This window comes from Trinickia sp. Z7 (genome assembly GCF_056498045.1).
The window spans coordinates 115,344-199,441 of sequence record NZ_JAUEQW010000010.1 but is presented as its reverse complement, the minus strand read 5'-3'; the positions used below and the strand labels follow the sequence as shown (position 1 = coordinate 199,441).

Genomic DNA, 84,098 nt, shown 5'->3' with positions numbered 1-84,098 from the left:
AATCGGGATCGGGGCTAGCATTCACCGGTATCCGCGTGAATACGTTGACCAGATAAAGAACCGGCGCAGTGGCCAAGGTCATGATCTGCGGCAGCGGATTCATGCCCGCCCGCAGCCCCCGGTCCAAGGAAAACCGCACGGCGGGCGAAGCCGGAAACCAAAACCCTTCCTTTTTGTTCTTGCCGCTGCGCCAGTCATCGTCCCAGTAGTGGTAATACACGCCGCTGCGGCCCACCTCGAACCCAGACGAGAACACTCGCTGCGAAAACACCCCGTCGGCATGCGTATCGGCGCGCTCCTTGTCGCTCAACCCACGCCAGCCGATGCCTTGCACCGTTTCAGCCGAAATGACTTGGTCATGCGGGCAGCAATAGAGCGTGACGCGCCCGTACGTCTGGCCGTTCAACCCACGCGCGGTGCGATCGTCGCCCGCGTTGTAGGCCGCGCCGCCGCTTTCGGACGTGCGCGTGTTCGCCATTTCCTCATCGAGCTTAGCCGCACTCGGCTCATGGGCCGCGCGCTCACGCAAGATCTCGAAGTAAGCCTTCAGCGTCTCGGCGCGTGCCACATAGCTCTCTCGTCCTCGGCGGCCACTCCGATCCTTGATGCCACGCTGCGCCCAAGAATCGGTCCCGATACTGGGCACGAGGCTATAGGGGGGATTGCAGAGCACATACGTATCGGCAACGCACCGGCCACTCGCTCCGAACGGGTCGGTCACCTCGGCAAGCCGCTCGCCGAGGAACGCAGCGGCCATACCGACCATGTTGCCCTGACTGTGGCAAACCACCGTAACCGGTGTGTCGGCCTGCCTTCGGCGAATCGATTCGATCAGCTTGGCGAGGCGCAACGCGGCCAGCACCATGTACCCGCGTGGCGGGCATTGATACACCTTCCGAGCCGGCACGGAGTTCAAGTGCTGCACGGTGATCCAAAGAAAGAGCGTGTCGTTCAGCCCTTCGTGCCACAAGTCGGGAAGGCTCGAGGTGCCATTGGCGAACGGGCCGCCGCCCCAGTAGTTTTGCTCGTTCAGAAAGATGTTCGAACCGTAACGCTTCAATTCGTCTTTATTGGCTTTGTATCCCCAACGGAAGTGGATGACCGGCGAAAAGGATCGTTCCGGCCGGATGTAATTTCCCGACCACATCTTCGGATTGATATACCCGTCCGCCGTCAAGCTCTCGATGTACTGCGCGGGCGAGAGTTGCCCGGCAGCAATGCCCGTATATTTCAGTTGGTCATCTTTGCGGCCAAGCCGCGCGTTCAAACCGCGACACAACCCCTCCTCCGACGCGGAATACCATTCGCCGTCCGAATTCACGCCGTGCACGAAGATGACGATGCCGGGCAACGGCAGTTGCTTCACGCAAATGAGCGGCGTATCCGGATCGAACAACATCACCCCCCGCGTACTGCTCACCAGCACGCGGGGCGTATTCGAAGAATCGGTCATAGGTCGGTTCTCGTTTTGTCACCGGTGGCCGCATCGGGCCCGTAAACAACGGAGTCGCGCGACGACTGCCGCAGCTTGGTCGCGTGGCTCGCCGAACTTGGACGGATAGCGCGCATTCTTTGATACGGCAATGCGCCCAATGAGGCACGCGGCAGGCTGGGGTGGTTCACGATGTGTTCGCTCGCTCACAATGCAAGCGGGTCATTGAACACGTACTCGCTGCGACCGGGCAGAAAGCAAGCGATTTTCAGACGAAGTCTCGCGTCGACGACCCAGACAGCATGTCCGGACATGCAGCGGACAAAACGAAATTTCCGTTTACGTGACAACCAATTAGTAGTCCTGAATAAGCTCACCTTTCGGCATCACGCGACTCAATCGGCATATGCACGTTAGTTAGTAGTCCTGAATAATCTCACCTAAACGAAAACGGCGCCCCATCGGGCGCCGTCTGCGAAACAACGAGAGAGCTAAGGAACGCGGAACCGAAACGCCTCGCTCAGTTCCCTCCGTCCTTCGACAAATTGCTCGCCAATACTTCCGCACGCTCCGCGCGCGCCTCTTCCTGCGACAGACCTTCGATCTGCACGCGCCCGGTGCCCGCATGCTGCAAGCCCAACATCTTCGCCGCGGCATAGGACAAATCGATGATGCGCCCACGCACGTACGGCCCGCGATCGTTGATCTTCACGACGACGGACTTGTGATTCGACGTATTCGTCACCCGCACGTACGAAGCGAGCGGCAGCGTCTTGTGCGCAGCTGTCATCGCATTCATGTCGTAACGCTCGCCGCTGGCCGTTTTCCGGCCCACGAAGCGCCCGCCGTACCACGACGCACGACCCGCCTGCTTGAAGTCGGATACGTCGGGTGCGTTCTCGTCGATAGGCTGTGCATCCGCAAGCGACTTGTCGTGCCCAGCGGGCAGCGCCGATGCGCCCCCAAATGCGACCGGAGCGTTGGCCGCCTGGGCCGCCGCCGGAACAGCGCTTGCGCGACTAGTTTGCGTCGTGGGCTGCACCGCGCAACCCGTAAAGGCGCAGGCGACAAAAAGCATCCCCAGCGATCGACGAAATCGATGTTTCATATGACGTTTAGCCAATCTGTCGAGCCGACGCGCGCGCAATGTTCCACATCGCGGTACGGCTCGGGCGATCAAGCACGACACAGCGCCCACGCTTTGAACGTGAGCAACGGCATGGCACTTGGCTGCGGCCGCTTTCGACCGCATACAGCCCGGTTGGTGTTCACGTCTGGTACAGCTGTCCCCGTCAGCTTGACCAGACCCCACACGCCGCCATCGAACATGGCTACCACGTTCTTGCGCGCTCGAAAGCGCGAGGAACGGCGGCGTAGGCCCACCCAGCGGTACGGCCGATGGCCGCATCAGGCGCGCGGCGCCTGGCTGGGTAAGACGTGTGCGTCGAACTACATCGACACGGAAACGAAGCCGCTAAACCGCGACTTCGGACTTCAATTGACAGCGACCGGCATGAGCTAGTTCAACAAGGGCCGGTATCGCTCATAGAGCAGCGCAGGACTCGCCCGCGCAAAATGCAGTCGCATTATAGCAGGAAATCGAGGCAATCCGGGGCACCGGGCGTCGCCGGTCATTGATTCTCCCTATGGGCGCAATAATGCGCATTGGGAATCCGCCATTCGGCTAGGCGGCACGGCCCCGGGCCGGCTGGTACCATCTTTCTTTTGCTGCCTGGGCGCTCATTCAGATGAAGGTCTTCGTCATCCCCGTCACGCCTTTCCAACAGAACTGCTCGCTGCTCGTCTGCGAAGCCACGCAGCGGGCCGCCATCGTCGATCCGGGAGGCGACCTCGATCTGATCGAGCGCGCCGTCGCCGAGAACGGCGTCACCGTCGAGAAGATCCTGCTCACGCACGGCCACGTCGATCACTGCGCCGGCGCCAAAGCCCTGGCCACTCGCTACGGCGTACCCATCGAAGGCCCGCATCCGGACGAGCGGTTTTGGATCGACCAGTTGCCCGACCAAAGCGTGCGTTTCGGCTTTCCGGCGGCGCAAGCCTTCGAGCCCGACCGCTGGCTGGCCGATGACGACACCGTCAGGTTCGGCGAAGAAACGCTCGACGTCTATCACTGCCCGGGGCATACACCCGGGCACGTCGTGTTCGTGAGCCAAAAACACCGCGTGGCGTTGGTCGGCGATGTGCTCTTCGCCGGTTCCATCGGCCGAACGGATTTTCCGCGCGGCAACCATGCCGATCTCATTCATTCGATTCGGACCAAGCTCTGGCCGCTCGGCGACGACATCACGTTCGTGCCCGGCCACGGCCCCACGTCGACGTTCGGCGCCGAGCGCAGAACCAACCCTTATGTCGCGGATGGAGTAAACGCGTGACCGACGAAATCTATGTCAGCACGGACATCGAGGCCGATGGCCCGATTCCCGGCCCGCATTCGATGCTGAGCTTCGCATCGGCGGCCTATACGGCCGACAAGCAGTTGGTCGCCACGTTCTCGGCCAACCTCGAAACGCTGCCCGGCGCAAAACCGCACCCCGTGCAGGAAGCCTGGTGGAAAACCCAGCCCCAAGCCTGGGCCGCGTGCCGCTCGGATCTGCGCAGCCCCGAGCAAGCCTTGCTCGCCTATGTGGAATGGGTCGAAGCGCTACCGGGCAAGCCCGTGTTCGTCGGTATGCCGGCCGGCTTCGATTTCACCTTCATGTTTTGGTACATGATGCGCTTTACCGGGCGCTGCCCGTTCTCCTGGTCCGCGCTCGATATCAAGACGCTCGCATTCGCGATGACAGGCCTGCCCTATCGCAAATGCATCAAGCCCCGCATGCCGAAACATTGGTTCGACGATCATCCCCACACGCACGTGGCGCTCGATGACGCCATCGAACAAGGCGCGCTGTTCTGCAACATGCTCAAGGACTTGCGCGGCTGGCAGACGGCTTCGGCCGCCGCCGCGGAGGCGCAAGCGCGCAGCGCGGAAGCCGACAGGACGGGCATAGAACAAAACGACGCGGAGAGCCCGCCGAATTAGGGAAAATCCCTCGCAGCTGCGCCGTTAGATTGCCTTTTATTTCTTCCGCCACTAATATCAAGCGAAGTGGCTGTCGGAAAGGGAGGCGCGGATGACACTCGATACGTTTTCGCAGAAAATCCTGCGCCTATTGCAGCTCGATGCGCGGCGCTCCGTGCAGGAAATTTCGGAGCAAGTCGGGCTGTCGAGCACACCGTGCTGGCGGCGCATCAAGGATATGGAGCAGTCGGGCGTCATCCAACGCTATACGGCGCTACTCGATCGCGAAAAGCTCGGGCTGCATGTCTGCGCTCTGGCGCACATCCATCTCACGCGCCATACCGAAGGCGGTGTCGAGCAATTCGAGCGTGAAATCTCCACCTGCCCGGAAGTGACCGAATGCTATAGCACCACGGGCGAGGCCGATTACATCCTCAAGATCGTCGCGCCCGACATCAAAGCCTACGACGCGTTCTTGCATGAACGCATTTTCAAAATCCCTGCCGTCGCTCAAGTCCGCACGAGCGTCGTGCTGCGCGAAATCAAATTCGATACGCAGTTGCCGCTTTGAACCCGCGGCGCCAGCAGTGCCGCAGAGCGTGGCGCTTAGCTCAACGCCGTGTCCGTCGGCATCTGTCTGCCACACGGCGATACGTCGTCCGTTGCGGCGGCTGAGCGAAACACCTGAGCGAGCGGAGCCGCCCCTCCATCTAGGCGTGCCCCGAGGCCCGCGCGGTAGCCGCTGCGAGCTGTCGCTGCACCGTCACGTTGCGCGCACCCAACCGTGATTTGATTTGCGCTAGATCGATGCGTCCGATCAGTTCGCCATCGTGCTCGCGGTCGGCCATGGCATCGGCCGGCAAGGTGATGTCGACGTCGAGCCCCGTGCTCAAATAATGCACATTGAGACCGGCGGCGCGCAGCCCGTGTTTCGCTAGTTCGGCGTCGACGAGCGCCGCAACGGCCACGCGCGTCGGCAGCCGCGCGGGCGGATGAGCGAGCGCGTCGTTCTCCGGGTCGACGTGGATCAGCGCATCGAGCACGCGCTTGTCGGTCATGACCCGCGTGCGCGCCGATTCGGCGATGTAGTGGCCCTCGGACACGGAGATCAGCGGGTCTACCAAGATATGGGCGTCGACTAGCGCGAGATCGCCCATCTTGCGCGTGCGCAGCTCGTGCACGTCGCGCACGCCGGCTGTCGTCATCAGCAACTTCCGGATATCGTCCGTGGCGGTCTCGTCGAGGGCTCGGTCGGATAGATCTTGCAGGGCATCCCAGCCGAATACCCAGCCCATGCGCGCCACCAGGAAACCGACGATCGCGGCCGCGATCGGATCGAGCAGCCGCACACCGAACAAGCTGCCGACGATACCGACCGCCACCACGAGGGAGGAGGCGGCATCGGAGCGCGCGTGCCAGGCGTTCGCGATCAACATGGCCGAGCGCACGCGCTGGGCTTGACGCAGCATGTACCGAAACAGCGCTTCCTTGAATACGAGAACGAGGACCGCCACGACCAGCGCGCTGACGTGCACGGCCGGTATGTTGTCCATATTCGCCAACCGCGTGCCGGCGCGCCAAAGCATGCCGACCCCCACGGTGACGAGCAGCGCGCCGAGAAAGAGCGAAGCCACGGTCTCATAGCGGCGATGCCCGTAGTTGTGATCGGCATCGGGCTTTTCGGCGCTGGCTCGGTTCGCGACGAGGACGATGAAATCGGAAATCAGATCCGCAAGCGAATGGACGCCGTCGGCAATCAACGCCTGAGAATGGGCGAAAACACCGATCGCGACCTGCAAGGTCATCAGCACGAGGTTCAGCGCCACGCTGACAAAAGTGCTTTTACGCGCGACAGCGTGCTTCTCAACAGATTCGAATTCGGCGGTATGGGGATGCATCGGAGAGGATCGGCAAAAGCGCGTGGTTTACGCCGATTCTACCAAGCGCTGGCGGGCAGCGCAGTGAAGACCCAAGCCTTTTTTCTTTCAAATCAGCGTGTTATGAGAACGCGACCCATTCTTATTCCAACTCGCGTCCGCAGCAGGGAGTCGCGGCAAAGCGGATGGGGCGCCTTCGCGAATAGGGATACATTAGACGAATAAAAACCGCGAAACCTGGGGGTTACGCGGTTCTTTTTTTGCTGTGCAAACAATCGCGCCGGCGCATAGACGCCGACTTCAATCCGAACAGCCTATTGCCGATGAGTTACTTAATCAGGAACTGCTCGCGATCTTGGCCGGCAATCCAGCGGGGCGGCTTGCCGCGGCCCGACCACGTGCTGCCGCTCGCGGGATCGCGATACTTGGGAGCAACACCGGCGCGGGCACGACCAGCCTTGCCGAGCTTGCCACGGCCACCGCCGAGTTCGGCGAGCGTAATGCCATAGTCGGCCATTTTCTGTTTGATCTCGTTCAGCACTTCGGCGTATTCCTTCGCCTTGGCTTCTTCGATCTGCTTCTCCAGCTTCTCTCGTTGAGCGAGAAGTTCCTTGTAAGAAGACATACGTTCCCTTGTGGTTTCGATAAATGGCGCCGATCTCCTGCCGGGTATTGCCATCTGAATGCGTGGTGCCTCGGATATTTCGGGAGCGAGATTAGCACAAAAGACGCGCAAACGAAAAGCCCGAAAAGACCATCATTCGAAAAAGGTTCTCATTGATTTGTTTCGCTCATTGACCCGTGGCCGCCCACATCTCGATTTACCCAATGCACGTGTCATCTCATATTTTTAGTCGATGGCGACTATTACGGAAGCCGGCTCTCAATCGGTGAAACGGATATCCCATAAATCGAGGAAAGTTTTCATGAAATGAAAGGATGCTGCACCAGGCCGGGCGCGGGCGCGTACGCGGATTGCCGGTGCGGCAAATGTCGTCGTTTTCCCTATCAGGAAAATCCGACAGCTATTCGGCGTGGTCGGCCGCACACTTTGCCAGTGCTCGCTCCAGTTCAGCCATATCGGTTTTCGCACGATCGAAGGCATAGCGCACCCGCACGCCATCCACCTTTAAATCGGCGCCGTATCGGTCCACGCCCGCCACTTGGACCAACGTCGAACGGCTAATGCGCCGCTCGACGAATTCGATCAGTGTGGTTTCGTCTTCGTCGCTCAACGGCGCTAACGGGTCCAGTTCTTCCGCATTGAGCCAACCCATCGCACCGAATCCGCCGATGTATCGCATTCGCTCGATTTCGAGCACGCGAAACGAAAAATCGCCGAGCGCGAGATAGCGTTCCGCCTCGGGGTGATACCGCAAGTACCGCCGCACGAGCGGCGGCTCGAGTGCGCACGGGGCGCATCGACCGAGCAACGTCAGGCGCTCCCCATCGAGCACGTCGTCATCAGCCGAGTCGACGACGAGAAAGCCCGCCCGCGGGTCGGCTTCCAAGTTGCGCGCATGCTCGGCCAAGCGGCTGACGAGCACCACCGGGCGGTGCCGTGCATCGGGCACGAAAGGCAGCGCCGTCGGATAAGGGAACCCCAGCGGATCGCGAGAATGCGTGGCCAAAGCGCCCGTGGGCCTGCGGTGCAATAAATGTAGCGGCGCGTGTGCGGAAATATGCATGATTCGGGTCCGGTTGGTCTCTGTGCGCTCGGCCTGGCAGCGAGGAGCGAAGGCCTCCGATAGAATCGGGTGCTTGCAATCATCTTAGCGTTAGCGGGCGCCATCCGCTTCACCGGCCTGCGCACGTTCTCGCCCTTTTTAGCTCAACGCGCTCCGCCCGTGTCGCAAACCACTTCGTCGCAATCGTGCCCTCTTCCCGCCGCTCACCGCGAGCGCGCGCGCTACGCGACGATGGCGCTGTTTTTTATCGCGGGCATGGCTTACGCCTCGTGGGGCGTGCATGTCCCCACCGTGCGAGACAAGTTCCACCTGGATCCTGCCGCGCTTTCGCTCGCCTTGTTCGTTCTGACCGGAGGCTCGATCGCGGCCACCCTCACCAATGCGAAGTGGATCGCACGCGTCGGCACCCGACGCGCGTGTCTCGTCGGCGGCCTCGTCATGTGCGTCGGTATGGCGCTGATTCTGGTCGCGCCCACGTATGCGGTTCTGCTGCCCGTGCTCGCCGCGTTCGGCGCGGGCATGGCGACCATGGACGTGGCGATGAACGCAGAGGCCAGCGCGGTGGAGCAAGCGCTCGGGCGCCCCATCATGTCCTCGCTGCATGGCATGTTCAGCATCGGCGGCATGATCGGCGCGGGGGCTGGGGGCCTCGCCCTGGCGCACGGCATGGCAAGCGCGCTGCATATGCTGCTCGCCGCCCTCGTCAGCGTCGCCGTGCTCGCAATCGCCTGCCCGGCCGTGCTGCCGCATGCCCCGCCTGCCGACAGCCATCACGGCCATGCGCGCTCGAGCCGCTGGCGCTCGCCCGTGCTTTGGGCGCTCGGGGCCGTCGCGCTGATCGCGTTGGTCGCCGAAGGCGCCATGTACGACTGGGCGGCCGTCTATATGCGCGACGTCGTTCGATCGACGCCAGCCTTCGCCAGTGCCGGGTATGCGGCGTTCACGGGCGCGATGGCCGCCGGGCGGTTCGCGGGCGATGCCGTGCGCGCGCGCGTGGGGGCCGTGCAACTCGTGCTGGCCAGTGCGTCGCTGGCCTGCGCCGGCATGGTCGGCGCCCTCGTGCTGCCGTTTTCCGTCACCGCCCTGATCGGCTTCGCGATGATGGGCCTCGGGCTCGCGAATATGATGCCGGTGCTGTTCGCCGCCGCCATGCGCGTCAAAGGCATTCACGCGGCCGAAGGGCTCGCGCACGTGGCAAGCATCGCCTATGTCGGCTTGTTGTTCGGGCCGGTCCTGATCGGCGGCGTCGCTCAAGCCACCAATCTCTCCATCGGCCTCTCGGTCGTGGCGTTGTGTGCCGCCCTCGTCGCCGTCATCGGGCCACGCGTCCTCAGACGGCTTGGCGTTTGAGCACCGCCGCGCTCTCGTAGCAAGGCGGCGCCTCCAGACCGGGCGATGGGGGTAGGGGAGCGCCAAATCCCGCAAAACATTAAAAAAGGGCGCGCACGCCATTGCGTACGCGCCCTTCTTTTTTCGTCGAGGAAGGCCGGCCACCGCGCGGCCCACCCTCCTCGAAGGCTTCGACCGGAGCCGGTCGATTACATCGCCACTTCGTTGAGCAACGTCTTCTTGCCGTCCTTGTAGTGATACAGCGAGATCACGCCGTGCTTCAAGTCGCCGTGCGCGTCGAACGTCGTCTCGCCGATCACACCCTTGTAATCGGTCGAAGGCATCGCGGCCAGGATCTTCGCCGGATCCGTCGATTGCGCACGCTTCATCGCGTCGACGATGATGTACACGGCGTCATACGTGAACGGCGCGTAGATCTGGATCGGCACGCCGAAACGAGCCTTGAACTTGGCTTGGAACTCTTCGCCGGCCTTGCCCATCTTCTCGAGCGAGCGGCCTGCTTCCGAGCACACGACGTTCTCCGTCGCGTCGCCGGCGAGCGTCGCCAACTGGTCGGTACACACGCCGTCACCCGCCAGGATCTTGGCCTTGATGCCGAGCTGGCGCGCTTGCTTCGCGAACGGGCCACCCGTGGCGTCCATGCCGCCGTACATGATCGCGTCGGGGTTCTCACCCTTGATCTTCGTCAGAATCGCGCGGAAGTCGGTAGCCTTGTCGTTCGTCGCGTCGTGCGAAAGCACCGTCATGCCGAGCGCCTTCGCCTTCTTTTCGAATTCGTTCGCCAAGCCTTGGCCGTAAGCGGTCGCATCGTCCACCACGGCAACCTTCTTCAGCTTGAGCTGATCAGCTGCGTAGTTTGCGAGAGCCGGGCCTTGCTGCGCGTCGGTCGCCACGACGCGGAACGTCGTCTTGAAGCCTTGCAGCGTGTATTGCGGGTTCGTTGCCGACGGCGAGATCTGCACGATGCCGGCATCGCTGTAGATCTTCGAAGCCGGGATCGAGGTACCGGAGTTCAAGTGGCCAACCACGGCGACGACCTTGTCGTCGACGAGCTTCTGCGCAACTTGCGTGGCCTGGCGCGGGTCGGCCGCGTCGTCTTGCGCGTCCAGTTCCAGCGTGACCTTCTGGCCGCCGATCGTCAGGCCCTTCTTGTTGATTTCTTCCACGGCCAGACGTGCGCCGTTTTCGTTGTCCTTGCCGAGGTGAGCGATTTGGCCCGTCAGCGGCGCGACGTGACCGATCTTGACGACTTGGTCTGCCACGGCGCTCGTTGCCATCGTCGCGAACAACATTGCAGCCGCGCTGATCGGCAACAGCTTTTGCATCTTGATATTCATGTAAGTCTCCGGTTTCGGTCCCAAAAACGACGTGATCGCCCTATTCCCCGCCTTCCTCTTGTCAGTGTCGAAGGGAGGCAATTACGCCGGATGCATCGTCATGCACTTGGTCTGACACGCTAGCCGACCTGTTTGTGACAAGCCGCGCCTTCGTGCTGCGCGCAAGTGTAGGGCAACAAATTAAAGTTGGGGACTTTTTTGAGAAAGTGGGAAGACTACTAATAGCGCCCATCGCAAAATAGGCCCGACGAAAGCGAGGCTGCCGCCTCGAAACTCAATATGCATGCCGGTTTTGGAGTGGCGATCACGCCCGCGGCGCATGCCCCGAAGGGCCCGCCGATACGGGCGAAATCGTTCCAACGTATTGATCGGGATCAAAAAATACGCCCAGCACGACATAGAAACGTCATTCACCATGGCCAGTGGATAGACTGTTTATTCCACTGTGGGGCGATCGCGAAACTTGCCGCTAAAGCGATTCCCGATTCGGCAGCGAGCGCGTCGACCTGTTCATCGGCGCCGAGCGCTCGCCGTCGGCCGACCGGCTGCATGCTCGTCGCAAGCGCGAAACGACCGCGCCCCTTGGCAGCTCGCCGCGCGGCGACTCGCGCGCCGATCGCCCGATCGTCTGCGCAAGCCGCGCTCTGCGCGCGAACCGATTCGGTGCCAAACTGGCGAGCCCAACGACTGCGAGAGGAGGTTGCCCGTGAGCGTGACGACTCGATGGATCGAAATCGACGCCGGCGGCGGCGAACGCTACGACGGCTATTTGGCATTGCCGCGGGCCGGCAAGGGTCCTGGCGTCATCATCGTGCAAGAGATTTTCGGCGTGAATGCGCATATCCGGTCTGTCGCCGAACAATATGCGCTCGCGGGCTATGTGGCGCTCGCGCCCGACCTGTTCTGGCGCGACGAGCGGCGCGTGGAATTGGGCTACGAAGGCGCGGACCGCGACAAGGCGTTGGCGCTGCTAAAGCGCATCGACGCCGACCGGAGCGCCGCCGACCTCGGAGCCGCTGCCGCCACGCTGCGCGCGCTGCCCGAAACCAGCGGCAAGATCGCAGCAGTGGGTTTTTGCTTCGGCGGACAATTGGCGTATCTGATGGCCGCGCGCGGCAGCGTCGACGCAGCCGTCGCCTATTACGGCGGCGGCATTCAAAACAAATTGGACGAAGCCGATCAGCTTCGCGTGCCGATGCTGTTTCATTACGCTGAGCACGACTCGTCGATTCCGCAAACGGCCGTGGCTCAAGTCAAAGCGCGCCTCGCAGGACACGCGGGCGTGCAATTCTTCGACTATCCGGGCGTCGGTCACGGCTTCAACTGCTCGGATCGCACCGCCTACGATCAGCATGCCTCCGCGCTTGCGCACGGGCGCACGCTGTCGTTTCTTTCGTCGGTGCTGTGAAGGGATCGAAGCTAGGAATCGAGGGGTTTCGAAAGGCGCGGCGGTTCGTAGAGAGGCGCAAGCCGCGCCGTGTCGTTTGGAGCCCGGATTACGCCTTCTTCGAATAGGCGTTGCACCAGCCCTTGCCGGCCACTTGCTTGCCGCCGAACATCGGGCACGGCGCAAATGCGTCGGTCGGTTTGCCTTGGAAGAACTGGCAGTTGCTGCATTCCTGCCCGGCCGCGTACTTCGCGAATTTCGCTTTGTCTACCTTGGTTGCATCCATCTTGTAGCCGAGCGCTTTCGCGGTCGCGTCGTCTTCGGAGACTTTCGGCGCGTCGGCGGCCAATGCCTGGCGTGAAGCCAGCGCGAGCGCGGAAGCGGCGCCCAGGGACGTGATCAGAAACGTGCGACGGGACGATTTCATGGGGACTCTCCTATTTATGGGGCGGGCTTATCGCCGCTCTGCGGCGGCAGTGGGCAAGCATAGCAACGAAGTGCGCGCTGCGCACTCCGCGTTCGTCCTATGTCGCGGATAACTGCGTCAGCGTGTCGCACTCACGCCATCACCGCTGCGTGCCTCGCGTTTCGATGATGATGGTTCGTGACTCTCTACGCGGCCTCTTCTCGCGCGCTGCGTTTGCGAGCGGACGCTTACGCGCGGCCTACGAGTTCGCATACGCGCTGGGCGATGGCGAGCGAAGCCGTCAGACCCGGCGATTCGATGCCGAACAAATTGACGAGGCCGCGCACGCCGTGCGCAGCGGGGCCCTGAATCACGAAATCCGCAGCGGGCTCGCCCGGCCCCGACAGCTTCGGACGAATCCCGGCGTAGGCGGGCTGCAACGCGTCGTCGGGCAGCGCGGGCCAGTACTCGCGAATGGCCGAATAGAAGGCTTCGGCCCGACGCGGATCGACGTCGTAGTTGATCGTATCGACCCATTCGACGTCGGGGCCGAAGCGCGCCTGTCCGCCCAGGTCTAGCGTCAGATGAACGCCTAGCCCCGCTTCGTTCGGCATCGGATAGATGAGCCGCGAGAACGGCGCGCGCCCCGAAATGCTGAAATAGCTGCCGCGCGCCATGTAGAGCGGGGGCACGTGCCGGGCATCGAGACCCTGAATCTTGCGCGCCAGCGCGTTCGCGTGCAGCCCCGCGCTATTGATCACGCAAGCGGCAGACAGCGTGGTAGGGGATTGACCACCGACCGTCACGACGAAGCGGCCTGCCCGCGCTTGAACCGATTCGACCGGCGAATGGAAAGCGCACACGCCGCCGCTGCGCTCGGCGTCGCCTTGCAAGGCGAGCAGCAGTTGATGGCTGTCGACGATGCCCGTTTGCGGCGAGAATACGGCGGCCTCGCACTGCAAGGCCGGTTCGAGTTCCTGAGCGTCGGCGCCGCTCAAGCGCATCAAATCGAGCACGCCGTTTTCCTTGCCGCGCGCTTCGATCGCCGCGAGCTGCGGCAATTGATTGCGAGCCGTCGCAACGAGCAGCTTGCCGCAGCGCTGGTGCGGCACGCCGCGCGCCGCGCAATAGTCGTAGAGCATTTCACGGCCGCGCACGCACAATGTCGCCTTCAGCGAGCCGCGTGGGTAGTACAGCCCCGCGTGGATGACCTCGCTGTTACGCGAACTCGTGCCGGTGCCGATCGCTTCGGTCGCTTCGAGCACGATCACCTCGCGCCCGCGTTCGGCCAGCGCGCGTGCCACCGCGAGACCGACCACGCCAGCGCCGATCACTACACATTCGATCTCATCCATGTTTGTCGTCGCGGCCCGTTCGGCCGCGCTTCTCCATGCGCGTGCTACATCGGTGGGACTTCGTCGCGAGCGCGCTCATGGCGCCTGGACCGCCCAGTCTCGCATCGCGCGGCGCGCATCAAGCGGCGCGGCGTCGACACCTGAGGCCCATTGTACGACGCGCCGCGCAAGCGACGCCGATTGCGCCGGCCCGGACCGTGCGCTAAGGGCCGCAGCGCCGTCAAAACCCGATGGGGCGGCGGCGCGCGCCGCGTTCGGGGCGGATGTCGTCGGCACGCACGACGTCGCGGCCATCGACACGAGCCGTGCCGAACGCATGCAAAATTGCGCGGCGCATGTCGCGCGGCGAGGCGCGCGAAAGGGCCTCGAGCGCATCCTCGCCGAGCTTGGCCGGAAAGCGCTGCCCCCAGTTATGCGCGCTGCGCACCTCCTCGTAGATCGTCTGCGCGATGCGGCGCGCGCCGTCGCGATCGGGTGGGGCGATCTCGTAGATGCTCATCCGACTGAGAATGGGGGCGGGGATGGTGCGCTCGTCGTTGGCCGTCGCGATCCAGATGACCTGGCCCGCGTTGATCGGCACTTCGGCGAATTCGTCGATGAAGGTTTGCGCGGTCTCGTGCTCGAGCAGCGCATAGAGCGCACCGAGCGGATCGTATTGCGAATCGCCGCTCGCCTTGTCGATTTCGTCCACGACGATGACAGGGTTCGCATAACTGCCGTTGACGAGCGTTTCGAAGACTTTGCCGGGTTTGGCGTTCTTCCATTGCGAGGAGGCGCCCGAGAGAATCCAGCCCGCAGTGAGCGAGCTCATCGCCACGTACTGGTGCGAGGTGCCGAGCAGACGCGCGAGCGCCTTGGCAAAGTGCGTCTTGCCGATGCCCGGATCGCCGAGCAAGAGGATCGGCATTAGTTCGAGCCTGTCCTCGGTTTCGATGCACAGGGCGACTTGCCGGCGCACGTCTTCGAGAGGATCGGCGAAGTTGGGTAGCGCGTCGATCAACGCATCGATCGCGGGCATTCGGTTCGGCTTCACGCAAAAGCGCAAGTTGCCGATCTTGAGCATTTTCTCGTAGGTCGCGCGCAACGCCTCGCTCGCGCCTTCGCCCAAGTCGCTCAACGCAGCCTCGATCCGGTCCAGATCGTAGACTTTGCTGAACGACGCCACTGCAATTTCCTGCTTCACCATGGCTGTCGTCATCGCTCACCTCATATGCAGCCGAGCGCGCCCCGCCGATTGCTGGTGTCCTGCCTGCGTCCGGCCTTGGGGCGGCGCATCGTTCGCTTCATCGTCGTTTCAGTGTACTCAAGCAAGTTCCATGCGAAAAGCCAGCAGCGCCGCCCGCGTGCTGCTAACACGCTCCGCCACGGTCGCCGGGTCGTGCAAGCCGCCATGCGCGAGCACGCTACCCGCCGTGGGCCGGGGCCGTCGTTAGGCGTAAGATGGGCGCTTGTCGTCCCGCACCGCGTCATTGGTCTGCGGTAAGGAGAGAAGTTCGATGAGACGTGTCCCCCGCATCGCGGCCCGCTTCGGCGGTGCAACGGCCGGTGTCATCGGCGTTGCCACGGCGCTCGCGCTAATCGGCGCGTTGTGCGCAGGCGGCGCGACGGCAGCGGGCGAGACGGCGCCTCGACCGAGCGCCGCCGGGGCTTCGGACGCCGCGACGGGCGAGGACAATCCGCCTGTCGTACAGTGGCGGCTCGAAGTCGTGCGCGACGGGCAAACGATCGATACGTTCGAGGCGGCCACCACGCTCGGCCAGGGCTTTAGCGCCACCCATCACCACGAAGTCACGCACCGCGTCGGCTGCAAGGAGAACCCCGGCGGCGGCATCGATCTTGCGCGCACGATCTCCATCTCCCCGGTCGCTGCCGACGTGAGCGGCGTCACGCTCTCGATCGAGGCGAACGAGACGATCGAAGACGATACGGCCCCATCCACGCCCGAAGGCTGCGCGCTGCCGCCCCAACCCCGGCGCGTGAGCGCGAGCCATCCCGGCTTGCTCATCCCCATCGGCCAGTGGGCGGCGTGGACGCTGATCGATAAGAATCCGACGCTCGTGTACCGCGTGCGTGCGAGCGTCACGTCTCATTAACGGTTGGAAGAAGCGGAAGCGATGCGGCATGCGAAACCCGGAAGAACTCATGCACATAGGTGAGGCAGCCCCACAGAAGAAGGAGTTCGTCGCTGTCAGTTGGAATCTGCACAAGGGCCGTTCCCCGCTGGGCTTCACCGCGTGGAAGGCGATGCAGCGCTGGGTCGAATCGACGCAGGCCGACGTCTACTTCCTGCAAGAGGCGATGGCGCGGCGCATGCCTGGCCCCGTGCTCGCGACGAGCTTCGGCGCGCCCGTGCACGAGCCGCTCGCCGACGTCTGGGAGTGCCAAGCGACCGAGATCGCCCATGCGCTGGACCTCGAGATCGCCCTCGGGCCGAATGTGTTCAAGCCTTCATGGCGCCACGGCAATGCCATTCTGTCGCCCCATCCGCTGGATCTGGGCGGGCGTTGGGATATTTCCGCGCACCGGTTCGAAAAGCGCGGGCTGCTCGTCGCCCGCGCGGCGTTCGCAGGCCAATCGGTGACGCTGCTGTGCGCGCATCTCGCGCTCACGCGCTCCGCGCGGCTGCGGCAAATGCATTGGATCGCTCATTGGATAGCCCGAGAGGCCCCCACCGGGCCGCTCGTGCTCGCAGGCGACTTCAACGACTGGCGCAACGATTCGGTGCCGCTATTCGGCGAACATGGCCTGGTCGAGGTCGCGACGCTGCTCGGCCAGCCTGCGCGCACGTTCCCTGCATTCTCGCCGGCGCTCGCGCTCGACAAAATGTTCGTGCGCGGCATGCGTCCGGTCGCGTGCGTGCAACCTACGCAGAATACGGCTTGGCTGTCCGACCACCTGCCCTATATCGCGCGGCTCGAATTGAGCCATTGAGACAAAGTGCGCGCCGCTTGCGCTAGATTAGCGGTTTGGAAGCTCGTTTTGCTTTTTCCGAACCGGCTCTTTTCTGGCGTCCGCTACGATGCATTACATACCGATCCTGCTGCAAATCGCCGTCATCTATCTCGTCGCGGCGGCCAGCCCGGGGCCGAATTTCTTCATGGTCACGCAGCTTTCGCTCGCGGGCCGGCGCGGGCTGGGGGCAGCCTCCGCGCTCGGCGTCTGCACGGCGTCGATGCTTTGGGTCACCCTTGCCATGCTCGGGCTCGCCGCCGTATTGCAGCGGCTCGAATGGCTCTACACGGGCGTGCGGATCGCCGGCGCGCTCTATCTCGTCTATTTCGGCTTGAAGCTGCTGCGCTCGAGCGCACGCGCCAATGCAACGCCGCACGTCGCGCCAGAGGCAGCGCCGCTCGCCCACGATGCGGCCGCTTGGCTGCGCGCCTATCGCTCCGGCTTCCTCACCTGCGCCACCAATCCGAAATCGTGCGCTTTCTGGACGAGCGTGTTCGCGGCCATGTTTCCCGCGCAGCCGCCTTTTTGGTTCTACGGCGCGGTGTTCGCCACGATCGGTTCGCTTTCGGCTACTTGGTACTGCGGCGTCGCCTTCATGTTCGCGACCGAGCGCACCCAGCGCGGCTACCGCAAGCTGCGGCGGCCGATTGACGCACTGTGCGGCGCCGCGCTCGTCGGACTCGGCGCAAAACTGGTCGCCGAACGGTGAATGGCCCCACGCGGGAAGGCGCTCAGCGGCGCTGTGCGTACCGCTGGGCGGCGACGCCGCGCCCAAGCACCCCCTTGCCGCGGTTATATGGGCATGCCGAATCGACATAGAACCCTCCCCCACGAGCGTGCGGCAGGCGCGTTAAAATAGCGACCTTTCGCGTCTTGCGACGCATCGCGACAGCTCTTCGCGCGCCCCGCCCTGCCACGCCGGCCGGAGCGCTCGTGCGCCGAGCGCTTTGGTGCCCACCTCTTCGCACTTTCACCGTAGCCATGAGCAATCTGAACCCGCAAACCGTCCTTTCCGTCCACCACTGGACCGACACGCTCTTTAGCTTCACCTGCACGCGCGATTCGTCGTTTCGATTCGAAAACGGCCAATTCACGATGGTGGGACTGGAAGTCGACGGCAAGCCGCTGATCCGCGCCTACAGCATGGCAAGCGCCAATTACGAGGAAAACCTCGAGTTTTTGAGCATCAAGGTGCCCGACGGTCCGCTCACCTCGCGACTGCAACACTTGAAGGTCGGCGACCAAGTGCTGATCGGCAAGAAGCCCACGGGCACGCTGATGGCCGACAACCTGCTCCCGGGCAAGACGCTCTGGCTGCTCTCGACCGGCACCGGCCTCGCGCCGTTCATGTCGATCATCAAGGATCCGGGCGTATACGACCGCTACGAAAAGGTCGTGTTGACGCACACCTGCCGCTTCGTCGATGAGCTGGCTTACAAGGAATACATCACCGAGCATCTGCCAGCCCACGAGGACATCGGCGAAATCGTGCGCGAAAAGCTCGTTTACTATCCGACCGTCACGCGCGAGACGTTCCAAAATCGCGGACGGATCACCGAACTCATCGATACGAAGAAGCTGTTCGAAGACTTGGACGTGCCGCCATTCTCGGTCGAGAACGATCGCGTCATGCTCTGCGGCAGCCCCCACATGCTGCGCGACACGCGCGAACTGCTCGACAGCCTCGGCTTCAAGGAAGGCAGCAATAACGAACCGGGGCACTACGTGGTCGAGAAGGCGTTCGTCGGCTAACGGACCCCGGCGGGCCGCCCATCGTCGCGGACAGCCGTACCGCGCGGCGCGGCCGCTCGCAGCGCGAGGCATAGTCTCAGCTGTCCGTGTCACGTGTCACGTGTCACGTGTCACGTGTCACGTGTCACGCCTCACTCAAAGAAACCGGAGCCTGCACTCCGGTTTTTCTTTTTCGCGATCGACCGACTCCCGCACGCTTGTTACAAGTCGATGCGCGCCGCCGCCATTTCTTCGTAGGAAATTTTCCTACAAGACCAAAACCTCCAGGCTGTCAATCAGGGCATGTTGACGCATGGAAACGGTTGCCGCGTCTGTATTTTTCCTCATTTTGGGATATTATCCGCCCCAATGAAGGGTCGAATGAAAACGTTCTTTCTCGGTCCTCCCTGTTACCAGATGTAAATTGCGTTACCTGCCGCGTCCGCTTTTCCGACGCGATGACGTGAAAATTCGAGATAGTCTCTTCGCGATGAATCAACGTCTGGCTCCTGCCGCTCGGCAACATGAAACCTTGGACCTGCCGCCGTTGGTCGCGCTGGCCCCCGAAGCGGGCGCGAGCAACGACGATCCGCGTTTGCGCGAGTTGGCGGCCGAACTGGCCCAAACGCGCGAATCCATCAAGCGCCATCTCGCACGCGAAATCCATGACGGACTTGGCGCGGAACTCACCGCGGCGCGGTTCGCGCTCGCCAACGTCGAGCATGCGCTGACGGCCGCGCAGGACGTCGCCGCTGCTGCCGCCGCGCTGGCTCTCGCCCGGCGATCGATCGAGGCCGCCTGCGAAGCGGGGCGACGCTTGGTGCATGATCTGCACGCACCCAGCGTCGAGGGCGGCATCGTCGCCGCGCTCGCGCAGTGGACCCGCGAATTTGCCGCGCGCACGGGACTCGCGACGAGCTTCGTCTGCGCCGCCGACGTGCGCCTCGCGCAACTGCCCCCGGACGCGGCCCTCGCCGTCATGCGGGTGGCGCAGGAAGCATTGAACAACGTCGCGAAGCATGCGAAGGCATCGCGTGCGGACGTTCGCATCCAAACGGACGCGAAACGCTTGACGCTGATCGTCGAGGACGACGGCCGCGGCATGCCGCCGCGCGCGCGTCGCGCCGGGGCCCCGAGTTCCGCCGGTGCGCGAGGGTTCGGCTTGCCCGGCATGCGCGCCCGCTGCGAAGCGTTCGGCGGGGCGCTGCGCATCGCCTCGCGGCTGCGCGATGAATCGCCGGCGGCGCCATGGCACGGCGCGTGGCCCGCAACCGGCCCGGCGGGCGCGGCTCAGCCGGGCACCACCGTGCGCGCGCATTTCGTGTGGGCGGCGATGGCGCACGACGCCATGGATGACACCCGCCACCGCTCGACCCGCGTCACACGCGCGAGGCAACGCCGATGACGCTCAGGATGTTGCTCGTCGACGATCATGCCATCGTCCGGCAGGGCGTTCGCCAGTTATTGCTCAATCATGGGGTGGTTCGCGAGGTCGTGGAAGCGGAAAGCGGGGCGCAAGCGCTGGCGAGCTTGGACGGCGAGCCGTTCGACATCGTCCTGCTCGACATCTCGCTGCCCGATATGAACGGCATCGAACTGCTCAAGCGTGTCAAACGCCGGGCGCCTAGCGCGCCCGTCATGATGTTTTCGATGTACCGAGAGGATCAGTACGCCGTGCGCTCGCTCAAAGCCGGTGCGGCCGGGTACTTGTCCAAGACGGTCACGGCCACGCAAATGATCGAGGCGATTCGCCAAGTGGCTGGGGGACGCAAATACGTCAGCCCGGCGCTGGCCGAAGCGTTGGCCGATTACGTCTCGTTCGACAGCGACCAGTTGCCGCATGAAAAGCTGTCCGACCGCGAATATCAAACGTTGTGCATGTTGGCGTCGGGCAAGCGGCTGACCGACATCGCACATGCGCTCTCGCTTTCGGTGAAAACCGTCAGCGTCTACCGCGCCCGCTTGCTCGAGAAGATGAAGCTGCGCAACAACGCAGAACTCACGTTCTATGTGATGAGCAACCGTCTCGTGGATCTGAATCCCGCGATGACGGGCTAAAGCGCACGCTAGGCCCACCGCGATGACGGGGGCACGCCGCGCCGTTGAGACATTTCTGATTCCTTACACCACAGCGGGCTTCGAAGGCCGTATCGGCTAGAATCTAGGGTTTTTCCGTACGTAAAATCGCACCAGTTCGGTGCGTCCGTCACGAGACCCTCGCCCCATGTCCCTATTTCGCAAGAAAAACGTCGAGCAGATGATCGCCAGTGCCGAGCGCACGGGCCTGAAAAAAGCGCTCGGCGCCCTCGATCTCACCTTTCTTGGCATCGGCGCCATCATCGGCACCGGGATTTTCGTTCTGACCGGCACGGGCGCCGTGCAGGCGGGTCCGGCGTTGATGATCGCATTCGTGATCGCTGCCGTGGCGTGCGCGCTGGCGGGCCTCGCCTATGCTGAATTCGCATCGACGATTCCGGTCGCCGGTTCGATCTACACCTACTCGTACGCAACGCTCGGCGAGATGGCGGCCTGGATCATCGGCTGGGATTTGATGCTCGAATACGGGCTGGCCACCTCGGCTGTCGCGGTGGGCTGGTCGGGCTACCTGCAATCGTTGCTCGCGGGCATGGGGCTGAACCTGCCGATGGCGTTGACGGCCGCTCCCGGCGCAGTCGCGGGGGCCACGACGCTGTTCAATTTGCCGGCTTTCCTCGTGGTGATGGCCATCACCACGCTGCTATCGGTGGGCGTGCGGGAGTCGACGCGCGTCAATAACGCGATGGTCGCCATCAAGGTCGCGGTCGTGCTAGCCGTGATCGCGGTCGGCGTATTCCATGTCAAGCCCGTCAATTGGCATCCGTTCATGCCGAACGGCTGGCACGGCGTGTTCGGCGCGGCCGCCGTGATGTTCTTCGCGTTCATCGGCTTCGATTCGGTTTCGTCGGCCGCCGAGGAGGTCAAAGATCCGAAGCGCGATCTGCCGATCGGCATCATCGCCTCGCTGGCGGTCTGCGCCGTGCTCTATGTGGCGGTCGCCGCGGTCGTGACCGGCATCGTGCCCTCGCCCCGTTTCGCGGAAATCTCTCACCCGGTGTCGTACGCATTGCAAGTGGCCGGGCAAAACTGGGTGGCCGGTTTCATCGACCTGGGCGCCGTGCTGGGCATGCTGACCGTCATTCTCGTCATGAGCTACGGCCAAACGCGGATCATCTTCGCGATGTCGCGCGACGGTTTGCTCCCCCGAGCGCTCTCGCGCGTGCATCCGCGTTTCGCCACGCCGTTTACGACTACGTGGATCGTCGGCATCTTTTTCGGTCTCATCGGCGCGCTCGTGCCGCTGAACGTGCTGGCCGAACTGATCAACATCGGCACGCTCGCCGCCTTCTCGATGGTGTCGATCGCCGTGCTCGTTCTGCGCCGCACCCACCCCAACCTGCCGCGCGCATTCCGCTGCCCTGGCGTGCCCGTCGTGCCGCTTGCCGCCGTGGCTGCCTGCGTTTTCCTCATGGCCAACCTGCAGTGGATTACGTGGATGGCATTCCTCGCTTGGCTCGCGATCGGGCTCGTCGTCTACTTCGGCTACTCGCGCCGGCATTCGCTGCTCGCCCGCGACAGGCACTGAGCCGAGCGCCGTTGCGCCCTGGGAAAGGGTGTATCGGCGCCGGGCGCGCAAACCCTACGGCATCGCCGGCTTCGGCCGCGATGCCGTTTTTTTTTGCACGCGCCTTGCTAGCACCTGTTCGCGCTGATTCGATTCCCGGCTCGTGAACGGGCCAAAGATCTCTCGTCGACATGAAACGAGAGGAACTCACTGCCTTTGCAGAGTACATAATGAAAGATCCGACGCCGCGGGCGCTCCGAAGCGCGTGGGCATCGGTCCATCCCTCTAACAGGAGGAGTAATGCGAATGGAATTGACGGAAAGCTACACGCTGCCGGTGCCGCCACAGCGGGCTTGGGAAGCACTCACCGATGCCGCGATTCTGCGGGCGTCGATTCCCGGGTGCGAAGACATTCAGGCCGACGGTGAAAACGGCTTTTTCCTGGCCATGAACTTCGCCGCCGAGGGAGTCGCGGCGCGTTTTAAAGGGCGCATTCGCGTGGCGGAGGTGGGCGGACCGCAATCGCGCACGCTGGTGTTCGAGCTCGATGCGCCCGCGGGTGCCGCCAACGGGGGCGCCGCAGGCGCTCGATTGCGGCTCGAAGCGGACGGCGATGCATCGAGCACCCTGCTTTATACGGCGCGCTCGCAAGCACTGCACGTCGACGGCAACAGTCCCGCACACGCGGCCGTGCGCAAAGTGGCCGACGAATTCTTCAAGCGTTTCGCGGCGCACATCACGGCCCGCGATTTAGGGTTGCCTAACGACGCGCCGCAGCCGGCCGAGCCGTCGTTGCAACATGCAGCGGTCCTCGAGTCCGCGCCTTCCGGTAAAGGGGGGAAATCGTGGAAGGCATGGACCTCGAGGTCCTGAAGACGAGCAGGCGCTGGCTGGCCGACGGCGAGCGCCTCGTGCTGGCCACGATGGTGCGCACCTGGGGCTCGTCGCCCAGGCCCACCGGCGCCATGGCGGCAATTCGCTGCGACGGCCTGCTCATCGGGTCGGTTTCGGGCGGATGCATCGAGGACGATCTGATCGAGCGCGCTCGCCGCGACCAGATCGACCTTTCACGGCCGAGCGTTGCGCGCTACGGCGTGGCGGCGGACGAGGCGCACCGGTTCGGCCTGCCATGCGGCGGCACGCTGGAGCTCGTGCTCGAACCGTTGACGCAAGCGAGCGGCATCGACGCTGAGCCGGGGCGCGCTGGTCTCGCGCACGCTCGACATGAGCACGGGCGCCGCGCGGCTTGCGCCGGCCGCCGCCGGGGATGGCGTTCGATTCGACGGCGAAAAGTTGGTAGCGATCCACGCGAAGAGTACACCACCGAGTGGCGCGTGCCCGGTGCCGAACTCGTGCGCACGATGCCCGACGACGCCGTGGTGCAAATGAGTCCTGACGGCCGCTCGGCCATCATCGCGCGGACACACGATCCGAAACTCGACGATCTCGCCTTGATCGAAGCGCTAAGAACGCCGGCGTTCTATGTCGGCGCGCTCGGCTCCCGACGTAACGACGCGGCACGGCGGGAAAGGCTGCGGGAATTCGACTTGAGCGACGCCGACCTGGCGCGGCTGCACGGCCCGATAGGCATCGATATCGGCAGCCGCACGCCTGCTGAAATCGCGATTTCGATTCCGGCCGAACTGACTGCGGCAAAAAACGGGGTCCCGTTGCCTACGACGCGGCAGGTGAAAGGGGCAATGGCTGTAAGGGAACGCGCTGACTGTGAGGCATAGGGCGTTTGGCGAGTCTCAATTTCCCACACCCTTTCGCGCGACGCTCGCGGTCGCCCGCAGGGTCTTTCTGCGCGTCAGGACGGTAGCCGAGGATAGCCGTGGCTACCGGCCAGCGGCGCTTCGGTCTGCCCCGTAGTCAACGGCGCTTCCGCCGACACACTTTCGCCGTCAGCTCCTTCATCCGCGACTCCGCTCTCCAGCCGATACAACCATGCCAGCAGTTCGGCCACGGCCTGGTAAAGCTCGGGGGGAATGCGCGAATCCAGATCGACCTGCATCAACAGCGACACCATTTCCGGGGCCCGATGGACGTAAAGCCCGGCTTCTTGCGCTCGCTGAATGATCATGTCCGCAACGAGCCCATAACCCTTCGCAATCACGCGCGGGGCATTGTCGCCGCTCTTCGCGTCGTATGCGAGCGCGGCCGCGCTCTTGCGTCGCTCGCGCCGGCTCATGACCCGCTCCATTCGAACGGGTCGTCGAACAAGCGATCGATCGGCGAAGCGACAGCGCCGCGCTTGGCCGCGGCATCGGCCGAGCCGCCGCGCGCGCCCGCACCCGGTGCGCCCTCGCGGACTTCGACATCCGAAACGTCATCCGGCGTCTCGCGCGCCTGTGCCTCCGCCGCGGCCCGCGCGTAGGCCGAGGTCGCCGTCGAAGCGCTGCCTGCCGCCGCCGGTGCGGCGCCACCGATCTCTCGAATCTGCAGCCCCGTCAGCTCGATCCCCGCCGCCTGCAGCCGGCGCCCGAACGCAGCCCCGCCTGATGAAAGCCGCGCCGCCCCGCCCGGGCTGGCTTGCACCCGCACGACGAGCTGCGCGCCCGTCAACACGAGGTCCGCATCGACGGTGCCAAGCGTCGGCAACGCGAGCGTCACTCGGGTTCGCCAGGTTTGCTGCGGCTCGCCGTCGGGCGTATCGCCCGAGCGGGGTTGGCGCTCGCGCTCGGGCTCGATCGTCCAGTCGAGCTTCGCGCCGGGCCACACTTCGCCGGTCCACCGAAATTGCTGGGTGGCGAGCAAATCGAGTTGTTGGCGCACGAGCGGAATCGTCGCCGGGTGCAGCGAAGCGGCGATCGAAGCGCGCAGGTCGGGGGCAAGACCTGCCGAGCGCGCACCGCCCAAGCTTGTGTCGTCCGTTGCCCCAGCCGACACGCCGCGCCAAACATGATCGCCGGCGCCGCCGTTCTGATACGGAGCACTGCCCGCCTGGGCCCTCGCGCCGAACGCGGGCAACGACAACTGCGGCGGCAAAGCGTGCAGCGCCCAGCCCGCGGCGGCCGGATCGCCGGCGCTCGGGCCTGCTCCGGCCCAAGCCGCGGCGGGTGCGCCCTGAGAATCCGCCGTCGCATCGCCCCAATCGAGCGGCAGTTGTAGCGCCTCGGCGGCTAGGTGCGTTTGCGGCTCGCGCGCGAGGGCTTCGGCCGAATAGCCGCCGCTCAGCCACTGGGCCAAGTGCGATTCGTAGAACAACCCCGATTCATTGACCGTCTGCTCGAGCGCCGCCGCGAGAGCGTCGACAGGCATCGCCGTCGCCGCCGCGCCCACGCCGGCCGCGCCGGTAGCCGCGCCCGTCTGACCGGAGGCAGGCGCGAAAGGAGAAGAGGAAGCGAAGGCGGAAGATGCCGAGGAAGCTGCACCGCGGTCGGGCGAGGCGGCGGCGCCGGCCGTGGCCTGGCTTTCTTTTGCCGCGGATGTATCGATCGCGGGCGGCGCGGGCCAGATCGGCGCCTCGCCGATGAGGGCCGGCGTGGCCTCGCCGCCGAAACGGGAGATGGCGTCCAAGGTCAGCGCGACCTCGGAGAGGATCGCTTGCGCGGAAGCGGGCGGGGGCGTGTCGGCGAGCGCGGCGGCCCCGTCCGGTGAAACGGGCGTATCGACCGTGAGCCCGGTCGCGCCGGACTGAGCGGGACTCGCGCGGGAACCCGCGCCGACGCTATCGAGCAGGCTGTCGATGCGGCTCGCGAGCATCGAAGCGAGGGCAGAGTCGATTCCAGTCATGCCGCATCCTTGCGCCGTCGTTCGGATCTGCCTTCGTTACGCGGACGATGCGCCGCGGATCAGGAAATAGGGCGGATTGCCCGACGCGCTCAACGCGCGCCGAACAGCTCCTTGAGCACGTGGGCCGGACGGCGCGCCGAAAAAAAAGCGGAAAGGCGCGCCATGCTCGGGTTGACGAGGTCGCGAATCGCGGCATCGTCGGCCAGGATCTGGCGAATCAAATCGTACTTGCGCAGCCGGTCGTGCTCGTCAAGCGACACCCCGCAGTCGACCTCGAGCAGCTTGTCGACGAGCACGCGGTACTCTTCCTGCAAATCCGTCAGTTCGGTCCACAGTGCACGGCGCGCAGCGGACAGCATGCGCTGCGAAACCGCGGCAATGGCTTCATAGCGGGCAAAATAATCTGCTTTCGAAGTCATCGCTGCGCGCCTGCCGTCCCTTGCTGCGCCAGAAGCCGCTCGGCTTCCGGACCGATCGCGATCCAAGCTTCCTCGAGCGTCGCGAGCAAGCCGTCCACCTCAATCAACATCGCTTCGCTTTGGGCGATGTTCGCCTCCAGCAAGCGCCGCGTCATGTAGCTATAAAGCGAGTCGAGCCGAAGGGCGATGTCCCCCCCGATCTCTTTATTCAGCGATGCCTGCAAGCCGCTGCCGATGATCCCGATGGCTTTACTGATGGCCTCGCCGCGCGGGCCGATGTTGCCCTGCTGCAAATGCATGCGCGCCTGTGCAATGGCTTTGCGCGCGCCCTGGTACAGCATGAGGATCAATCGATGCGGATTTGCGCCCATCACCCCTGTCTCGACGCCGACGCGCGCATAGGCGCCCGCTCCAGCGTGTCCTTGGGAAAACATCGGCGCTTCTCCTTGTTGGTCGTATCTATCCGGTACTGCGCCCGCGGTGCTCGATCGACGAGCACCGTGCGCGGCTCATATCGCGGTTATCGGATGGACGGGAGCAAAGCTTTAGCCATCCGCGGTGGCGCTGCCGCGCTCCAACCACCGCAGCCCGTGCGCTCAGATCGACATCTGCATGATGTCGTTATAAGCGGCGACGAGCTTATTACGAACTTGTAAGCCGAACTGCAGCCCGATGTTCGCCTTCTGCATATCGACCATCACGTCGCTGAGCGATACGTTCGGCGAACCGAGCTCGAACGCCTGCGACTCTCCGACGGCTTTGTTCTGGTCGTCGCTGATCTTGTCGAGCGAGCTCTTGAGCGCGGTAGCGAAGCTGCCGGCCGTGGCCGCGCCCGATTGTTCGCCGAGCGAGGCCGCCTTCGACTCGCCGGCCGCCTCGGTGGCCATCGTCTGCATTTGTTGCAGCGCGGAGGTGAGCGGATTGACTGGCACGGTCATGGTCTCTCCAAATCCAAAAAAAGGGGCGAAAGGCTGACGCCGCATAACCGTGCGACGCACCGACCCATCACGGAGAGTGAGCATAGCAGCGGCGTTCCCGCCAAACCCGTGAAACTAGGGGGAAAACCCGCTTCTATTCGACTGATTCAGTTGCGAGCCGCCATGGATAATCCCCATCGTGAAAGTGTCTCGCCTTTGCCGACAGGGTTCGAAGCCCCCGACGCCCCGGCCCGACACCCCCGCATCCCGGAGAACCCCGAAGCATGGATTCGCAGGCTAATTCTTTGATCAACCCCGACGCCCGCATAGGCCTCGCGAGCGCCCAGCCAGGCGCAGCCGCGGCCGGCGCCTTGCAAGGCGCCGGCGTGGGCGCAGCCGGCGGCGCCGAGCTAGGCGGCGGTTTCGCCCAGCGCCTGTCGTCGCTCTCGCAAATGCGCGGCAACCCGCGCGCGCCGCTCATCGTCGCCGTGGCCGTGCTGATCGCCGTGGTCACCGCCCTCGTGCTGTGGAGCCGGACGCCCGACTATCGCGTGCTGTATAGCAATCTGTCCGATCAGGACGGCGGCAGCATCATTACCGCATTGCAGCAAGCAAACGTGCCCTATAAGTTCTCCGAAGGCGGCTCCGCGATCCTCGTGCCGTCGGACCAAGTCAACGAAACCCGGCTCAAGCTCGCTTCGCTGGGCTTGCCCAAAAGCGGCTCGGTCGGCATGGAGCTGATGGACAACGAAAAGTTCGGCATCAGCCAGTTCGCCGAACAAGTCAATTACCAACGGGCGCTCGAGGGCGAGCTCGAACGCACGATTCAATCGATCTCGGTGGTGCGCCAGGCGCGCGTGCATTTGGCCATTCCGAAGCCGTCCGTGTTCGTGCGCGAGCGGGAAGCCCCGACGGCGTCCGTGCTCGTCAATCTGTATCCGGGCCGCATGCTCGATGAAGGGCAGGTTTCGGCGATCACGCATATGGTCGCTTCCAGCGTCAGCGATCTGCCCGTCAAGAACGTCACGATCGTCGACCAGGACGGCACGCTGCTGACGCAGCCCGCATCGGGCAGCGGGCTCGACGCCACCCAGCTCAAGTACGTGCAGCAAGTCGAGCGCAACACGCAGCAACGCATCGACGCGATCCTCGCCCCGCTGTTCGGCGCGGGCAACGCTCACGCGCAGGTCAGCGCCGACATCGATTTCTCGCAAGTGGAACAGACGGCCGAGACCTACGGCCCGAACGGCAACCCGCAGCAGGCGGCGATCCGCAGCCAACAAACGAGCCAAGCGACCGACATGACGCAAGGCGGCGCTTCGGGCGTGCCCGGTGCGCTGTCCAATTCGCCGCCGCAGCCGGCTTCGGCGCCGCTCGTCGTCGCAAGCGGCGCGAGCGCCGCGGGCCCGGCCCCGACGCCGATCAGCGAGCGTAAGGATGCGACGACGAACTACGAGCTCGACAAGCGCGTGAGCCATGTCGCGCAAGCCAAGGGCGGAATCAAGCGCATGTCCGCGGCCGTGATCATCAACTATCAGCGCGTGGTGGACGCCAAGGGCCACGCGACGATGCAGCCGCTCACGCCGGAGAAGCTCGCGCAGGTGAACCAGCTCGTGAAGGATGCGATGGGCTACGACGCCAAGCGCGGCGACTCGGTCAACATCGTCAATGCGACCTTCTCGACCGAAACCGATCCGCTCGCCAATCTGCCGTGGTGGAAGCAGCCCGAGATCATCTCGCTCGCGATCCAAGCGGCGAAATGGATCGGCATCGCCCTCGTGGCGCTGGCGCTCTACCTGATGATGGTCAAGCCCGCGATGCGGCGCGCGTTCCCGCCGCAGCTCGAAGGCCAAGCCGGGGCGGAGGGCGCGGGCATGGCGGGTGCGCTGGACGGCCCGGGCGAGCCCGTGTTGCTCGACGGCGGCTCGCCGACGCCGATCACGACGGCAATGGAACTCGACAGCGACATGGAGCAAAACCTGCTCGCCTTCGAAAACGAGAAGCACAAGTTCGAGCGGAACCTCGATTACGCGCGGACCATCGCGCGCAAGGATCCGAAGATCGTAGCGACGGTTGTCAAGAATTGGGTGTCCGATGAGCGCTGAAGGGGTCACGAAGAGCGCGCTTCTGCTGATGTCGATCGGCGAAGAAGAAGCCGCTGAGGTTTTCAAGTTTCTCGCACCGCGCGAAGTGCAGAAGATCGGCGCCGCCATGGCCTCGCTCAAGAACGTCACGCGCGAGCAGGTCGAGCACGTGCTGCAGGACTTCGTCAAGGAAGCGGAGCAGCACACGGCGATGTCGCTCGATTCGAACGACTACATTCGCTCGGTGCTGACCAAGGCGCTCGGCGAAGACAAGGCCGGCGTGCTGATCGATCGCATCCTGCAAGGCAGCGATACGAGCGGCATCGAAGGGCTCAAGTGGATGGATTCGCCCGCCGTTGCCGAGCTCATCAAGAACGAGCACCCGCAGATCATCGCGACCATCCTCGTTCACTTGGATCGCGATCAGGCCTCGGAAATCGCCGCATGCTTCACCGACCGGCTGCGCAACGACGTGCTGCTGCGTATTGCCACGCTGGACGGGATTCAGCCGGCCGCGCTGCGTGAGCTCGACGATGTGCTCACGGGCCTGCTCTCGGGCAGCGACAACCTCAAGCGCAGCCCGATGGGTGGCATCAGGACGGCAGCCGAAATCCTGAACTTCATGCCGAGCATGCACGAGGAGTCGATTCTCGAAAGCGTGCGTCAGTACGACGCCGACCTTGCGCAAAAGATCATCGACCAAATGTTCGTGTTCGAGAACCTGCTCGATCTCGAAGACCGCGCGATTCAGTTGCTGCTCAAGGAAGTGGAGTCCGAGGCGCTCATCATTTCGCTCAAGGGCGCCCCGCCCGCACTGCGTCAAAAGTTCCTCTCGAACATGTCGCAGCGCGCGGCCGAACTGCTCGCCGAAGACCTCGACGCACGCGGTCCGGTGCGCGTCTCCGAAGTCGAAACGCAGCAGCGCCGCATCCTGCAGATCGTGCGCAACCTGGCCGAGAGCGGTCAGATCGTCATTGGCGGAAAGGCGGAAGATGCATATGTCTGATTCGGGCCGTTCGGACAAGAAGCCTATCTCGGCGTATCAGCGCTGGGAAATGGCTTCGTTCGACCCGCCCCCTCCCCCCGATCCGGTGCGCGAGAACAGGCTCGCGCAGGAAATCCAACGCATTCGCCATGCGGCGCACCAGCAAGGGCTCGCATCGGGCCACGTGGCCGGTCAGGCAATCGGATATCAGGCCGGCTTCGATCAGGGCCACGCTCAAGGGCTGGAAAAAGGCCGGCAGGAAGCGCATGCCGAAGCCACGCGCCTGGCCGGTCTAGCCGACGAATTCAAGGCTGCCCTCGCCGGCGTGCAGACCGAGATGGCCGAGTCGCTCGTCGCCCTCGCCCTCGACATCGCGCAGCAAGTCGTGCGTCAGCACGTCGCGCACGATCCGGCCGCACTGGTGGCGGCGGCCAGAGACATCCTGGCAGCCGAGCCCGCGCTCGCCGGCGCACCACAGTTGATCGTCAATCCGGCCGACTTGCCGATCGTGGAAGCCTATTTGAAAGACGAACTCGAAACGCTCGGCTGGAACGTGCGCACGGACCCGGCGGTCGAGCGCGGCGGCTGCCGTGCGCAAGCGGCCACCGGCGAGATCGACGCCACCGTCGGCACGCGCTGGCAGCGCGTGGCAGCCGCCCTCGGCAAGGTGAGCCAATGGTGAACGAAGTCACCGTCGAATCGCTGCGCGCGAGTGGCCTGTCGCCGCTCGAAGTCGAGCTCGCGCTCGCGTCGTTCAGCCCCGAGGCGTTGCCCGAAGCGCGCCGCGCCCTGGACCCGACGGCAGGCGACGATCTCGCTTTGGCAGAACGCGATGTTCCGAGCGACACGTATCAAGCGGATGCGGATGCGGATACGGATGCGGCCCTGCAGGCGCTGGACGACGAACCTGTGTCCTCGGCAACATCTACGCTCAAGCACGTCGCCAGCGCTCATGTGGCTCACGGGGCTCATAAGGGGGCTCAGCCCGCCGCGAGCGCCTCGCGCGCCGCCTTCGTGCCCGACCCTGCGCTCGCGAGCAATCCCCATCTGGGTGCCTGGCGCAGCCGTCTGAACGCATTGCGCGAACGCAGTGCGCTCGCGCGCCCGCTCTCGGCCTGCGGACGCCTCACACGCGCAGCGGGGCTCGTGCTCGAAGCGATCGGCATGCGGCTCGCCGTGGGCGCCGAGTGCCTGATCGAAATGCCGCCCGGCAGCACGCTGCCGATGGCCGAGGCCGAAGTCGTCGGCTTTGCCGGCGATCGTCTCTTCTTGATGCCCACGACCGAAGTCGCGGGCCTGTTGCCCGGCGCCCGCGTCTATCCGCGCGAAAGCGCGCCGCTCGCCGATCCGCTCGCGGGTGCGAAGCGCCTGCCTGTGGGCTGGGGCATGCTGGGACGTGTCGTCGATTCGTCGGGCCGTCCGCTCGATGGCCTCGGGCCGCTCGATACCGGCGCCGACGCGCCGCTGTCGGCGCCCTCGATCAACCCGCTGCAGCGCGAGCCGATCCATGAAGTGCTCGACGTCGGCGTGCGCGCGATCAATGCCCTCCTCACGGTGGGGCGCGGCCAGCGCATGGGCTTGTTCGCGGGCTCGGGCGTCGGTAAATCGGTGTTGCTCGGCACCATGGCGCGCTACACGAGCGCCGAAGTGATCGTGATCGGCCTGATCGGCGAGCGCGGCCGCGAAGTGAAGGAATTCATCGAACAGATCCTCGGCGAAGACGGGCTGGCCCGTTCGGTCGTCGTGGCCGCCCCGGCCGACGTTTCGCCCTTGATGCGGATGCAAGGCGCAGCCTACGCGACCTCGCTCGCCGAATACTTCCGCGACCAGGGCAAGCACGTGCTGCTGCTGATGGATTCGCTCACGCGCTACGCCATGGCGCAGCGCGAGATCGCACTGGCGATCGGCGAGCCCCCGGCGACCAAAGGCTACCCGCCATCGGTGTTCGCCAAGCTGCCCGCGCTGGTCGAGCGCACGGGCAACGGTCCCGAAGGCGGCGGCTCGATCACGGCCTTCTACACCGTGTTGACCGAAGGCGACGATCAGCAAGACCCCATCGCCGATTCGGCGCGCGCGATTCTCGACGGTCATATCGTGCTGTCGCGCACGCTCGCCGAAGCCGGCCATTATCCGGCGATCGACATCGAAGCCTCGATCAGCCGGGCGATGACGGCGCTCATCGACGAGAAGCATCTGGAGCGCGTGCGGCTCTTCAAGCAGATGCTGTCCCGTTATCAGCGCAATCGCGACCTGATCAACGTCGGGGCCTATTCGAGCGGGCGCGATGCGCTGCTCGACCGGGCGATCGCGCTGTATCCACGCATCGAAGCATTCTTGCAGCAGGGCTTTCGCGAATGTGCACCGTTCGCACCAAGCCTCAATATGCTCGATGCGTTATTCGAATGAGGAGTCCTAAGCGATGGCCAAGCATTTTCCGATCAAAACGCTGATCGATCTCGCGCAAAACGACGTCGATGCGGCGGCCAAGCAGCTTGGTCGCGCGCAGCGCGAGCGTGCGGACATCGAAGCGCAGTTGGAATCGCTGGTGCGCTATCGCGACGAGTATCACGCGAACTTCTCGGCTTCGGCCCAGTCGGGCATGCCTGCCGGCAACTGGCGCAATTTCCAGGCGTTCATCGATACGCTCGACGCGGCCATCGAACAACAGCGCCGCCTGCTAGCCGCCGCCGCCGCGCGCGTGGAAGCAGCCAAGCCCGAGTGGCAGCGTCAAAAACAGAAGCTCGGCTCGTATGAAGTCTTGCAAGCGCGCGGCGACGCGGAACAAGCGCGCGTCGTCGCGCGTCGCGAGCAGCGCGACTCGGACGAGCACGCTGCCAAAATGCTGCGCATGCGTCAGCAAAATTTGAATTAACCGGAATCGAATCGGCGGCCGGCGCGCGTGGCGCTGCGGCCTGTCGATGAACTTTGAGGCAAAGTCATGTCGCCCTTTTCTATCATCGGGTCTCCTTCAGCGGCGCCGGGCACGGCGCTCGGCGCCGGACCCGCCGCGAGCGCACCGGCGGCGACGTCGTTCTCGCAGACGCTGCAGCAGACCGTCCACTCGCAAAAGCAAGCCGCGCAACCCAGTGCGGCGCGCAGCGACGCGGCTGCCGGCAACGGTTCGCAAGACGCCGCCGCCTCGCAATCGGCCTCGAACGGCGCCAATGCAGCGAGCAACAACGGTAGCGATGCCGAGAGCGGCGCGAACGCGGCGCAATCGGCCAGCGACGCCTCGTCCAAGCCGGCTGCGGGCGACAGCGCTTCCTCGTCGCAAGCGAGTTCGGGAGCGAAGCACGGCGATGCATCGTCGAGCGCCGACGCCGCGAATCAGGGCCAAAGCGCCGCCGACGCCGGCAATGCCGCGGCCCAGGCAGCGGCGGCCGCCGCTCAAGCCGCGGCGCAGCAACAACAGCAAGCACAGCAGCAAGCGCAAGCCGCCGCGGGCACTGCGGCAACCGACGGCGCCAGCGGCTCGGGCACCGATGCGGCGAGCGGCAGCGCCGTCGCAACGGGTGCAACCGGCAAGGCGGCGGGCGCGACGCCGAAAACGGTGCGCGCGGCCATCGAGGCCGCGCTGGCGGCGCAGATGGGCATGCAGGGCGCGGGCGCATCCGGTACGCAGGTGCTAGGCAATACGGGAACGGCAGCGGGCGCCGGCAATCTCGGCAACGGCGTAGGCTCGTTGCCGCTGGGCTACAAGGCCGTCACCGCCTTGACGGGCGACGGCAAGAACGCAACCGCGGCAACCGTGAACGGTGCGGCCGAGCAAGCGGCCAAGGCGCTGCCCAATGCGGCCGCTTCGGCGGACAGCGCGGCTGCGGCGACGGCGCAAGCGCTAGCGGGCGGCGGCGACGCCGGTGCGGCCATCGCTACGCTCAAGGACAACGCGGAAGCGGCGCGCGCCGCGTTGGCCGCGACCCAGACGGCATCGGCGGCGAGCGTGGCGAGCGCCGCGGCGCAAGCGGCCGCGGCGGCGGGCTCACCCAACATGGCGGCCGCAGTTGCGTCGCTGGCGCCTGCGGTGGGCACGCCCGATTGGGAAGATGCGCTGAGCCAGAAGGTCGTGTTTCTCTCCAATGCGCACCAGCAAAGCGCCGAGTTGACGCTCAATCCGCCCGATCTCGGTCCGCTGCAGGTCGTCCTGCAAGTGGCCGACAACCATGCGCATGCGTTGTTCGTCTCGCAGCATCAACAGGTGCGCGAAGCCGTGGAGGCGGCGCTGCCGAAGCTGCGCGACGCCTTGGAGGCCGGTGGACTGGGCCTGGGCAGCGCGAGCGTGAGCGACGGCTTCGCGCGCCAGGCCAATCAGCAGCAGGCGGGCAACCAAGGCGGCGGCTCGGGCCGGCGCGGCAGCGGCAGAGCGAGCGGCGGCCAAGCGGACGACACCGTCTCCACGGTAAAGGTCAGCACACGGCGCACCGTCGGTCTCGTAGATACATTCGCCTAATGCGGGGTTGAAGCTCGGCTGGGCGGCCGCTCGGCTGGGTTGATGCGGGGCTGAGGCTGATGTCGGGCTGACGCTGGCGGTCGGCTGACGCCTGACATTGGGCTGACGGTGACGTTGGCTGACGCCTGCCGTTCGACTGACGGTGACGTTCGGCCGACGCCTGACGCTCGGCCGACGCTGACGTTGGGCTAGCGACAGATCACATCGCCTCACCGCCCCGGCTCGATCGCCATCGGAACAATCGACTCATCGGCGGATCGAGCATTCGCCGATCGCGCAAGCAAGCCGCATCGCCTCACCCCCGCCCGAACGTTAGGGCCCGATTTTTGCTGCCCGTTTGCCGTGCGGCCGCCGAGCCGGCGCCTTAAACGAACGAGATGGCGTCGATTGTCCCTTCTTTTCGGCTTATCGCCGATGCCCGCTTTAGCGAACAATTCACCCTAACGCACTTACGCAAAGCATTGTCATGGCATCCACGACCGCAAATCAGCAGACCGTCGACGTACCCGCGAAATCGGGCAAGCTCAAACGCATCTTGCTGATCGCTCTCATCGCGATCTTCGCTGCCGGTGCAGCCGCGGGAGGCATGTACTTCTTCTTGCTCAAGCACGGTGTCAGCAGCAAACCGGCGCCCCCGCCGCCCCCGCCGCCGCCCGTTTTCTTCGCGCTCGATCCGATGACGGTGAACCTGCTGTCCGACGATGGTCAGCACTACCTGCGCGTCGGCCTGTCGCTCAAGCTCGCCAACGAGAAGACACAGGAAGCGCTGCAGGAACATATGCCCGAGATTCGCAGCCGCATCTTGCTTGCGCTGTCCAATAAGCATCCCGAGGATCTGTCGACCCTCGACGGCAAGCATGCGCTCGCGGACGAGCTCAAGACGCTGATCGAGAAGCCGACGGACGGGGGCGAACCGCCCGTGCATATCGAGGCCGTGCTGTTCACGGAATTCGTGGTCCAGTAGGACGCAGCGCCCGGCCCATGCCGCCCATGCGAGCATGCCGTCGAGCGCCACGCACCCGCTAAGACGCTACTCATCAACCGCAATACAGGGACGAGCAAAGCAATGGGCCACGAAGAGTTCATGTCCCAAGAGGAAGTCGATGCACTCCTCAAGGGCGTAACCGGCGAATCCGACGCCGACGCCGATCACGGCGACAAGGCGGGCGTTCGCCCGTACAACATCGCGACGCAGGAGCGCATCGTTCGCGGCCGGATGCCCGGCCTCGAAATCATCAACGAGCGCTTCGCGCGCCTTCTGCGCCTCGGCATTTTCAATTTCATGCGCCGCACCGCGGAGATTTCGGTCGGTCCGGTGAAGGTGCTCAAGTACAGCGAATTCACGCGCAATCTGCCGATTCCGACGAACCTGAACCTGGTCCACGTCAAGCCGCTGCGCGGCACCTCGTTGTTCGTGTTCGATCCGAACCTCGTGTTCTTCGTCGTCGACAACTTGTTCGGCGGCGACGGCCGGTTTCACACGCGCGTCGAGGGGCGGGACTTCACGGCCACCGAGCAACGCATCATCGGCAAGCTGCTCAATCTCGTGTTCGACCATTACACGACGGCATGGAAGAGCGTGCGGCCGCTGCAGTTCGAGTTCATGCGCTCGGAAATGCATACGCAATTCGCGAACGTCGCGACGCCGAACGAAATCGTCATCGTCACGCAGTTCTCGATCGAATTCGGGCCGACGGGCGGCACGCTGCACATCTGCATGCCGTATTCGATGATCGAGCCGATCCGCGACGTGCTGACCTCGCCGATCCAAGGCGAAGCGCTCGAAGTCGATCGCCGCTGGGTGCGCGTGTTGTCCAAGCAGGTCCAGTTGGCCGAAGTGGAGCTCACGGCCGACCTGGCTCAGATCCCGGTCACGTTCGAAGATATCTTGAACCTGCGCGCGGGCGACGTGCTACCGATCAACATCCCCGAAAACATCGTGGCCAAGGTCGACGGCGTGCCCGTCATGGAATGCGGCTACGGGCTCTTCAATGGTCAATATGCGTTGCGCGTGCAAAAGATGATCAGCGCAGCGGAAAACACGATTAAGGAAACGGATTATGAGTGATCTGAACGCGATGCCCGGTGAAGGCACGGCCGATCTGGACGCGGCGCTCGCCGCCGCCGCCGCCGAGAGCGCCAAGCAGGCGGCCGGCGCAGCCGACGAGGAGGCAAGCCTCGACGATTGGGCTGCCGCCCTCGCCGAGCAAAACTCGAACGAGAGCCCCGCGCCCGCCGCGGCCGGCGTGTTCCAGCCGCTGTCGAAGGTCGAACCGACGACAACGCGCAACGACATCGATATGATTCTGGACATTCCGGTCCAGATGACGGTCGAACTGGGGCGCACGAAAATTGCGATTCGAAACTTGTTGCAACTTGCGCAGGGCTCGGTCGTCGAACTCGACGGGATGGCCGGCGAGCCGATGGATGTGCTCGTGAACGGCTGCTTGATCGCCCAGGGTGAAGTGGTTGTCGTCAACGACAAGTTCGGCATCCGGCTGACCGACATCATCACGCCGGCCGAACGTATTCGAAAGCTCAATCGATAACTTGATGAAATCTATCCTGCACCGTGCGTCGCAACCGAGGCGCGTGGCAGCAAAGCTAGCGGCATACGCGGTGTTCGCCGCGGCCGCACCGGCGGTGTTCGCGCCCGAGGCCGCGGCCGCCGATATGAACGCGGTCAACAACGCCGCGAAGATCGCATCGAGCGTGGGAGCGGGCACCGCCGTGCCGTCGGTCGGCGTGGGCGCCGTGCTGCAGACGCTGGTCGCCTTGGCCGTCGTCGTCGCACTGGTGTTCGCTTGCGCCTGGCTCGCCCGCCGCTTCGGCCTGCAGCCCTCGGGGCGCGGCCAGCTCGTGCGCACCATCGGCGGCGTCTCGCTCGGCGGCAAGGAACGCGTGGCCGTGGTCCAGATCGGCGACACCTGGCTCGTGGTGGGCGCGGCGCCCGGCAATGTGCGCCTGCTCCATACGATGCCCGCACCGGCAGCGGACGAAACCGGCGCTTCGGGCGGCGGCCAATCCGATGGCGCGCCGGGGCCATTGCCCGGCACCTTCGGCTCGCGCTTTCGCGCCGCGCTCGGGGACGAAGCGCGCAAGCGCTTTTCTCGGCCTACGGGCGGAGGCAAGTAAATGTCGTCCAGCTCACTCGTGCGGCTCGCGCGCGCCGCACTGCCCGCACTTCCGCTTTTGATCTTTACGCTATTGCCGCAGCTCGCGCAGGCGCAAACGCCCGCCGGCTTGCCGGCCTTCACGACGAGTCCCGGCCCCGGCGGCGGCACGACCTATTCGCTGAGCGTGCAGACGATGCTGCTGCTCACGATGCTGTCGTTCCTGCCGGCAATGGTGCTCATGATGACGAGCTTCACACGCATCATCATCGTGCTGTCGCTGCTACGCCAAGCGCTCGGCACGAGCACGACGCCCCCGAACCAAGTGCTGGTCGGCCTTGCGCTGTTCCTCACGCTGTTCGTGATGTCTCCCGTGCTGAACAAGGCTTACGACGACGGCTATAAGCCATTCTCGGATGGGACCATTCCGATGGAAACGGCCGTGCAGCGAGGCTTGGCGCCGTTCAAGCAATTCATGCTGAAGCAAACGCGCGAGTCCGATCTGGCGCTCTTTGCGAAGATTTCCCATTCGCCGCCGCTGCAAGGTCCGGAAGACGTCCCGCTGCCGCTGCTCGTGCCCGCGTTCGTCACGAGCGAATTGAAGACCGCCTTTCAAATCGGTTTCACGATCTTCATTCCGTTCCTCATCATCGACATGGTGGTGGCGAGCGTGCTGATGTCGATGGGGATGATGATGGTCTCGCCGGTGACGATTTCGCTGCCTTTCAAGCTCATGCTGTTCGTGCTCGTGGACGGCTGGCAATTGCTCATCGGCTCGCTCGCCCAGAGCTTCTCCTGAGCGCGCAACAACGAGGACCGCACTCATGACGCCCGAATCCGTTCTAACGCTCGCTCACCGGGCGATGTACGTCGCACTCTTGCTCACGGCGCCGCCGCTGATCGTCTCGCTCGTCGTCGGTCTGCTCGTGAGCTTCTTTCAAGCGGCCACGCAGATCAACGAAGCCACGCTCTCGTTCATCCCGAAGCTGATGGCCGTGACTATCACGCTCGTGATCGCCGGGCCCTGGATGCTCTCGATCGTGCTCGATTACATGCGCGAAACGCTGACGGCCATTCCGTCGATGGCGGGGTAGCGCGCCGGCGCCCGCACTCGGACCGGCCGATGTTCACCGTCACCTACGCGCAACTGAACGCCTGGCTCACGGCGTTCCTGTGGCCGTTCACGCGCATAGCCGCCCTCGTCGCGGCTGCACCCGTGCTCGGTCATACGTCCTTGCCAGCGCGTGTGAAGATCGGGCTGGCCGCGTTCGTCACGCTCATCGTCGCACCGACGCTTCCCCCTATGCCGCAGGTGACGGTCTTCTCGGCTGCGGGGGTGTGGGTTCTGGCGATGCAGCTTTTGATCGGCGCGGCGCTCGGCTTTGCGATGCAGCTCGTGTTCGCCGCCGTGGAGATGGCGGGCACGCTCGTCGGCTTGCAGATGGGGCTCGGCTTCGCAACGTTCTTCGATCCGAGTTCGAACGCCTCGGCGCAAGTCATTTCGAGCTTTCTGAACATGATCGCGATGATCGCCTTTCTCGCGTTCAACGGGCATCTGCAAATGATCTCCGCGTTGATCGGCTCGTTTCAGTCGGTGCCGATCGCGGCCGCGGTGTACGGGCCGCCCGGGATGCGCACGCTCGTCGAATGGGGCGGCGCGATTTTCTCGGCGGGGCTGCTGCTGTCGCTGCCCGTCGTCATTGCGCTGCTGGTCGCGAACCTCTCGCTCGGCATTTTGAACCGCGCCGCGCCACAAATCGGCATCTTCCAGATCGGATTCTCGGTCACGCTCATGGTCGGCATGCTGCTGCTCATGTTGATGTTGCCGAATATGATTCCGTTCTTTGCGCGGCTGATCGATGCGGGGGTCGATGAAATGGGGCGAATCGCCGCGGCGCTGCATGGGTAACCGGCCGACCGGCCGCGTCCTGAGCGGCTCGGCGGGCGCGCCTGCCGTCGACGCAATCTCGAGTCACTGCATCGCTCGTTGACCACCGCTGCGCAAACCATCTGCCGCGCCGACGAGCGCGCCTCTCCCATCGACGGCAAAAAAAACGGCCGAAGCCCCGTGAGGAGGCTTCGGCCTTAGCGCTCGCCCTTGCGGGCGAGTGGCTTCGTCAATCGTCAAGCGTCGATCAACCGCCGATGTACTGGAACAGCGACATCCCCTGAATCTTCACGAACGATTCCTGCGCGGCCTGCAGCGCGTTTTGCGTCAGCTGGAAATTGCTGATCGCCGAGACCATGTCGACGGCCGTCAGATTCGACAGGTCGCTCTGCGTTTGCAGCGAATTCGTTTGCGTCGTGGTTTGCAGCGCTTGCAGTTCCTGCTCGCGCCCGCCCACCGATGCCTGCACCACCGTCACGTTGGTCAGCGAGTTTTGGAACGCCGACAAGCCCGTCGTCAATGCATTGGCGAGCGTCGCCGTCGCAGCCGGATTGTTGCTGGCCGGCTGTTGCAATGCCGCGATCACCGCGTCGATCGTCGAGAACACGCTGCTGTTCTGCGGCGCCGTCGAAGGTGTGACCGAGAACGTGTCGCCCGGATTCGGCGCACCCGAGATCGACACCTGCATGCCCGTGCCGAGTTGGATCGGGGTGTTCGCACTGAAGGCCGTGGCGGCCGTCGTCGTGGCGGGCACCGCCGTGTTGTCCGTCACCGTGTAGGTCGGGGCCGCCGCCGTGCCGCCGAAGGTGATCGTGTAGTTGTCGCCGTTGGTCGCGACGGCCGGATTCGTGATCGAGGCGCGGCCGATCGTGCCGGTCCCCGTATTGGCGGCGTTGCCCGCGGAAACCGGCGACGTGCCGACCGAAGGCACCGTCATGAAAACGTTCGAGCCGCTATCGTTCGTTGCAATCTGGCGCGTGTCGGCCACTTGCGCTTCGCGAATGCCGTTGTCGCCGTGATAGTTCACGCCGCCGCCAGCCGCACTCGTGAACGGCTGCGTCGTCGCTTGGAAACCCGAGAACAAATAGTTGCCGGCGCCATCGCTCGTGTTCGCGAGCGTCATCAGCTGATCGCGGTAGCCTTGAATCCCCTTGGCGATCGACGCGCGGTCCGAATCGTTCAAGCTGCCGTCGCCAGCGCGCACGATCTCCGCGCTGATGCTCTGCATCGTGCTCGTCACGCCCGAGAGCGTCTTGTCTTCGAGCTGCAACGACGAAAGCGCCGCGTTCTGGTTGGTCGTGTACTGCGTGTAGGTGGCCGACACCATCGTCAACTGCACGGCCTGCGCGGCGGCAAGCGGATTGTCGGCCGGCGTGGTCAGCGCGGTGCCGCTCGAGAGCTGCTGGTAATACGTCGCCAGTTGGCTCTCCTGGTTATCCATCGTCTGGATGTTCTGGTTATAGAACTGCGAGGTCGAGATGCGCATCGCTGACAAGCCTTATCGGAAGATGCCCATCAGGGTCTGGAACATGGACTCGGCCGTTTGAATGACCTTGCTGTTCGCCTGATAAGCCTGCTGGTATTGCAACAAGTTCGCCGCTTCTTCGTTGAGGTTGACCCCCGAGACAGCTTGCTGCGCCGAAGTGATCTGGGCGACGAGCGCCGTCTGCGACGTATTGGCCGCCTTGAGCTGGCTCGCCGCGTTGCCGATGTTGTTCACGTAGGACGCGTAAGCGGCCGTCAGCGTCGAGGTGCCGCCGTTCAACGACGCGTTCGACACGAGCTTGGACATCGCCAGCGCGTTGCGCCCGTCGAAGGTGCCCGTGTTCGGTGCGATCGTGAAGGTGTCGCCGTTCGCCGGTGTCCCGCTGATCGACACGGTCACGCCGTTCGTGATGCCGGCCGGCACGGGCGTCGCCGTGCTGTTGATCGTCAGCGTCGCACCTTGCGCGGCGCTGTAGGGCACGGTGGTCGCGGCCGAAGTGATCGGAATCGATGTCGCGGGCGTGCCCGCGATCGTCACCGTGGTGCCGACCTGGAAGCCGCTCAGCGTGCCCGTGGATGCGTTATACGTCAGCGTCGTCGTGCCGCCGATCTGGTAGCCCGCCGTCACCGTGCCTTGGGTGATCGCGCCCGTGCCCGTGTTCGAGCTGGACGCCGCGGCAAGCACGGGCGCCGAAGCCGCGATGGCCGATGGGTTCGCCGTGGCGAGCGCGAACGTGTTCAGCGCGCCGCGCGTCGGTTGAATCGTGAACGAATCGCCGGCGTTCATCGACCCCGAGGTGATGTTCAAGAGCAAACCGCCGATCGGCGTGGTGCCGTTGGGCGCAGTGGCCGACGTGCCGACGACGGAACCCGTCGTCGAATCGGTGAGCGTATAGGTGCCGCCCGCGAAAGAAAGCGTGTAGTCGTCGCTCGTCGGCTGCGCGGGGTTGGCGAAGGCGACCGATAGCGCCGCAGTGCCGGTATTGGCTTGATTCGAGTAGACGGTAGGCGCGCCGACGGTGAACAGTTTGCCGCCCACATTGCCGGACAGGTCGAGACCTAGCGCGTTTTGCGCGTTCACCTGAGCGGCGAAGCTCGTGGCGACCGCGCCCAACTGCGACTCGGCCGGATCGAGCGTCTGGCTGACGAATTGCAGCAGGCCGCCGACGGTGCCGCCGTTGATGGCCGACGACGGCAGGTATTCGACGGGCGGCGGCGGCGTCGCACCCTTCAGGCCGTTATAGGTCACGGCCAGCTCGCTTGGATCGCCTTGCGAGGTGGCGGTGCCGAGCTGGAAGTTCTGCGCGCCGACGACGAGCGGCTGCCCGTTGCCGATGAAAACGCTATAGCCGCTCGAGTTCTGCACGACCGACACGCCCGCGAGTTGCGACAAGCTCGCGACGGCCTGATCGCGCTGGTCGAGCAACTGGTTCGGCGGCTGGCCCTGCGCCGAGGCCGCAGCGATCTGACTGTTCAAGTTCGCGATCTGCGACGAATAGGTGTTGATCGAGGCGACCGCCGTCTGCAGTTGCTGGTTCACGCTCAAGCGCAGTTGGTCGTACTGCTCGCCGGCGGCGTTCAGTTGCGTGGCGAGCGTCTGCGCGGCGCTCAGCGCAGTTTGACGTGTCGGAATGCTGTTCGGGCCGTTCGAGACATTCTGCAGGCCGGTGAAGTAGGCCGTGATCGCCGAGGAGATGCCGGCGGTCGGGCTGCCGACGAGATTGCTCAGTTGCGACGCCATCGCATAGTTGGCCGAGAGCGCGCTGTTCGTCGACGTGGCGTTGTTCAGCTGTGTGCTCAGGTACTGGCTGTAATTGCGGCGCACCGTCACCGTGTCGACGCCGGAGCCCAGATAGCCCGAGCCCGTGTACTGACCGCTCGCTTCCGCGTAAACAGGATTCTCGACGGTATAGCCGGGCGTCGCGGCGTTGCTGATGTTTTGGCTGGTGGTCTGCAGCCCCCATTGAGCGGCGCTGAGCCCGGACAAGCCGATGGTGAAAATATCGTTGGACATGCGTCTTCCTGAAGGGCGGACGGCGCAGTGCTGTCTGCCTCGTTGAGGGAACACATGTATAACGGCCGCGCGCGCGGAAATTTAAGGGGGCCATATAGGTTGGCCCCGGTTTTTTTTACGCTCTGACGAGCGAGCGCCGCCGCATTTCCAGTTGCGTGATGAGTCGCTGCAGCGTGTTTTCGGCCGCGCCGGGCAGCGACACGAAACGCATGCCGAGCTGGAAGCGCCGGCCGCCGTTCGGCAGTTCGGTCGCGCGCAGCGAAACGAGTTCGAGATCGAGCGAGAGCATGCCGTGGCCGTTCAAATGCACCTCGACGTCGGGCAGCATGACGCCCATCGGCAATTGCGCCACGCGCTCATCGGTCGTGCGCAGCCCAATGCCGCCGAGCGACAGGTCGTGCACCTCGAAGCGGAAGGTGTCGCCCTCGGGCAGGCGGCCGCGGCAGAAATACGGATCGAGCACCGGCGCGTCGACGCGGAAGTACTCGCGGCGCTGCATGTAGAACAGCACTTCGGGGAATGGCGCCTCGAAGGCGGGCAAACCTTCGAACTTGGTTTCGGTCGGCGTGGCAGTGGAAAATTCGACGCGCACGCCGTCGGGCGAAGCGCGGAAGGTGCAGGTGGGGGAAGCCAGCACGCCCTTGTTCTGCTCGGGCAGCGCACCCCAGTCGAAGGAGAACGTTCGCGCGCGCACGTCGACATCGAGGATCTTCGTGACAAGCTGCCCGTTCTTGTACTGAACGGTCAGGAAATCGCCGCGATTGGCCAAATTGCGGAGTTGAACGCCAATTTCGAGCGGATTGCGGCGGCCGAAATCATGATGATTTTCGGCGGCATCCTCCGTCGGGCCATTCGACTGGTTGGTATCCATGGGCTCGGGTATGCGTACTTGCGCGGCGCCTTTCATGCGCCGACGCCAATGCTTTCGGATCCATTTCAGCAGATCCGAACAGGGTCTCGTCTGATTAGCGGCATCGGACGTGCAAAGTTTAGAGGAACACCCGAAATAATTTTTTAGTTTTCGAGTCGACGCGCGGTTATCGGCCCCTGCCGACGCTCGTCGTTTTATCCCGCTTGTCGATGCTGGGCGCCATTATAGTGCGTCGTGCGGCGTATCGGAAATGCGGCTTGGCCGGCCGCCTTTCGGCAGCCGGCCTCTTTGCCGTCTTCTGCTTGGCCCCGCCGCGCTTTGAAGCGCTCCCGTAGTCCCCGGTAAGGGCGGCGATGCCGCGCGATACCGGTGGAATCCCTTAGTCCCTTGGTCCCTTAGACCATTTGTTGCATGATCGAAATCAGCTTTTTCGCGTAGTGCGGATCGGTTGCATAACCGGCTTTTTGCATGCCGTGCGCAAAGCTGGCTGCATCGTGCGACGTAGAGAGCACCGATGCATAACGCGGATTGTCGCGCAGCATATTGGCGTAATCGGTCATGGCGTCGGCATACGAATCGTAAGCGCGGAATTTCTGCACGACCTTTTGCGGCTTGCCGTGCACGTATTCGGTCGTGACCGCGGAAACCGTCTTGCCGGTCCAATCGCTCGTCGCCTTGATACCGAATACGTTGTGGCTCGGCGAGCCGTCCGCGTTCTTGATCTCGCCCTTGCCCCAGCCCGATTCGAGCGCGGCCTGGCCGACGATGAAGCGCGCCGGAATGCCCGTCGCCGCGCTTGCTGCCTGCGCGGGCGCGGCCATCTTGTTGACGAACGCATCGACCTTGCTCGACGCGCCGCTGCCGCGCAGGGGCGGCGTGAGCGCGCTTTGCGCCGAATAGCCTTTCCCCGCGGCGAGCGCGCCGTTCGTATGGGCATTCGCATAAGCGCGCGCGAGCGCATTCATCATGGCCGCATCGCCTGGATTGCTCGCGCCGCCGCCGAGCATGCCGCCGATCGCCTGACCGCCCGGGATCGTGCGAGCGCCGCCCGCCCCGCCCGCGCTCAAGTCCACGCCCGCGTTACGCGAGAGTTGGGTAATGAGCGCGTTGGCCACGCCGACGCCCTTGGACGAGAGCTGCTGCGCGAGCTGTTGATCGAGCATCGACTGGTACTGCTTGCTGTCGTTCGAATCGAGGATGCCGTCTTGGGGCGTCGCCTCGCGCATGCTCTTGAGCATCATCTGCATGAACACGGCGTCGAATTGCTTGGCCGTCGATTTCAAGGCTTGTTGCGGCGACGTTCCCGCCTGCGAGCGCATCGCGTCGAAGCCTTGCACGTCGAGCGCGAAGCGCTGCGAGATGTCGCCGCCGGTGTCGACGGTGCCGCTGTACGTGGTATTCGGGTTCATCGTCACGCCTTCTTAGATGATCTCGAGATCCGCGCGCAACGCGCCCGCGGCCTTCATCGCTTGCAGGATCGACATCAAATCGGCCGGCGTCGCGCCGAGCGCATTGAGCGCCTTCACGACTTCGGCCAAGTTCGCGCCCGCCGTGACGAGCTTGAGCGAACCGTTGTCCTGTTTCAATTGAATCTGCGACTGCTGGGTCGCCACGGTCGTGCCGTTCGAGAACGCGCCGGGCTGGCTCACCGCCGTTTGGGTGTTGATGACCACCGACAAGTTGCCGTGCGCGACCGCGCAGCTTTGCAGCGTCACCATCTGGTTCATCACGATCGAGCCGGTGCGTGCGTTCAGGATCACCTTGGCCGCGGCTTGCGCCGGCCGCACGTCGATGTTTTCGAGCTGCGCCATGAAAGCGACTTGCTGCCCCGCGTCGGCGGGCGCATGCACTTGGATCGTGCGGCCATCGAGCGGCAACGCCGTGCCCGGGCCGAACGCATTGTTCACGGCCGCCACAATGCGCTGCGTCGTGTCGTAGTCCATCTCGTTCAGCTCCATCTGCATCGTGCCGCCCGCTTGTGCGACCTGCGTCGGCACGGAGCGCTCGATGATGGCGCCCGAGGCGATACGCCCCGCTGCCAACTGATTGACTTGCACCTTGCTGCCGTTGGCGCTCGCCCCCGCGCCGCCGATCGCGACGTTGCCCTGGGCCAGCGCGTAGACTTGCCCGTCCGCGCCTTTGAGCGGCGTAAGCAGCAGCGTGCCGCCGCGCAGGCTCTTGGCGTTGCCGAGCGAGGACACCGTGACGTCGATCGCTTCGCCGGGGCGAGCGAACGGGGGCAGCACCGCGGTCACCATGACGGCCGCGACGTTCTTGAGCTGCATGTTCGAAGACGAGCCGCCGTTGCCGTTGTTCAGCGAGATGCCCAGGTTGGCGAGCATGTTCGTGAGCGTCTGCGTCGTGAATGGCGTCTGCGTCGTTTGGTCGCCCGTGCCGTCCAGGCCCACCACGAGGCCGTAGCCGATCAGCGGGTTGTCGCGCACGCCCTGGATCTGCACGAGATCCTTCAAGCGCTCCGCGTGCGCCGTGCCGGACAAAGCCAGCATGACGGGCAAGGCGGCGAGAACGAGGGCGTAACGGACATAGCGGCCGTAGCGGACGTAGGGCAAGCAGCGCACCGCGCAAAAGATCGAAGCCGTCATCGCGCTCACCACGGGGCTATGTTGAGGAAGAAACGTTGGAGCCACCCCATCGTTTCCGCTTCGTTGATGTAGCCCTTGGCCGAATACTCGATGCGCGCATCGGCCACTTGGGTCGACAGCACCGTGTTCTCGCCCGAGACCGTATTCGGATTGACGACGCCCGAGAAGCGCACGAACTCGTTGCCCTGGTTGATCAGCATCTGCTTCTCGCCGCTCACGACGAGATTGCCGTTGGGCAAAACGTTCGTGACCGTGACGGTGATCGTGCCGTTGAACGTGTTCGATGCATTCGCGCCGCCCGAGCCGCCGAACGTGTTGGCGCCCGAAGCCGAGAGGTTCGCGTGATTGAACAAGCCCTTCAGGAAGCCGGCCGTCGGCACCGACAGCGACGACGTGCCGTTGCGCCCGGCCGCCGCGGCGGACGATTTGGTGGCGTTGATTTTTTCGGCGATGACGATCGTGAGGATATCGCCGGTGTTGCGCGGACGTTGGTCTTCGAACAGCGGATGGCCGGCATAGCCCGGGTTGTAGATCGAGCCGGGCGGCTGCAATTGCGGCGGCACGGGCGGCGTGGCCGTCATCGGCTGCTGCGTGATCGGCTGACGGTGCTCGATTTGCGCGCAACCGGCGAAAGGGCCAACCACGACCGTGGCGAGCACGCTCGCGTAGGTCAGCGTGGCTGCCGCGCGCAACCCACGCACGCGAAAGGGAATTCGACTCGTTTGCGACATCTTCGTGTACCGCCTGCTGTTCAAAGTCCTACTGTCCTACTCGCCTCAAACCGACATCTGGCTCAAGGTTTGCAACATTTGATCCGAAGTCTGGACCGCCTTGCTGTTGATCTCGTACGCGCGCTGCGTCTCGATCATATTCACCAGCTCTTGCACGACGTTCACGTTCGATGCTTCGACGTAGCCTTGGTTGAGCGTGCCGGCGCCGTTCAGGCCCGGAGTCGAGACGTTCGGCGCACCCGACGAGGTCGTCTCCGCAAGCAGGTTCTCGCCCTTCGATTCGAGACCGGCCGGGTTGATGAACGTGGCGAGCTGCATCGTGCCGATCGTCTGATTGCCGGTCGAACCCGCGACGGTGATGCTCACCGTGCCGTCGCTGCCGATCGTCATCGACGTCGCATTCTGCGGAATCGTGATCTGCGGCATGACCGGATAGCCGCTCGACGTCACGAGCTGGCCTTGCGCGTTCGTTTGGAACGAACCGTCGCGCGTGTAGGCCGTCGTGCCGTCGGGCATTTGGACTTGGAAGAAGCCGTTGCCGTTGATGGCGACGTCCTTCGAGTTGCCCGTCTGCTGCAAGTTGCCTTGCGTGTACAGGCGTTCGGTCGCCACTTGCTGCACGCCCGTGCCGACCTGCAAGCCCGAGGGCAGCTCGGTTTGCTGCGTCGAGTTCGCACCCGGCTGGCGCAACGTTTGATACATCAGATCCTGGAACACCGCGCGCGAGCCCTTGAAGCCGTCCGTACCGACGTTGGCGAGGTTGTTCGAAATCACGTCCATCTTGGACTGCTGCGCATTCATGCCGGTGGCGGCGATGTAGAGCGAGCGGTTCATGGTCAATCTCCTGTTTATTGCATTCCGGTTCGAGCCGCGTTCGAGGCGGCGAAGAACCGGTTAAGTGAACGAGAGCAGCTGGTTGGCCGTCTGGTCGTTCTGGTCGGCCGTCTGCAGCAACTTCGTTTGCATCTGAAACTGCCGCGCGTTGGTGATCATCGAAACCATCGCCGCGACCGGATTCACGTTGCTGCCTTCGAGCGCGCCTTGGGCAACGTTCACGGTCGGATCGGCATCGGCAGGCTGGCCGTCGGTGGTGCGGAACAAGCCGTCGTCGCCGCGCGTCATCGTGCCGGGCTCGGGGTTGACGAGCTTGAGCTGGTCCAGCACGACGATCTGCGACGGCGAATCGCCCGCGCCGAGCGCCGAAACGGTGCCGTCTTTACCGATCGTGACGTTGGCGCCGGGCGGAATCGAAATCGGGCCGCCGTTGCCGAGCACCGGCTGATTCGTCGCGGTGACGAGTTGGCCGTTTTCGTCGACGTGCAAGTTGCCCGCGCGGGTGTAGGCCTCGTTGCCATCGGCCGTTTGCACCGACAGCCAGCCCGGGCCTTGAATCGCGACATCGAGCGGACTGCCCGTCTGCGAGATCGGGCCCGGCGCGAAGTCGGCGCCCGGCGTGGCCGTCACCACGAAGGTGCGGGTCGTGTCGTTGTTCACTGCCGTACCGTCGCCGAAGCTCATCGGCACCTTGCGAAAGTTCGCAAGCTCCGCACGAAAGCCGGTCGTCGACGTGTTCGCCAAGTTGTTGGCGACGACGGCCTGCTGCTCGAGCGCCTGCGCGGCGCCCGTCATCGCGGTGTAGATCAGTCGGTCCATGGCTAGCCCTTATGCCGCTGCGCTTAGAGGTTGATCAGCGCTTGATCGACGGCCTGCTGCGTCTTGATCGTCTGCGCATTCGCCTGGTAGTTGCGCTGCGCCGTGATCAGATCGACGAGCTGGCTCGTCAAGTCGACGTTCGAGTTCTCCACCGCGCCGCCCGTGAGCGTGCCGTGGTTCGTGCTGCCCGGCGCCGAGATTTGCGGCACTCCCGACGCGGCGGTTTCGCCGAATTCGTTGTTGCCCAAGTTCTGCAAGCCGTTCGGGTTGTTGAAGTTCGCGAGCACGATCTGACCGAGCGATTGCGTGCGGCCGTTCGAGTACGTGCCCGAGATCGTGCCGTCGGCGCCGATCGAGAAGTTCGTCAATTCGCCGCTGGCGAAGCCGTCTTGCGACAGGTTCGTCACACCGTCCTTGCCGCCGTACTGCGTCGTGCCCGACATGTCCAGCGTCAGCGACTGGGGCGTCGCGCTGCCGTCCGTGTTCGGGATCGTGAAGGCGAGTTGCCCGGTGCTGGGGCTGGTCGCGGGGGCCGTCGCCGTCGTCGACGCAAGCGTGCCCGCGGTGCTGAACCCGACCGACCCGACCTTGCTGATCGTGCCCGAGGCCGGCCCCGAGTAAACGTCCCACGCATTGGCGGCCGTCTTCACGAAGTACATGTTGACCTGCTGCGAGCCGCCGAGCGAGTCGTAGGTCTGAATCGAGGTCGAGTAGTTGTACGTCTGCGAGTTCGTTGCCGAGAACGGCGTGACGGTCGGCACCGTGTCTTGCGCGTTCAGGTTCAGCGTCGCGGTGATGTTTTGCGTCGCGATCGGCGCGATGTTCGTCGTCGGAACCTGAATCGGAACCGTCTGCGCCGAGTTGATCACGCCGTTCGCATTCGCTGCGTATCCCATCAGCTTCAGGCCCTGGGAGTTCGTGATGAAGCCGTTCTTGTCGAGCTGGAACACACCGTTGCGCGAGTATGTCAGCGCCCCGTTGTTCGACATCTGATAAAAGCCCGTGCCGTTGATTGCGACGTTCAACGCCTGCCCCGTCGTGTTGAACGTGCCTTGCTTGAAGTCTTGCTGAACGCCCGAAAGTTGCGTGCCGATGCCGATCTGGTCGTTGACCGACGTTGCGATCGTGTTCGCATACAGATCGGCGAATTGGGCCGTGCTCTGTTTGAAGCCGATCGTGTTCGCGTTCGCGATGTTGTTGCCGATGACGTCCAGATCGTTCGACGATGCGGACAAGCCGCTCAAGCCTTGCTGGTAGCCCATTTAGCGGTCTCCCTTCGGATAAATTCGTTGGTTCGTTACAGAATGGCGACGACTTTGGTCATATCGACCGTCGTGCCGTTGTTGAGCAGAAGGCCCGTGCCGCCGCCGCTTTGCTGGACCACGCTTTGCACTTGCGCGCCGCTGAGCGTCGTTTCCGCCGTCGTCGCGCCGGTCGTGCTCGTGCCGGAGGCCGAGACCGTGTAGGTGCCGTCGGCCAGCGTGTTGCCCGAGGAATCCACAGGCCGCCAGGCAACCGGAATCGTTCCGGCTTGTTGTGCGCCCAGATCGAGCGTGTTGACGATTTGGCCCGACGAGTTCTTGATCGTGACGGTCAGATCCGAGACGCTCGAGCCGAGCGACACGCCAAAGCCCGAAGAAGCGCCGCTTGCCACGGTCGTCGTCGAGCCGGGCACGAGCACGCTCTGGCCGATCAGCAACGAAGCCTGCGCGCTTTGGCCGGCCGAGAGCTGCGAGGCCAACGAAGTCAGGGTCGTGTTCAGTTGGCTGATGCCCGTCACCGTATTGATCTGCGCCAGCTGCGAAGTCATTTGCGAGCTGTCCGCCGGGTTGGTCGGGTCTTGGTTCTGCAACTGCGTGGTGAGCAGCTTCAGGAAAGTCGTTTGCAGATCGGTAGACGACGAGCCCGTGCTCGACGACGTACTGCTCGACGAGGTGCCGTTGACCGTATTGAGCAACTGCTGCGAGATCGTGCCGCCGCTCGAGATGGTGGTGTTGGATGACGTCACAAAGTTTCTCCTCAGGTGCCGATCGTCAAAGTCTTCAGCATCAGGTTCTTGGCGGTGTTCAGCGTCTCGACGTTGGCCTGGTACGAGCGCGAGGCCGAGATCATGTTCACCATTTCCTGCACCGGATCGACGTTGGGCATCGTCACGTAGCCGTTCGCGTCCGCGGCGGGATTGGTCGGGTCGTAGGTCGTCTTCATCGGCGTGGGATCGTCGATGACGTTCGACACTTGCACGCCGCCCACTTGTTGACCGCTCGCGGTATGCGCGCCGCCGATCGGCTTGACCGCGAACACGACTTGCTTGGCCCGGTAAGGTTGCCCGTCGGGACCGGTGGTGCTGTCGGCGTTCGCGAGATTGGACGCGGTTACGTTGAGCCGCTGCGATTCGGCCGATAGCGCCGAACCTGCAACGGTGAAGATGTTCATCAATGCCATGGCCTGAGTGCCTCTTTCGATTGACGCTTGAAGATGCGCGATGCGTGATTCGTAATAAGGAGCGGCGGCGCGGATGTGCTTAGCCGCCCGACGTGATTGCCGCGAGCATCTGCTTGAGCTGCTGTGTCATCACGGTCATGCCGGATTCGTAATGCAAGGTGTTGTCGGCAAATTGAACGCGTTCCGCGTCGAGATCGACGGTGTTGCCGTCCAGCGCGGGTTGCGTCGGCACCCGGTAGGCGAGCGTGCCGTAGTCCTGCGGCTGGCCGCCGGTCGGAATCAAGGAAGCCTTGCCGGTCATGTGACCCGCCTCGGTGGAGGCCATCGTCATGCCGCTCGTCACGCCGGCGCTCTGAGCCATCGCCAGTTGCGCCGTGCCCGAGCTTGCCGTGACACTCGTTCCCGCCGCGGCGCCGCTGCGCTTGAGCGCGCCTGCCAGTGAGGACGAGAAGTTGACGTCGCGCGCCTTGTAGCCGGGGGTGTCGGCGTTGGCGATATTCGACGACAGCAGTTCCTGCCGATAAGCGCGCACATCGAGCGCTTCACGGCCGAAGGCGAATTCGGCATCGAGTTTGTCCAGCATCGGTGTTTCTCCGTACCCAAGCGTCGGCCGCTTGTTGCCGCTTCTCGGCGTCACCTTGGTTCGGGACAAGGCGCATCGGGAAGGCTTTTTTGCATGAGGTGCATCTTAGGGGCGGGAGGCAAGAGGCAATCGGATGAATAACCGGGGAAGCCGCCCTCTATTCAACGTTTGCGCGCGGCGCGCGAGCCCTAGAATTCGATTCGTCGTCAGAATTGTCTCGATGGAGAAACCCGATGTCCGAGTCCGCCGCTTCCGATCCCGCGCGCCACCAGGCGCAGCGCGCCCTCGGCAGGCGGCGGGCGGCCGTTTCGCGCTTGGCGCGAGCTTCGTTGTGTGCGCTCGTCGCCGCTGTCCTGCTGCCGGGCGCTGCGGCCTATGCGCAAAGCGCGGGGGCGAACGGGCAGATCTATATTCCTGGCCCGGGTGAAGCGCGCGGCGCTCAACAGAGCCCGATGATTTCGATTCCGGGCCCGGGTGAGGCTCGGGGCGCCGCGTCGAGCGGGATGATCTCCATCCCCGGCCCGGGCGAAGCACACGCCGCGACGGCCCACGCCAACGGAGCCGAGACGAACGCAATGATCGTCATCCCAGGCCCCGGCGAAGTACGGCCGAGCGCACAGACCACCGCGCCGCAGCGCATCGGTGCGCTCCAACCCCCAACGCCGAACGCGGCCGCGGCGGCCGCGCCTGCGTCTGGCCGGATCATCCCGGTCATCGTCACCGCGCCGCAGCGCGCCGTGCGCGCTGCCCAGCCGGTCGCCGTGGAGCCGGCGGCGCACGCCGGTCTGGCGGCGCCGGTTCCTGCATCGGCCGGCACCCCGCGCGCGCAAGCGGTCGCAGTTGCCCCGCCCGCCCCGGCGCCGGCAACGGCTGCTGCCTCGACTACCGCCGCACCGGCCGGCCAGGAAGATGGCGAAACGATCCGCCGCACGGCGCTTTCCTACCTCGAGCAGCAGACGGTCGGTCTGCCCGGCAAGATCACCGTCACCGTGAAGCAGGTCTTCCCGCGCGGTTTGGCCGCCTGCACGACGCTCGAGCCGTTCATGCCGACCGGCGCTCGGCTCTGGGGCCGCACCACCGTGGGCGTGCGCTGCGCCGGCGCCAAACCTTGGACGCTGTACCTGCAGGCCCAGGTTTCCATCGACGCCACGTATTACCTGGCCGCGCACCAAATCGAGCCGGGCGCCGTCGTCACGGCCGAGGATCTGCTCGCGCGCAACGGCGATCTGTCGAATCTGCCGCGCGCGATCATCACCGACCCCTCCCAAGCGGTCGGAGCCGTTGCGCTGGCGCGGATCAGCGCGGGCATGCCGTTGCGTCAGGATTTGCTCAAGAGCGCGAGCGCGGTCACGATCGGGCAGACGGTGCGCGTGGTGGCCCAAGGTCAGGATTTCACGATTTCGTCCGAGGGCAGTGTGATGAACAACGCTTCGCCGGGACAGCAGGTGCGGGTCAAGATGGCGAGCGGTCAGGTCATCTCGGGCACCGTCAAAGATGGCGCGACGGTGCAGGTGCAAATGTGACGATTTGCGAAGATTTGCGTGGGACCGGATGAGGTCGATCGAGGCGGAAGCGACCTGAAAGGCGGTTGAAAGCAGGTTGACGAGGAGGACGGCCGGTCGATTCGGCCCCGAAAGCCGCGGGGACGGTCTGCCGGTGAATTTCCCGATTGCGCTAAAGTTTCGATGGGTGTCGCCGTTATCACACTCAAATCGAAATCGTTCGGGAAGCCATCGTGAAAGTCGATTCAACCTCTAGTTCCAACCTGAGCTCGCCCAAGGGCGCGGTGCAAGGTACCCGCCAAGGCGGTCAAGCCACGGCCAGCGCCACCTCCGCGGGCGGCAGCGCTGCGGCGTCCGCCTTTGCGGCCGGCGCGGGCGGCGACGCCAGCGTCAATCTATCGGCGCTCTCGTCGCAGTTGCGTTCGCTCGCGGCTTCGGGCGAAGCCGACATCGATGTGGGGCACGTCGAGTCGATCAAGCAAGCGATTGCCGACGGTACGTTGACCATGGATGCGAGCAAGATTGCCGACGGCATCCTGTCCACGGCCCGTGAACTGTTGAAGAACCCGTCGACGGGCGGCTGACGGCGCGCTGGCTGCCGCAGAAGCCTCGTCGGCGTCCATTGAGCGCGTGCATGCGCGCACGTTTTTGGCGGATGAGATGAGAGACGCCCTGCTTGCCACTGTGACCGAAGAACACGCGACGCTCGAAGCGTTCGCGTCTTTGCTGATGTACGAAGAGAAAGCGCTCGCCGCCGTATCGCCGCTCGAAACGCTGCCCGGCATCATCGAGAAGAAGGCCGAGCTCACGGAAAAACTGGCTTCGCTCGAAAAGACGCGCGACAGCCAACTGCGCCAGATGCAGTTGCCCGTCGGCTGGAAGGGCATGGAGCTGGCGATTGCCGACGATGCGCGGCTCGCCAAGCAGTGGCAGTTGTTGCAAGCCGTGGTGGAGCGCGCACGCCGCGCGAACGCCACCAATGGGCTCATGATCCGCGTGCGAATGAACTACAACCAGAACGCGCTCAATATCTTGCGCGGCGCGGCCTCGCGCCATGCGGCCAGCGTGTACGGGCCGGATGGGCGCATGGCGGTGGTTTGAGGCGGCAGTCTGCACCATTACGATTGCGCGGCCGTTAGCAGGCCGCCCAGTATCGCCCGGCGCTGATCGCAAGCAGATCCATGACAGCGCGGCGGCAATAACTTTCCTCGTGCTACAAGCATAAAAAAGTCGAGCCGCGTTTCGGCCCGAAAACCTTCCGCACGTCACGGCGGCGGCGCCAGTTGGAGCTGTACCCGGGAATCACCTGTAGCGCGTGCACCGGAGCGATCGACCGGCTACCCCATCCCTGATGCCGCGTCGCTCCGTTCGAATGAGCCGGTTCCGCCCCGGCGTTGACGAAGTGCTTCGATATCGACCAGAAGATGCCCTGCCCCTGGTACCCCGTCACCCGAGGATGCGCGAAGCCATCCTCTTGGAGTTTGTTCGCGAGGTATTGGGCAGGGGCGACGCGTCGATTGGAGAACAAGCCGCTATAACCGGGCGGATTCGCCTCGAATTTGGTGCGCGTTCTCGTGTCCGCCGACTCCCACGAAATCAAACGAAACGAACCGACTTTGGGGGCAAGTCCTTGCGATAGGAAGTATTGGGCAAGCTCTTGCGATATGTCGGCCAAGTGAGTCTCGACCGGCGTTTCCGAACGATCGGTAGTCAGCAGATCCGATCCCGCGCTCCCGTAGAGCGGGATATAGACCTTCGTATCGGCAAGTTTGCTCGTCAGCATCGCCTGCCTTTGCGCCTCGCTCAAATGCGCATCATGCTCGACGGTGGTCAGTGCATCCAAGGTTTCGATTCGGGTCGCCTCCGCCACCGCAAGATAGAACGAGCGCTCTTGGATGACGAACCGCTGCTCGTCGAGGCTCCTGCGGATTTCATCGCGCTCGCCGTCGGACAGGGCGTCCTCTCTCAGTGCTTGCTCGCTCGTGCGCAAAGCCTCGCGCGCGTCTTTCACCTCTTGACCAAGCTCATGCATGCGTTTGGCGCGGGCTGCCACCAACGCCTTCTCCACTTCCTCATTCGGGGCGAGCAGCGCAATGGGACCGCGAGGCTTGATGGAGGATGCGTCGATCCATTTGGCCAAGCGGCGCAAGTTTTCCTCGAGCGCAAATTCGAACGTATCGCCCTCGCCGCTTGGCGCATACATATAGGCATGCTGGTAGCGCAGACGTTCGCGCCGCCGATCAGGGTCCGTCGGCTCGAAAACCATCGACACGTCGCTGCGACGCGCGATGTCGGTCATGACATCGCCCTCCACGCCTGCGCGCAATGCATACGGTTCCTCCGGCAGCGAAACGTCCGCCCGCCATTTCATCTCGATGTATGCTCTGTCCTTTCGAAGATAGTCGCCAATACCGAGTCCTAACCCTTGATAGCCGGTAACCCTGGGCCGAACGAATCCTACTGCCTTCATTTTGTCCGCGAGGTATTGGGCCGCAGCGATTCGCGTTTCCCCTGGCGGTCCATAGTACCCGGCCGGATATGAGACGAGCCGCTCGCGCGGTGCGGCGTCGCCCGACCCGCACGACAGCAGCCGGATCGAGCCGATCCTCCGACTCAGTCCGTGTGCCCGCCAATGACTCGGCAGCGCCTGAATCGGGAATTCACTCGATGGGTTGCTCGATTCCGTCGCCAACCGGTCATCGCCCCACGTGCCGTGATGCACGACTTCGAGTTTGGTGTTTTCCGGGTCCTCGAACGTTTTCAGGGCCGCCGGCCCGTAGATGACGGTGTGTTTCGCCGCATCCAACTTTTCCTGAGCATTGCCCAATCGCGCCGACAACCGGGCCATCGCTTCGAAATTTTTATGCGTCGCCTGACCTTCCCACTGCAACCGTTCCTCCAATGCGTCAACCCGCTCTTGCCCCTCCTCGATCGTCGCCAGGCGCTGCTGTTCCAACAAGGCAGCGGCCTCCTCGCTGCCCGCGATCACGGGTAGCGGACCGCGCGCATTCGGTTTTCCCGTGCGCTGCATCCGCTCGCGCCGGATGTTCGTGACATAGACCTGCAACCATGTATCCCCATCGCCGCGATGTGCGTACATGTATGCGTGTTTGTATTTGTATTCGTCGGGCCGGCCGCGGTCTTCTGGCATTCGCATCCCTTTGAAGCAAAAAAAGGGGCTTTCACTGTACGCGAAGACCGGGCGCGAACCACCCGCGCCCCTTAGGAGGTCGGTGCGCACGCTCAGTATTTGAGCATGCGCGCATCATGGCGGGCGCATCATCGGTCTGAACGGCGGCGCCGATTTCTATGCGAACGACATCGCCACCCTAAAGGTGGAAGGCGCCAAGTCGTTAGCGGCGTTTCTCGAAGTTTGCGCGGAAAACGGGATCGAGCCGTACCGCCATTTTTCGGGGCGCTTCAACGCACGGATCGACCCGAACCTGCATGCGCGCGCCGTAGAGGCGGCCGCAGCGGAAGGGATCCGCCTCAACCAGTTCATCGAGCGGGCGATCGAACACGAAGTGGCGGCTTGATGGTGACTCGCATTGCGTAGGCGCGCCAAGTGAGCGCATCGAATGATCCCGGCATCCGTCACTGCGCCGCCAAGGCCTCGATGATCTCGCTCGTGGATCTCACCGCCGCATAATCCATCGCGATGTTCGCGAGCGACAGCGCATGCACGTCCTCGGCCGGCCAAAGCCGGCCATTCAAATCCCGTTGATCGAAAGTGAACGCTGCATCGGCGGCGACGATCGCATCGAACCCCAGATTGCCCGCGCTTCGCGCCGTCGCTTCGACGGAATTATTCGTGATCACGCCCGCGATGACGAGTTGCTCGATGCCGCGCACGCGCAGCCATCGCTCCAACGCCGTCGCGGCAAAGGCATCGGGGACATTCTTTTCCACCACGTGCTCGTGCGCCAACGGCGCGAACCGCGGCTGGAACTCGGCGCCGCTCTGTCCAGGCCAAAAGATCGATTCGGGGGAACGGGAAATGTGCCGGACGTGAACGATGGGCCTGCGCATCCCACGCCAAGCGGCGAGCAAGGTCTCGATGTTGCGCTCGGCATCGGGATTGTTGCGCCGGCCAAGCGTCGGCCGGGTGATCCCGTTTTGCATGTCGATGAGGACAAGGGCGGCGTTGGCGGCAAGCGGGTTCATCGCTCATCGCCCCTCGCAGGCCGCGAAGTCGAGCTCGACGTGAAGCCTGCGCAAGGCATCGAGCGTCGGCCGCCGCGCGCGAACCGTGTGATGGCTGAACCTAGTGAACGGCATGACATGCTCCCGCAAAGGCGCCGCAAATCGGCAGCGCGGCGATGCAAGGCATCTTAACGCGAGGCTAGATCGGACATGCGCGATATGCTCATTGCCGCGGGTCGATCGCTATCGCCTCGTTGTGCTCAAGCTCCGCTCGATTTCACTCCACGCTCGCCCAAGCCATTTCCCGGAGCTTCGAGCGCAGCCGCGCAACCGCCTGGCTATGCAACTGGCAAACGCGCGATTCGCTCACTTCCATCACGGCGCCGATCTCGCGCAGATTCATCCCGCGCTCGTAATACAGCGACATCAGCAACTTTTCGCGTTCCGGCAACTTGTCGATCGCATCGACCAGCGCCGCACGCAAGCTCTCGTCGAGCAGCGCCGAGAGCGGGTCCGTGTGGTCGACGCAGTAGCGGTCGAGGAACGGTTCGTCGTCGGCCGAGCGGTCGAAGTCTTCGTAGTAGATCAACTGGCTGCCGTGCAGATCCTGCAGCATCGACTGATACGAATCGAGCGGCATCTGCAGATGGTCCGCCACTTCCGTCTCGCTCGCCGAGCGGCCGAGCCGCTGCTCGACTTGATGCACGGCCGATTCCACTTCGCGCGACGTCTTGCGCAAACTGCGCGGCAACCAATCGTTGTTGCGCAACTCGTCGAGCATTGCCCCGCGGATGCGCTGACTCGCGTACGTCTCGAACTGCGCGCCCTGATCTTCCTTATAGCGACTCGCCGCATCGAGCAAGCCGATCATGCCCGCCTGAATCAGGTCGTCAAGATCGACGCTCGCCGGCATTTTCGCCACGAGTTGCAAACCAAGCCTGCGCACCAGCGGTGCGTACTGCGTCAATACATCCGTCTGGGACATTTTCCCTTGAGCGTTGTACATCGAGGGCCCCCTTTTCCTTGTCCCTAACGTTTCAAGCATGTTGGCGCGCGGCCACCGTGTCGGCCAGCGCCGACGCCGGCATCGCCGTGCGCACCGAAGCCTCGGCGCGCGGCGAGCACAACGCCGGGCGCATGGGCCAATACAACATTTCCGAAGCAACGTGACGGTAGTCACGCGCCGATTGCGCCGACGGGTATGCGTCGACGACGCAGCGCCTGAGCTCGAGCGAGCGTTCCATCAGCGGATCGGCCGTCACGCAACCGGCATCTTCGATCGACACCGACAAGTACCGCGCCGCAACTTCCGCGAGGTTCTCGAACGTCGTGTGCGCATCGGCCAAGCTCGATACATGATTGACGAGCACGCGAAACTGCGCGATCGCGTGCTCGAGATGCAAGCGCTTCATGCAGGCATACGCTTCCGTGATGGCTTGCGCCGCCACGCGCGTGACGATCATCACGTCGTGCGCCTGCGCCGCGAGCGGCGAGAGCGCACCCTGACGATCGAGCCGCGCATCGACGAGCACGACGTCGGCGGGACCGGCGAGCAGCATGCTGAGCTGCGCGCCGCTATAGGCCGCGCAGTTCTCGCGCGATGCCGCCAACACCGAGAACCCCAACTCGTGGCGCGCGCACGCTTGCTCGAGCGCAACCTCGCCATCGAGCACGGCGCGCAGCGAACCCACCCCGCGCAAGCCGCCGAGCATCGCCGACACACTGTTTGCACCCAGCCGCTCGTCGATCACGAGCACGTCCTTGCCGAGCGCGGCCAGCGCCGCGGCCAAGTTGACCACCGTCGACGTACAGCCGACGCCCACCGGGCCGCCCGTAACCGCAACGACACGCGAACCGCTCTTAGCGAGCAGCCTGCGCAGCCCCTCTGCCTGATCGGTGACTTGTTTAACCAAAGCGAACCTCGTGCAGCTCGGCGCTCGTGCGGCTCGACAGCGCCGAGAGCAGTGCAGGAATATCGTCGTCGTGCGGCACGAACGGCGAGCCGTCGCGCGGAATGCAGAACGCGCTCTTGATCAAGAATTTCTTCGTCGCGACATACAGGTTCTCCGGCACTTTCTGGCCCGTCGATACGTAGTGCACGGGCAGTTTGTAGCGGATCACCGTATCGAGCACGCCGCCCAGATTCGTCGCTTCGTCGAGCTTGGTCAGAATGCAGCCGGCCAGTTCGGGCTGGCCCTCGGCGCTGCTGTAGGCCTGCACCACTTCGTTGAGCGTGTCGCCGTGGCTCGTCGCGTTCAGCAGCAGCAGCCGCTGCACCGGCAGCCCAGCGCCGCACAGCATGGCGATCTGGTCCGAGACCGTGCGGTCGCGTTGGCTCATGCCGATCGTGTCGATCAGCACGATGTGTTTGTTGCGCAGCTCGGCCAGCGCCAGTTGCAGGTCGGCGCCGTCCTTCACCGCGTGCACCGACACGCCGAGAATCTTGCCGAAGATGCGCAGTTGCTCGTGGCCGCCGATGCGATAGCTGTCGGTCGTCAAGAGCGCCACCTTGCTCGCGCCGAAGCGCATCACGCAGCGCGCGGCAAGCTTGGCCGTCGTGGTCGTCTTGCCCACGCCGGTCGGCCCCATCAGCGCGAACACGCCGCCGCGCTCCATCAGCGCGTCTTCGTTTTCGAGCACGGGCAGGTTCGAGCCCAGCACTTGATGCACCCAGTCCATCCCGGCGTCGAAGTTCTCGACTTCCGGCATGTGGTCGACCACCATGCGCACGAGCTGGGCCGAGAAGCCGGCCGAGAACAGCGCCTTCGTGATTTCGCCGTTCACAGGGCTGCGCCGCTGGCGCTCGCCCCACATCAGTCCGGCAAATTGCTCTTCCATCATGCCGCGCATCGCCGACAGCTCGCTCATCACCGTCTGGTTGACGATCTCTTCCACGCGCGCGCGGATCGCATCGGCCATCGCCTCCGCGTCTTGCTCGGCCGCGCCTTCGAATGCGGCCTTGGTCACGCGCGGCGCCGCGCGGCGCGCTGCCACGCGGGCAGCTTCGTGCGCCCACTCGGGCACTTGGGCCGTCTCGAGTTCTTCGGGCGAGAGCACGCGGCCCGGCGCACCGAGGCCCTTGGCCGCCGCCGCGGACGGCGTCATGGCGTGCGCGCGCGAGCTGTGCGCGGGGCGCTCGTTTTGCGCCACGACGCGGCGGGCATGGTCGATCAGCCAGGGGTTCGATTCACCCAGCGTGCGGGCGTCGCCGCCGGCATCCGCAGCGCTCGTAGGTGCGCCGCCGGCCGTGCGGGCGGCTGCCGGCGCGCCCGATGCAGCGCTACGCTCGGCCATCGCGGCGCGCTCGTTCGCACGCGGCGCGGCGATGGCGGCGGCATCGGTCGAGGCCGGACGGCTCGTTTCGTGGCCGTTCGCGCCCACTTCGGGACTCGCGCCGAAGACGGCCGAGAACACATCGGGCATCCCGTTCGCGTAGGGGTTGGACGCCATCGCGCTCGGATGAGCGGCAGCGGCCGCAGGCTGCGAGGTCAGGCTGGGCGCGGCGCACGCATAGGGGTTGGCCGCCGGCGCGAAGCCGAGGTTTTGGCCAGCGCTTTGCGTCGTTGCTTCGCCCGCATCGGGCGTAATGTGCGCGAAATCCGTGTCGGCCAGCGCGACGATTTCGACGCTGCCGTCCTCATTGGTCCGGTTCGACAGCACGACGGCGTCGGCACCGAGGGCTTCGCGCACGAGGCGCAGTGCGTCGCGGCTCGTTGCGCCGATGAATTTACGAATGTTCAAGCTTGACCCCCAATGAGGTTAACGACTTTGATCGTGCGCGTCTCGGGCACTTCGGCATACGAGAGCACTTTCAATTGCGGCAGGTTGCGGCGCAGGAATCGCGCGAGCATCGCGCGCAGCGCGTGCTGCACGAGCAGCACCGGAGGCAGCCCGGCGTTTTGTTGACGGGTGATCGCCCTTTGCGTCGCCGCGAGGAGCGTGTGTGCGAGGCCCGGCTCGAGGCCAGGGTTCGCACCCGTCGAGAGCGCTTGCGAAAGCACACGCTCGAGATTCGAATCGAGACCCATGACCTGCATTTCGCTCGCGCCCGGATACCACTGCTGCGTGATCGCGCGGCCCAAGGCCAGGCGCACGCTCGCGGTCAGGTCGTGCGCGTCGGTTTGCTTGCCGGCGTGCTCGGAGAGCGCTTCAAGGATCGTGCGCATATCGCGGATCGGCACGCCTTCCTCGAGCAGGTTCTGCAACACCTTTTGCAGCGTCGTGAGCGAGAGCGTCTTGGGCACCAGATCTTCGATGAGCGAGGGTGCGTCCTTACCGGTGCGCGTGATCAGCGCTTGCACTTCCTGGCGGCCGAGCAATTCGGCGGCATGCTGCACCACCAGATGATTCAAGTGCGTGGCCACGACGGTGCTGGCGTCGACGACGGTGTAGCCGTACACCTGCGCTTGCTCGCGCAAGTTCGTGTCGATCCAGATGGCGGGCAAGCCGAAGGCTGGGTCTTGCGTCGGTTGGCCCGGCAGTGCCGCCGTGACCTGCCCCGGATTGATCGCGAGCCACTGGCCCGGGTAGGCTTCGCCCACGCCCACTTCGACGCCCTTGAGCGCGATCCGGTAGCCGTTCGGGCGCAGTTCCAAGTTGTCGCGAATGTGGATGACAGGAGGCAGAAAGCCGATTTCCTGGGCGAACTTCTTGCGAATGCTCTTGATCCGCTTGAGCAGTTCGCCGTCGCTGTTCTTGTCGACGAGCGGAATCAAGCGGTAGCCCACTTCGAGGCCCAGCGTGTCGATGAGCGTGACGTCGTCCCAGCTCGCTTCGTGGTTCTCCGCGGGAGCCGCGATGGCCGGCGCCACGTCGACGAGAGACACGCCCGCCTTGGCCGCTTCGCTGCGTTTTTTCATCGTGCGGCCGAGCTGGATCGCGCCGCCGCCGAGCAGCAAGAACGCGAAGTGCGGCATGTTCGGGATCAGGCCGAGCAGGACGATGATCGAACCGGTGATCATCAACACGCGCGGGTTCGTGAAGAGCTGCCCCGTGAGTTGGGTGCCGATGTCCTCGTCGGTGGCCACGCGCGAGACGATCACGCCCGCCGCCGTCGAGATGACGAGCGAAGGAATCTGGGCGACGAGGCCGTCACCGATCGTGAGCAGCGTGTAGGTCTTGCCGGCCGAGGCGAAGTCCATACCGTGCTGCACGACGCCCACGATCAGGCCGCCGAGCACGTTGACGACCATGATGATGAGGCCCGCGATCGCGTCGCCGCGCACGAACTTCGATGCACCGTCCATCGCGCCGTAGAACTCGGCTTCTTGCGACACCGACTGGCGACGCTTGCGCGCGCCGTCTTCGTTGATGAGGCCGGCATTCAAATCGGCATCGATCGCCATCTGCTTGCCCGGCATCGCATCGAGCGTGAAGCGCGCGGCCACTTCGGCGATACGCCCCGCGCCCTTGGTGATCACCATGAAGTTGATGACCATCAGGATGGCGAACACGACGATACCGACCGCGAAATTGCCGCCGACGAGGAAATGGCCGAACGATTCGATCACTTGACCGGCGGCGCCCGGGCCGGTGTGGCCTTGGAGCAGCACGACGCGCGTGGAGGCGACGTTCAGCGACAAGCGCAGCAACGTCGAGAACAGCAGCACCGCCGGGAAGGCCGCGAAATCGAGCGGCTTTTGCGTGTACATGCTGACGAGCAGCACCATCACCGACAGCGCGATATTGAACGTGAACAGCAGATCGAGCAGGAACGGCGGCAACGGCAGGATCATCATGCCGAGGATCATGCAGATCAGGATCGGACCTGCGAGCGCACGCAGGTTCGTGCCGCTCAGCATTTGGCTCTTGCCGAACAGGGTGCCGACGCGGGCATTCATGCCGATGCTCCTTGGTTGGGCTCGCCGAGGGCTTCGTTGGCTTCTTCAAGTTCGTCGGACTCGGCAATCGGGCCCTTCTTGTCCAATTCGGCGGGCACGTCGAGTTCGGTCGGCGCGGCCGGAACATCGCCGCCTTCCTCGCGGAACTTGCGCAGTTGATAAACCCAGGCCAGCACTTCGGCCACGGCGTTGTAGAGCACGCCGGGAATTTCGCGGTTCAGTTCGACGTTGTGATAAAGCGCGCGAGCGAGCGGCGGCGCTTCGAGCATCGCGACGTTGTTCTCGGCCGCGATCTCGCGAATGCGGGCGGCGACGAGGTTCACGCCCTTGGCGACGACCTTCGGCGCCCGCATTTCGCCGTCGGCGTACTTGAGCGCGACCGCGTAATGCGTCGGGTTCGTCACCACCACGTCGGCGGTGGGCACCGCGGCCATCATGCGGCGACGGGCGATGGCGCGCTGCTGCTGGCGAATCTTGCCCTTGACGTGCGGGTCGCCTTCGTTTTCACGGTGTTCCCGCTTCACTTCTTCCTTCGTCATGCGCAGCTTCTTGTGGTACTGCCAGAGTTGATAGGGAACGTCGGCCGCGGCGATCACGAACATGCCGGCGACGGTCGTCGCGCAGCATGCGGCGACGATCGATAGCCCATGGCCGAGCGCCTTGTGCAGCGGCTCGCCTGCCAGCGCGAGGATCTCGGCCTTGCGATGCCAAATGGCCGTGGCGCCGACGATGCCGACGAGCAGCGTCTTGGCGAGCGCCATGCCGAGCTGGATGACGCCGTTGATCGAGAAGATGCGGCCCATGCCCGCGATCGGATCGACCCGCTCGAACTTGAACTCGAACACCTTGGGCGAGAGAAGCCAGCCGCCGAGGGCCATCGGTGCGGCGATCGCGGCCAAGCCCGTGAGCGCGAGAATCGGCGTGACCGCCAGGAATGCTTCGCGCCCGGCGTTGCCCGCGCCGATCAGCATGCGGTTCGTGTCGACGAGGCTCGCATGGTTGAACGTGAACGCGCCGCGCAGCATGTCTTGCAGATGCAGGCCGATCGGACCCGACAGGCCCCATATGCCGAAGAAGCCGGCGCCCAAGAGCGCGAACGTCGCCAATTCCCGCGAGCGCGCAACCTGCCCCTCCGAGCGCGCCTTTTCCAGGCGCCGGGGGGTTGCCGCTTCGGTTTTGTCGAGGTCGCTGTCCTCTGCCACGGGGAATTTCTCCGAAAGAATCGCGGCGACATGCCGTTATCCAGTGAGAGCGATTATTCCCGCACCGGTCAATGGACGATCGGCGGATAAGGCGGGGGAAACGGGTGCATTTCGAGTGATCGGCGCGGCGTCCGGGCGGGCGCGGCGGCGCGGCGAGAAGGCGTGGGAGAGCGCGGCGGGAGAGAAGGCGCGACACTCGAGCGCAGCGTGCGCCGCGGTGGAGTGTCGCGAGAAAGGATAACGAAAGGAAACGGCTCCGATCGAACGTGGAGCCGTGATGAGCCTAGAACGCGACGAACGGGCGCGCGCCGCCCGAGCCCGTTTGATCCATGCCGTAGTAGACCGTCTTGCCGTAGAAGAACGGCATGCCCAGATCGATGAAGCTGGCGCCGGTACCGAGATTGCCGGCAAGGTCGTTCAATGCGTAGTTGCCGTTCGCGAGCAGCGTGCTCGCATTGCCCACGGACATCTGCAGCGCGGTGCCGCTCGGCGCGCCCGGCGAACTGCCGTTGTAATTGGCGACCGTCACCGTCCGTGTGACCGTCGAAGTCGGGCAATAGAACGAAGAGGCGTTACCCGAGCAGATAGGCAGCGTATTGTCGGTGAAAAAGTACGCATTCGACCCCGAATCGAAGAACGCCAGGACCGCGCTGCCGTTGAAGGTGGCGTTCACGTCGCCGAAGGCGTTCGTCGTGAGCTTTTGCACCGTGGTCGGCAGCCCATTGTTCGAGCGCGTGTCGATGCCGAACGTGAGCATGCCGCTGACCGTGCTCTGCCCGCTCGGGCCAATGCTGGGCATCGATAAGATCACGCCGTTGTTGTCGGGTGCGAACTTGACGACGGGGTTGGTCACCTGTTGCGTTGCGGGAACGAGCGTCTGGGTGCAACTTGCGCCGTTGGGACACGCGTAATAGTTGCTGTTGGCCGCCGGCGCAGTCGCGCAGATCGCGCCGCAATCGGTGGGTGCAACGCCCACGCCCAGGATGCCGTTGGCGCCGAGATCGGCGGGCGTCAATTCGAGCGTGCCCGTCGAACACCCCCCCGTGGCCACTGCGCTTTGCGGCATATCGCCGACGATCTGAATCGGCAGGCTGCTGGCCGTTTCTTTGCCGATGGTCACGTCGGCCGTGCGGATCGAGCCCCATGTGAAACCGTCGGCGAATGCCGTGCATTCGGCCAATTGGCTGCCGGCGATGGTTTCTTTCGGCAACGCGCCCAGCACTTGGCTCGCTGCCGAGCTGGCAAGCCGAAGCCCGAACGATTCCGTGTCGACTTGAATGTTGTCGACGGTCTGGCACGTAGTCGAACCCGGTGCGCAGATCGTCACGCTGACGGACGGAATATTCGCGACGCCCTCGACGCCCCGGCCTACCGTCACCACGGCTTGGTTCGCAGCCGGTTGCACGCCGCCCGCGCTGCCGCCGCCGCTTCCACCGCCATCACCGCCACCGCCGCCGCAGGCGGCGACGATGGCCGCGAGGGTTGCCACACCGAGCGCCCGAAGCGCCCGAAAGAGTTTGCTGTGAGTGCGCAACATAGTTCTCCCTGGTTCTTCCGCTCGCTTAGGCGTTCGTTTGCTCGGGTTCGGTTATTTGATGTCGGCGCCCGTCATCCCTGCGGGCAGCGCGCTCGGCAGCCAGGCTTGGCCGAAGAACGATCCCATGTGACCGCCCGAATGCACGACGAGGTTGGATTGCTCGACGGCGACGGGGCCGCGCGCGTGCCGGGCCGCGCGCTGCGCTTTGACCCCGCTCGCGTACTGCGGGAAATAATTACCGAGCAAGGTCTGTAAGTCGGGCATGCGCGGGCCGTTCCAGGCGATTCCGAAGACGGTGCCGCTCGCGCCGATGTATTCGCGCACTTGGGTGCCGCTCGAATATGCCGTCGAGCGCACGGAATAGGATGAAGAGGCAAGCGCGCCGGAAGCGCTTTGCGCGGCTGCTCGGGCGGTCGTGTTGGACGGGGTGGTGGTGGTGGCGCTGGCGTCGGCCGGCGTGGGCATCGGGCTCCCGCCCAGGGCCGCGCGCGCCGGCTGGATGACGCTGGCGATCACCCCCAGCACGAGCGCCGCGGCGACTGCGGCGCGTAAAGGACGATTCGACATCGGATCGGTTCCTCCTGAGATGGATTGTGTGAGCGCGTGGCTCTGCGCGGGCGGCGAGCAACCACCGTTTCCGGCATTCCTACGTTGAAATCTAGTACATCCCGTAAGCGCATTGAAGGCGCATTGATGGCGCAAATTTCGTGCCCGAATACCACGCGGGGGATTTGGTCTGGTGCGATCAAGACGTGTCAGCCCGCAGCAGCGAAGCGCCGGGCGGCTGCGTCGAACGTGGGAAAGAGGATTAAAGCGGGGAAGGGACTGTGTGAAAACGGCGCGGCGCCGGCGATCGCAATGCCGGAGTGACCGCGCCGTCGGTCATTTGCGAGCAGCGGCACGGCCGCCCGCGAGCGAAGCAGCTACGATGCGTTGATTTAGAATGCGATGAAGGCCGACGAAGCCGCGCCGAAACTATTAATCGACGACGTATCGTAGTTAATGTACACAGTACGACCATAAAAGAATGGCATGCCGAAATCAAATGCCCCGCTCTGCGCCGCATAGCCGCCGATGTCATTCAGCGCGAAGCTCCCGCTGCTGAACAAGTTTTGAGCGTTGGCGATACTGAGCAAGATCGAGACAGTCGTGCCGTTATAGCCAGTTACGGAAGGCTGCCGCGTGACCGTAGAGGCCGGGCAGTAAAAGCCCGTGCTGAAAGAGCACTGGGTGATCGAACTGTCTGGGAAGAACAGCCCGTTCGACCCGGTGTCAAAGAATGCGGTCGTCACACCTGTACCTGCCAACGACGCGCTTTTCGCCGTGCCGAAATGATCGGCCGTGAGCGTCTGAATGCCCGCGGTGGGCAAGGCGTTGTTCGTCTGCGTACCCAGTCCGAATGTGAGAACGCCGGATGCGGTCGTGGCTCCGGTCGCCGACACCGCAGGCATCGTTAAAATCATGCCGTTATTGTCCGTCGGGAAGAACTGCACCGGATTACCCACTTGCTGCGCGAGAGGTACAGCCAGGTCACCGCAGGTCGTCACCCCGGCGGTCGTCGTGCATCCAAAATAAGCGCCGTTCGGCGAGACGGTACAGCCACGGCTACCCGAGCCGCAATCGTACTTGGCCGTACCGACACCCAGGATGCCGTGCGCGGCAATCGCCGAGGAGGTGTCGTTGAGCGTACCGCTCGCGCACCCGTTGTTCGAGCCACCGGCAGCCGATTGCGGGATATCGCCAAAAATCTGCACAGGGATGTTCGAAGCGGTTTCACCACCGATGGTGACATCCGCGGTGCGCACCGAGCCCCACGAGTTGCCGTCGACAAAACCCGCGCATTCGGCCACTGCCTGTCCGCTTACGGTTTCCTGCGGCAACGCGCTAAGCAGAGTGCTGTTGATTCCATCCTGTGCCAGCCGCAGGCCGAACGAACCTGTGTCGAGTTGGATGTTGTTTATCGTCTGACAATTGCTCGTCCCATGGACGCAAATCGTCACGCTAACCATCGGCATGTTGGGCGCGTGGCCCGTCAAACCCGACGAAACGACAACGGCCGCCTGATTCGCAGCCAGCGTCGGAGTAGAGACACTCGTATTCCCAGTGTTCCCCGTGCTGTTGGCCGTCGACGTGCCGCTCGACCCGCCCCCGCCGCCGCAACCTGCGACGAGCGCGACGAGCGCCGCCAAACCGAACGCGCCGAGCGTTCGAGCCAGTGTACTTTTGATACGCAACATGGTTCCCCTCGGTCTCGTTCGTTATTTGATGTCGTCGGCCGTGACACCGGCCGGCAGCGATTGCGGCAGGTAGGCCTGCCCCGAGAACGCACCCATGTGGCCGCCCGAACTCACGACGAGGCCAGGCAAGGTCAAGCTCAGCGGGCCGCGGCCCGGATGCTCGGCCCGCAGCGCCACGCGCGCACTGTCGAACTGCGTGAAGTAACTGCCGAGCAATACAGGCAGATTCGGCATCATCGGGCCGCTCCAGGCGATCCCGAACACGGCCCCGGCGGCCGAAACGTATTCCCGCACGATCGTGCCCGACGAGAGCGTGGTTTGCGTCACCGTATAGGAAGCCGTGCTAGCGGCGCTCGTCGCGCCCGATGCGGCATGAACGACGGAAGAGGCAGGAGAGAGTGAAACGGACGTCGCGCCGGCAGGCGGCGGCGTGGGGGTACCGCCGAGCGCGGCGAGCGCGGGCGCGGCCACGCCCATTACCCCGCAGGTCAGCGCGGCGCAAATCGCGGCGCGCAAGGTTTTATTCGACATTTGTAATAAGCCTCTTATGGGTTGACTTTTTTATCGCGCCCCTCGGCGCTTTACCTTCTTTGCCGGAGCCATTTTTTTACACCATCGGCGCTCTAACCGACGCGCCGGGCGTGCGGGAAATGGACCGAGCGTCGTCCCGCGCCGCACATGCATAGGGGCGGCGCCGCGTTCGGCGGCCCGCCCCTGGAAACCCGAAATCCAAAACCTGAAACCTGAAACCTGAAACCTGAAACCTGAAACCTGCAACGACGCTACGACGTCAGAAACCCAAGCTCGCCAGCAAATCGTCGACGTCGGATTGATCCTGCACGACGTCGGCGCGTCCCTCGGGATTGATCTGAGGACCATTGAGCAAGTGATCGGGCGTACCCGTCGCGCCCGGCTCAGCCGCGAGCGCGGCCGCCGTCTGCGCGAACTGCTCGCGCCGTTCGGGCGCGATGTTTTCCACGAGCACCGTCAAGAGCTGCTGCTCGATGATGTACACGACATCCATGATCTTCTTGATGACCTGACCGGTCAGATCTTGGAAATCCTGCGCCATCATGATTTCGAGCAGCTTTTGATTGGTGGCGGAGGTGGCGTCGGGCACGCGCGTGAGGAACGCGCGCGTGTCGTTCATCAACGTGCGCACTTCCTCGCGCTCGATCGGCGCGGCGTACCAGCGCTCCCAGCGCGTGTCGAGCTCGGCCGCATCGGCTTGCAACTGCTCTTGCAGCGGCTTGGCGATATCGATCGCCGTCAGCACGCGCTCGGCCGCTTGCTCGGTCATGTTCGCGACGTACTTGAGCCGGTCGCGCGCGTCGGGCACCGCCTCGGCGGCTTGCTCGACGTGCTTGTCGAGCCCCAGTTCGCGCATCGAATCGCGCAGCGTCTTCGTCAGTTGGCCGATGCGCGCGAGAATGCGGTCGGTCGTCAAATCGGGGCCGTCGGCGCCATCCGATTGCAAATTGGTGGCTTCGTTCACTTCAGCTCCCGGTCTTGGCCATCTTCTCGAGAATCTTCGTGAGTTTTTCATCGAGCGTGGCGGCGGTAAACGGCTTCACAACGTAGCCGCTCGCGCCGGCCTGCGCCGCCGCGATGATGTTTTCCTTCTTCGACTCGGCCGTCACCATGAGCACCGGCAAGTGCGAAAGCGCGGCATCCGCGCGAATGCGCTTGAGCATTTCCAAACCGTCCATATTCGGCATATTCCAGTCCGAAATGACGAAATCGAACCCGCCGCCTTGCAGGCGCGATAATCCCGCCGCGCCGTCCTCGGCCTCGTCCACGTTGCCGTAGCCGAGCTCCTTCAAGAGGTTGCGGACGATCCGGCGCATCGTCGGAAAATCGTCCACCACCAAAATTTTCATGCTTTTGTCCATCTTCGTTCCCTTTAACCTTGATTGGTCGGCGCAAGAAACCGGGCCCGCCCGGTCAAACGCGCTGCACTCGATCGCCCATCGCCGCGAGACGTGCCATCACTCTGCGGCTCATTTCCGATAAAGGCGCGATCTCGTCGGCCCCGCCCAGCGCGATCGCCTCGCGCGGCATGCCGAAGACGATGCAGCTCGCCTCATCCTGCGCGAGAGTGTATGCGCCCGCATTTCGCATGTCTAACAATCCGGCCGCGCCGTCGCGGCCCATCCCCGTCAGGATCACGCCCACGGCATTCTTGCCGGCATGCTGCGCGGCCGAGCGAAACAGAACGTCGACGGACGGCCGGTGACGGTTGACCGGCGGGTCGTCCGACAAGTGTGCAATGTAGTTCGCCCCGCTGCGAGCAAGCAATAGATGTGCATGACCCGGTGCGATATAGGCATGGCCCGGCAGCACACGCTCGCCGTGCTCCGCTTCCTTGACGGTGATCCGGCAAAGCCCGTTCAGGCGCTGCGCGAACGACTTCGTAAAGCCCGGCGGCATATGCTGCGCGATCAGGACCGCCGGTGCGTCGGGCGGCAGCGGCGTCAGCACTTCGCGAATCGCCTCGGTGCCCCCCGTCGAAGCGCCGACGATGATCAACTTTTCGGTGCTGACGAGCGGATTGTTCAACATCGGCGCATGGGCGCTCGCAGCCGGGGCGCTGCCGGGGGCCGGCGCCGGGGCCACCGTGCGCGCGCTCACGCGTGCGCGCGCGGCGGCGCGGATCTTGTCGGCGAGCTTTTCGGCGTAGTCGAGCATGCCGTCGCGAATCCCGACCTTGGGCTTGGTGACGAAGTCGACCGCGCCCAGTTCGAGCGCGCGCAACGTGATTTCCGAGCCGCGCTCGGTCAGCGAGGACACCATCACCACCGGCATCGGCCGCAACCGCATGAGCTTCTCGAGAAAGTCGAGCCCGTCCATGCGCGGCATTTCCACATCCAGCGTCAGCACATCGGGATTGTGCTGTTTGATCAGCTCGCGTGCGACGAGCGGGTCCGGCGCCGTCGCGCAGACCGCCATGTCGGGCTGACCGTTGATGATCTCAGTCATCAGGCTGCGAATCAGCGCCGAGTCGTCTACACACAATACTTTGATTTTCTGCACAGCTACTACGCCTCCTCTACGGTCTTGGCGCTGTTGATCGGGGCCGTCGCGGCGCTGCGTGCGCTCGCGCCGAAAAGCTCGACGCGCGGCTTGGCCGCAGGCGAGCCGAACAACTCGACGCGCGGCTTTTGCGCGGGCGCCTGGCCGTTGTTCGTGAACAATTCCACGTGGCCGAGCTCGCGGGCGGCCCGCGCGTGACGCGCGGCGCGCGCCTCGGCCACTTGCTTGGCCAGCGCCTGCTCGCGCTCGGCGACGTTCGGCTCTTGCTGCAGCCGCAGCTTCTTGACCATCGCCTGCCCCGTGTCGGGCATGAACGCGACCTTGCGCGGATGCACGCCTTGGAGGTCTTCGGCGACGATGCGGATTTTTTCGAGGCCGAGGTAACGCCGTACGAACTCGGCGTTGCGATCGCCGATGTTGATCGTCGTCATGCCCGCCAGCACCGCCGCACCGCCGAACACCTTCGCTTCGAAACGCTCGCGCCTGCCGCCCATCTTGATCAACTCGTTGATCAGCACTTCCATGGCGTAAGCGCCATAGCGCATCGAATCGGATGCCGCCTGCGAAGGTTGCTCGCCATCGTCGGGCAGCATGAAGTGGTTCATGCCGCCGATCCCAGCCGTCCGGTCGTGAATGCAAGCGGCGACGCACGAGCCGAGCACGGTCACGAGCACCATGTCCTCGCGCGTCGTATAGAACTCGTTCGGCAACAGCTTCACGCCGCGCCGGCCGAAGTGGTTGTCGAAATACAGATTGGTGGCGATCGGTAAGGCGCTCATGCTACGGCCTCCCGACGCGCTTTCCCAAGGGCGGCCGACGCGGGTTCGCCCATGCGATCTTCGCGCGCGCCGGCCGCGCGCCCTGCGCCGCTTGCATGCAGGTCGCGAGAGAGCTCGTACACCGTCTGGCCGCGCAAGCGGAACGCCTGCGTGACGTAGGTGAAGTTCTCCGAATGGCCGGCGAACAACAGCCCGCCCGATTTGACGAGCGGCTCGAAACGCGCGAGCACTTGCGACTGCGTGGGCTTGTCGAAGTAGATCATCACGTTGCGGCAGAAGATCGCGTCGAACGGCTGGCGCAGTCCGTAATCCGCGTCGGTCAGGTTCAACTGAGCGAAGCGGATCATCGAACGCAGCTCGGGACGAACCTTGACGAGGCCCGCATGCGCCCCGGTTCCCTTCAGGAAGAATCGTTTCAGCCGCTCGGGGCTCAGTTGTTTGACCTGGTCGAGCGAATAGACGCCCGCCTCGCCTTTGGCGAGCACTTGCGTGTCCAGATCGGTCGCGAGCACCGTCGCTTGGCGCGCTTGCGATTCGCCGAGCGCCTCCACGAGCGTCATCGCGATCGAGTACGGCTCCTCTCCTGTCGATGCGGCCGAACACCAAATCGAAACCGGTTGCTGGCGCCGCTTGACGAAATCGGCAAGGATCGGAAAGTGGTGCGATTCGCGGAAGAAGGCCGTCAGATTCGTGGTCAGGGCGTTCGTGAACGCTTCCCACTCCGCGGCGCTGTTTTCCGATTCGAGCAGGTCGAGGTAGTGCCGAAACGAGTCCAGGCCGCGTGCGCGCAACCGCCGTGCGAGGCGGCTGTACGCCATGTCGCGCTTGTGCTCGGACAGCGAGATGCCCGCGCGCCGATGGATCAGCTCGCGGATGCGGGCGAAATCGGCGGCGGTGAACTCGAAATCGCGATCGGCGAAGCCGGAGCCGGAAGCCCGATCGTCGAGGCCGCCCGACTCGCCCCGCTCGGGCCGAAGAATTGCGCGCGCTGTCGTCATGGTGCTTCTCTCACGTCGTAGATGCCAAGCCGTGCCGTCGCCTGAACAGCCCCCGCTCGCGCGGGCTCGCGCCGCGCAATGATTCGCCCGGATGCGGGCGGGGTGCCGAAACGCCACATGCTCGTCTGCCTTTCCTGCTGGCGGCGCGCGCAACGGGCGCGCGCCGCGGGTTCAAAACGTTTCCCAGTCGTCGTCCGACTTACTGCTCGAGGCAGTGACGACCGGGGCCGGGGCGATTGCCGCCGGCGCGGCCTTCACGGCCGGTTTGGCGGCGGCCGAGGCACTTCGTGCAACAGGCGCCGGCTTGGCGGCGAGCGCAGGCTTCGCGCTTGGCACCGCCTGCGCGGCGCTCGTTGCATCGGCTGCCGCTGCCGCACCGCTCGGCTCATGCGAAGCGTTTGCGGCGCTCGCTGCTTTCGCCGCGCTCGTGCGCGCCGAACGAGCCTGCTGCGCCGATGGCGAAATGCGTTTGGCCGCCGGCTTCACGGCAAGCCGCGCTTGCGCGGGGTGCGACGCCGGCGCCGCGCTTGCCGCGTGCCCGCCCTCGATGCGCCATTGGCCGACGACCGTCTTCAACTGGCGCGTTTGCTCTTCGAGCGACGCCGCCGCTGCCGCCGCCTGCTCGACGAGCGCCGCGTTCTGCTGCGTCACGTCGTCCATCTGCGTGAGGGCGCGATTCACCCCCTCGATACCGGTCGATTGCTCTTCCGAAGCCGCGCTGATCTCGCCCATGATGTCGGTCACGCGGCGCACGGCTTGAACGATTTCGTCCATGGTCGTGCCGGCGCGGCCCACGAGTTCGGAGCCGCTCGCCACCTTATCCGCCGAATCGCCGATCAGTCCTTTGATTTCCTTGGCCGCCGCCGCGCTGCGCTGCGCGAGGCTGCGCACTTCGCCGGCGACGACCGCGAAGCCGCGCCCTTGCTCGCCCGCGCGCGCTGCTTCCACCGCTGCGTTCAGCGCGAGGATGTTGGTCTGGAACGCGATCCCTTCGATCACGCCGATGATGTCGACAACCTTGTTCGAGCTCGTCGCGATGTCCTGCATCGTCGTCACGACCTCACTCACGACCTCGCCGCCGCGCATTGCGATGTCCGACGCATTCACCGCGAGCTGGCTCGCTTGCCGGGCGTTCTCGGTGTTCTGGCGCACGGTGCCGGTGAGCTGGCCCATGCTGGTTGCCGTTTGCTGCAGCGAAGCGGCTTGCTCTTCGGTGCGTTGCGACAGATCGGTGTTGCCGATCGAGATCTCGCGCGCACCGACATCGATCGATTCGGTGCCCGTGTGCACGGCCTTGACCATCGTCGTGATCGCGTTTTGCATGCGTAAGATGCCCGCGTAGAGGCGGCCGATCTCGTTGCTGCCGTACACGCGCACGCTGCGCGTCAGGTCGCCGTCGGCGATGTGTTCGAAGTGAGCGATCGCGTCGTTGATCGGTTGCACGATCAGCCCGCGCAACGCAAACCGGACGAACACGACCAGAACGATCGCGAGCGCCGTCACGCCGACGATGAGCGAGCTCATCAGCGTGATGCGCGCGGCCGATTGCTCGCGCTGCGACTCGGCGTGCTCTTGGCGCGCCTTGAGCACCGTGGCGGCCACTTTGTCGAACGCGACGAACATCGGGCTGATCTTGGTATCGGCGATGGCGTGATAGGCGGCCAGATCGCCGGCTTGCGCAGCGGCGAACTCGGGCTCGACGCCGTCGTGCAGCAATGTTGCGTGGCGCGCATTGAGCTCATCGACGAGCGCGCTATCGACGCCTTCGCGCGGCGTGCTCGAGAAGGTTTGCCACGCTTGGTTCGAGGCGGCGAGCAACTCTTGGGCGCGCGCAAGCACCTTCTTGGCTTCGTCGGCGTTGCCCGCCTCGGACAGCGCGCGGAAACGATCGAGTGCGATGCGCGAGCGCAGCAGATAACTGCTCGCTTCGTCCAGCGCGTGGATCGTCGGCAAATCTCCGCGTGCGAGCGAATCGAGCGAGCGGGTCGCACCCGAGAGGGCGGTCAGCCCGAGCACGCCGACCGCGATGGTCAGCGCGACGAGCGCGGCGCCCATGGCCGTCAACGTCGTGCGAATCGACCAGTTTTGCAACATCGTCAATCTCCGTTTGGTGCGATCGAGCCTTGCGCGTTACTGCGCGAAGGTTTCGATGAGCGCCATTTCCTTGCTGACCATCAGTTTCTCGATGTCCATGAGGATCAGCATGCGCCCTTCGATCGTACCGAGGCCAGTCAAATACTCCGCCGTGAGCGTCGCGCCGAATTCGGGCGCGGGCATGATCTGGTCGGGCGTCAGCGTCAGCACGTCCGACACGCCGTCCACGACCATCCCGACCACGCGGTGCGCGACGTTCAAGATGATCACGACGGTTTGATGGTCGTACTCCACGCGGCCGAGTTGGAACTTGATCCGCATGTCGACGATCGGCACGATAATGCCGCGCAGGTTGATCACGCCCTTGATGAACTCGGGCGCGTTGGCGATGCGCGTCACGCTGTCGTAGCCGCGAATCTCCTGCACCTTCAGGATGTCGATGCCGTACTCTTCCGCGCCGAGCGTGAAGATCAGAAACTCTTGCCCGGCCGCATCGGCCTGCAGCGCGTCGCGACGGCCGCCCGCGACGAGCGCGCCGCTTGCAATGTTGGTTTGGACTTCAGCCACGTTAGCCCCCAAACGGTTAGGGAATTACGAAAAATTCATGGCGCCGTGCGACGCACGGCTCTCACGATTCAATGCCGCGACGTCCACGATCAGCGCGACGCTGCCGTCGCCCAGAATCGTCGCCGCCGAAATGCCGCGTACCTTGCGGTAGTTCGTTTCGAGGTTCTTCACGACCACTTGCTGCTGGCCGACCAACTCGTCGATCAGCATGGCGAAGCGGCGGCCCTCGGTCTGCATGATCGTCACGATGCCTTGGGTCGGCTCCGTGCGCGCGCCCTCCACCGAGAACACCTCGTGCAGCGGAACGAGCGGCAGGTATTCGCCGCGCACGCGCACCACGCGCTCGCCATTGGCCACCGTGTAAATGTCCTCCGCCACAGGCTGCAGCGATTCCATGACGAAGTTCAGCGGCAGGATGAAGATTTCGTTGCCGACCTTCACCGACATGCCGTCGAGAATCGCCAGCGTGAGGGGCAAGACGATGCGCGTCGTCGTGCCTTTGCCCGCATGCGACGTGATCTCGACGTGGCCGCCCATCGATTGGATGTTGCGCTTGACGACGTCCATGCCCACGCCGCGGCCCGAGACGTCGGTCACCTGTTCCGCCGTCGAGAAACCGGGCATGAAGATGAGGTTCCAGACTTCCTCGTCGCTCATCGATTCACTCACCTGCATGCCTTGCTTCATGGCCTTGGCGAGAATCTTGTCGCGGCGCAAGCCCGCGCCGTCGTCGCTCACTTCGATGACGATGTTGCCGCCATGATGCGCCGCGGACAGCACGAGCTGGCCCGCGCCGTCCTTGCCGGCCGCGCGCCGCGCCTCGACCGTTTCGATGCCGTGGTCGAGGCTGTTGCGCACGAGGTGGGTCAGCGGATCGATGATCCGCTCGATCAAACTCTTGTCGAGCTCGGTCGCTTGACCGAAGGTGACGAGTTCGACCTCCTTGCCGAGCTTGGCCGCCAGATCGCGCACGAGGCGCGGGAAGCGGCTGAAGACATAATCCATCGGCATCATGCGGATCGACATCACGGTTTCCTGCAGATCGCGCGCGTTGCGCTCGAGCTGCGCCATGCCGTTGAACAGCCGGTCGTGCAGCGCCGGATCGAAGGTGCTCGTCGTTTCGGCCAGCATCGCCTGGGTAATGACGAGTTCGCCGACGAGGTTGATCAGCTGATCGACCTTTTCCACGCCGACACGAATCGAGCTGCCTTCGCTCGAGGCCGCGGCGGCGGCCGGACGCGCCTTCTTGTCCTCGCCGGCCGGGGCCGCGGCCGGGGCGGCGACCGCTTTGGGCGCCTCGGCCTTGGGCTCGGCCGCCGGCGCCGCGCTGACGGCAGGCGCCGCGGGCGCGGGCGCCGCTGCGGGGTTCGCCTGTGCCGCGGGGGCGGGCGCGCTCGCTTGCGGCGCGCTCGCCACGGCAGGCGCTGCTCCGGCCTGACTTTCAGGCGCGGCGCCGCGGCCGATCGTGATCTGGCTTTCGTCGATCACGAAGCAGCACACGGCTGTGATGTCGTCGGACGGTACGTCGGTCTCGAGGTAGACGATCAAGTCGGCGCCGCTCTTCACCTGTCCCACGATGTGTCCCAGGTTGCCCAATTCTTCGATCAGGAGTTCCTGGTCCTTCTCCCCCACCCCCCGTAGCGTCACTTTCAGGTGAGGTCCTGCATTGTTCGGGTCGCCCGCCGACGCGCCGCCGGCCACGCCGTGCGTCGCCTCGACGGCCTGCTCGACCACATGCTCGGGCGTACCGTCGGTCGCGGCGGGAGCCGAAGCCGCAGCCGCGCCGGCGGCAGGGGCCGGCGCCGGCTCCGCGGCCGGGGCGGCAGCGGCGCCGCTCGCCTCGGCATGCAGCCGCTCGAGTTTCGCGCAGATGGCGGAGGCCGCGGCCGCATCGGGCTCGGCGCTCGCGCGGTAGGCCGCGAGCTGATCGGCGAGCACATCCTTGGTTTCGAGGAACGTATCGATCATGTCCTTGCGCAACGTCAGTTCGTTGTTGCGCGCGCGATCGAGCAGCGATTCCAAGATGTGCGTCGTTTCCGTCAACGCCGTGAAGCCGAAGGTCGCCGCGCCGCCCTTGATCGAATGCGCCGCGCGAAAGATGGCCGCCAAATCCTCCGGATCGGGCGTGCCGACATTCAGGTTCAGCAGCAACTGCTCCATCTGCGCGAGCAGTTCGTCCGCCTCGTCGAAGAACGTCTGATAAAACTGGGTAATGTCGAGTGTCATGCTTCAGTCACCGCTAAGAGTCGTGTGCTCGCTGGTGCGCGTTGTCCATTCATTGCGCGCGCCTTGCGCTGCAGATGCCCTGTCTTTGCCTACTTCCCGCCGGTTCGCACCGGTTCGTATCGCTCCGTATCCCTATCTCTGCCCCGTCACGCGCCTTGCGCGTTGAGCGCGTCGACGAGCTCCGTCAGCGTATCGGGGTCGAGCGGCTTTTCGATCCAACCGCTCGCGCCCGCCGCTCGCGCCGCATCCTTGAAGGCGACGCCGTCTTCGGTCGTCAGCACGAAGATCGGCGTGTTCGCGTAGGCCGGCTGCGCGCGCAGCGCCGCGATCACATCGAGCCCGCTGCGCTTGGGCATGTACTGATCCGTCAGCACGAGGTCGAAGCGGCTTGCCGAGGCGCTGGCCAACCCTTCATCGCCGTCGGCGGCCACCGTCACCTCGTAGCCCGCGCCGCGCAACGTCGCCGCGAGGATTTCACGCATCGCGGCCGAATCGTCGATCGCCAAAATCTGCTTGATCATGTATGTCTCACCCCGCTCTCGCTCCCACGCTCGCCGCTCATTGCTTCGCTCCCGGCCCCGCGGCGCTCACGGGCGGCGGCGTCACCGCCGGAGCGGCTCGCGGCGCGATCTTGCCGATGAGCGGCGCGGCGCTGGCTGCGTCGTCCGATAGGGTCGTCGCCGTCGACTCATCATGCATCAACGCGTCCTCGGCCTTTTTGTTGAGAACGATGATGCTGATGCGTCTATTCTCCGGATCGAGCGGATCGGCCTTGTTCAGGTTCTGCGTCGATGCGAGCCCCACCACGCGCAGCACCTTGGTTTCGTCCATGCCGCCCGCGATCAATTCGCGCCGCGACGCGTTCGCCCGGTCGGCCGACAGCTCCCAATTGCTGTAACCCTTGCCGCCGCCCGCATAGGGCACGGCATCGGTATGACCCTGCACGACGATCCGGTTGGGCACGTCGTTCAGCGTTTGGCCGATCGCGCGCAAGATGTCGCGCATGTACGGTTCGACGTCGTCGCGCGCCGTCGCGAACATGGGCCGCTTCTGGCTATCGACGATTTCGATGCGCAGGCCCGTGAGGGTCGAATCGATGCGAATCTGCTGCTTGAACTGGCGCAGCACCGGATTGGACTCGATCGCGGCCATCAACTTGACCTGCAGATCGTGCAGCCGCGCCTGCTCGCGCCGCTCCAGCGCGCCTTCCAGCATGTTCAGCGCTTGATCGTCGGCCTTGGTGGCCGTATGTGTCGCCTGCGCCGTCGTGCCGTCCGAACGGCGCGTGACGCCATCGGTATCGGTGGAAATGTCGCGTCCGCCGCCCTTGATGATGCTCGACTCCTGGGCGCTGCGATCGCCGCCACCGAGCAGCGCCGCCTTCAACGGTTGGTTGAAATACTCGGCGATGCCCTTGAGCTGCACCGGCGTGACGGCGCTCAGCAGCCACATCAACAGGAAGAACGCCATCATCGCGGTCATGAAATCCGCGTAGGCGAGCTTCCACGCTCCGCCGTGGTGCCCCTTCTTGGAGGGCGCCACGCGCTTGACGATGATCGCCCTGTCCTTGCCCTTGGTCATGCTCGCGCGCCCCCGTTTTCCTCAGCCTGTGCCGCTTATTTCGCCTTGACCCGGCGCACGTGCTCTTCGAGCTCGGCGAACGACGGGCGCTCGGGAGAGAACAGCACCTTGCGGCCGAACTCGACGGCGATCGCCGGCGCATAGCCGTTCAGGCTTGCGAGAATCGTGACCTTGATGCACTGGAACATCTTCGTCGACTCGGCCACGCGCTGCTCGGCCAGGCTCGCGAGCGGCCCGATGAGGCCGTACGAGAGCAAGATGCCGAGGAAGGTGCCCACGAGCGCCTGCGCGATCATCGCGCCGAGCACCGCGGGCGGCTTGTCGGCCGATGCCATCGTATGCACCACGCCCATCACGGCCGCGACGATGCCGAACGCGGGCATGGCGTCGCCGACTCGGCTCAGCGCGTGCGCCGGGCCTTCGCCTTCGGCGTGATGCGTCTCGATCTCCTCGTCCATGAGGCTCTCGATCTCGAACGCGTTCATGTTGCCGCCCACCATCAGACGCAGGTAGTCGGTCAGGAATTCGACGATATGGTGATCGGCGAGAATCTTTGGGTACTGCGTGAAAATCGGGCTCTTCTCGGGATCGTCGATATCGGCTTCGAGCGTGAGCGTGCCTTCCTTACGCGCTTTTGCAAGCAAAACGTAAAGCAACGCCATCAGCTCCATATACGTATCCTTCGTATACTTCGAGCCCTTGAATAGCGTCGGCAACAGTCTGATGGTCGCCTTGATCGTCTTCATGCCGTTGCCGAGAATGAACGCGCCCAGCCCGGCGCCGGCGATCATCAGCCCTTCCTCGGGTTGCACTAGCGCGCCCAGATGGCCGCCCGCGAGCGCATAGCCGCCGAAGACGGACAACACGGTTACGAGTGTTCCAACGAAAATCAGCACAGCTGGGATCCTCACAAGGTCGACGGGAGACCGTCGTTAATCTGGTTTACGGCAGACGAGCCGAAAACTTTGGGGGCAAAAGAGGGCCGGGAACGCCGCGTAAACCACGACGACGCCCGGCTGGACCGGCCTGTCCGCCTGGCGGGGCCGCAGGCCGGAAAGCGGGGACGGGTCGCGCGCCGGCCGGCAATGCGCGACCGGGCGCGATCGGGCCGCGCTAGGCCGCGAGTTCGGACGCGCCCGGCTGCGCGAGCGCGACGGCCTGCTGCGCCTTGGCGGCGGCCGATTTCTTGGTCTTGCCCGCCCGCGAAGGCGGCTGGCACAACCCGCAAACGAAGCCCTGCTGCGGATCGTGCGCATGCGCGACGAAATGCCCGCGGCATCGCGTGCAAGCCGTCATCTGCAACATGCCGGACTCGAAAAACCGCACCAAAGTCCAGGCGCGCGTCAGGCTGAGCAGCGCTTCGTCGCCGTTGAGCGCCGTATGCTCCAGATAGAGGCGGTAGCTCTTCACGATCGACTGGATCGTCTCGCAGCCGCCATGCTCGGCCATGAAGCGGTAGATGTTGAAGAACAGCGACGAGTGAATGTTCGGCTGCCAGGTCATGAACCAGTCGGTCGAGAACGGCAGCATGCCCTTGGGCGGCGACACCCCCTTCAACTCCTTGTACAGCTTGATGAGCCGGTCGCGCGACAGGCTCGTTTCCGCTTCGAGCAGTTGCAGGCGTGCGCCCAATTCGATCAACTCGATCGCCAGCGTGATTTCCTTGACTTCGAGCACGACGCTCTTGGTTGCCATATCGGCCGTGTGCCCCGTTACTTGATAGCTAGCGTGTGTTCAACCTCCGCCGCACCGCGCGCAAGCGCCGGAACCGCGGGAATGGCGACGATGGCCGCGGCGCGTCGCGCCGCGGGGAGTGCCCGGTCAGCCCATTGACACGGCGGGTTGTCCGGCCATCAAGATGGCCGAATGGGCTTGGGCCACCGAAGCGCTCTTGCCTTTGTCGGCCAACGACGAGAGCACGGCATGGTCATCGAAGCGAAAGCGGCACAAAAGTTGATTCGACGCGGCCAGTTTCACCGTTTGCGCGAATGAGAGGTTGGTGAGGACATCGGCCAACTGGCCGCCGATACCCATGCGGAACATCCCCATCGCCTTGTCTTCCCGCAACAGGCGCTGGGCGAGCAACAGATACGAGAGGTTGATTTCCTTGATCTCGCTGAGCATTTCGCTGGTGGCGCTCATGATTCCCCCGGGCTGGTCTGTGTCGTTCGGAAACGTTTGCTCGGCAGCGTGCGACTCCTCGCGGTGCTGCCGCCCCGTTCGTGTGTCGGGCAAATTGTGTCTAATTGTAAAAGTGGTGGAAATAGGAAGAGCACCGCGGGTCCGTGCCGGAAATGTCTAGAAAGCGTGTAGGAATTTTTCCGACACGAGCGGCCGGCGGGCGTTTGCGGACTTTCGGCGCGTTCGGCGGCCACCGGCATGCGGGCATTCGCTGAAACGGCCGTCGTATCGATGCAAATCATTCTCACCGGCCAGCCGGCCGACATCTGCCCGCAACATATTCCGGGTAGCAAAAGCGCCGCGCCCGCTTTTTACCGGATTTCACCGTTGTGGTGAACCCGCGCTGTTTCGGCGTGTAACAAGGATTAAGGGTTTGAAAACCTGCTCTTAGCGGCGGGGTTGGCTCCCGATAATGGCAGGGCAGCCCAAAAGCCATCGGCGGCAAGGTTGCGCGCGCCGCCCACTGAAAGGAGATTGACGCAATGCGAATCGCTCAGATCGCGCCGCTTTACGAAGCCGTACCGCCGAAGTTCTACGGAGGCACCGAACGCGTCGTGTCGTATTTGACCGAAGCGCTCGTCGAGCTCGGACACGACGTCACGCTGTTCGCAAGCGGCGATTCGATTACGTCGGCGACGCTCGACGCCGCTTGGCCGCGGGCGCTGCGCTTGGACCCGACGATCCGCGACCCGCTCGCGCCGCACATGTTGCTGCTCGAAAAGGTGCGCCGGCTAGCAAGCCAATTCGACGTGCTGCATTTCCACCTCGACTATTTGCCGTTCTCGCTGTTCGCGGATGCGGCCGCGCCGTCTTTGACGACACTGCATGGGCGACTGGACTTGCCCGAATTGCAACCGGTGTTCGACACGTTCTCGCAAGCCAACGTCGTGTCGATCTCGCAGTCGCAACGCGTGCCGTTGCCCCAAGCGCGGTGGTGCGACACCGTCTATCACGGGCTGCCCGAACACCTGTTGACGCCGCAACCGCATTGCGAGCCCGAATACTTGGCTTTTCTCGGTCGAATTTGCCCCGAAAAGCGCGTCGATACCGCAATCAAAATCGCGGCAATGAGCGGCTTGCCGCTCAAAATCGCGGCCAAAATCGATAAGGTCGATCGCGATTACTTCAAGCAACAGATCGAGCCTCTGCTGTCGCAGGCGCATGTCGAGTTCGTGGGCGAAATCGACGAGGCGCGCAAGCCAGAGTTCTTGTCGCGCGCGAAAGCGCTACTCTTTCCGATCGATTGGTGCGAGCCGTTCGGCTTGGTGATGATAGAAGCCATGGCGTGCGGCACGCCCGTCATCGCATTCAATCGTGGCTCGGTGCCGGAGGTGATCGATCACGCGGTGACCGGCTATATCGTGGAGGACGTTCAGGGAGCGGTCGCGGCGCTCGAGCGCCTGCCTGAATTGTCTCGAGAGGAAATTCGCGCGCAGTTCGAACGGCGCTTCACCGCTCGGACGATGGCGAGCAACTACGTGAAATGCTACGAGACACTGCTCGAACAAGGCGCCGGACGCCCGAAGTTGCGCAGTGTGGCAGCGGGATAACCCGAATAAAAAGTGAATGGGGAAGCGCGAAAAAACCGAATGAAGCAATACGCTCGCGCAACCTCACGCGAATCAATTCGTCGATAAATCCTATTCGCATAGCCGGCCGCCTGCTCGCCGGGCCATGCGACGAGCGCGCCGGGCGGCACGCTCGCGCACACGTCAGCAAGCGAATTACTGCGCGATCAGAAACCGATCTCGGTTCTTGCCGGCAATCCATTTGGGCGGCTTGCCCCGGCCGCTCCACGTATTGCCCGATTTCGGATCTTGGTACTTCGGGGGCAGCGGGGTTTTCTTCGCCGGGGGGCGGCCGCGCCGCGGCGCTTCGGCGAATCCCAAGTCGCTGGCGCCGAGTCCGAATTCGGCGATCTTTTGTTTGATTTCCGCGATCACATTGACGACTTCTTGGCGGCGCGCCTCGTCGGCCTGCGCCTGCAACTTTGCGATCTGAGCCTTGAGCTCTGCGTATTGGGACATCGTGGTCTCCCTTGATTGAAAAAGAGTTTGTTCGGAGGTTAGT

General features: G+C 64.4%; 82 protein-coding genes and 1 pseudogene. 32 read left to right on the top strand and 51 right to left on the bottom strand.

The window, feature by feature from the left end; all coding sequences use genetic code 11:
- Together QQS38_RS18235 and QQS38_RS18230 are read right to left on the bottom strand one after the other, a co-directional pair.
- Nucleotides 1-1,453: T6SS effector phospholipase Tle3 domain-containing protein (locus QQS38_RS18235; protein ID WP_479646757.1), on the bottom strand; the 1,453-nt coding region annotated here is incomplete at its 3' end.
- 499 nt (nt 1,454-1,952) lie between these two features.
- Nucleotides 1,953-2,540: a septal ring lytic transglycosylase RlpA family protein gene (locus tag QQS38_RS18230; RefSeq protein WP_479646756.1), complete on the bottom strand. Its 588-nt coding sequence runs from the start codon at nt 2,538-2,540 to the stop codon at nt 1,953-1,955.
- Between the two features lie 640 nt (nt 2,541-3,180).
- Here QQS38_RS18230 and QQS38_RS18225 point away from each other — a divergent pair.
- From QQS38_RS18225 to QQS38_RS18215, 3 genes are all read left to right on the top strand, one after another.
- On the top strand, nt 3,181-3,825 hold the full coding sequence (locus QQS38_RS18225; protein ID WP_479646755.1) for an MBL fold metallo-hydrolase: 645 nt from the start codon (nt 3,181-3,183) through the stop codon (nt 3,823-3,825).
- Nucleotides 3,822-4,475 carry a 3'-5' exonuclease family protein gene (locus QQS38_RS18220; protein ID WP_479646754.1) on the top strand — a complete coding sequence of 218 codons (654 nt, stop codon included), beginning with the start codon at nt 3,822-3,824 and terminating at the stop codon, nt 4,473-4,475. Before QQS38_RS18225 ends, QQS38_RS18220 begins: the two co-directional genes overlap by 4 nt.
- 91 nt (nt 4,476-4,566) lie before the next feature.
- Entirely contained in the window at nt 4,567-5,025 is a 459-nt protein-coding gene (locus tag QQS38_RS18215; protein ID WP_277431609.1) for an Lrp/AsnC family transcriptional regulator, read from the top strand.
- Between the two features lie 139 nt (nt 5,026-5,164).
- Here the strand turns inward: QQS38_RS18215 and QQS38_RS18210 are convergent, their stop codons facing one another.
- The 3 genes from QQS38_RS18210 to QQS38_RS18200 all read right to left on the bottom strand — a co-directional run bounded on the left by QQS38_RS18210 (nt 5,165) and on the right by QQS38_RS18200 (nt 8,019).
- Entirely contained in the window at nt 5,165-6,352 is a 1,188-nt protein-coding gene (locus tag QQS38_RS18210; protein WP_479646753.1) for a cation diffusion facilitator family transporter, read from the bottom strand.
- A 307-nt stretch (nt 6,353-6,659) separates the two neighbouring features.
- On the bottom strand, nt 6,660-6,956 hold the full coding sequence (locus QQS38_RS18205; protein ID WP_277431607.1) for an H-NS histone family protein: 297 nt from the start codon (nt 6,954-6,956) through the stop codon (nt 6,660-6,662).
- A 400-nt stretch (nt 6,957-7,356) separates the two neighbouring features.
- Nucleotides 7,357-8,019: a HugZ family pyridoxamine 5'-phosphate oxidase gene (locus QQS38_RS18200; RefSeq protein ID WP_479646752.1), complete on the bottom strand. Its 663-nt coding sequence runs from the start codon at nt 8,017-8,019 to the stop codon at nt 7,357-7,359.
- A 159-nt stretch (nt 8,020-8,178) separates the two neighbouring features.
- Here QQS38_RS18200 and QQS38_RS18195 point away from each other — a divergent pair, with 159 nt between their 5' ends.
- Nucleotides 8,179-9,369, top strand: coding sequence for an MFS transporter (locus tag QQS38_RS18195; protein ID WP_479646751.1), 1,191 nt, complete (start codon nt 8,179-8,181; stop codon nt 9,367-9,369).
- A 188-nt stretch (nt 9,370-9,557) separates the two neighbouring features.
- Here the strand turns inward: QQS38_RS18195 and QQS38_RS18190 are convergent, their stop codons facing one another.
- Nucleotides 9,558-10,706 (bottom strand): branched-chain amino acid ABC transporter substrate-binding protein, encoded by a 1,149-nt coding sequence (locus QQS38_RS18190; RefSeq protein WP_479646750.1) that lies wholly within the window; start codon nt 10,704-10,706, stop codon nt 9,558-9,560.
- 712 nt (nt 10,707-11,418) lie between these two features.
- Between QQS38_RS18190 and QQS38_RS18185 the strand changes: the two genes are divergently transcribed.
- A complete protein-coding gene (locus QQS38_RS18185) occupies nt 11,419-12,114 on the top strand; it encodes a dienelactone hydrolase family protein (protein ID WP_479646761.1) in 696 nt (231 codons plus the stop codon).
- Between the two features lie 88 nt (nt 12,115-12,202).
- Here the strand turns inward: QQS38_RS18185 and QQS38_RS18180 are convergent, their stop codons facing one another.
- From QQS38_RS18180 to QQS38_RS18170, 3 genes are all read right to left on the bottom strand, one after another.
- A complete protein-coding gene (locus QQS38_RS18180; protein ID WP_479646749.1) occupies nt 12,203-12,520 on the bottom strand; it encodes a high-potential iron-sulfur protein in 318 nt (105 codons plus the stop codon).
- Between the two features lie 227 nt (nt 12,521-12,747).
- Nucleotides 12,748-13,854 (bottom strand): NAD(P)/FAD-dependent oxidoreductase, encoded by a 1,107-nt coding sequence (locus tag QQS38_RS18175; RefSeq protein WP_479646748.1) that lies wholly within the window; start codon nt 13,852-13,854, stop codon nt 12,748-12,750.
- 220 nt (nt 13,855-14,074) lie between these two features.
- Nucleotides 14,075-15,052 (bottom strand): AAA family ATPase, encoded by a 978-nt coding sequence (locus QQS38_RS18170; RefSeq protein WP_479646747.1) that lies wholly within the window; start codon nt 15,050-15,052, stop codon nt 14,075-14,077.
- A 298-nt stretch (nt 15,053-15,350) separates the two neighbouring features.
- Here QQS38_RS18170 and QQS38_RS18165 point away from each other — a divergent pair, with 298 nt between their 5' ends.
- From QQS38_RS18165 to QQS38_RS18125, 9 genes and pseudogenes are all read left to right on the top strand, one after another.
- On the top strand, nt 15,351-15,947 hold the full coding sequence (locus tag QQS38_RS18165; RefSeq protein WP_479646746.1) for a hypothetical protein: 597 nt from the start codon (nt 15,351-15,353) through the stop codon (nt 15,945-15,947).
- 28 nt (nt 15,948-15,975) lie between these two features.
- Nucleotides 15,976-16,785: an endonuclease/exonuclease/phosphatase family protein gene (locus tag QQS38_RS18160; protein WP_479646745.1), complete on the top strand. Its 810-nt coding sequence runs from the start codon at nt 15,976-15,978 to the stop codon at nt 16,783-16,785.
- 88 nt (nt 16,786-16,873) lie between these two features.
- Complete coding sequence (locus QQS38_RS18155) at nt 16,874-17,515, top strand: LysE family translocator (protein WP_479646744.1); 642 nt, start codon at nt 16,874-16,876, stop codon at nt 17,513-17,515.
- A 272-nt stretch (nt 17,516-17,787) separates the two neighbouring features.
- The gene (locus tag QQS38_RS18150) at nt 17,788-18,558 is read left to right on the top strand and encodes a ferredoxin--NADP reductase (RefSeq protein WP_479646743.1); all 771 of its coding nucleotides are present in this window, start codon (nt 17,788-17,790) and stop codon (nt 18,556-18,558) included.
- A 469-nt stretch (nt 18,559-19,027) separates the two neighbouring features.
- Nucleotides 19,028-19,942, top strand: coding sequence for a sensor histidine kinase (locus QQS38_RS18145; protein WP_479646742.1), 915 nt, complete (start codon nt 19,028-19,030; stop codon nt 19,940-19,942).
- A complete protein-coding gene (gene rqpR, locus QQS38_RS18140) occupies nt 19,939-20,595 on the top strand; it encodes a response regulator transcription factor RqpR (RefSeq protein ID WP_479646741.1) in 657 nt (218 codons plus the stop codon). The genes QQS38_RS18145 and rqpR overlap by 4 nt, the downstream gene beginning before the upstream one ends.
- 166 nt (nt 20,596-20,761) lie before the next feature.
- A complete protein-coding gene (locus tag QQS38_RS18135; protein ID WP_479646740.1) occupies nt 20,762-22,159 on the top strand; it encodes an amino acid permease in 1,398 nt (465 codons plus the stop codon).
- 285 nt (nt 22,160-22,444) lie between these two features.
- Nucleotides 22,445-23,011: a CoxG family protein gene (locus QQS38_RS18130; RefSeq protein WP_479646739.1), complete on the top strand. Its 567-nt coding sequence runs from the start codon at nt 22,445-22,447 to the stop codon at nt 23,009-23,011.
- Nucleotides 22,984-23,874: pseudogene (locus QQS38_RS18125) on the top strand (XdhC family protein). The gene QQS38_RS18130 and the pseudogene QQS38_RS18125 overlap by 28 nt, the downstream one beginning before the upstream one ends.
- Before the next feature lie 74 nt (nt 23,875-23,948).
- On the opposite strand, the gene QQS38_RS18120 reads toward QQS38_RS18125, so the two are convergent.
- The 5 genes from QQS38_RS18120 to fliE all read right to left on the bottom strand — a co-directional run bounded on the left by QQS38_RS18120 (nt 23,949) and on the right by fliE (nt 27,230).
- Nucleotides 23,949-24,329, bottom strand: a complete 381-nt coding sequence (locus QQS38_RS18120; protein ID WP_479646738.1) for an EscU/YscU/HrcU family type III secretion system export apparatus switch protein — start codon at nt 24,327-24,329, stop codon at nt 23,949-23,951.
- Nucleotides 24,326-25,873 carry a flagellar hook-length control protein FliK gene (gene fliK, locus QQS38_RS18115; protein WP_479646737.1) on the bottom strand — a complete coding sequence of 516 codons (1,548 nt, stop codon included), beginning with the start codon at nt 25,871-25,873 and terminating at the stop codon, nt 24,326-24,328. Before fliK ends, QQS38_RS18120 begins: the two co-directional genes overlap by 4 nt.
- Nucleotides 25,874-25,962: 89 nt before the next feature.
- Nucleotides 25,963-26,292 (bottom strand): flagellar protein FliT, encoded by a 330-nt coding sequence (locus QQS38_RS18110; protein ID WP_479646736.1) that lies wholly within the window; start codon nt 26,290-26,292, stop codon nt 25,963-25,965.
- Nucleotides 26,289-26,726, bottom strand: coding sequence for a flagellar export chaperone FliS (gene fliS, locus QQS38_RS18105; RefSeq protein ID WP_479646735.1), 438 nt, complete (start codon nt 26,724-26,726; stop codon nt 26,289-26,291). The genes QQS38_RS18110 and fliS overlap by 4 nt, the downstream gene beginning before the upstream one ends.
- 162 nt (nt 26,727-26,888) lie before the next feature.
- Entirely contained in the window at nt 26,889-27,230 is a 342-nt protein-coding gene (gene fliE / locus QQS38_RS18100; RefSeq protein ID WP_479646734.1) for a flagellar hook-basal body complex protein FliE, read from the bottom strand.
- A gap of 263 nt (nt 27,231-27,493) precedes the next feature.
- Here fliE and fliF point away from each other — a divergent pair, with 263 nt between their 5' ends.
- The 13 genes from fliF to fliR all read left to right on the top strand — a co-directional run bounded on the left by fliF (nt 27,494) and on the right by fliR (nt 39,747).
- Nucleotides 27,494-29,314: a flagellar basal-body MS-ring/collar protein FliF gene (gene fliF / locus QQS38_RS18095; RefSeq protein ID WP_479646733.1), complete on the top strand. Its 1,821-nt coding sequence runs from the start codon at nt 27,494-27,496 to the stop codon at nt 29,312-29,314.
- Nucleotides 29,304-30,299, top strand: coding sequence for a flagellar motor switch protein FliG (gene fliG, locus QQS38_RS18090; RefSeq protein ID WP_102611508.1), 996 nt, complete (start codon nt 29,304-29,306; stop codon nt 30,297-30,299). The genes fliF and fliG overlap by 11 nt, the downstream gene beginning before the upstream one ends.
- Complete coding sequence (fliH, locus tag QQS38_RS18085) at nt 30,292-30,960, top strand: flagellar assembly protein FliH (RefSeq protein ID WP_479646732.1); 669 nt, start codon at nt 30,292-30,294, stop codon at nt 30,958-30,960. Before fliG ends, fliH begins: the two co-directional genes overlap by 8 nt.
- Complete coding sequence (gene fliI, locus QQS38_RS18080; protein ID WP_479646760.1) at nt 30,957-32,684, top strand: flagellar protein export ATPase FliI; 1,728 nt, start codon at nt 30,957-30,959, stop codon at nt 32,682-32,684. The genes fliH and fliI overlap by 4 nt, the downstream gene beginning before the upstream one ends.
- Nucleotides 32,685-32,697: 13 nt before the next feature.
- Nucleotides 32,698-33,150: a flagellar export protein FliJ gene (gene fliJ, locus QQS38_RS18075; protein WP_479646731.1), complete on the top strand. Its 453-nt coding sequence runs from the start codon at nt 32,698-32,700 to the stop codon at nt 33,148-33,150.
- Nucleotides 33,151-33,216: 66 nt separating this feature from the next.
- On the top strand, nt 33,217-34,725 hold the full coding sequence (locus tag QQS38_RS18070) for a flagellar hook-length control protein FliK (protein ID WP_479646730.1): 1,509 nt from the start codon (nt 33,217-33,219) through the stop codon (nt 34,723-34,725).
- Between the two features lie 466 nt (nt 34,726-35,191).
- A complete protein-coding gene (gene fliL, locus QQS38_RS18065; RefSeq protein ID WP_479646729.1) occupies nt 35,192-35,689 on the top strand; it encodes a flagellar basal body-associated protein FliL in 498 nt (165 codons plus the stop codon).
- A 102-nt stretch (nt 35,690-35,791) separates the two neighbouring features.
- Nucleotides 35,792-36,793, top strand: a complete 1,002-nt coding sequence (gene fliM / locus QQS38_RS18060; protein WP_479646728.1) for a flagellar motor switch protein FliM — start codon at nt 35,792-35,794, stop codon at nt 36,791-36,793.
- Entirely contained in the window at nt 36,786-37,274 is a 489-nt protein-coding gene (gene fliN, locus QQS38_RS18055; RefSeq protein WP_479646727.1) for a flagellar motor switch protein FliN, read from the top strand. Before fliM ends, fliN begins: the two co-directional genes overlap by 8 nt.
- A gap of 4 nt (nt 37,275-37,278) precedes the next feature.
- A complete protein-coding gene (gene fliO / locus QQS38_RS18050) occupies nt 37,279-37,860 on the top strand; it encodes a flagellar biosynthetic protein FliO (protein WP_479646726.1) in 582 nt (193 codons plus the stop codon).
- Nucleotides 37,861-38,637, top strand: coding sequence for a flagellar type III secretion system pore protein FliP (gene fliP, locus QQS38_RS18045; protein ID WP_479646725.1), 777 nt, complete (start codon nt 37,861-37,863; stop codon nt 38,635-38,637). It abuts the gene before it with no gap.
- 25 nt (nt 38,638-38,662) lie between these two features.
- Nucleotides 38,663-38,932 (top strand): flagellar biosynthesis protein FliQ, encoded by a 270-nt coding sequence (gene fliQ, locus QQS38_RS18040; RefSeq protein ID WP_479646724.1) that lies wholly within the window; start codon nt 38,663-38,665, stop codon nt 38,930-38,932.
- Nucleotides 38,933-38,961: 29 nt separating this feature from the next.
- The gene (fliR, locus tag QQS38_RS18035) at nt 38,962-39,747 is read left to right on the top strand and encodes a flagellar biosynthetic protein FliR (protein WP_479646723.1); all 786 of its coding nucleotides are present in this window, start codon (nt 38,962-38,964) and stop codon (nt 39,745-39,747) included.
- 226 nt (nt 39,748-39,973) lie between these two features.
- On the opposite strand, the gene flgL is transcribed toward fliR, so the two are convergent.
- From flgL to flgB, 12 genes are all read right to left on the bottom strand, one after another.
- Nucleotides 39,974-41,212: a flagellar hook-associated protein FlgL gene (gene flgL, locus QQS38_RS18030; RefSeq protein WP_479646722.1), complete on the bottom strand. Its 1,239-nt coding sequence runs from the start codon at nt 41,210-41,212 to the stop codon at nt 39,974-39,976.
- Nucleotides 41,213-41,224: 12 nt separating this feature from the next.
- Nucleotides 41,225-43,225 carry a flagellar hook-associated protein FlgK gene (gene flgK / locus QQS38_RS18025; RefSeq protein WP_479646721.1) on the bottom strand — a complete coding sequence of 667 codons (2,001 nt, stop codon included), beginning with the start codon at nt 43,223-43,225 and terminating at the stop codon, nt 41,225-41,227.
- A gap of 115 nt (nt 43,226-43,340) precedes the next feature.
- Entirely contained in the window at nt 43,341-44,096 is a 756-nt protein-coding gene (locus tag QQS38_RS18020) for a flagellar brake protein (RefSeq protein WP_479646720.1), read from the bottom strand.
- 395 nt (nt 44,097-44,491) lie between these two features.
- Entirely contained in the window at nt 44,492-45,505 is a 1,014-nt protein-coding gene (flgJ, locus tag QQS38_RS18015; RefSeq protein WP_479646719.1) for a flagellar assembly peptidoglycan hydrolase FlgJ, read from the bottom strand.
- Nucleotides 45,506-45,517: 12 nt separating this feature from the next.
- Nucleotides 45,518-46,699, bottom strand: a complete 1,182-nt coding sequence (locus tag QQS38_RS18010) for a flagellar basal body P-ring protein FlgI (protein ID WP_479646718.1) — start codon at nt 46,697-46,699, stop codon at nt 45,518-45,520.
- 5 nt (nt 46,700-46,704) lie between these two features.
- A complete protein-coding gene (gene flgH, locus QQS38_RS18005; protein ID WP_325344643.1) occupies nt 46,705-47,430 on the bottom strand; it encodes a flagellar basal body L-ring protein FlgH in 726 nt (241 codons plus the stop codon).
- Nucleotides 47,431-47,475: 45 nt separating this feature from the next.
- Nucleotides 47,476-48,264: a flagellar basal-body rod protein FlgG gene (gene flgG, locus QQS38_RS18000; RefSeq protein ID WP_479646717.1), complete on the bottom strand. Its 789-nt coding sequence runs from the start codon at nt 48,262-48,264 to the stop codon at nt 47,476-47,478.
- 60 nt (nt 48,265-48,324) lie between these two features.
- Nucleotides 48,325-49,083: a flagellar basal-body rod protein FlgF gene (gene flgF, locus QQS38_RS17995; RefSeq protein WP_479646716.1), complete on the bottom strand. Its 759-nt coding sequence runs from the start codon at nt 49,081-49,083 to the stop codon at nt 48,325-48,327.
- Between the two features lie 23 nt (nt 49,084-49,106).
- Nucleotides 49,107-50,345: a flagellar hook protein FlgE gene (gene flgE, locus QQS38_RS17990; protein ID WP_479646715.1), complete on the bottom strand. Its 1,239-nt coding sequence runs from the start codon at nt 50,343-50,345 to the stop codon at nt 49,107-49,109.
- Nucleotides 50,346-50,380: 35 nt separating this feature from the next.
- Complete coding sequence (locus QQS38_RS17985) at nt 50,381-51,091, bottom strand: flagellar hook assembly protein FlgD (RefSeq protein WP_479646714.1); 711 nt, start codon at nt 51,089-51,091, stop codon at nt 50,381-50,383.
- Between the two features lie 11 nt (nt 51,092-51,102).
- Nucleotides 51,103-51,525 carry a flagellar basal body rod protein FlgC gene (flgC, locus tag QQS38_RS17980; RefSeq protein ID WP_277430707.1) on the bottom strand — a complete coding sequence of 141 codons (423 nt, stop codon included), beginning with the start codon at nt 51,523-51,525 and terminating at the stop codon, nt 51,103-51,105.
- A gap of 79 nt (nt 51,526-51,604) precedes the next feature.
- On the bottom strand, nt 51,605-52,108 hold the full coding sequence (flgB, locus tag QQS38_RS17975) for a flagellar basal body rod protein FlgB (RefSeq protein ID WP_479646713.1): 504 nt from the start codon (nt 52,106-52,108) through the stop codon (nt 51,605-51,607).
- Between the two features lie 233 nt (nt 52,109-52,341).
- On the opposite strand from flgB, the gene flgA reads away from it, so the two are divergent.
- The 3 genes from flgA (at nt 52,342) to QQS38_RS17960 (ending at nt 54,711) form a co-directional block, all read left to right on the top strand.
- A complete protein-coding gene (flgA, locus tag QQS38_RS17970) occupies nt 52,342-53,631 on the top strand; it encodes a flagellar basal body P-ring formation chaperone FlgA (protein ID WP_479646712.1) in 1,290 nt (429 codons plus the stop codon).
- A 212-nt stretch (nt 53,632-53,843) separates the two neighbouring features.
- Nucleotides 53,844-54,194, top strand: a complete 351-nt coding sequence (gene flgM, locus QQS38_RS17965; RefSeq protein ID WP_479646711.1) for a flagellar biosynthesis anti-sigma factor FlgM — start codon at nt 53,844-53,846, stop codon at nt 54,192-54,194.
- A gap of 76 nt (nt 54,195-54,270) precedes the next feature.
- Nucleotides 54,271-54,711, top strand: a complete 441-nt coding sequence (locus tag QQS38_RS17960; RefSeq protein ID WP_479646710.1) for a flagella synthesis protein FlgN — start codon at nt 54,271-54,273, stop codon at nt 54,709-54,711.
- A gap of 112 nt (nt 54,712-54,823) precedes the next feature.
- On the opposite strand, the gene QQS38_RS17955 is transcribed toward QQS38_RS17960, so the two are convergent.
- Entirely contained in the window at nt 54,824-56,761 is a 1,938-nt protein-coding gene (locus QQS38_RS17955) for a hypothetical protein (RefSeq protein WP_479646709.1), read from the bottom strand.
- Between the two features lie 184 nt (nt 56,762-56,945).
- Here QQS38_RS17955 and QQS38_RS17950 point away from each other — a divergent pair, with 184 nt between their 5' ends.
- Complete coding sequence (locus tag QQS38_RS17950) at nt 56,946-57,146, top strand: toxin-antitoxin system HicB family antitoxin (RefSeq protein WP_479646708.1); 201 nt, start codon at nt 56,946-56,948, stop codon at nt 57,144-57,146.
- A 58-nt stretch (nt 57,147-57,204) separates the two neighbouring features.
- Here the strand turns inward: QQS38_RS17950 and QQS38_RS17945 are convergent, their stop codons facing one another.
- The 23 genes from QQS38_RS17945 to flhD form a co-directional block, all read right to left on the bottom strand.
- Nucleotides 57,205-57,774, bottom strand: coding sequence for a cysteine hydrolase family protein (locus QQS38_RS17945; RefSeq protein WP_479646707.1), 570 nt, complete (start codon nt 57,772-57,774; stop codon nt 57,205-57,207).
- Nucleotides 57,775-58,030: 256 nt separating this feature from the next.
- Nucleotides 58,031-58,759: an RNA polymerase sigma factor FliA gene (locus tag QQS38_RS17940; RefSeq protein ID WP_479646706.1), complete on the bottom strand. Its 729-nt coding sequence runs from the start codon at nt 58,757-58,759 to the stop codon at nt 58,031-58,033.
- Nucleotides 58,760-58,790: 31 nt separating this feature from the next.
- The gene (locus tag QQS38_RS17935) at nt 58,791-59,666 is read right to left on the bottom strand and encodes a MinD/ParA family ATP-binding protein (protein WP_479646705.1); all 876 of its coding nucleotides are present in this window, start codon (nt 59,664-59,666) and stop codon (nt 58,791-58,793) included.
- Nucleotides 59,659-61,494, bottom strand: coding sequence for a flagellar biosynthesis protein FlhF (flhF, locus tag QQS38_RS17930; protein WP_479646704.1), 1,836 nt, complete (start codon nt 61,492-61,494; stop codon nt 59,659-59,661). The genes QQS38_RS17935 and flhF overlap by 8 nt, the downstream gene beginning before the upstream one ends.
- Complete coding sequence (gene flhA / locus QQS38_RS17925; RefSeq protein WP_479646703.1) at nt 61,491-63,593, bottom strand: flagellar biosynthesis protein FlhA; 2,103 nt, start codon at nt 63,591-63,593, stop codon at nt 61,491-61,493. The genes flhF and flhA overlap by 4 nt, the downstream gene beginning before the upstream one ends.
- Entirely contained in the window at nt 63,590-64,795 is a 1,206-nt protein-coding gene (gene flhB / locus QQS38_RS17920) for a flagellar biosynthesis protein FlhB (RefSeq protein ID WP_479646702.1), read from the bottom strand. The genes flhA and flhB overlap by 4 nt, the downstream gene beginning before the upstream one ends.
- 283 nt (nt 64,796-65,078) lie before the next feature.
- Nucleotides 65,079-66,332, bottom strand: coding sequence for a DUF3443 domain-containing protein (locus QQS38_RS17915; RefSeq protein WP_479646701.1), 1,254 nt, complete (start codon nt 66,330-66,332; stop codon nt 65,079-65,081).
- Nucleotides 66,333-66,383: 51 nt separating this feature from the next.
- Entirely contained in the window at nt 66,384-66,899 is a 516-nt protein-coding gene (locus tag QQS38_RS17910) for a DUF2844 domain-containing protein (protein ID WP_479646700.1), read from the bottom strand.
- 371 nt (nt 66,900-67,270) lie between these two features.
- Nucleotides 67,271-68,569, bottom strand: a complete 1,299-nt coding sequence (locus QQS38_RS17905) for a DUF3443 family protein (RefSeq protein ID WP_479646699.1) — start codon at nt 68,567-68,569, stop codon at nt 67,271-67,273.
- A 21-nt stretch (nt 68,570-68,590) separates the two neighbouring features.
- Nucleotides 68,591-69,100 (bottom strand): DUF2844 domain-containing protein, encoded by a 510-nt coding sequence (locus QQS38_RS17900; RefSeq protein ID WP_479646698.1) that lies wholly within the window; start codon nt 69,098-69,100, stop codon nt 68,591-68,593.
- 259 nt (nt 69,101-69,359) lie between these two features.
- Nucleotides 69,360-70,064: a protein phosphatase CheZ gene (gene cheZ, locus QQS38_RS17895; RefSeq protein WP_479646697.1), complete on the bottom strand. Its 705-nt coding sequence runs from the start codon at nt 70,062-70,064 to the stop codon at nt 69,360-69,362.
- Between the two features lies 1 nt (nt 70,065).
- Complete coding sequence (gene cheY, locus QQS38_RS17890; protein ID WP_102611543.1) at nt 70,066-70,461, bottom strand: chemotaxis response regulator CheY; 396 nt, start codon at nt 70,459-70,461, stop codon at nt 70,066-70,068.
- Nucleotides 70,462-70,513: 52 nt separating this feature from the next.
- Nucleotides 70,514-71,602, bottom strand: a complete 1,089-nt coding sequence (locus QQS38_RS17885) for a protein-glutamate methylesterase/protein-glutamine glutaminase (protein ID WP_479646696.1) — start codon at nt 71,600-71,602, stop codon at nt 70,514-70,516.
- 5 nt (nt 71,603-71,607) lie between these two features.
- Entirely contained in the window at nt 71,608-72,381 is a 774-nt protein-coding gene (gene cheD / locus QQS38_RS17880) for a chemoreceptor glutamine deamidase CheD (protein WP_479646695.1), read from the bottom strand.
- A complete protein-coding gene (locus tag QQS38_RS17875) occupies nt 72,378-73,379 on the bottom strand; it encodes a CheR family methyltransferase (protein ID WP_479646694.1) in 1,002 nt (333 codons plus the stop codon). The genes cheD and QQS38_RS17875 overlap by 4 nt, the downstream gene beginning before the upstream one ends.
- Before the next feature lie 171 nt (nt 73,380-73,550).
- Entirely contained in the window at nt 73,551-75,473 is a 1,923-nt protein-coding gene (locus QQS38_RS17870; RefSeq protein ID WP_479646693.1) for a methyl-accepting chemotaxis protein, read from the bottom strand.
- A 36-nt stretch (nt 75,474-75,509) separates the two neighbouring features.
- Nucleotides 75,510-76,040 carry a chemotaxis protein CheW gene (gene cheW / locus QQS38_RS17865; protein WP_479646692.1) on the bottom strand — a complete coding sequence of 177 codons (531 nt, stop codon included), beginning with the start codon at nt 76,038-76,040 and terminating at the stop codon, nt 75,510-75,512.
- Nucleotides 76,041-76,064: 24 nt separating this feature from the next.
- Entirely contained in the window at nt 76,065-78,266 is a 2,202-nt protein-coding gene (cheA, locus tag QQS38_RS17860) for a chemotaxis protein CheA (protein WP_479646691.1), read from the bottom strand.
- Between the two features lie 146 nt (nt 78,267-78,412).
- Nucleotides 78,413-78,787: a response regulator gene (locus QQS38_RS17855; protein ID WP_479646690.1), complete on the bottom strand. Its 375-nt coding sequence runs from the start codon at nt 78,785-78,787 to the stop codon at nt 78,413-78,415.
- A gap of 37 nt (nt 78,788-78,824) precedes the next feature.
- Nucleotides 78,825-79,847: a flagellar motor protein MotB gene (motB, locus tag QQS38_RS17850; protein ID WP_479646689.1), complete on the bottom strand. Its 1,023-nt coding sequence runs from the start codon at nt 79,845-79,847 to the stop codon at nt 78,825-78,827.
- A gap of 35 nt (nt 79,848-79,882) precedes the next feature.
- A complete protein-coding gene (motA, locus tag QQS38_RS17845; RefSeq protein ID WP_102611552.1) occupies nt 79,883-80,743 on the bottom strand; it encodes a flagellar motor stator protein MotA in 861 nt (286 codons plus the stop codon).
- A 217-nt stretch (nt 80,744-80,960) separates the two neighbouring features.
- The gene (gene flhC, locus QQS38_RS17840) at nt 80,961-81,542 is read right to left on the bottom strand and encodes a flagellar transcriptional regulator FlhC (protein WP_479646688.1); all 582 of its coding nucleotides are present in this window, start codon (nt 81,540-81,542) and stop codon (nt 80,961-80,963) included.
- A gap of 126 nt (nt 81,543-81,668) precedes the next feature.
- Nucleotides 81,669-81,989: a flagellar transcriptional regulator FlhD gene (gene flhD, locus QQS38_RS17835; protein WP_479646687.1), complete on the bottom strand. Its 321-nt coding sequence runs from the start codon at nt 81,987-81,989 to the stop codon at nt 81,669-81,671.
- 521 nt (nt 81,990-82,510) lie between these two features.
- Between flhD and QQS38_RS17830 the strand changes: the two genes are divergently transcribed.
- Nucleotides 82,511-83,578 carry a glycosyltransferase family 4 protein gene (locus tag QQS38_RS17830; protein WP_479646686.1) on the top strand — a complete coding sequence of 356 codons (1,068 nt, stop codon included), beginning with the start codon at nt 82,511-82,513 and terminating at the stop codon, nt 83,576-83,578.
- Nucleotides 83,579-83,752: 174 nt separating this feature from the next.
- Here the strand turns inward: QQS38_RS17830 and QQS38_RS17825 are convergent, their stop codons facing one another.
- Entirely contained in the window at nt 83,753-84,055 is a 303-nt protein-coding gene (locus QQS38_RS17825; protein WP_277430739.1) for an H-NS histone family protein, read from the bottom strand.
- Between the last annotated feature and the right edge of the window lie 43 nt (nt 84,056-84,098).

What these genes read in the sequence shown, in the direction of transcription:
- QQS38_RS18160 (WP_479646745.1), top strand. Translation starts at nt 15,976, where the DNA reads ATGCGAAACCCGGAAGAACTCATGCACATAGGTGAGGCAGCCCCACAG.
- fliG (WP_102611508.1), top strand. Translation starts at nt 29,304, where the DNA reads ATGAGCGCTGAAGGGGTCACGAAGAGCGCGCTTCTGCTGATGTCGATC.
- fliR (WP_479646723.1), top strand. Translation starts at nt 38,962, where the DNA reads ATGTTCACCGTCACCTACGCGCAACTGAACGCCTGGCTCACGGCGTTC.
- QQS38_RS17900 (WP_479646698.1), bottom strand. Translation starts at nt 69,100, where the DNA reads ATGTCGAATAAAACCTTGCGCGCCGCGATTTGCGCCGCGCTGACCTGC.
- QQS38_RS17940 (WP_479646706.1), bottom strand. Translation starts at nt 58,759, where the DNA reads ATGTACAACGCTCAAGGGAAAATGTCCCAGACGGATGTATTGACGCAG.
- QQS38_RS18200 (WP_479646752.1), bottom strand. Translation starts at nt 8,019, where the DNA reads ATGCATATTTCCGCACACGCGCCGCTACATTTATTGCACCGCAGGCCC.
- QQS38_RS17855 (WP_479646690.1), bottom strand. Translation starts at nt 78,787, where the DNA reads ATGATCAAGCAGATTTTGGCGATCGACGATTCGGCCGCGATGCGTGAA.
- QQS38_RS18150 (WP_479646743.1), top strand. Translation starts at nt 17,788, where the DNA reads ATGAGCAATCTGAACCCGCAAACCGTCCTTTCCGTCCACCACTGGACC.
- QQS38_RS18205 (WP_277431607.1), bottom strand. Translation starts at nt 6,956, where the DNA reads ATGTCTTCTTACAAGGAACTTCTCGCTCAACGAGAGAAGCTGGAGAAG.
- flhC (WP_479646688.1), bottom strand. Translation starts at nt 81,542, where the DNA reads ATGGCAACCAAGAGCGTCGTGCTCGAAGTCAAGGAAATCACGCTGGCG.
- QQS38_RS17870 (WP_479646693.1), bottom strand. Translation starts at nt 75,473, where the DNA reads ATGTTGCAAAACTGGTCGATTCGCACGACGTTGACGGCCATGGGCGCC.
- QQS38_RS18180 (WP_479646749.1), bottom strand. Translation starts at nt 12,520, where the DNA reads ATGAAATCGTCCCGTCGCACGTTTCTGATCACGTCCCTGGGCGCCGCT.
- fliM (WP_479646728.1), top strand. Translation starts at nt 35,792, where the DNA reads ATGGGCCACGAAGAGTTCATGTCCCAAGAGGAAGTCGATGCACTCCTC.
- QQS38_RS18230 (WP_479646756.1), bottom strand. Translation starts at nt 2,540, where the DNA reads ATGAAACATCGATTTCGTCGATCGCTGGGGATGCTTTTTGTCGCCTGC.
- QQS38_RS18190 (WP_479646750.1), bottom strand. Translation starts at nt 10,706, where the DNA reads ATGAATATCAAGATGCAAAAGCTGTTGCCGATCAGCGCGGCTGCAATG.
- flgG (WP_479646717.1), bottom strand. Translation starts at nt 48,264, where the DNA reads ATGAACCGCTCGCTCTACATCGCCGCCACCGGCATGAATGCGCAGCAG.
- fliP (WP_479646725.1), top strand. Translation starts at nt 37,861, where the DNA reads ATGTCGTCCAGCTCACTCGTGCGGCTCGCGCGCGCCGCACTGCCCGCA.
- QQS38_RS17915 (WP_479646701.1), bottom strand. Translation starts at nt 66,332, where the DNA reads ATGTTGCGCACTCACAGCAAACTCTTTCGGGCGCTTCGGGCGCTCGGT.
- QQS38_RS18225 (WP_479646755.1), top strand. Translation starts at nt 3,181, where the DNA reads ATGAAGGTCTTCGTCATCCCCGTCACGCCTTTCCAACAGAACTGCTCG.
- QQS38_RS18170 (WP_479646747.1), bottom strand. Translation starts at nt 15,052, where the DNA reads ATGACGACAGCCATGGTGAAGCAGGAAATTGCAGTGGCGTCGTTCAGC.
- QQS38_RS18020 (WP_479646720.1), bottom strand. Translation starts at nt 44,096, where the DNA reads ATGGATACCAACCAGTCGAATGGCCCGACGGAGGATGCCGCCGAAAAT.
- fliE (WP_479646734.1), bottom strand. Translation starts at nt 27,230, where the DNA reads ATGACCGTGCCAGTCAATCCGCTCACCTCCGCGCTGCAACAAATGCAG.
- flhA (WP_479646703.1), bottom strand. Translation starts at nt 63,593, where the DNA reads ATGAATGCCCGCGTCGGCACCCTGTTCGGCAAGAGCCAAATGCTGAGC.
- QQS38_RS17830 (WP_479646686.1), top strand. Translation starts at nt 82,511, where the DNA reads ATGCGAATCGCTCAGATCGCGCCGCTTTACGAAGCCGTACCGCCGAAG.
- fliK (WP_479646737.1), bottom strand. Translation starts at nt 25,873, where the DNA reads ATGACTGGAATCGACTCTGCCCTCGCTTCGATGCTCGCGAGCCGCATC.
- QQS38_RS18070 (WP_479646730.1), top strand. Translation starts at nt 33,217, where the DNA reads ATGTCGCCCTTTTCTATCATCGGGTCTCCTTCAGCGGCGCCGGGCACG.
- QQS38_RS17910 (WP_479646700.1), bottom strand. Translation starts at nt 66,899, where the DNA reads ATGTCGAATCGTCCTTTACGCGCCGCAGTCGCCGCGGCGCTCGTGCTG.
- QQS38_RS18165 (WP_479646746.1), top strand. Translation starts at nt 15,351, where the DNA reads ATGAGACGTGTCCCCCGCATCGCGGCCCGCTTCGGCGGTGCAACGGCC.
- QQS38_RS18120 (WP_479646738.1), bottom strand. Translation starts at nt 24,329, where the DNA reads ATGAGCCGGCGCGAGCGACGCAAGAGCGCGGCCGCGCTCGCATACGAC.
- flhD (WP_479646687.1), bottom strand. Translation starts at nt 81,989, where the DNA reads ATGAGCGCCACCAGCGAAATGCTCAGCGAGATCAAGGAAATCAACCTC.
- QQS38_RS17960 (WP_479646710.1), top strand. Translation starts at nt 54,271, where the DNA reads ATGAGAGACGCCCTGCTTGCCACTGTGACCGAAGAACACGCGACGCTC.
- cheY (WP_102611543.1), bottom strand. Translation starts at nt 70,461, where the DNA reads ATGGACAAAAGCATGAAAATTTTGGTGGTGGACGATTTTCCGACGATG.
- QQS38_RS18130 (WP_479646739.1), top strand. Translation starts at nt 22,445, where the DNA reads ATGGAATTGACGGAAAGCTACACGCTGCCGGTGCCGCCACAGCGGGCT.
- flgC (WP_277430707.1), bottom strand. Translation starts at nt 51,525, where the DNA reads ATGGCATTGATGAACATCTTCACCGTTGCAGGTTCGGCGCTATCGGCC.
- flgL (WP_479646722.1), bottom strand. Translation starts at nt 41,212, where the DNA reads ATGCGCATCTCGACCTCGCAGTTCTATAACCAGAACATCCAGACGATG.
- QQS38_RS17945 (WP_479646707.1), bottom strand. Translation starts at nt 57,774, where the DNA reads ATGAACCCGCTTGCCGCCAACGCCGCCCTTGTCCTCATCGACATGCAA.
- QQS38_RS18135 (WP_479646740.1), top strand. Translation starts at nt 20,762, where the DNA reads ATGTCCCTATTTCGCAAGAAAAACGTCGAGCAGATGATCGCCAGTGCC.
- QQS38_RS17905 (WP_479646699.1), bottom strand. Translation starts at nt 68,569, where the DNA reads ATGTTGCGTATCAAAAGTACACTGGCTCGAACGCTCGGCGCGTTCGGT.
- QQS38_RS18210 (WP_479646753.1), bottom strand. Translation starts at nt 6,352, where the DNA reads ATGCATCCCCATACCGCCGAATTCGAATCTGTTGAGAAGCACGCTGTC.
- flgE (WP_479646715.1), bottom strand. Translation starts at nt 50,345, where the DNA reads ATGGGCTACCAGCAAGGCTTGAGCGGCTTGTCCGCATCGTCGAACGAT.
- QQS38_RS18215 (WP_277431609.1), top strand. Translation starts at nt 4,567, where the DNA reads ATGACACTCGATACGTTTTCGCAGAAAATCCTGCGCCTATTGCAGCTC.
- fliH (WP_479646732.1), top strand. Translation starts at nt 30,292, where the DNA reads ATGTCTGATTCGGGCCGTTCGGACAAGAAGCCTATCTCGGCGTATCAG.
- flgA (WP_479646712.1), top strand. Translation starts at nt 52,342, where the DNA reads ATGTCCGAGTCCGCCGCTTCCGATCCCGCGCGCCACCAGGCGCAGCGC.
- QQS38_RS18110 (WP_479646736.1), bottom strand. Translation starts at nt 26,292, where the DNA reads ATGACTTCGAAAGCAGATTATTTTGCCCGCTATGAAGCCATTGCCGCG.
- fliO (WP_479646726.1), top strand. Translation starts at nt 37,279, where the DNA reads ATGAAATCTATCCTGCACCGTGCGTCGCAACCGAGGCGCGTGGCAGCA.
- fliQ (WP_479646724.1), top strand. Translation starts at nt 38,663, where the DNA reads ATGACGCCCGAATCCGTTCTAACGCTCGCTCACCGGGCGATGTACGTC.
- fliF (WP_479646733.1), top strand. Translation starts at nt 27,494, where the DNA reads ATGGATTCGCAGGCTAATTCTTTGATCAACCCCGACGCCCGCATAGGC.
- fliS (WP_479646735.1), bottom strand. Translation starts at nt 26,726, where the DNA reads ATGTTTTCCCAAGGACACGCTGGAGCGGGCGCCTATGCGCGCGTCGGC.
- flgK (WP_479646721.1), bottom strand. Translation starts at nt 43,225, where the DNA reads ATGTCCAACGATATTTTCACCATCGGCTTGTCCGGGCTCAGCGCCGCT.
- fliJ (WP_479646731.1), top strand. Translation starts at nt 32,698, where the DNA reads ATGGCCAAGCATTTTCCGATCAAAACGCTGATCGATCTCGCGCAAAAC.
- flgB (WP_479646713.1), bottom strand. Translation starts at nt 52,108, where the DNA reads ATGCTGGACAAACTCGATGCCGAATTCGCCTTCGGCCGTGAAGCGCTC.
- rqpR (WP_479646741.1), top strand. Translation starts at nt 19,939, where the DNA reads ATGACGCTCAGGATGTTGCTCGTCGACGATCATGCCATCGTCCGGCAG.
- QQS38_RS17955 (WP_479646709.1), bottom strand. Translation starts at nt 56,761, where the DNA reads ATGCCAGAAGACCGCGGCCGGCCCGACGAATACAAATACAAACACGCA.
- QQS38_RS17825 (WP_277430739.1), bottom strand. Translation starts at nt 84,055, where the DNA reads ATGTCCCAATACGCAGAGCTCAAGGCTCAGATCGCAAAGTTGCAGGCG.
- cheD (WP_479646695.1), bottom strand. Translation starts at nt 72,381, where the DNA reads ATGAGCGCCTTACCGATCGCCACCAATCTGTATTTCGACAACCACTTC.
- QQS38_RS18145 (WP_479646742.1), top strand. Translation starts at nt 19,028, where the DNA reads ATGAATCAACGTCTGGCTCCTGCCGCTCGGCAACATGAAACCTTGGAC.
- motB (WP_479646689.1), bottom strand. Translation starts at nt 79,847, where the DNA reads ATGACCAAGGGCAAGGACAGGGCGATCATCGTCAAGCGCGTGGCGCCC.
- QQS38_RS18175 (WP_479646748.1), bottom strand. Translation starts at nt 13,854, where the DNA reads ATGGATGAGATCGAATGTGTAGTGATCGGCGCTGGCGTGGTCGGTCTC.
- fliL (WP_479646729.1), top strand. Translation starts at nt 35,192, where the DNA reads ATGGCATCCACGACCGCAAATCAGCAGACCGTCGACGTACCCGCGAAA.
- flgF (WP_479646716.1), bottom strand. Translation starts at nt 49,083, where the DNA reads ATGGACCGACTGATCTACACCGCGATGACGGGCGCCGCGCAGGCGCTC.
- fliN (WP_479646727.1), top strand. Translation starts at nt 36,786, where the DNA reads ATGAGTGATCTGAACGCGATGCCCGGTGAAGGCACGGCCGATCTGGAC.
- cheA (WP_479646691.1), bottom strand. Translation starts at nt 78,266, where the DNA reads ATGACACTCGACATTACCCAGTTTTATCAGACGTTCTTCGACGAGGCG.
- QQS38_RS18155 (WP_479646744.1), top strand. Translation starts at nt 16,874, where the DNA reads ATGCATTACATACCGATCCTGCTGCAAATCGCCGTCATCTATCTCGTC.
- flgH (WP_325344643.1), bottom strand. Translation starts at nt 47,430, where the DNA reads ATGTCGCAAACGAGTCGAATTCCCTTTCGCGTGCGTGGGTTGCGCGCG.
- QQS38_RS18010 (WP_479646718.1), bottom strand. Translation starts at nt 46,699, where the DNA reads ATGACGGCTTCGATCTTTTGCGCGGTGCGCTGCTTGCCCTACGTCCGC.
- flgJ (WP_479646719.1), bottom strand. Translation starts at nt 45,505, where the DNA reads ATGAACCCGAATACCACGTACAGCGGCACCGTCGACACCGGCGGCGAC.
- QQS38_RS17875 (WP_479646694.1), bottom strand. Translation starts at nt 73,379, where the DNA reads ATGACGACAGCGCGCGCAATTCTTCGGCCCGAGCGGGGCGAGTCGGGC.